This is a genomic window from Streptomyces sp. MAI_2237, assembly GCF_054189285.1.
Genome location: NZ_JAJPGQ010000003.1, coordinates 514047 through 629389, shown reverse-complemented (window position 1 = coordinate 629389; position 115343 = coordinate 514047). Strand labels below are relative to the sequence as shown.

The 115343-nt window shown below is 70.7% G+C and carries 99 protein-coding genes, 1 tRNA gene, 3 rRNA genes, 4 pseudogenes and 1 riboswitch (1 of these 108 only partly in view); of the genes and pseudogenes, 62 read left to right on the top strand and 45 right to left on the bottom strand.

What is annotated here, in order from left to right; all coding sequences use genetic code 11:
- Positions 1-72: 72 nt before the first annotated feature.
- Complete coding sequence (locus LN251_RS13105) at positions 73-714, bottom strand: GTP cyclohydrolase II (protein ID WP_458244597.1); 642 nt, start codon at positions 712-714, stop codon at positions 73-75.
- Between the two features lie 147 nt (positions 715-861).
- The gene (locus LN251_RS13100; protein ID WP_058924469.1) at positions 862-1386 is read right to left on the bottom strand and encodes a MarR family winged helix-turn-helix transcriptional regulator; all 525 of its coding nucleotides are present in this window, start codon (positions 1384-1386) and stop codon (positions 862-864) included.
- A 67-nt stretch (positions 1387-1453) separates the two neighbouring features.
- Here LN251_RS13100 and LN251_RS13095 point away from each other — a divergent pair, with 67 nt between their 5' ends.
- From LN251_RS13095 to LN251_RS13075, 5 genes and pseudogenes are all read left to right on the top strand, one after another.
- Positions 1454-2587 carry a dihydrofolate reductase family protein gene (locus LN251_RS13095; protein ID WP_458244596.1) on the top strand — a complete coding sequence of 378 codons (1134 nt, stop codon included), beginning with the start codon at positions 1454-1456 and terminating at the stop codon, positions 2585-2587.
- Between the two features lie 77 nt (positions 2588-2664).
- Positions 2665-2738: transfer RNA gene (locus LN251_RS13090), tRNA-Met, on the top strand.
- A 58-nt stretch (positions 2739-2796) separates the two neighbouring features.
- Positions 2797-3590, top strand: a pseudogene (locus LN251_RS13085) (PP2C family protein-serine/threonine phosphatase); the annotation flags it as partial.
- Positions 3591-3804: 214 nt separating this feature from the next.
- Positions 3805-3961: riboswitch (cyclic di-AMP (ydaO/yuaA leader) on the top strand.
- Between the two features lie 12 nt (positions 3962-3973).
- Complete coding sequence (locus LN251_RS13080) at positions 3974-4993, top strand: M23 family metallopeptidase (protein WP_458244595.1); 1020 nt, start codon at positions 3974-3976, stop codon at positions 4991-4993.
- A gap of 98 nt (positions 4994-5091) precedes the next feature.
- Positions 5092-6036 carry an aldo/keto reductase gene (locus LN251_RS13075; RefSeq protein WP_458244594.1) on the top strand — a complete coding sequence of 315 codons (945 nt, stop codon included), beginning with the start codon at positions 5092-5094 and terminating at the stop codon, positions 6034-6036.
- A 46-nt stretch (positions 6037-6082) separates the two neighbouring features.
- Here the strand turns inward: LN251_RS13075 and LN251_RS13070 are convergent, their stop codons facing one another.
- The 4 genes from LN251_RS13070 to LN251_RS13055 all read right to left on the bottom strand — a co-directional run bounded on the left by LN251_RS13070 (position 6083) and on the right by LN251_RS13055 (position 11176).
- Complete coding sequence (locus LN251_RS13070) at positions 6083-7447, bottom strand: PrsW family intramembrane metalloprotease (RefSeq protein ID WP_458244593.1); 1365 nt, start codon at positions 7445-7447, stop codon at positions 6083-6085.
- A gap of 63 nt (positions 7448-7510) precedes the next feature.
- Positions 7511-8383 (bottom strand): tRNA (guanosine(46)-N7)-methyltransferase TrmB, encoded by an 873-nt coding sequence (gene trmB / locus LN251_RS13065; protein WP_458244592.1) that lies wholly within the window; start codon positions 8381-8383, stop codon positions 7511-7513.
- Between the two features lie 68 nt (positions 8384-8451).
- Positions 8452-9672: an L-2-hydroxyglutarate oxidase gene (gene lhgO / locus LN251_RS13060; RefSeq protein WP_458244591.1), complete on the bottom strand. Its 1221-nt coding sequence runs from the start codon at positions 9670-9672 to the stop codon at positions 8452-8454.
- Positions 9673-9751: 79 nt separating this feature from the next.
- Positions 9752-11176: an MFS transporter gene (locus tag LN251_RS13055; protein WP_200704622.1), complete on the bottom strand. Its 1425-nt coding sequence runs from the start codon at positions 11174-11176 to the stop codon at positions 9752-9754.
- A 695-nt stretch (positions 11177-11871) separates the two neighbouring features.
- Between LN251_RS13055 and LN251_RS13050 the strand changes: the two genes are divergently transcribed.
- Positions 11872-13971 carry an asparagine synthase-related protein gene (locus tag LN251_RS13050; RefSeq protein ID WP_458244590.1) on the top strand — a complete coding sequence of 700 codons (2100 nt, stop codon included), beginning with the start codon at positions 11872-11874 and terminating at the stop codon, positions 13969-13971.
- Positions 13972-14072: 101 nt separating this feature from the next.
- Positions 14073-17384 (top strand): ATP-binding protein, encoded by a 3312-nt coding sequence (locus LN251_RS13045; protein WP_458244589.1) that lies wholly within the window; start codon positions 14073-14075, stop codon positions 17382-17384.
- Here the strand turns inward: LN251_RS13045 and LN251_RS13040 are convergent.
- Together LN251_RS13040 and LN251_RS13035 are read right to left on the bottom strand one after the other, a co-directional pair.
- Positions 17381-19315 (bottom strand): sigma-70 family RNA polymerase sigma factor, encoded by a 1935-nt coding sequence (locus tag LN251_RS13040; protein ID WP_458244588.1) that lies wholly within the window; start codon positions 19313-19315, stop codon positions 17381-17383. The two genes, LN251_RS13045 and LN251_RS13040, sit on opposite strands and share 4 nt — an antisense overlap.
- A 443-nt stretch (positions 19316-19758) precedes the next feature.
- Positions 19759-20529 (bottom strand): TetR/AcrR family transcriptional regulator, encoded by a 771-nt coding sequence (locus tag LN251_RS13035; protein WP_458244587.1) that lies wholly within the window; start codon positions 20527-20529, stop codon positions 19759-19761.
- 382 nt (positions 20530-20911) lie between these two features.
- Here LN251_RS13035 and LN251_RS13030 point away from each other — a divergent pair, with 382 nt between their 5' ends.
- Entirely contained in the window at positions 20912-22291 is a 1380-nt protein-coding gene (locus tag LN251_RS13030) for an NAD(P)/FAD-dependent oxidoreductase (RefSeq protein WP_458244586.1), read from the top strand.
- Positions 22292-22523: 232 nt separating this feature from the next.
- Positions 22524-24176 carry an ATP-binding SpoIIE family protein phosphatase gene (locus LN251_RS13025; RefSeq protein WP_458244585.1) on the top strand — a complete coding sequence of 551 codons (1653 nt, stop codon included), beginning with the start codon at positions 22524-22526 and terminating at the stop codon, positions 24174-24176.
- A gap of 40 nt (positions 24177-24216) precedes the next feature.
- Here LN251_RS13025 and LN251_RS13020 read toward each other — a convergent pair whose 3' ends face one another.
- Positions 24217-25497: an MFS transporter gene (locus tag LN251_RS13020; RefSeq protein ID WP_458246712.1), complete on the bottom strand. Its 1281-nt coding sequence runs from the start codon at positions 25495-25497 to the stop codon at positions 24217-24219.
- Between the two features lie 145 nt (positions 25498-25642).
- On the opposite strand from LN251_RS13020, the gene LN251_RS13015 reads away from it, so the two are divergent.
- From LN251_RS13015 to LN251_RS12995, 5 genes are all read left to right on the top strand, one after another.
- On the top strand, positions 25643-26191 hold the full coding sequence (locus tag LN251_RS13015) for a MarR family winged helix-turn-helix transcriptional regulator (protein ID WP_458244584.1): 549 nt from the start codon (positions 25643-25645) through the stop codon (positions 26189-26191).
- Between the two features lie 637 nt (positions 26192-26828).
- Positions 26829-28354 (top strand): 16S ribosomal RNA (locus LN251_RS13010).
- A 302-nt stretch (positions 28355-28656) separates the two neighbouring features.
- Positions 28657-31777 (top strand): 23S ribosomal RNA (locus LN251_RS13005).
- A 70-nt stretch (positions 31778-31847) separates the two neighbouring features.
- A 5S ribosomal RNA gene (gene rrf / locus LN251_RS13000) occupies positions 31848-31964 on the top strand.
- Together the 16S, 23S and 5S rRNA genes form the textbook arrangement of a ribosomal RNA operon.
- 70 nt (positions 31965-32034) lie before the next feature.
- Complete coding sequence (locus tag LN251_RS12995) at positions 32035-32595, top strand: GNAT family N-acetyltransferase (protein ID WP_458244583.1); 561 nt, start codon at positions 32035-32037, stop codon at positions 32593-32595.
- 7 nt (positions 32596-32602) lie between these two features.
- Here LN251_RS12995 and LN251_RS12990 read toward each other — a convergent pair whose 3' ends face one another.
- The 8 genes and pseudogenes from LN251_RS12990 to LN251_RS12955 all read right to left on the bottom strand — a co-directional run bounded on the left by LN251_RS12990 (position 32603) and on the right by LN251_RS12955 (position 41840).
- Positions 32603-34072 carry a type IV secretory system conjugative DNA transfer family protein gene (locus LN251_RS12990; RefSeq protein WP_458244582.1) on the bottom strand — a complete coding sequence of 490 codons (1470 nt, stop codon included), beginning with the start codon at positions 34070-34072 and terminating at the stop codon, positions 32603-32605.
- A 12-nt stretch (positions 34073-34084) separates the two neighbouring features.
- Positions 34085-35507 (bottom strand): annotated as a pseudogene (locus LN251_RS12985) (ATP-binding protein).
- A 14-nt stretch (positions 35508-35521) separates the two neighbouring features.
- Positions 35522-37081: an SCO6880 family protein gene (locus LN251_RS12980; RefSeq protein ID WP_458244581.1), complete on the bottom strand. Its 1560-nt coding sequence runs from the start codon at positions 37079-37081 to the stop codon at positions 35522-35524.
- Positions 37078-38424 carry a hypothetical protein gene (locus tag LN251_RS12975; RefSeq protein WP_458244580.1) on the bottom strand — a complete coding sequence of 449 codons (1347 nt, stop codon included), beginning with the start codon at positions 38422-38424 and terminating at the stop codon, positions 37078-37080. The genes LN251_RS12980 and LN251_RS12975 overlap by 4 nt, the downstream gene beginning before the upstream one ends.
- Positions 38414-39214: a hypothetical protein gene (locus LN251_RS12970; RefSeq protein WP_458244579.1), complete on the bottom strand. Its 801-nt coding sequence runs from the start codon at positions 39212-39214 to the stop codon at positions 38414-38416. The genes LN251_RS12975 and LN251_RS12970 overlap by 11 nt, the downstream gene beginning before the upstream one ends.
- A gap of 144 nt (positions 39215-39358) precedes the next feature.
- A complete protein-coding gene (locus LN251_RS12965; protein WP_014673544.1) occupies positions 39359-39667 on the bottom strand; it encodes a hypothetical protein in 309 nt (102 codons plus the stop codon).
- Positions 39668-40023: 356 nt separating this feature from the next.
- Positions 40024-41325, bottom strand: a complete 1302-nt coding sequence (locus tag LN251_RS12960) for a S53 family peptidase (RefSeq protein WP_458244578.1) — start codon at positions 41323-41325, stop codon at positions 40024-40026.
- 233 nt (positions 41326-41558) lie between these two features.
- Positions 41559-41840, bottom strand: a complete 282-nt coding sequence (locus tag LN251_RS12955) for a hypothetical protein (protein WP_458244577.1) — start codon at positions 41838-41840, stop codon at positions 41559-41561.
- A gap of 540 nt (positions 41841-42380) precedes the next feature.
- Between LN251_RS12955 and LN251_RS12950 the strand changes: the two genes are divergently transcribed.
- The 3 genes from LN251_RS12950 to LN251_RS12940 all read left to right on the top strand — a co-directional run bounded on the left by LN251_RS12950 (position 42381) and on the right by LN251_RS12940 (position 45137).
- Positions 42381-43154, top strand: coding sequence for a trypsin-like peptidase domain-containing protein (locus tag LN251_RS12950; protein WP_458244576.1), 774 nt, complete (start codon positions 42381-42383; stop codon positions 43152-43154).
- Between the two features lie 105 nt (positions 43155-43259).
- Positions 43260-44267 (top strand): C40 family peptidase, encoded by a 1008-nt coding sequence (locus LN251_RS12945; RefSeq protein WP_458244575.1) that lies wholly within the window; start codon positions 43260-43262, stop codon positions 44265-44267.
- A 165-nt stretch (positions 44268-44432) separates the two neighbouring features.
- Complete coding sequence (locus LN251_RS12940) at positions 44433-45137, top strand: phosphatase PAP2 family protein (RefSeq protein WP_458244574.1); 705 nt, start codon at positions 44433-44435, stop codon at positions 45135-45137.
- Positions 45138-45150: 13 nt separating this feature from the next.
- Here LN251_RS12940 and LN251_RS12935 read toward each other — a convergent pair whose 3' ends face one another.
- Entirely contained in the window at positions 45151-46707 is a 1557-nt protein-coding gene (locus LN251_RS12935) for an FAD-binding oxidoreductase (RefSeq protein ID WP_458244573.1), read from the bottom strand.
- A gap of 319 nt (positions 46708-47026) precedes the next feature.
- Between LN251_RS12935 and pstS the strand changes: the two are divergent.
- From pstS to pstB, 4 genes and pseudogenes are all read left to right on the top strand, one after another.
- Positions 47027-48155: pseudogene (gene pstS / locus LN251_RS12930) on the top strand (phosphate ABC transporter substrate-binding protein PstS).
- 135 nt (positions 48156-48290) lie between these two features.
- Positions 48291-49298, top strand: coding sequence for a phosphate ABC transporter permease subunit PstC (pstC, locus tag LN251_RS12925; RefSeq protein WP_458244572.1), 1008 nt, complete (start codon positions 48291-48293; stop codon positions 49296-49298).
- The gene (gene pstA, locus LN251_RS12920) at positions 49295-50347 is read left to right on the top strand and encodes a phosphate ABC transporter permease PstA (RefSeq protein ID WP_458244571.1); all 1053 of its coding nucleotides are present in this window, start codon (positions 49295-49297) and stop codon (positions 50345-50347) included. The genes pstC and pstA overlap by 4 nt, the downstream gene beginning before the upstream one ends.
- Positions 50348-50386: 39 nt before the next feature.
- Positions 50387-51163 carry a phosphate ABC transporter ATP-binding protein PstB gene (pstB, locus tag LN251_RS12915; protein ID WP_058924497.1) on the top strand — a complete coding sequence of 259 codons (777 nt, stop codon included), beginning with the start codon at positions 50387-50389 and terminating at the stop codon, positions 51161-51163.
- Between the two features lie 106 nt (positions 51164-51269).
- Here the strand turns inward: pstB and LN251_RS12910 are convergent, their stop codons facing one another.
- Together LN251_RS12910 and LN251_RS12905 are read right to left on the bottom strand one after the other, a co-directional pair.
- On the bottom strand, positions 51270-52268 hold the full coding sequence (locus LN251_RS12910; RefSeq protein ID WP_458244570.1) for an anion permease: 999 nt from the start codon (positions 52266-52268) through the stop codon (positions 51270-51272).
- Between the two features lie 7 nt (positions 52269-52275).
- Complete coding sequence (locus LN251_RS12905) at positions 52276-52896, bottom strand: DUF47 domain-containing protein (RefSeq protein WP_142153238.1); 621 nt, start codon at positions 52894-52896, stop codon at positions 52276-52278.
- A 224-nt stretch (positions 52897-53120) separates the two neighbouring features.
- Here LN251_RS12905 and LN251_RS12900 point away from each other — a divergent pair, with 224 nt between their 5' ends.
- On the top strand, positions 53121-53468 hold the full coding sequence (locus LN251_RS12900) for a metal-sensitive transcriptional regulator (RefSeq protein ID WP_458244569.1): 348 nt from the start codon (positions 53121-53123) through the stop codon (positions 53466-53468).
- Positions 53469-53492: 24 nt separating this feature from the next.
- Here the strand turns inward: LN251_RS12900 and LN251_RS12895 are convergent, their stop codons facing one another.
- The 5 genes from LN251_RS12895 to LN251_RS12875 all read right to left on the bottom strand — a co-directional run bounded on the left by LN251_RS12895 (position 53493) and on the right by LN251_RS12875 (position 58619).
- Complete coding sequence (locus LN251_RS12895; protein ID WP_249835721.1) at positions 53493-53666, bottom strand: hypothetical protein; 174 nt, start codon at positions 53664-53666, stop codon at positions 53493-53495.
- Between the two features lie 123 nt (positions 53667-53789).
- Positions 53790-54623: a hypothetical protein gene (locus LN251_RS12890; RefSeq protein WP_458244568.1), complete on the bottom strand. Its 834-nt coding sequence runs from the start codon at positions 54621-54623 to the stop codon at positions 53790-53792.
- A 261-nt stretch (positions 54624-54884) separates the two neighbouring features.
- On the bottom strand, positions 54885-55316 hold the full coding sequence (locus LN251_RS12885) for an NUDIX hydrolase (protein ID WP_458244567.1): 432 nt from the start codon (positions 55314-55316) through the stop codon (positions 54885-54887).
- Positions 55313-56404 (bottom strand): CHAD domain-containing protein, encoded by a 1092-nt coding sequence (locus LN251_RS12880; RefSeq protein WP_458244566.1) that lies wholly within the window; start codon positions 56402-56404, stop codon positions 55313-55315. Before LN251_RS12880 ends, LN251_RS12885 begins: the two co-directional genes overlap by 4 nt.
- Entirely contained in the window at positions 56385-58619 is a 2235-nt protein-coding gene (locus LN251_RS12875) for an RNA degradosome polyphosphate kinase (RefSeq protein ID WP_458244565.1), read from the bottom strand. The genes LN251_RS12880 and LN251_RS12875 overlap by 20 nt, the downstream gene beginning before the upstream one ends.
- A gap of 756 nt (positions 58620-59375) precedes the next feature.
- Between LN251_RS12875 and LN251_RS12870 the strand changes: the two genes are divergently transcribed.
- The 5 genes from LN251_RS12870 (at position 59376) to LN251_RS12850 (ending at position 64195) form a co-directional block, all read left to right on the top strand.
- Positions 59376-59915: an RNA polymerase sigma factor gene (locus LN251_RS12870; RefSeq protein ID WP_058924505.1), complete on the top strand. Its 540-nt coding sequence runs from the start codon at positions 59376-59378 to the stop codon at positions 59913-59915.
- A 100-nt stretch (positions 59916-60015) separates the two neighbouring features.
- Positions 60016-60831: a zf-HC2 domain-containing protein gene (locus LN251_RS12865; protein WP_458244564.1), complete on the top strand. Its 816-nt coding sequence runs from the start codon at positions 60016-60018 to the stop codon at positions 60829-60831.
- Positions 60828-61688, top strand: coding sequence for an ABC transporter ATP-binding protein (locus LN251_RS12860; protein WP_458244563.1), 861 nt, complete (start codon positions 60828-60830; stop codon positions 61686-61688). The genes LN251_RS12865 and LN251_RS12860 overlap by 4 nt, the downstream gene beginning before the upstream one ends.
- Positions 61685-63220 carry an ABC transporter permease gene (locus LN251_RS12855; protein ID WP_458244562.1) on the top strand — a complete coding sequence of 512 codons (1536 nt, stop codon included), beginning with the start codon at positions 61685-61687 and terminating at the stop codon, positions 63218-63220. The genes LN251_RS12860 and LN251_RS12855 overlap by 4 nt, the downstream gene beginning before the upstream one ends.
- 198 nt (positions 63221-63418) lie before the next feature.
- Positions 63419-64195, top strand: coding sequence for an ABC transporter (locus tag LN251_RS12850; RefSeq protein WP_458244561.1), 777 nt, complete (start codon positions 63419-63421; stop codon positions 64193-64195).
- A 505-nt stretch (positions 64196-64700) separates the two neighbouring features.
- On the opposite strand, the gene mshD is transcribed toward LN251_RS12850, so the two are convergent.
- Entirely contained in the window at positions 64701-65627 is a 927-nt protein-coding gene (gene mshD / locus LN251_RS12845; RefSeq protein ID WP_458244560.1) for a mycothiol synthase, read from the bottom strand.
- Positions 65628-65818: 191 nt separating this feature from the next.
- Here mshD and LN251_RS12840 point away from each other — a divergent pair, with 191 nt between their 5' ends.
- The 3 genes from LN251_RS12840 (at position 65819) to LN251_RS12830 (ending at position 69900) form a co-directional block, all read left to right on the top strand.
- Positions 65819-67615 (top strand): bifunctional metallophosphatase/5'-nucleotidase, encoded by a 1797-nt coding sequence (locus tag LN251_RS12840; protein WP_458244559.1) that lies wholly within the window; start codon positions 65819-65821, stop codon positions 67613-67615.
- 280 nt (positions 67616-67895) lie between these two features.
- Positions 67896-68021 carry a hypothetical protein gene (locus LN251_RS12835; RefSeq protein WP_267956035.1) on the top strand — a complete coding sequence of 42 codons (126 nt, stop codon included), beginning with the start codon at positions 67896-67898 and terminating at the stop codon, positions 68019-68021.
- A 94-nt stretch (positions 68022-68115) separates the two neighbouring features.
- Complete coding sequence (locus LN251_RS12830) at positions 68116-69900, top strand: ABC transporter ATP-binding protein (RefSeq protein ID WP_458244558.1); 1785 nt, start codon at positions 68116-68118, stop codon at positions 69898-69900.
- Here LN251_RS12830 and LN251_RS12825 read toward each other — a convergent pair.
- The 8 genes and pseudogenes from LN251_RS12825 to LN251_RS12790 form a co-directional block, all read right to left on the bottom strand.
- Positions 69890-70621: a PH domain-containing protein gene (locus LN251_RS12825; protein ID WP_458244557.1), complete on the bottom strand. Its 732-nt coding sequence runs from the start codon at positions 70619-70621 to the stop codon at positions 69890-69892. The genes LN251_RS12830 and LN251_RS12825 overlap by 11 nt on opposite strands.
- 51 nt (positions 70622-70672) lie before the next feature.
- Positions 70673-71641: pseudogene (locus LN251_RS12820) on the bottom strand (pectinesterase family protein); the annotation flags it as partial.
- Positions 71642-71829: 188 nt separating this feature from the next.
- On the bottom strand, positions 71830-73290 hold the full coding sequence (locus LN251_RS12815) for a sensor histidine kinase (RefSeq protein WP_458244556.1): 1461 nt from the start codon (positions 73288-73290) through the stop codon (positions 71830-71832).
- Complete coding sequence (locus LN251_RS12810) at positions 73287-74024, bottom strand: response regulator transcription factor (protein ID WP_458244555.1); 738 nt, start codon at positions 74022-74024, stop codon at positions 73287-73289. Before LN251_RS12810 ends, LN251_RS12815 begins: the two co-directional genes overlap by 4 nt.
- Before the next feature lie 62 nt (positions 74025-74086).
- Positions 74087-74266: a hypothetical protein gene (locus LN251_RS12805; protein ID WP_458244554.1), complete on the bottom strand. Its 180-nt coding sequence runs from the start codon at positions 74264-74266 to the stop codon at positions 74087-74089.
- Between the two features lie 33 nt (positions 74267-74299).
- Entirely contained in the window at positions 74300-75454 is a 1155-nt protein-coding gene (locus tag LN251_RS12800; protein ID WP_458244553.1) for a S1C family serine protease, read from the bottom strand.
- Between the two features lie 131 nt (positions 75455-75585).
- Positions 75586-76608, bottom strand: a complete 1023-nt coding sequence (locus LN251_RS12795) for a LacI family DNA-binding transcriptional regulator (RefSeq protein ID WP_458244552.1) — start codon at positions 76606-76608, stop codon at positions 75586-75588.
- 97 nt (positions 76609-76705) lie between these two features.
- On the bottom strand, positions 76706-77485 hold the full coding sequence (locus LN251_RS12790; RefSeq protein WP_458244551.1) for a response regulator transcription factor: 780 nt from the start codon (positions 77483-77485) through the stop codon (positions 76706-76708).
- Between the two features lie 182 nt (positions 77486-77667).
- Here LN251_RS12790 and LN251_RS12785 point away from each other — a divergent pair, with 182 nt between their 5' ends.
- The 7 genes from LN251_RS12785 (at position 77668) to LN251_RS12755 (ending at position 82819) form a co-directional block, all read left to right on the top strand.
- Positions 77668-78531: an alpha/beta hydrolase gene (locus LN251_RS12785; protein WP_458244550.1), complete on the top strand. Its 864-nt coding sequence runs from the start codon at positions 77668-77670 to the stop codon at positions 78529-78531.
- Between the two features lie 36 nt (positions 78532-78567).
- Positions 78568-78822, top strand: coding sequence for a MoaD/ThiS family protein (locus LN251_RS12780; RefSeq protein WP_058924521.1), 255 nt, complete (start codon positions 78568-78570; stop codon positions 78820-78822).
- A 2-nt stretch (positions 78823-78824) separates the two neighbouring features.
- Positions 78825-79892, top strand: coding sequence for a hypothetical protein (locus LN251_RS12775; protein ID WP_458244549.1), 1068 nt, complete (start codon positions 78825-78827; stop codon positions 79890-79892).
- 224 nt (positions 79893-80116) lie between these two features.
- Complete coding sequence (locus LN251_RS12770) at positions 80117-80869, top strand: LmeA family phospholipid-binding protein (RefSeq protein WP_458244548.1); 753 nt, start codon at positions 80117-80119, stop codon at positions 80867-80869.
- Between the two features lie 405 nt (positions 80870-81274).
- Complete coding sequence (locus tag LN251_RS12765) at positions 81275-82114, top strand: sulfurtransferase (RefSeq protein WP_458244547.1); 840 nt, start codon at positions 81275-81277, stop codon at positions 82112-82114.
- Between the two features lie 70 nt (positions 82115-82184).
- The gene (locus LN251_RS12760) at positions 82185-82475 is read left to right on the top strand and encodes a DUF1416 domain-containing protein (protein WP_058924525.1); all 291 of its coding nucleotides are present in this window, start codon (positions 82185-82187) and stop codon (positions 82473-82475) included.
- A gap of 83 nt (positions 82476-82558) precedes the next feature.
- Positions 82559-82819, top strand: coding sequence for a DUF3099 domain-containing protein (locus tag LN251_RS12755; RefSeq protein ID WP_058924526.1), 261 nt, complete (start codon positions 82559-82561; stop codon positions 82817-82819).
- On the opposite strand, the gene LN251_RS12750 is transcribed toward LN251_RS12755, so the two are convergent.
- Complete coding sequence (locus tag LN251_RS12750; protein WP_058924527.1) at positions 82813-83175, bottom strand: DsrE family protein; 363 nt, start codon at positions 83173-83175, stop codon at positions 82813-82815. The genes LN251_RS12755 and LN251_RS12750 overlap by 7 nt on opposite strands.
- Positions 83176-83349: 174 nt before the next feature.
- Between LN251_RS12750 and LN251_RS12745 the strand changes: the two genes are divergently transcribed.
- The 7 genes from LN251_RS12745 (at position 83350) to ygfZ (ending at position 88198) form a co-directional block, all read left to right on the top strand.
- Entirely contained in the window at positions 83350-84141 is a 792-nt protein-coding gene (locus tag LN251_RS12745) for a hypothetical protein (protein WP_458244546.1), read from the top strand.
- Positions 84138-85058 carry a hypothetical protein gene (locus tag LN251_RS12740; RefSeq protein ID WP_458244545.1) on the top strand — a complete coding sequence of 307 codons (921 nt, stop codon included), beginning with the start codon at positions 84138-84140 and terminating at the stop codon, positions 85056-85058. The genes LN251_RS12745 and LN251_RS12740 overlap by 4 nt, the downstream gene beginning before the upstream one ends.
- Positions 85055-85954, top strand: coding sequence for a hypothetical protein (locus tag LN251_RS12735; protein ID WP_458244544.1), 900 nt, complete (start codon positions 85055-85057; stop codon positions 85952-85954). Before LN251_RS12740 ends, LN251_RS12735 begins: the two co-directional genes overlap by 4 nt.
- 65 nt (positions 85955-86019) lie before the next feature.
- Complete coding sequence (locus LN251_RS12730; RefSeq protein WP_162494004.1) at positions 86020-86157, top strand: hypothetical protein; 138 nt, start codon at positions 86020-86022, stop codon at positions 86155-86157.
- Between the two features lie 35 nt (positions 86158-86192).
- Positions 86193-86768 (top strand): FABP family protein, encoded by a 576-nt coding sequence (locus LN251_RS12725; RefSeq protein ID WP_458244543.1) that lies wholly within the window; start codon positions 86193-86195, stop codon positions 86766-86768.
- A gap of 16 nt (positions 86769-86784) precedes the next feature.
- Positions 86785-87222: a Fur family transcriptional regulator gene (locus LN251_RS12720; RefSeq protein WP_383674403.1), complete on the top strand. Its 438-nt coding sequence runs from the start codon at positions 86785-86787 to the stop codon at positions 87220-87222.
- A gap of 10 nt (positions 87223-87232) precedes the next feature.
- The gene (ygfZ, locus tag LN251_RS12715; protein ID WP_458244542.1) at positions 87233-88198 is read left to right on the top strand and encodes a CAF17-like 4Fe-4S cluster assembly/insertion protein YgfZ; all 966 of its coding nucleotides are present in this window, start codon (positions 87233-87235) and stop codon (positions 88196-88198) included.
- 49 nt (positions 88199-88247) lie between these two features.
- On the opposite strand, the gene dtd is transcribed toward ygfZ, so the two are convergent.
- Positions 88248-88673 (bottom strand): D-aminoacyl-tRNA deacylase, encoded by a 426-nt coding sequence (gene dtd, locus LN251_RS12710; RefSeq protein ID WP_458244541.1) that lies wholly within the window; start codon positions 88671-88673, stop codon positions 88248-88250.
- 159 nt (positions 88674-88832) lie between these two features.
- Between dtd and LN251_RS12705 the strand changes: the two genes are divergently transcribed.
- The 3 genes from LN251_RS12705 (at position 88833) to LN251_RS12695 (ending at position 92110) form a co-directional block, all read left to right on the top strand.
- Positions 88833-89441: an RsiG family protein gene (locus tag LN251_RS12705; protein ID WP_458244540.1), complete on the top strand. Its 609-nt coding sequence runs from the start codon at positions 88833-88835 to the stop codon at positions 89439-89441.
- A 94-nt stretch (positions 89442-89535) separates the two neighbouring features.
- Positions 89536-90792 (top strand): GNAT family N-acetyltransferase, encoded by a 1257-nt coding sequence (locus LN251_RS12700; protein WP_458244539.1) that lies wholly within the window; start codon positions 89536-89538, stop codon positions 90790-90792.
- Between the two features lie 394 nt (positions 90793-91186).
- A complete protein-coding gene (locus tag LN251_RS12695; protein ID WP_458244538.1) occupies positions 91187-92110 on the top strand; it encodes a winged helix-turn-helix domain-containing protein in 924 nt (307 codons plus the stop codon).
- A gap of 36 nt (positions 92111-92146) precedes the next feature.
- Here the strand turns inward: LN251_RS12695 and LN251_RS12690 are convergent, their stop codons facing one another.
- On the bottom strand, positions 92147-92335 hold the full coding sequence (locus tag LN251_RS12690) for a hypothetical protein (protein ID WP_058924538.1): 189 nt from the start codon (positions 92333-92335) through the stop codon (positions 92147-92149).
- A gap of 170 nt (positions 92336-92505) precedes the next feature.
- On the opposite strand from LN251_RS12690, the gene LN251_RS12685 reads away from it, so the two are divergent.
- From LN251_RS12685 to LN251_RS12655, 7 genes are all read left to right on the top strand, one after another.
- Positions 92506-93384, top strand: coding sequence for a GntR family transcriptional regulator (locus tag LN251_RS12685; protein ID WP_058924539.1), 879 nt, complete (start codon positions 92506-92508; stop codon positions 93382-93384).
- A gap of 29 nt (positions 93385-93413) precedes the next feature.
- On the top strand, positions 93414-94133 hold the full coding sequence (locus tag LN251_RS12680) for an HAD family hydrolase (RefSeq protein WP_458244537.1): 720 nt from the start codon (positions 93414-93416) through the stop codon (positions 94131-94133).
- 333 nt (positions 94134-94466) lie between these two features.
- Positions 94467-95339: a GntR family transcriptional regulator gene (locus LN251_RS12675; RefSeq protein WP_458244536.1), complete on the top strand. Its 873-nt coding sequence runs from the start codon at positions 94467-94469 to the stop codon at positions 95337-95339.
- Positions 95340-95677: 338 nt separating this feature from the next.
- Positions 95678-97765, top strand: a complete 2088-nt coding sequence (locus LN251_RS12670; protein WP_458246711.1) for an aminoglycoside phosphotransferase family protein — start codon at positions 95678-95680, stop codon at positions 97763-97765.
- Between the two features lie 607 nt (positions 97766-98372).
- On the top strand, positions 98373-98735 hold the full coding sequence (locus tag LN251_RS12665) for a hypothetical protein (protein ID WP_458244535.1): 363 nt from the start codon (positions 98373-98375) through the stop codon (positions 98733-98735).
- A gap of 21 nt (positions 98736-98756) precedes the next feature.
- Positions 98757-99362, top strand: coding sequence for a TetR/AcrR family transcriptional regulator (locus tag LN251_RS12660; RefSeq protein ID WP_458244534.1), 606 nt, complete (start codon positions 98757-98759; stop codon positions 99360-99362).
- Between the two features lie 69 nt (positions 99363-99431).
- Positions 99432-101468, top strand: coding sequence for a HelD family protein (locus LN251_RS12655; RefSeq protein ID WP_458244533.1), 2037 nt, complete (start codon positions 99432-99434; stop codon positions 101466-101468).
- A 23-nt stretch (positions 101469-101491) separates the two neighbouring features.
- On the opposite strand, the gene LN251_RS12650 is transcribed toward LN251_RS12655, so the two are convergent.
- Entirely contained in the window at positions 101492-102340 is an 849-nt protein-coding gene (locus LN251_RS12650; protein WP_458244532.1) for a nitroreductase/quinone reductase family protein, read from the bottom strand.
- A gap of 178 nt (positions 102341-102518) precedes the next feature.
- Here LN251_RS12650 and LN251_RS12645 point away from each other — a divergent pair, with 178 nt between their 5' ends.
- Complete coding sequence (locus tag LN251_RS12645) at positions 102519-103148, top strand: RraA family protein (RefSeq protein WP_458244531.1); 630 nt, start codon at positions 102519-102521, stop codon at positions 103146-103148.
- A 43-nt stretch (positions 103149-103191) separates the two neighbouring features.
- Positions 103192-103686 (top strand): HAD domain-containing protein, encoded by a 495-nt coding sequence (locus LN251_RS12640; RefSeq protein WP_458246710.1) that lies wholly within the window; start codon positions 103192-103194, stop codon positions 103684-103686.
- Between the two features lie 45 nt (positions 103687-103731).
- On the opposite strand, the gene LN251_RS12635 is transcribed toward LN251_RS12640, so the two are convergent.
- On the bottom strand, positions 103732-104253 hold the full coding sequence (locus LN251_RS12635) for an AAA family ATPase (protein ID WP_458244530.1): 522 nt from the start codon (positions 104251-104253) through the stop codon (positions 103732-103734).
- A gap of 87 nt (positions 104254-104340) precedes the next feature.
- Between LN251_RS12635 and LN251_RS12630 the strand changes: the two genes are divergently transcribed.
- The 3 genes from LN251_RS12630 (at position 104341) to LN251_RS12620 (ending at position 106122) form a co-directional block, all read left to right on the top strand.
- The gene (locus tag LN251_RS12630; protein WP_458244529.1) at positions 104341-104922 is read left to right on the top strand and encodes a helix-turn-helix domain-containing protein; all 582 of its coding nucleotides are present in this window, start codon (positions 104341-104343) and stop codon (positions 104920-104922) included.
- A 58-nt stretch (positions 104923-104980) separates the two neighbouring features.
- Positions 104981-105652 carry a hypothetical protein gene (locus tag LN251_RS12625; protein ID WP_458244528.1) on the top strand — a complete coding sequence of 224 codons (672 nt, stop codon included), beginning with the start codon at positions 104981-104983 and terminating at the stop codon, positions 105650-105652.
- 131 nt (positions 105653-105783) lie between these two features.
- Positions 105784-106122: a DUF2516 family protein gene (locus tag LN251_RS12620; protein ID WP_107416290.1), complete on the top strand. Its 339-nt coding sequence runs from the start codon at positions 105784-105786 to the stop codon at positions 106120-106122.
- A 142-nt stretch (positions 106123-106264) separates the two neighbouring features.
- Here LN251_RS12620 and LN251_RS12615 read toward each other — a convergent pair whose 3' ends face one another.
- From LN251_RS12615 to LN251_RS12605, 3 genes are all read right to left on the bottom strand, one after another.
- A complete protein-coding gene (locus LN251_RS12615; RefSeq protein WP_458244527.1) occupies positions 106265-107497 on the bottom strand; it encodes a PP2C family protein-serine/threonine phosphatase in 1233 nt (410 codons plus the stop codon).
- Between the two features lie 334 nt (positions 107498-107831).
- Positions 107832-108899, bottom strand: a complete 1068-nt coding sequence (locus LN251_RS12610; RefSeq protein WP_458244526.1) for an NlpC/P60 family protein — start codon at positions 108897-108899, stop codon at positions 107832-107834.
- A gap of 193 nt (positions 108900-109092) precedes the next feature.
- On the bottom strand, positions 109093-109887 hold the full coding sequence (locus tag LN251_RS12605) for a class I SAM-dependent methyltransferase (protein WP_458244525.1): 795 nt from the start codon (positions 109885-109887) through the stop codon (positions 109093-109095).
- 470 nt (positions 109888-110357) lie between these two features.
- Here LN251_RS12605 and mshA point away from each other — a divergent pair, with 470 nt between their 5' ends.
- Entirely contained in the window at positions 110358-111608 is a 1251-nt protein-coding gene (gene mshA, locus LN251_RS12600; RefSeq protein WP_458246709.1) for a D-inositol-3-phosphate glycosyltransferase, read from the top strand.
- Positions 111601-112110, top strand: a complete 510-nt coding sequence (locus tag LN251_RS12595) for a YbjN domain-containing protein (RefSeq protein WP_458244524.1) — start codon at positions 111601-111603, stop codon at positions 112108-112110. Before mshA ends, LN251_RS12595 begins: the two co-directional genes overlap by 8 nt.
- Before the next feature lies 1 nt (position 112111).
- On the opposite strand, the gene LN251_RS12590 is transcribed toward LN251_RS12595, so the two are convergent.
- Both LN251_RS12590 and LN251_RS12585 read right to left on the bottom strand, forming a co-directional pair.
- Positions 112112-112765, bottom strand: coding sequence for a methyltransferase domain-containing protein (locus LN251_RS12590; RefSeq protein WP_458244523.1), 654 nt, complete (start codon positions 112763-112765; stop codon positions 112112-112114).
- A 9-nt stretch (positions 112766-112774) separates the two neighbouring features.
- On the bottom strand, positions 112775-113596 hold the full coding sequence (locus LN251_RS12585; RefSeq protein ID WP_458244522.1) for an AraC family transcriptional regulator: 822 nt from the start codon (positions 113594-113596) through the stop codon (positions 112775-112777).
- A gap of 49 nt (positions 113597-113645) precedes the next feature.
- On the opposite strand from LN251_RS12585, the gene LN251_RS12580 reads away from it, so the two are divergent.
- Positions 113646-114071 (top strand): DUF2000 family protein, encoded by a 426-nt coding sequence (locus LN251_RS12580; RefSeq protein ID WP_458244521.1) that lies wholly within the window; start codon positions 113646-113648, stop codon positions 114069-114071.
- Positions 114072-114945: 874 nt separating this feature from the next.
- On the opposite strand, the gene LN251_RS12575 is transcribed toward LN251_RS12580, so the two are convergent.
- Positions 114946-115343 carry the 3' portion of an MDR family MFS transporter gene (locus LN251_RS12575; RefSeq protein WP_458244520.1) on the bottom strand. 871 nt of this gene lie beyond the right edge of the window, so only the last 398 of its 1269 coding nucleotides appear in the window; the start codon falls outside the window, past its right edge — the gene reads right to left on this strand; it ends in the stop codon at positions 114946-114948.

Genomic DNA, 115343 nt, shown 5'->3' with positions numbered 1-115343 from the left:
CTGTCGGTGGGCGCCTCGCCCCTGCGTCAGCGGCGCCCGCTGCCCATCTCTCCGCCCCGGCCCGCCGGCCCCTCAGCCCGCGCTGAGTTCCGTCAGTTCGGCCAGCGGGAGGGTGTGCTGGGTCTGGAGGACCTTGGCGCGCAGGTAGCGGACGTTGTGGGCGGTGGTGAAGACGCCGGTCGGGACCCGGTCGTGGACCGTGATGCCGAGGTCGCGCAACTGGCCCGCCTTGTCGGGGTTGTTGGACAGCAGATCCAGCTCCGTGATGCCGAGCGAGCGCAGCATCTGGGCGGCGGCCGTGTAGTCGCGGGCGTCTTCGGGCAGGCCCAGGGCGGCGTTCGCCTCGTAGGTGTCGAGGCCCTGGTCCTGCAGGGCGTACGCGTCGAGCTTGTTGTAGAGGCCGATGCCGCGGCCCTCCTGACGGAGGTAGAGCAGCACGCCGCCGCGGGCCGCGATGCGCTCGACCGCCTCCCGCAACTGCGGGCCGCAGTCGCAGCGGGCGGAACCGAAGACGTCGCCCGTCAGGCACTCGGAGTGCAGACGGACCAGCGGGACGGTGCCGGGGGCCGGGTCGCCGAGGACGACGGCGAGGTGTTCCCGGCCGTCGGTCAGACCGTGGAAGGTGACGAGCTCGGCGTCGACGCTGTAGCCGTCGTCGAAGCGCAGCGGTACCCGGACGCGGGAGCGCGGCGTGGCGGCGGGGAAGTCGGGCATGGGGGTTCTCCTGTGTCCGGGTGCAGGACCGTGTGGATTGCTGCTTCAGATTTGAAGCAGATCCACGGCTGGAACCCTACCCGTGCTTTAAATTTGAAGCAACAGATTTACGGCCCGGCTCACGCGGGGAAGCTCATGAGCGTGTCGTCACGACGAGCCCGAGCACGGCGACGAACGCCGCCGCCACGGCACCTCGTCGGAGGTCGGCCGCGGCGTCTCCTCGCCCTCCAGCGCCCGTACGATCGCGGAGCTGATCTCCTCCAGCCGCTCCACCTGCTCCTCGGAGAGGTGGTCGAAGACGGCCGCCCGCACGGTCTCCACATGCCCGGGCGCCGTGCGCTCCAGCACCGCCATCCCCTCGTCGGTGAGGGCCGCGAAGCTGCTCCGCTTGTCCCACTGGCAGTCCTCGCGCCGGATCAGCCCGTCCTTCTCCAGCCGGGTCACGGCATAGGTCAGCCTGCTGCGCGTGATCTTCGACTTCTCCGCGAGGTCGGTCATCCGGAGCCTGCGCTCGGGCGCCTCGGAGAGGTTGGCCAGGATGGAGTAGTAGAGATGGGGCATGCCGGCGTCCTGCTGGAGCTGGCGGTCGATCGCGTCCTCCAGGAGGTGCGTCGCCGCGATGTACGCGCGCCAGGCGCGCTGCTCCTTGCCGGTGAGCCAGCGAGTCGTCATACGGCCAGTGTAGGTTTGTTTCAAACTTTAACCAAGCGTCCCCGGCCTCCGAGAGCGAGCGCGCCCGATGCCGTACCCTCACGTCCTGCTGTCCGCCGCCGTCTCCCTCGACGGCTACCTCGACGACACCGGCCCCGAGCGGCTGCTGCTCTCGTCCCCGGCCGACTTCGACCGTGTGGACGAGGTACGGGCGTCCGTGGACGCGATCCTTGTCGGCGCCGGCACGATCCGCGCCGACAACCCGCGCCTGCTGGTCAACTCGCCCGAGCGGCGCGCCGCCCGCACGGCCGCGGGGAAGCCCGAGTACCCCCTCAAGGTCACCGTCAGCGGAAGCGGCGACCTCGACCCGACGGCGCAGTTCTGGCACACCGGCGGCGAGAAGGTGCTCTACACGACGGACGAGGGCGCCCGGCGGGCCGGCGCCGCCGGTCTCGCCGCCGACGTCGTCCCCCTGGGCCCCGGCCTCGACTGGCGCCGCCTCCTGGAGCACCTGCACGACGTACGCGGCGTCGAGCGCCTGATGGTCGAGGGCGGCGGCACGGTCCACACGCAGCTGCTGCTCCAGGGACTGGCGGACGAGCTGCAGCTGGTGCTCGCCCCGGTGTTCGTCGGCGATACGAAGGCGCCCCGGCTGTTCGGGCCCGGCGGCTACCAGGGCGGCCGGCTCAGGCTGGTGGACAGCCGGCGCATCGAGGACGTGGTGCTGATGCGCTACGAGCCCACCGCACCCGGCACGGGACCGGTCCCCGCCGCCGCCGACCACCACTGGCTGCGGCTCGCCTGCGCCCTGGCGGCCCAGTGCCCGCCCTCGCGGACGGCCTTCAGCGTCGGCGCGGTCGTCGTCGCCGCCGACGGCACGGAACTCGGCCGCGGCCACTCGCGGGAGGCCGGCGATCCCACCGTGCACGCCGAGGAGGCGGCGCTCGCGAAGATCGATCCGGCCGATCCGCGGCTCGCGGGCGCGACCGTCTACAGCAGCCTGGAGCCCTGCGCCCGGCGCGCGTCCCGCCCGAAGCCGTGTGCCCGGCTGATCCTGGAGGCCGGGGTGCGGCGGGTGGTCACGGCCTGGCGGGAGCCGGACACCTTCGTCGAGGAGGCCGACGGCAGCGGACTGCTGGCGGCGGCCGGGGTGGACGTGGTCCTGCTGGAGGAGCACGAGGCAGCGGCCAAGGCGCCGAACGGCCACCTGCTGGGCGGCTGAAACCGCAGGTCGAGGGGGCCGGAGCGAAACCCTGGTGCTGGGCGTCCCGCGGATGGCGTACACTGGAGTCACAACGACGCGGGGTGGAGCAGCTCGGTAGCTCGCTGGGCTCATAACCCAGAGGTCGCAGGTTCAAATCCTGTCCCCGCTACTGAAGGCCGAGGGCCGGAATCCGGAAACGGGTTCCGGCCCTCGGTTTTTCCTCCCCCGTGCTCCTCGACGCCCTCGTGCGCCGCGGCGACGAACAGCTCGCCTCGCAGCGCGCGATCGCCGAGACCGCCCAGCGCGCCGTCCTGCCCGACCCGGCCGATCGGATCGGCACCTTCGCCATCGCGGCGCGCTACGAGGCGGCGCAGCGGGACGCGGCCATCGGCGGCGACCTGTATGCCGTGCAGGACAGCCCGTACGGCGTGCGGCTGGTGGTGGGCGACGTGCGCGGGAAGGGGATGGGCGCGGTGGTGGCCGTCGCCGTCGTGATCGGGGCGTTCCGGGAGGCCGCCGAGCAGGAGGCGACGCTGGAGGCGGTCGCCGGGCGGCTGGACCCGGCGCCGGCCCGCGAGGGGAGCCGGCGCGAGGGCCTCGACCCCTTCGAGGGCTTCACCACCGCCGTACTGGCCGAACTCCCGCACGGTGATGGCGTGGTCAGGATCGTCGACCGGGGCCATCCGCCTCCGCTGCTGCTGTGCCCCGACGGCACGGTACGTCCGCTGCCCGCCCGTGAGCCCGCCCTGCCGCTCGGCATGGGGGAGTCGGGGGCCTGGCCGGACGGGCGGAGGAGACCCGCTTCCCGGGCGGGGCCACCCTGGTGCTCCACACCGACGGGCTGTGCGAGGCACGGGACCGGCGCGGGGAGTTCTACGATCCCGCGGCGAGCCTGGCGGGCCGGGCCTTCCCCGACCCCGCCGGGCTGATCGCCGTCCTCGCCCAGGAGGTGCACCGGCACACCGGGGACGGCACGACGGACGACATGGCGATGCTCGCCGTACGACGTCACGCCCGGTGATCGGACAGCCGCCCTCCGCATAACAACTGACAGACCGTCAGGCAGCGTGAAGATCCTGGGAAGAGGTCAACTCGCCCGTTTTCAGCCGGTCATGGCCTGTACGTCCACCCCGGAATCGTTAATGATCAAGCCGAACTGCTTGGAATCCACACCCCGGGTCTATTAACGTTCGATAACGCAGCGCGGTCGTCCCAGCCGTCACAAGAGACGGCTCCGTGCGCACGCGCCGAATCCCGCAAGGGAACCGGGGAACCACCACCCTGGGGTGAATCGCGCGGATGCCACCGTGGACCCACGGCCGGTATACGCGCGTAGGAGACCTTCCTGCTCCGAACCCGTCAGCTAACCCGGTAGGCGAGAAGGAAGGAAAGGAGCACGCCCACGTGGCGTCCAACCCGCCTGCCCCGGCAGCACCCTTCGTGCCGAGCACCGAGCCCTTCGGCTTCGCCCCCCGCACCGATGAGGGCCAGTGGGAGGAGTGGAATCCCACCGCGGAGTCCGTACGCCCGGTTCGGGGCAAGCACCGCGTCTCCAAGCAGCGCGGCGGCGGGCTGGCCCGCAGCTCCACGGTCCTCGGCGTCGGCGTCATCGCCGCCGTCGGCGCGGGCGGCATGGCCAGCGCCAACACCGGCAAGCCCCCGGTCTCCATCTCCATGCCCGACCTGGCCTCCGTGAGCCACGTCTTCGGCGACGACGAGGCCCCCCAGGGTTCCGCCACGGCCCTCAGCAGCGTCGGCGTCACCACCGAGGACACCGCGCAGGGCGCCAAGGACGCGGGCGAGGCGCTGCGCGACCGGATCATGGCGCAGGCCGAGGCGCAGCAGGTCCAGGTCGACAGCAAGGCCCAGGCGGTCACCGAGGCGACCTTCTCCCAGCAGGTCGACGCCGCTGCCGCCAAGGCCGAGCAGGAGGCCGCCGCCAAGGCCGCCGACGCCAAGCAGAAGGCGGAGGCCGAGGCCAAGAAGAAGGAAGAGCAGGCGCGGCTGGCCGAGCTGGCCAAGCAGTTCAAGCTGCCGGTCGTGTCGTACACGATCACCGGCACCTTCGGTCAGGCCGGTTCCATGTGGTCCTCCGGCTACCACACGGGTCTGGACTTCGCCGCCCCCACGGGCACGCTCATCAAGGCCATCCACAGCGGCACCATCACGGAGGCCGGCTGGGCGGGCTCGTACGGCTACCGCACGATCCTCACCCTCGACGACGGCACCGAGCTGTGGTTCTGCCACCAGTCGTCGATCAGCGTCTCGGTCGGCCAGAAGGTCGCCACGGGCGATGTCATCGGCCGCGTCGGCGCCACCGGCAACGTCACCGGCCCGCACCTGCACCTCGAGGTCCACCCGGACGGCCAGGCCACCGGCATCGACCCGATGACGTGGCTGCGCGGCAAGGGCCTGAACCCCTGACGGTCCGTACGTCCCTGGAACGGCCGCCTCCGATTGTTTACGGGAAGTTTGCGGCCGTTCCGGAAGACCGCTCTGCGGAGTGCTTGTTGTCGTAGGACATGACTTCTCTTCGCAAGCTCGGCAACTCCGACCTCGAGGTCTTCCCGCTCTCCCTGGGCGGCAACGTCTTCGGCTGGACGGCCGACGAGGCCACCTCCTTCGCCGTCCTGGACGCCTACACGGCGGCGGGCGGCAACTTCGTGGACACCGCCGACTCCTACTCCGCCTGGGTCGAGGGCAACAGCGGAGGCGAGTCCGAGACGATCATCGGCCGGTGGCTGGCGGCACGAGGCAACCGCGACGACGTCGTGATCGCCACGAAGGTCAGCCAGCACCCGGAGTTCCCCGGCCTGTCGGCCGTCAACATCAAGGCCGCCGCGGAGGCCTCGCTGCGCCGCCTCGGCACCGACCGCATCGACCTGTACTACACCCACTTCGACAAGCCCGAGACGCCCGTCGAGGAGATCGTCGGCGCGCTGGACGAGCTGGTGCGGGAGGGCAAGGTGCGGGCGATCGCCGCGTCCAACATCTCCGCCGAGCGCCTCGCCGAGTCCCTGGAGTTCTCCGACCGCGAGGGCCTGGCCAAGTACGTCGCCCTCCAGCCGCACTACAACCTGGTCTCCCGCGACACCTACGAGGGCCCCCTGCAGGACCTCGCCTCCCGCCAGGGCCTCGCCACGGTGCCGTACTACGCGCTCGCCTCCGGCTTTCTCACCGGCAAGTACCGGCCCGGCGCCACGGTCGACGGCGCGCGGGCCGCGGGCGCGGGCAAGCACCTGCAGACCGAGCGCGGCCGGAAGGTGCTGGCTGCCCTGGACGAGGTCGCCGAGGCCCACGGCGCACCGGTCGCCACGGTCGCCCTGGCCTGGCTCGCGGCCCAGCCGACGGTGGCAGCCCCCATCGCCTCGGCCCGCACCCCGGAGCAGCTCCCGGCCCTGCTGGGCGTGGCGGACCTGACCCTGACGGACGCGGAACTGACCCGTCTGACGGAAGCCTCGGCCTGACGGGGCCGACGGGTCTCGTGGCGTGGCGTCCGTAGGCCCGTGGGTCCTATGACTGGTACGGGTTGTACGCGGGGTACGGCGTCGTCGGATACGTGGGGTACGTCTGCTGCCCGTGCGTCCCGTACGCCCCGTAGCCGCCGTGGCCCGGCCACGGCGGTGCCATCACCGGTACCGGCGGGGCCGTCGCGCGTGCCGCGTAGTTCAGGGCCGGTCCCGCGATCTCCCGCCGGTTCCACAGCTCCGCCAGCAGCTCGCGCTCCCGTACGGCGAAGTCGGCGCCGGCCCGCCCACGGCGCCCCCGGTGCCGCAGGAACGCCAGCGACGTGGCGTACGCCTCGTACTGCAGGACCGCCTGCGCGGCCGGCTTGCCGAAGTGGTGGGCGGCGTGGTCGCGGGCCAGTCGCCGCGCCCGCATCGAGCCCAGCGCGAACGGCTCGGCCGGCGTCAGCCAGCCCGCGGCGGCGTAGGCGGGCAGCTCCTCGCGCACGGTGCGCAGCTCGCGCTGCCGCGTCCAGATGACCAGCCAGGTCAGCAGCCCGAACGTGGGCACCATGAAGACGGCGTACACGGCGAAGAATCCGAATTCCCCGAACGTCGAGGAGCCGTTCCACATGGCGTGCATGCCCATCGCGAGCAGCAGGCCGCACAGCGGGATCAGCAGGCGCCGGACGTGCTGCCGCTCGGCCGCCGTCGCGGCGAGACCGAAGCCGATGCCGGTCAGCACGGTGAAGAGGGGGTGCGCGAACGGCGACATGATGACGCGCACGAAGAAGGTCGCCGCCGTCACGGAGGCGATGCCGCGGTCACCGGTGAGCTGGTCGGTGCCGAAGGCGGTGCCCAGGTAGAGGATGTTCTCGGTGAACGCGAAGCCGGTCGCGGTGATGCCGGCTATCACCACCCCGTCGACGATGCCCGTGAAGTCCCGTCTGCGGAAGAGGAAGACGAGCAGGACGGCGGCGGCCTTGGCGGACTCCTCGACGACCGGCGCTATCACGGTCGCGCCGAGGGTGTCCGCGCTCGACGGGTCCGCGGTCGCCGTCGCTATCCATCTGGTCGCGAAACTGTTGGCGACGATCGCTATGAGCGCCGCCGCGCAGGCGCCCCAGGCGAAGGCGAACAGCAGGTTCCGCCAGGGGCCGGGGGCGACCCGGTCGAGCCAGCGGAAGGCGGCTATGAGCAGCGGTACGGGCAGTACCGCGAGCCCGAGCCCGACCAGGAATCCCTCGGTGCCGGTCTGTTGGCGCACCAGGGCCAGGATGACGAGCCCGGACAGGGCGAGCAGCGTGCTGAGCGCTCCGTAGCGCACCCACCTGCGCTGCCACCAGTGCGCGTGCCCGAGCGCCCCGCTCGCCGGACCACCGGGGTGCGGCGAGTGCGGCGGGTGTGTCGGGTACGGGGGAAAGGTGGCCACGGCATTGACCCTAACGAGCGAAGGCGCCGCCCGCGATGGCGTATCGCGTTGACCGCGGGGGCCTCAGGCGCCGGTGGGGGGCTGGTTGTGGTGCTGTACGCGCCGGAAGAGCAGGTCGTTCACGACATGTCCCTTGTCCAGTCCCTGGCCCTCGAAACGGGTGAGCGGCCGGAAGTCCGGACGGGGCGAGAAACCGCCGTCGGGCCGCGTGTTCTCGAATTCCGGATGCGCCGTGAGGACTTCGAGCATCTGTTCGGCATACGGCTCCCAGTCCGTCGCGCAGTGCACGATCCCGCCCGGTCTGATTCGGGTGGCGGCGAGGTCGAGGAACTCCGGCTGGATCAGCCGCCGCTTGTGGTGGCGCTTCTTCGGCCAGGGGTCGGGGAAGTACACGCGCAGCCCGTCCAGCGCGTCGGGCGTGAGCATCTCGCGCAGCAGGATGATGGCGTCGCCGTTGCCGACCCGGACGTTGGACAGTCCGTTCTGGTCGGCGAGGTTGAGCAGGTTGCCCTGGCCGGGGGTGTGCACGTCGACGGCGAGGATGTTGGTGCCGGGGTCGGCGGCGGCCATCTGCGCGGTGGCCTCGCCCATCCCGAAGCCGATCTCCAGGACGACGGGGTTGTCGTTGCCGAAGAGCTCCGCGAGGTCGATGACGCGCTGTCCGTCGATGTCCAGCCCCCACTTGGGCCACAGCCGCTGGAGCGCGTCCGCCTGTCCCGCGGTCACCCGGCTGCGCCGCGGCTGGAAGCTCCGGATCCGCCGCTCGAAGTGCGAACCGGCCGGGTCGGCCCTCGGGCCGTCCGGGAAGCGGGGCTCCCCCTTGGCCCTGGTGTGCCGGACGGAGACACCGGGGGCGTGCGCGGACCGCCCGGCGGGCTCCGCTGAGGCGGGAGCGGCGGGCCGGGGGGCTTCGGGGGCGTTGGGCAAGTCAGACACAGTGGAGTCGATTTTACGGGGACGGCGGCTCGCCCGGACCGCCCCTCCTCTTCCGGGTTCCGGCGGCCTCACACCGATCCGAGCATCGTCAGCGCCCTCCTGGCCACCTCCCGCCCGATGGGCAGCGAGGCGGTGGCGGCCGGTGAGGGTGCGTTCAGCACGTGCACCGCCCGCGGCCCCTCCTTGATCATGAAGTCGTCCACGAGTGCCCCGTCCCGCAGCACCGCCTGCGCCCGCACACCGGCGGCTGTCGGCACGAGGTCGTCCGCCGTCACCGCCGGCAGCAGCCTGCGCACCGCCGTCGTGAACGCCGCCCTGGACACCGACCGGCGCAGCTCTCCCGCCCCGTACCGCCAGTGCCGCCGGGCCAGCTGCCAGGAGCCGGGCCACGCGAGCGTGCCCGCGAGTTCCCGAGGTCGTACGACGCCCCAGCCGTACCCCTCCCGGGCCAGCGCCGGCACCGCGTTGGGCCCGATGTGCACGCCCCCGTCGATGCCGCGCGTGAGGTGCACCCCGAGGAAGGGGAACGCCGGGTCCGGCACCGGATACACCAGTCCCCGCACCAGCTCGGGCCGCGCCAGCTCGTAGTACTCGCCCCGGAACGGCACGATCCGCATCTCCGGGTCGTCCCCGGTCATCCGGGCGACCTCGTCGCAGTACAGCCCGGCGCAGTTCACCAGCACCCGCGCGCGTACGACGTCGCCGGTCCGGGTGCGCACGGCGACCCCCAGCCCGGGCCGCCGGTCGATGTGCTCGACCCGGGCGCCGTAGCGGATCTCCGCTCCCGAGCCGTGGGCGAGCTGCCGGGCGACGCCGACGAAGTCGCACACGCTCGTCGTCCCGACGTGTATGGCGGCGAGCCCGCGCACCTCCGGTTCGTACTCGGCGATCTGCGGGGCGCCCAGCTCCCGTACCGGAATGCCGTTCTCCCGGCCGCGCTGCACCAGCGCGTGCAGGCGCGGCAGCTCGGCCTTGTCGGTGGCGACGATCAGCTTTCCGGTGACGGCGTGCGCGATGCCGTACTCCGCGCAGAACTTCACCATCTCCGCGGCACCACGCACCGCGTAGCGGGCCTTCAGCGACCCGGGGCGGTAGTAGATCCCGCTGTGGATGACCCCGCTGTTGCGGCCCGTCTGGTGGCGGGCCGGGCCGCCCTCCTTCTCCAGCACCGTGACCCGGGTGCCGGGCGCGGCCCGCGTGATCGCATACGCCGTGGACAGCCCGACGATGCCCCCACCGATCACGAGCACGTCACAGTCGTACGCGACCTCGGCACGCACCTGCACCACCTCCCACCACCGATAGTGCACTGCGCCACTGACAGTCACTTCAAACGCGCGGAAGCGCACCGGCGGAAAGGGGCGTCCCTCACGCCGGAGCCATCAGCAGCGGGCGGGCCCGCTCCCGCAGCTCCACCACCCGCGGCTCGTCGCCGTACGGCTCGAGCCGGTGCAGCAGGTCCTTCACGTACTCGGTGGTGCGCGCCGACGAGATGCGCCCGGCGACCTCCACCGCCCGCACGCCCTGCTCGCACGCCGCGTCGAGATTGCCCGACTCCAGCTCGGCCACCGCCGAGACGACGAGCCGCAGTCCGTGCGAGCGCACGAACTCCTCCGTCGGCTTCGACAGCGCCTGCTCGGTGAAGCGCCGTACCTGACGTGGCGCCTTCAGGTCGCGGTAGCACTCGGCGGCGTCCGCGGCGAACCGGTCGTAGGAGTAGAAGCCCAGCCAGGAGGGGTCGTTGTCGCCCTCCCGGGACCGCTCGAGCCAGCCCTCCGCGGCCTTCAGCGCCGCACCCGCCGCCTGCGCGTCTCCGGCACGCGCGTGTGCCCGCGCCTCGACGAGCCGGAAGAAGCTCATGGTGCGGGCCGTGGCCAGCCCGCGGTTGCGCTCCAGCGCGGCCTGCGCGAGGTCGACGCCCTCGTCGCCGAAGCCCCGGTAGGTCGCCTGCAGCGACATCGACGCCAGCACATAGCCGCCGAGGGGCACGTCGGCGGCGGCGCGGGCGAGCCGCAGTGCCTGGATGTAGTACCGCTGCGCGGCCTCCTGCTGCCCGGTGTCGAACGCCATCCACCCGGCGAGCCGCGTCAGCTCCGCCGAGGCGCCGAACAGCGCCCTGCCCACCTCGTCCGAGTACGAGCCGAGCAGCAGCGGCGCCGCCTCCACCCGTAAACACTCGGGCACCATGGACGAACGCCAGTCGCCGCCTCCGTACTTGGAGTCCCAGCGCCTGGCGTCCTCGGCGGCCTCCCGCAACTTCTGCACGTCGCTGTGGCCGACTTTGAGCGGTGCGCCCGAGCCCTCCGCGGAGTTCGCCTCGCGCGCCACCGAACTGTCGGCCGGGGTTATCAGCCATCGTGAGGCGGGCGTCGCGTACGCGCTTACCGCGAACGATCCGGCCAACGACTGCCAGATGCCACCGGAGCCGGCCCGGCGCCCGGCCAGGTCGAGGCGGTAGAGCTCCGTCGCCGACCTCACCGCCTGTCCGACGTCCCTGGGGAAGGCGAGGCCCACTTCGGGTGCGGGATCCGCGTCCGCCAGGCCGATCTCGTGGAGCGGCACCGGACGGCCGAGCTTCTGGCCGATCGCGGCGGCGATCAGGTGCGGGGCGGCACCCTGCGGCACCATGCCCTTCGACACCCAGCGCGCCACCGACGTCTTGTCGTAGCGAAGTGTCAGACCACGCTGTGCGCCAAGGTCGTTGACGCGACGCGCGAGGCCTGCGTTGCTGATTCCCGCGAGGGCGAGAACGGCGCCGAGTTTTTCGTTCGGCCCGCGTTGCTCCCTGGACATGCGCCACCCCTCGACACAGACGGCTGCCGCGCTGGCATAACCACGCGGCATTCGTAAACCCAGCGTAGTTCGCCGCATCCCAAGCGTTAAGGGGCATTGTTCCGGATGGCGAGATTGTGGTCCGTACTGAAGTACGGGTCCGATACGCGCAGTTGCGCCGTGCTCCTGTTGTGTGGCCGTGCGCCCGCCCGTGCGCTCTTCTCCGGCCACCGGGGGAGCGGTTCCATGGGTCGTGCGTGGGTCGGCCCGCTGTACTGGATCCAGTGGGCTGGGGGACACCGCCACCTCCATCCCCGCGGGTGGCGGAACGGTCCGGGAGGCGGACTCCGTCTCCCGGGCTGCGCGCAGGAGTTGACGGTGTGCGAAGCGTGTACAGAGCGTGTCCACACCTGTCCCCGCGTCACCAATTTGGCTGAAAATCGACCCCGCATGCACGCGGCGATTACCGCTCCTACCACGGCAGTTGAGGGCGCGAACGGCGTTTTCGGGGCGCACGGCGGGGGCGCATTCACGTCGCAGTCCCCCTGGTCGGCAGGGGTGTCCGGGCCACCGGATCACCCTCGTCAGGGGGAGCGCCCCGGCGCGTTCTGGGGATCACAAGCCGCTCCACGGCCCTTCCACCGCGCCTTCTTCATGGCAGCATGGGGAACCGGTTCGTACGGTGCACTGGTTGTCCCCAGTCCGTGGAGGCGTCGATGCGGTGGTTGGTGGGATGGAGCAGCACCGCCCCGGCGACCGCCGGCATCGGTACCGCGGGGGCCACCGGAAGCGACGGAGAGACCGTGCACCCGGTCGGCTCCCAGCTCCTGTGGGGCGATCCCGACCCGCTGTGGGCGGTCGGCGACTGGCGCCCCGACGAGGTGCGGGTGGTCCGCGCCGACCCCCAGACCCGTATCGCGGTCCTGGGCACCTGTGCCGCCTCCGACGAGCAGCTGCGGGTCGCGCTGTTCGCCGCGCGCGGGGGCGCACTGCGTCATCTCACGGCCTGGCCCGGCAGCTACACGGCCATTGTCCAGGTGGGCCGCCGCATCACCGTCTGCGGCGATCTGGCAGGTGCCCGCCCGGTCTTCTACACGCCGTGGGCGGGCGGCACGGCCTATGCGACCGCCGCGCTCCCTCTCGCCGACCTCATCGAGGCCAACCTCGACTTCGGCCATCTGGCGGCCCTCCTCGCCGCCCCGGACGTCCCGGCCGCGCTGCACGACTCCACCCCGTACGACGGAGTTCGGCGCATTCCACCGGGGCACGCGCTGATCCTGCGCACCGGCGCGCGCGAGATCGCCGGCTACGAGCCGGTCGCCTCCCTCGCCGTGGCGGCGCCCTCGGCCGACCCCGACAGCGCGGTGGACGCGGTGCGCGACGCGCTGGTGGAGGCGGTACGCGCGCGTCTGTCGGCGCCGCGGCACGTCCCGGGCGCCGACATAGACCCCGGCCCCGTCCCCGGGATGGGTCCGGCCGAACGCCGCGCCGCGCGCGGGATGCCGGTCGCCGGGATCGGTGCCGACCTCTCCGGCGGCCCCGCGTCGGGGACGCTCGCCCTGCTCGCCGCGGGCCTGCCGGGCATGCCGGGCACCGTCCTCGGACACGGCACCGGCGCCGGGGAACGCCTCCTGGCGGTCACTTTCAACGACCTGGCCGTCGGCGGCCGCGAGGCGGAACTGGAGCGCGCGGGCACCCTCGCGGCCAACCCCCGTCTGCACCACGTGGTCGTGACCGGCGGCGAGGAGACCCTGCCGTACGCCGACCTGGACGGCCCCCTGACCGATGAGCCCGGCCAGTCCCTGGTGACGGCCGCCCGGCACCGGGCCCGCCTGGCGTCGGGCAGCGCCGACCACCTCACCGGCTACGGCGCCCGCCAGGTCCTGGACGCCCACCCGGCCCGCCTGGCCGACCTGCTGATGGACCGCAAGCGCCGGCATCTCGTGCGCCCCGTCGCCGCGCTCGCCAAGGCGGACGGCTCGGTGTTCGTCCCCGCGCGCGTGTACGGCGCGGCCCGCCGGCTGGCCCGCACCCCGTACCGGGCGGGCCTGGAACTGCTCGCCGAACGCCTTCTGCAGCGCCGCTTCGACGAGCCCGGAGGGGCCGTCGGAGCGTCCCTCGCCGCCCTCGCCTGGGCCAGGCCCGGTCCCGCCGCACGCTGGCTGACCGGCGAGGCCCTGGCTGAAGTATCGGTTCGCCTCCAGGCGTCGACGAGCCGTTCGGGCACCGGGCCCGGGCAGCGTCCCGGCGACCACCGCGCGCGGGCCGCGCTGGCCCGCCAGGCCGCCGACATCCGCGTGCTGGAACAGGCGGCGGAGATCCGCTCGCAGCGCCTGCACGCGCCCTTCCTCGACAACCAGGTCGTCCGCGCCTGCCGCGCCCTGCCCGAGGCCCTGCGCGTCCAGCCGGGCGCCCGCGCCGCCATCCTCCGTACGGTCCTGGAGGGCGCCGGTGTGCGCGACCTCCCGCCCGGCTGGGGCGCTCCCTCCCACGCCCCGACGGCGGTCGCGGCCCGCACCGGCCTGCGGGTCTCCGCGGACTCCCTGATGGCCCTGTTCGGCACCCCGCTCCTCGCGGAGGCCGGCCTGGTGGAGGCCCGCGTCGTCCGCAAGGCCCTGCGCGCCGCGGCGGAGGGCGAGCCACTGCCCCTGGACGGCCTGGCCGACCTGGTCTCCCTCGAACTGTGGCTGCGCCGCCTCCTGGCCCGCCGAGGCACCTGCTGGACAGGGACCCCGGCCCGCCAGCGGGCGGTCCCCGGAGGCATCGCCCCGAAGAGAGGCGCCCTGGCCTCGGGAGGCGGGGCGGGGGTCGCGTGAGGGCATGACCCGCACGAGCCGCCTCCCCGGCCCCGGTGCCCCCCACACCCCGCCCGCCGAACGCCGTGCCCCCTCCCGTGCGTGACGGCCACAATGATCCGGTGCGGTACAGGATTCTGGGCGTCACCCAAGTCGAGGGCGAGAACGGCACCGTCGTGCCCGTCCCCGGCCCCCGTCTGCGCGCCCTGCTGACCGCGCTGGCCCTGCGCCCCGGCCGGGTCACCACCCCCGGCACCCTGATCGCCGAGGTGTGGACGGACGACCCGCCGGACGACGCCCCCGCCGCCCTCCAGGCCCTCGTCGGCCGCCTGCGCCGCGCCCTCGGCAAGGACGCCGTCGCCTCAGCCCCCGGCGGCTACCGGCTCACGGCCACCGAGCACGACGTCGACCTCCACGTCTTCGAGCACCTGGTCCACCGGGGCACCGCCGCCCTGGCCCGGGGCGACGCCGCCACCGCGGCCCACGTCCTCGACGAGGCCCTCGCCCTGTGGCGCGGCCCCGCCCTCGCCGACCTCCCCGACCGCACCGCCGCCGCCCGCCCCGACGCCCTCCACCTGGACGCGACCCGGGCCCGCGTCGACGCCGACCTGCGGCTGGGCCGCGCCCACACCGCCGTACCGCGCCTGAGGGAACTCACCGCCGCCCACCCTTACGACGAGCCGCTGCACGCCCTCCTCATCCGCGCCCTGCGCGACACGGGCCGCACCGCCGACGCCCTCGCCGTGTACGAGTCCACCCGCCGGGCCCTGGCCGACGGCCTCGGCACCGACCCGGGACCGGAGCTGCGGGCCCTGCACGCCGAACTCCTCGCGGCACCGGAGACCCAGGCCCGTCCCGAACCGCCCGGTCGCCCCCGGCCCCCCGCCCGCAGCGGCAACCTGCGTCCGCGACTCACCTCTTTCGTGGGCCGGGAACCGGAGCTCGACGCCATCCGTTCCGAAGTGCACAGGGCACGGCTGGTCACCCTCACCGGACCGGGCGGCTCCGGAAAGACCCGCCTCGCCGAGGAGGCGGCCGCCGGGCTCCCGCAGGCGTGGCTGGTCGAACTGGCGCCGCTGGACCGGCCCGAGGCGGTGCCGGGAGCGGTGGTCAGCGCGCTCGGCCTGCGCGAGACCGTGCTGCTGAGCACCGAGCTGACGGCCCCGCAGGACGACCCGCTCGCCCTGCTCGTCGAGTACTGCGCCCCGCGCAGCGAACTGCTGATCCTCGACAACTGCGAACACGTCATCGAGGCGGCCGCCGCCCTCGCCGAGACACTGCTCACCCACTGCCCCGGGCTCACGATCCTCGCCACCAGCCGCGAACCCCTGGGCGTCCCCGGCGAGTCGGTGCGCCCGGTCGAACCCCTCGTCCCCGACCAGGCGCGGCGCCTGTTCGAGGAGCGCGCGTCCACCGTCCGCCCCGACGCGGACACCGTGCTCCGCGACCGGGCCGCCGTCGAGGAGATCTGCCGCCGCCTGGACGGCCTGCCGCTCGCCATCGAACTGGCCGCGGCCCGGCTGCGGCTGCTCACCCCGCGGCAGATCGCCGACCGCCTCGACGACCGCTTCCGCCTCCTCACCTCCGGCAGCCGCACCGTGCTGCCCCGCCAGCAGACCCTGCGCGCCGTCGTCGACTGGTCCTGGGACCTGCTCGACGAGCGGGAGCGGACCGTCCTGCGCGAGGTCTCCGTGTTCGCCGGCGGCTGGGACCTGGAGGCGGCCGAGGCCGTGTGCACCGGCCCCGCCGCCGACCTGGTCGGCGCGCTCGTCGACAAGTCCCTGATCGTGGCCGCCCCGTACACCGACCCGTACGAGGAGAGCGGCTCCGGCACCATGCGGTACCGCCTGCTGGAGACCATCCACGAGTACGCCGCCGAGCGCGCCGCCGAGGTCCCCGTGCTGCGCGCCGAGGCCGAGCGCCGGCACCGCGCGTGGGTGCGCGCCCTCGTCACACAGGCCGAGCCACGGCTGCGCTCGGCCGGCCAGCTCCCGTGGATCTCCCGCCTGGAGACCGAGCTGGACAACATCCGCGCCGCCCTCGACCGCGCCCTCGCCCGCGGCGACGAGGAGGAGGCGGGCGCCCTCACGCTGGCCATGGGCTGGTTCTGGTGGCTGCGCAACTACCGCCACGAGGCGACGAGTTGGGTCGACCGGGCCGTCCGCCTGGGCGCGGGCGTGGACCCGTACGACACCTCGGTCGACCCCGTGGACGCCTGCCTGACCGCCGCGGACGGCGAGGAGCCCGGCCCCCTGCGCACCCTCCGGATGAACCTCCGGATGCTCCACCTCTTCCTCAAGTCGGACGCCGAGCCGATGGACGCCGACCCGGACGAGCCACTGCGCGCGTACGTCACCCGGGTGCGGGCGTTCTTCGAGCCGGGCGGCCCCGAGGCGGCCCGCTTCCCCGGGCTCGTCTGGCCGATGACCGCCTTCGTCCTGAGCAGCTGGCAGGAGGTGCTGGCCGCCATGAACGTCACCGTGGCCAACTGCCGCGCCCACGGCGACGACTGGGCGGTCGGCGTCGCCCTGATGATCCGCACCCACATGGCCGTCGACTCGCCGGGCGGGATGAAGGGCGTCGACGAGGACCTCGCCGAGCTGCGGGCGATCAGCCGGCGCGTCGGCGACCGCTGGATGCGGGCCCAGGTGTGCAGCGCGGCCGGCGAGGCGGCCATGGCACGGGCCCGGTACGCGGAGGCCAAGGGCGAGTACGAGGAGGCGCTGCGGCTGGCCTACGAGGTGGGCGCGTACGCGGAGACGCCGTTCCTGATGGCCCGGCTCGCGGAGTTCGCCTACCGCGCGGGCGACCGGCCCGGCGCGTTGCGGGCGCTGGACGAGGCGTCGGACGCAGCCGACCGTTACGGCGTCGCCGACTCCCGGGCGTTCGTCCTGCTCATGCGGGCCCATCTGGCCCTCGACGACAAGGACACCGTCCGGGCGCGCGAACTGTGCGAGGCGGCCCGGGCGGAGACCCAACGGGGTTCACCGCCACCGCAGTTCACGGTGATGCTGGACGCGATCGACGCGAGGGTGACGGTCGTCGAGTCCGGTCCGCGGCCCGGACTGGCCAAACTCGTCGACACCGTACGGGAGTCGGTGGAACGGCGCTGTGCCGACGCGATCACGGCGACCCTCCTGGACGGCACGGCGGTCGTGCTGTGCGACCTCGGCGACCACGCGCGCGTGGCCCGCCTGCTGGCGGCCGCCGACCGGCTGCGGGACGGTCATCCGCGCCTGGCCCCGGAGCGCGCCGAGGCCGAGCGCGCGGAGGCGGCCACCCGCGCCGCGCTGGGCGACCGGCGGTGGGAGGCGGAGTACGCCGCGGGCGCGGCCCTCGGCCCCGACGCCTGGTTGGCCGACCTCGACGAGGCGTTGCGCGGCGGTGCGGCCGACGGGGAGCAGGGGACGCCCGTCGGGCCCGATGCGCGCTAGGCGCAGGTGAACCTCGACTCGGCCCAGTCCGCGAGCGTGAGCGCGTCGAAGCCGTTGCGCGGCTCGACGACCAGCCGTACGGTCCGGCGCCCGGCGAGGTTCACCTGCACGGGGACCGCCGGTTCACCGGCCTCCACCAGACCCGACCGCCACAGCCGGGTGCCGTCGGCGTAGACGGAGAAGTGGACCTTGCCCAGCCCGAGGGTCATGTCGTCGATGCCGACCAGGGCGTCGTAGGCGGTGCAGCTGCGGTTGAGGTCGATCGTGACGGAGGACCGGCCGTGCACGGTCACCCCGTGGGCGTACCGCTTGTCGTCGACGGACAGGCCGTGGCGCTGCCACACCCAGCTGCTGCCGCCGATCCGCATCTCGGGTCCGGTGCCGTCGCCGCTGACGTCGTAGGCGAGCTCGCTCCACTCGAAGACGGCCGGAGCGGGCGGCGGGGGCGGCGGGGGCGGCGGGGGCGGCACCGGGGTCGGTGTGGGGGTGGGTGAGGGCTTCGGCCCGGACGTCGGCGTCGGCCTGGGCTTCGGTGCCGGTGGGGGAGCGGCCTTCGGCGTCGGCGAGGGTGTCGGCCGGTGCGCCGGGGTCGGCGCGGTGGTGGGGGCGGCCGCGGGCACGATCGCCGGGGGCTCCGGCTCGGGCCGCTTCGTCGAGGGCTTCGGCGACTCGGGCCGCACGACCGGCGAGGAGACGGGCGGCTTGGCGTCGGGCTTTCTGGCGGGACTGTCGTGGCCGGCGAGGGCGAGGGCCACCGCGGCGGCGGCCACCGCGACGACGCCGGCCGCGATACCGGCCTTCACCGGCGCTCCCAGCCCCTCGGAGGCCGCCGCACCGCCGGCCGTGCCCGCCCCGCCGGACGAGCCGCCGGCCGCCGCGGCCGCACCCGCGCCCGCCGCACCCGCTCCGGCCGCTCCACCGGCGACGAGGCCGACCGCCTTGGCGTACCCGGCGGCCCCGAACCAGCCGATGACGGCGACCGGGACGACCGCCGGGATGCCGCCGGCGACCTCCTTGATCTGACCGGCGGCCAGCCGGCACTTGGCGCACTCCTCCAGGTGCTTGCGCAGTCCGCGCTCCGCACGGGTGCGCAGGCCGCCGCGCGCGTAGGCGCCGAGCCGGTCGGCGTAGCGGGCGCACTCCTCGTCGGCCACGAGGGCGGCGCTGACGTGCGCCTGGAGATACGCCTGCTTCAGGCCCTCGCGGGCACGGGAGGCGAGCACGCGCGTGCCGTTGGCGTCCAGCCCGAAGAGCGTGGCGACCTCGCTGGGCGACTCGTCCTCGACCTCGGTGTGCCACAGCACCGCCTGCCAGCGCTCGGGCAGCGACCGGAACGCCCGCATCGCCATGGACTGCTCGGCCTCGTGCAGGGCGCGCACGTCGGCACCGAGGTCCAGGGTGTCGTGGTCGGCGACCTCGGACGAGTGCGCCGCCTGCGCGGCGAACACCGCGAAGTCGTCGACGAGTTGCTCACGCTTGGCGGACTTGGTCCAGCCGGCTGCCACCCGCCGCACGGAGGTGAGCAGGTACGCGCGTACGGCGTGCTTGGGGCCGTGCCCCCTGCGGACCGCCTGCAGCATGCCGGCGAAGACCTCGGCGGTGAGGTCGTCGGCGGTGTGGCCGTCGCGGCAGCAGGTGCGGGCGTAGCGGCGCACGGCGTCGGCGTGGCGCCGGTACAGCGCCTCGTACGCGCTGTCGTCGCCCGAGCGCATCCGCTCGATCAGATCGGCGTCGGAAGCGGGCAGCTCCCTCGGGGGCGGCAGGGCGCCACTGTCCTCCCGCCGGTCGCGCTGGGCCGGGACGCTGCCCTCGACGGGTTCCCCGGCCTGGGCCGGAATGGAGGGGCGTCCCCCCTGGAGCGGCACCTGCGGCGAGGCGCCGTCCTCCGGGTCACCGTCGCCGAGTGACTCGTCCCGCCCGTCAACGCTCATCGCGGAAAGCCCCCGCCGCCTGCCCTACCGGTCCCGAACACCGGGTCAGAGTGCCATATTGGCTTTTGGTCAGGGCCCCTGCCGGGTGATCCTTCCACTCGTCCGTGGGGACTTGCCGTGCATCAGTACTAGCCGTCACTCGTTCGGGGAAGCCTCAATTGATCTCCGCGCGGCGGCAGTTGGTCAAGATGCCCGAAACGTCGGAGATGTCCTGTGTGGAGTGGCGGCGTACGCGGGAGGCGCGGGGCCTGCGGCGCCCGCGCCTTGTAGTCACGCGTTCGAGTGAGTCGTACGGACCACCGGATTGACCCACCACCCACGCCGGCCGATGGACGCGCTCACTGACCGACCGGATGCGTCGGCCGATGGACGCACCGCCGTCGGGCGGGGCGGGTGGGAGCCCGGGCCCGGCCGGGAGCCGGGCGGCCCCCCACCCGCGACCGTCAGATGGGCCGGGACCGCAGCCCCTCCAGCAGGATGTCCAGCAGCCGCGCGGACGCCGCGGCCTGCTGGGCCGCGTCCGGCAGCGAGGGCGCGGCGGTGGCGATCACCAGCAGCACGTCGGACACCGACACGTCGGCCCGCAGTTCACCCGCGGCCCGGGCCCGCTCCACCAGCTGCCCGACGACCTCCAGCAGCGCCGAGGCGCCCGCGTCGTCGTCCGCGGCCATCCCCGCCGAACCGCCCTCGGGGACCAGCCGCAACTCGCCGGCGCCGGGCTGGGTCCGCTGCAGCGGCACCCGCGCCTCGTCGAACACGCTCCTGCCGTCCCGCTCCTCGGCGACGCCGACCCGCAGCACATGGGGCGGCAGCAGCCGGCCGGCACCCGACGCCACGGAGGTCCGCAGGAAGCGCGACAGCGCCGACCACGGCTCGTCCTCCTGCCCGAGCGCCGCCCGGGCCTGGTCGGTCAGCCGGGAGGTCTCCTCCTCGGCTATCCGGCGCACCAGGACGTCCTTGCTCGGGAACCGCCGGTACACGGTCCCCACACCCACCCGCGCGCGCCGCGCCACGTCCTCCATCGGCGCGCCGTACCCGAGCTCGCCGAAGACCTCGCGCGCCGCGCGCAGCACGTGCTCCAGATTGCGCTGTGCGTCCACGCGCAGCGGCGTCGTACGCGTCTGGTCCCCGCGTCCGTTGCCCGCCGCCGCGCTCATCATGCCGCCGGCCGCGAGTGCGGACGCGGACGACCAATGAGAGTCCTGAACATGCATAAGCGTTCCCCCGGTAATGACGTCTCCCCCCGGAGACTCTCCCCGCCACTGAAAGCCGGAGCGTGCGAAGGAGCAGGACCGTCGGGCCGCCCGTCGCGGACTTCCGATCCGATGAAGCGCATCCCCCTACACCCCGTCGACTCACGAACATAGTTGAGAGGGGGTCAATTCAGAAGGGGCAGGTTCCGCACGGAGCGCCCCCCGATCGGAGCACGAGTCGTATACGTCCCGATTGCACCCCTCCGCGCCCCCCGGCGCACGCCCACTGACCTGCGCTCCTTGTGGGCACTCCGGCAATTCGGCCAACTCCGGAGATCCCCGGCCCGCGGTCACACAAATTGTCGAGGCTGTGGACAAACTCAAGAGCTGGGTGCGTCATGGGATGGTGAAGGAACGTGCGCGCATTCTCGTTGTCGGCGGCGGCTACGTCGGGATGTACACGGCCCTGCGTCTGCAGCGGAGACTGAAACGGGAACTCGCGCGGGGCGAGGCCGAGATCACGGTCGTCACTCCCGACCCGTACATGACCTACCAGCCCTTCCTCCCTGAGGCGGCGGCCGGCGCGATCTCCCCGCGGCACGTCGTCGTTCCGCTGCGCCGCGTCCTGGACCACTGTCACGTCGTCGTCGGCGAGGTCCGCTCCATCGACCACGCCAAGCGCACCGCCACCCTCACCACCCTGGCCACCGAGGAGGAGGGCACGGGCGCCGAGCAACTGCCGTACGACGAACTCGTCCTCGCGCCCGGCTCGATCTCCCGCACGCTGCCCATCCCCGGCCTCGCCGAGCACGCCGTCGGTTTCAAGTCGGTCGAGGAGGCCATCGGCCTGCGCAACCACGTCATCGAGCAGATGGACATCGCCTCCTCCACCCGCGACCCGGAGATCCGCGACGCGGCCCTCACCTTCGTCTTCGTCGGCGGCGGCTTCGCCGGCGTCGAGGCGCTCGCCGAGCTGGAGGACATGGCCCGCTACACCACGCGCTACTACCACAACGTCCAGGCCGAGGACATGAAGTGGATCCTGGTCGAGGCCTCGGACCGCATCCTGCCCGAGGTCGGCGAGGAGATGGGCCGCTACACGGTCACCGAGCTGCGCCGCCGCAACATCGACATACGGCTGAACACCCGCCTGGAGTCCTGCGCCGACCGCATCGCCGTCCTCAGCGACGGAGCCCGCTTCCCGACCCGCACGATCGTCTGGACGGCCGGCGTCAAACCCAGCCCGCTGCTCGCCGCCACCGACCTTCCGCTCACCGCGCGAGGACGGCTGAAATGCACCCCCCAGCTGACGATCGACGGCACCCCGCACGCGTGGGCGGCGGGCGACGCGGCCGCCGTCCCCGACGTCACCGCCGAAGAACCGGGCAGGGAGACCGCCCCCAACGCCCAGCACGCCGTCCGCCAGGCCAGGGTCCTCGGCGACAACATCGCCCACGCGCTGCGCGGCGAGGAGCTTCAGACGTACTCCCACCAGTACGTCGGCTCGGTGGCCTCACTCGGTCTGCACAAGGGCGTGGCACACGTCTACGGGCGCAAGCTGAAGGGCTACCCTGCCTGGTTCATGCACCGCGTCTACCACCTCAGCAGGGTGCCCACCTTCAACCGCAAGGCCCGTGTCCTGGCGGAATGGACCCTCTCGGGCCTCTTCAAACGGGAGATCGTCTCGCTCGGCTCGCTCGAACATCCCCGAGCGGAGTTCGAACTCGCTGCCGGTGGAAAGCCTCCTGTCGATCCCGCGGACGACCCGAAGGGGTCGTCCTGACCGGACCCAGGAACTCCACCGACCGGGTGGGCGTCTGACGGATGTCGCTCCGGTAGGCCACACTGCCAGACTGATCCCCGCCCCAGGGCGAGCGCCCGCTCACCCTTCGAACCCAAGAGGCTCTTCCCACCGTGCTGCACCCAGGGGGCGTCACGCCCCACTTCTCCGGCAGGGACCGGAGCCGCGCCAGGACTCCGAAGACGCCGGAGACGACGACACGAGGCAAGGATTCGTGAACTTCACGCGCTGGAACGCCCGGCTCCCCGGAACGCAGCGCCGCGCGGCAGCGCGGACCGACCACACGGTCGCCCCGGACCGCCCGGCCGACGGCGCGGGCTCCGTCCCCTCGGCCCGCGCCGAACAACTCACCCAAGAGGCTCCCCACCTGCCCGCCGTGGACGAACTCCCCGTCCGTGAGGTCCTCGACCGCGTCCCCGCCCTGGTCGCCCTCCTGCACGGCCCCGACCACCGCGTGGCCTACGTCAACGACGCCTACGTGACCGCCTTCGGCCTGCGCCCCCTCGGCGAGCCCACCCGCGAGTCCCTCCCCGAACTCGCCGAACTGGGCCTGCTCCCGCTCCTCGACCAGGTGCTGCGCAGCGGCAGGCCCCGCACCCTGAAGAGCCGCAAGGCCCCCGACGGCCGCTCCTACACCTTCACCTGCACCCCGGTCACGGATGCCGACCACGCGGGCGTGCTCGTCTTCGCCACCGACGTCACCGACCACGCCGAGGCCGCCGAACGCCTCCGCGCCAGCGAACGCAGCCAGCGCGAGACCGCGGTCACCCTCCAGCGCTCCCTCCTGCCCCAGGAGCTCGAACAGCCCGACGACCTGCGCATCGCCGCCACCTACCAGCCCGGCGGCACCGAGGCCGCGGTCGGCGGCGACTGGTACGACGTCATCACCCTCGGCGGCGGCCGCACGGCCCTGGTCATCGGCGACGTCATGGGCCGGGGCGTGCGCGCCGCGGCCGTCATGGGCCAGCTCCGCACGGCGGTCCGCGCCTACGCCCGTCTCGACCTGCCCCCGCACGAGGTCCTGCAGCTCCTCGACGGCCTCGCGGCGGAGATCGACGCCAACCAGATCGCCACCTGCGTCTACGCCATCCACGACCCGAACGAGGGCCGGCTGGTGTACGCCTCCGCCGGCCACCTCCCCATCCTGGTCCGCGACGAGACCGGCGCCGTCCAGCGCGCCGACGAGCCGACCGGCCCGCCCCTCGGTACCGGCGGCTGGATGCACGCCTCCGGCTCCGTACCGCTCGGCCCCGGCTCCACGGCCGTGCTCTACACGGACGGCCTGGTGGAGCGCCGCGACGCGGACCTGGACGAGGGCATCGCGGCCCTGGAGGCCGCCCTGTCCGGTGCGACCGGCACCCCTCAGGTGGTCTGCGACCGTCTGGTCCGCTCGGCCGGGGTCACCGCCGACCACGACGACGACGTGGCGGTCCTGGTCCTGCAGCACCCCGCCCGCACCGGCACCGACAGCGAGCTGTTCCGCAACGCCGCCCTGGAACTCCTCGGCGGCGTCGAAGCGGCCCCACGCGCGCGTGCCTTCGCCTCTGGTGTCCTGACCAGTTGGCGCTTCCCCGCCGAGCTGCACGACCTCGGCGTCCTCGCGGCGAGCGAGCTGGTCGCCAACTCCCTGCAGCACGGCATCCCGCCCATGCGCCTGAGGCTGCGCCGCACGGACCGCCGCCTGATCATCGAGGTGACGGACGGCGACGACCACCTGCCGCGCCGCCGCCGCGCCGAACCGGGCGACGAGTCCGGGCGGGGCATCGCGATCGTCGCGACGATCGCCTCGAACTGGGGCTCGCGCCGGACCCCGGGTGGCGGCAAGGCCGTATGGTGCGAATTCGTCCTGCCGAAGGGCTCGCCCTGACGGCACCCGCCGCCGGTGACCGCCCACGACGGCCGCCGGCTCACGCCTCCGCGGCAACAGCCCCCGTGGACGTCCCGCCCCGTGCGACGACCCTGCTCCGGCTCCGCGCCAGCCACGGCTGGTCCTGTACGGCGGTCAGCCGCCGCCCCAGCCGCAGCGCGAGGACGGTGATGCCCAGCGAGAACAGCAGGAACGTCACCACGTACGGCGCGTGCAGCGAGGCCCCCATCGGGCCGCCCACCGCCGGCCCCACGGCCAGCGCGAGCTGCTTGACCAGGGCGAACGCCGAGTTGTACTGCCCCGCCATGCCCGTCGGCGCCAGATCGGCGACCAGCGGCGCGACCGTCGGCGACAACATCGCCTCCCCGAGCCCGAACAGCGCGTACGTCGACACGAACGCGGCCGTGGCCATCTCCCGGCTGCCGTGCCCGAGCCCGGCGTACCCCGCCACGACCCACGCCACGGCCCAGATCAGCCCGACCCCCGCGATCACCCGGGACCGGCGCCGGCGCTCGACGAACTTCAGCACGGCGAACTGCGCGACGACGATCATCAGGGTGTTGGCGGCCAACGCGGTCCCGAGCGCGGACGTGGAGATCCCGGCCGCCTCGACGCCGTACGCGCTCAGCCCCGACTCGAACTGGCCGTAGCAGGCGAAGAACAGCACGAAGCCCAGCACGGACAGCTGCACCATGGCCCGGTTGCCGAGCAGCTGCTTCCAGCTGCCCCGGCCCGCCGACGCGGGGGCACCCTCGATGCGCGGCGCACGCGGCATCCGAACCGTCGCCATCACCCCCGCCAGCACCAGGAACATCGCCGCCTCGATGGAGAACAGCAGGGTGAAGGAGTCGACGCGCGTAGCGTCCACAAGATGACCGCCGATGAGCCCGCCGACGCCGAGCCCGAGGTTCTGCAGGAAGAACTGCGTGGCGAAGGCGCGCGAGCGGGTGTCCGCGGTGGAGACGTCCACGATCATCGTCGCCAGCGCCGGCTGCATCACGGCCTGCCCGGCCCCGAGCGCGGCGGCCGCGAGCAGCACGGTCGTCGACGTGGCCGCCAACCCCAGGCCCAGCGCACCGACGGCGGCGGTGACCAGGGCGGCGATCAGGACCGGCAGCGGACCGCGCCGGACGATGGCCCGCCCGGCGAACGGCAGCACGATCAACGCGGCCACGGCGAAGACGGCGAGGACCAGCCCCGCCGTCATGGCACCCAGCCCCCGCACCTGCGCCACATAGACGTACAGGTAGGGGACGGTGAAACCGAGCCCGAACGCGCTGAGTGCGTTGCCCACGTGGATCCGGCGCATCGCTGCGCCCATCGCCCTGGTCACGTTCACCTCTCTCATCTGATGGAAGCCTCGCTCCGAAGAGCTTAGGAGTGAAGACTTCAAAGCTAAAGTTCGATATCGAAGAGTACATATTCAAGGACTTCGAGGCAAAGCAGGGGCGTGGGATACTGCTCACATGGCCGAGCCCCCCGGCGCCACGGAGCCGACACTCGAAGAGCAGATCGCCGCGTACCAGCGAGAGTTCCGGGACCTCGACCCCCAGGTCGAGAAGATCGTCTCGGCGCTGTCCCGGCTGAACCGCCGTATGAACGTCGCGTACGGCCGGCAGACCGCCGCCCTCGGCATCAGCAACGCCGAGTGGGAGGTCCTCAAGGCCCTCGTCCTCTCCGGCGCCCCCTACCGCCTGGGCCCCAGCGACCTCGCCAAGCGCCTCGGCCTGACGCCGGCCGCGATGACCCACCGGATCGACCGCATGGTCGCCGAGGGACTGGTGACCCGGGAACGGGACGAGTCCAACCGGGTCCGCGTCATCGTCGAGCTGACGGTGGAGGGCCGCGAGAAGTGGCTGGAGGCGATGCGACTTGCGACGGTCTTCGAGGAGGATCTCCTCCAGGACCTCTCGGCCGAGGACCGCACGGCCCTGGGTGAGGTCCTCATCCGCCTGCTCCGCAGGGTGGAGCACGCCCAGCCGGACGCGGGCGGACGCCTCACCGACCTGGACTAAAAGATGTTGACAGCGGGCGCTTGACAGGCCATCGCCGGATCCGTAAAGTTCTTCGGGTTGCCACGGGGCCGTAACGGTTCTTCGGCAACACCTCCGCCGCAGCAGCGGCAAACCAAACCATCAGCACGATCTCCCAGCCGGGTTGATTTCGGCGTGCCCGAATTCAATTCGACTTGGATCTCAGCGGCCCGATTGGGAATCGCCGAGAGGATCCGCTAAGGTTTGAGACGTCGGAACGGCCCAACAGCCGGGAAGACAACCCGCTCTGACGGGGAATCAGACGCCGAAAGGATCTGATAGAGTCGGAAACGCCGGAAAGGAAACCGCGAAACAAAAGCGGGAACCTGGAAAGCGCCGAGGAAATCGGATCGGGAAACGGTCTGATAGAGTCGGAAACGCAAGACCGAAGGGAAGCCCGGAGGAAAGCCCGAGAGGGTGAGTACAAAGGAAGCGACCGTTCCTTGAGAACTCAACAGCGTGCCAAAAGTCAACGCCAGATATGTTGATACCCCGACACCGGGATTTCCTGGTGGCGAGGTTCCTTTGAAGAAAACACAGCGAGGACGCTGTGAACGGTCGGGCCTATTCCGCCTGACTGTTCCGCTCTCGTGGTGTTCATCCCGATTACGGGAAAACATTCACGGAGAGTTTGATCCTGGCTCAGGACGAACGCTGGCGGCGTGCTTAACACATGCAAGTCGAACGATGAACCACTTCGGTGGGGATTAGTGGCGAACGGGTGAGTAACACGTGGGCAATCTGCCCTTCACTCTGGGACAAGCCCTGGAAACGGGGTCTAATACCGGATAACACTCTCGCAGGCATCTGTGAGGGTTAAAAGCTCCGGCGGTGAAGGATGAGCCCGCGGCCTATCAGCTTGTTGGTGAGGTAATGGCTCACCAAGGCGACGACGGGTAGCCGGCCTGAGAGGGCGACCGGCCACACTGGGACTGAGACACGGCCCAGACTCCTACGGGAGGCAGCAGTGGGGAATATTGCACAATGGGCGAAAGCCTGATGCAGCGACGCCGCGTGAGGGATGACGGCCTTCGGGTTGTAAACCTCTTTCAGCAGGGAAGAAGCGAAAGTGACGGTACCTGCAGAAGAAGCGCCGGCTAACTACGTGCCAGCAGCCGCGGTAATACGTAGGGCGCAAGCGTTGTCCGGAATTATTGGGCGTAAAGAGCTCGTAGGCGGCTTGTCACGTCGATTGTGAAAGCCCGAGGCTTAACCTCGGGTCTGCAGTCGATACGGGCTAGCTAGAGTGTGGTAGGGGAGATCGGAATTCCTGGTGTAGCGGTGAAATGCGCAGATATCAGGAGGAACACCGGTGGCGAAGGCGGATCTCTGGGCCATTACTGACGCTGAGGAGCGAAAGCGTGGGGAGCGAACAGGATTAGATACCCTGGTAGTCCACGCCGTAAACGGTGGGAACTAGGTGTTGGCGACATTCCACGTCGTCGGTGCCGCAGCTAACGCATTAAGTTCCCCGCCTGGGGAGTACGGCCGCAAGGCTAAAACTCAAAGGAATTGACGGGGGCCCGCACAAGCGGCGGAGCATGTGGCTTAATTCGACGCAACGCGAAGAACCTTACCAAGGCTTGACATACACCGGAAACGTCTGGAGACAGGCGCCCCCTTGTGGTCGGTGTACAGGTGGTGCATGGCTGTCGTCAGCTCGTGTCGTGAGATGTTGGGTTAAGTCCCGCAACGAGCGCAACCCTTGTTCTGTGTTGCCAGCATGCCCTTCGGGGTGATGGGGACTCACAGGAGACCGCCGGGGTCAACTCGGAGGAAGGTGGGGACGACGTCAAGTCATCATGCCCCTTATGTCTTGGGCTGCACACGTGCTACAATGGCCGGTACAATGAGCTGCGATACCGTGAGGTGGAGCGAATCTCAAAAAGCCGGTCTCAGTTCGGATTGGGGTCTGCAACTCGACCCCATGAAGTCGGAGTCGCTAGTAATCGCAGATCAGCATTGCTGCGGTGAATACGTTCCCGGGCCTTGTACACACCGCCCGTCACGTCACGAAAGTCGGTAACACCCGAAGCCGGTGGCCCAACCCCTTGTGGGAGGGAGCTGTCGAAGGTGGGACTGGCGATTGGGACGAAGTCGTAACAAGGTAGCCGTACCGGAAGGTGCGGCTGGATCACCTCCTTTCTAAGGAGCACTTCTTACCGAGTTCGCTCGGTCAGAGGCCAGAACATCAGCGAATGTCTGATGCTGGTTGCTCATGGGTGGAACGTTGACTATTCGGCCGGGTTCTGGGTCGGAGGCTGCTAGTACTGCTCGTAAGAGCGTGGAACGCATGATCTCCGGGCGGGAGCTGGCCGGGCACGCTGTTGGGTGTCTGAGGGAATGGTTTTCCTCAGTCGCCGGCCCCAGTGAACTCACCGCTTGTCGGTGGGGTGATGGGTGGCTGGTCGTTGTTTGAGAACTGCACAGTGGACGCGAGCATCTGTGGCCAAGTTTTTAAGGGCGCACGGTGGATGCCTTGGCACCAGGAACCGATGAAGGACGTGGGAGGCCACGATAGGCCCCGGGGAGTCGTCAACCAGGCTTTGATCCGGGGGTGTCCGAATGGGGAAACCCGGCAGTCGTCATGGGCTGTCACCCTTGCCTGAACACATAGGGCAAGTGGAGGGAACGCGGGGAAGTGAAACATCTCAGTACCCGCAGGAAGAGAAAACAACCGTGATTCCGGGAGTAGTGGCGAGCGAAACCGGATGAGGCCAAACCGTATGCGTGTGAGACCCGGCAGGGGTTGCGCATGCGGGGTTGTGGGATCTCTCTTCTGTCGTCTGCCGGCGACAGGACGAGTCAGAAACCGTTGATGTAGGCGAAGGACATGCGAAAGGTCCGGCGTAGAGGGTAAGACCCCCGTAGTCGAAACGTCAGCGGCTCGTTTGAGAGACACCCAAGTAGCACGGGGCCCGAGAAATCCCGTGTGAATCTGGCGGGACCACCCGCTAAGCCTAAATATTCCCTGGTGACCGATAGCGGATAGTACCGTGAGGGAATGGTGAAAAGTACCGCGGGAGCGGAGTGAAATAGTACCTGAAACCGTGTGCCTACAAGCCGTGGGAGCGTCGGACATCAGCTTGCTGGTGTCTCGTGACTGCGTGCCTTTTGAAGAATGAGCCTGCGAGTTTGCGGTGTGTTGCGAGGTTAACCCGGGTGGGGAAGCCGTAGCGAAAGCGAGTCCGAATAGGGCGATTCAGTAGCACGCTCAAGACCCGAAGCGGAGTGATCTAGCCATGGGCAGGTTGAAGCGGAGGTAAGACTTCGTGGAGGACCGAACCCACCAGGGTTGAAAACCTGGGGGATGACCTGTGGTTAGGGGTGAAAGGCCAATCAAACTCCGTGATAGCTGGTTCTCCCCGAAATGCATTTAGGTGCAGCGTCGTGTGTTTCTTGCCGGAGGTAGAGCACTGGATAGGCGATGGGCCCTACCGGGTTACTGACCTTAGCCAAACTCCGAATGCCGGTAAGTGAGAGCGCGGCAGTGAGACTGTGGGGGATAAGCTCCATGGTCGAGAGGGAAACAGCCCAGAGCATCGACTAAGGCCCCTAAGCGTACGCTAAGTGGGAAAGGATGTGGAGTCGCACAGACAACCAGGAGGTTGGCTTAGAAGCAGCCACCCTTGAAAGAGTGCGTAATAGCTCACTGGTCTAGTGATTCCGCGCCGACAATGTAGCGGGGCTCAAGCGTACCGCCGAAGTCGTGTCATTGCAGCATGAGGGCCAACGCCCGCTGTGATGGGTAGGGGAGCGTCGTCTGCCGGGTGAAGCAGCACCGGAAGGTAGTTGTGGACGGTTGACGAGTGAGAATGCAGGCATGAGTAGCGATTCACACGTGGGAAACGTGTGCGCCGATTGACTAAGGGTTCCTGGGTCAAGCTGATCTGCCCAGGGTAAGTCGGGACCTAAGGCGAGGCCGACAGGCGTAGTCGATGGATAACCGGTTGATATTCCGGTACCCGCTGTGAAGCGTCAAACATCGAGCATCGTGATGCTAAGGCCGTGAAGCCGCCCCGGAGCCTTCGGGCAAAGGGGAGTGGTGGAGCCGCCGAACCAAGCGGTTAGTAGGTGAGTGATGGGGTGACGCAGGAAGGTAGTCCATCCCGGGCGGTGGTTGTCCCGGGGTAAGGGTGTAGGACGAGTGGTAGGCAAATCCGCCGCTCATGTGTCTGAGACCTGATGCCGAGCCGATTGTGGTGAAGTGGATGATCCTATGCTGTCGAGAAAAGCCTCTAGCGAGTTTCATGGCGGCCCGTACCCTAAACCGACTCAGGTGGTCAGGTAGAGAATACCGAGGCGTTCGGGTGAACTATGGTTAAGGAACTCGGCAAAATGCCCCCGTAACTTCGGGAGAAGGGGGGCCACACTCGGTGATCCGTTTTACACGGTGAGCTGGGGGTGGCCGCAGAGACCAGCGAGAAGCGACTGTTTACTAAAAACACAGGTCCGTGCGAAGCCGTAAGGCGATGTATACGGACTGACGCCTGCCCGGTGCTGGAACGTTAAGGGGACCGGTTAGTCACATTTCGGTGTGGCGAAGCTGAGAACTTAAGCGCCAGTAAACGGCGGTGGTAACTATAACCATCCTAAGGTAGCGAAATTCCTTGTCGGGTAAGTTCCGACCTGCACGAATGGCGTAACGACTTCTCGACTGTCTCAACCATAGGCCCCGGTGAAATTGCACTACGAGTAAAGATGCTCGTTTCGCGCAGCAGGACGGAAAGACCCCGGGACCTTTACTACAGTTTGATATTGGTGTTCGGTTCGGCTTGTGTAGGATAGCTGGGAGACTTTGAAGTCCATACGCCAGTATGGGTGGAGTCGTCGTTGAAATACCAGTCTGGTCGTGCTGGATGTCTAACCTGGGTCCGTGATCCGGATCAGGGACAGTGTCTGATGGGTAGTTTAACTGGGGCGGTTGCCTCCTAAAGAGTAACGGAGGCGCCCAAAGGTTCCCTCAGCCTGGTTGGCAATCAGGTGTTGAGTGTAAGTGCACAAGGGAGCTTGACTGTGAGACCGACGGGTCGAGCAGGGACGAAAGTCGGGACTAGTGATCCGGCGGTGGCTTGTGGAAGCGCCGTCGCTCAACGGATAAAAGGTACCCCGGGGATAACAGGCTGATCTTCCCCAAGAGTCCATATCGACGGGATGGTTTGGCACCTCGATGTCGGCTCGTCGCATCCTGGGGCTGGAGTCGGTCCCAAGGGTTGGGCTGTTCGCCCATTAAAGCGGTACGCGAGCTGGGTTTAGAACGTCGTGAGACAGTTCGGTCCCTATCCGCTGCGCGCGCAGGAATATTGAGAAGGGCTGTCCCTAGTACGAGAGGACCGGGACGGACGAACCTCTGGTGTGCCAGTTGTTCTGCCAAGGGCATGGCTGGTTGGCTACGTTCGGGAGGGATAACCGCTGAAAGCATCTAAGCGGGAAGCCTGCTTCGAGATGAGTATTCCCACCCACTTGATGGGGTAAGGCTCCCAGTAGACGACTGGGTTGATAGGCCGGATCTGGAAGCACGGTAACGTGTGGAGGTGACCGGTACTAATAGGCCGAGGGCTTGTCCTCAGTTGCTCGCGTCCACTGTGTTAGTTCTGAGGCAACGACCGTGTTTTTTTCCGGTCTAACTTCATAGTGTTTCGGTGGTTATAGCGTGAGGGAAACGCCCGGTTACATTCCGAACCCGGAAGCTAAGCCTTATAGCGCCGATGGTACTGCAGGGGGGACCCTGTGGGAGAGTAGGACGCCGCCGAACAATTTTTGAGAAAACCCCCGGCCGGGGATACCGGTCCGGGGGTTTTCTGCGTTCGGCTACCGTTACTGGCATGACCTACAAAGTCCGTTCCATACACGCCGACGAGTGGCGTGAGGTGAAGGCTCTGCGGCTCGCCGCACTGCAGGACCCCGTCGCCCACCTCGCCTTCCTGGAGACCTACGAACAGGCCGCGGCCCGGTCGGACGCGTTCTGGCAGGAGCGGGCGGCCGGCGGGGCCGAGGGGGCGTCCGGAGCGCAGCAGATCGTTGCCGAGGGACCGGACGGCGAGTGGGTCGGAACGCTCACCGTGCTGATGGAGGAGGCCGGCACCACCGACTGGGCCGGCTTTCCGATCGAGCGGCGGCAGGGACATGTCGTCGGCGTGTTCGTGCGGCCCGAGCACCGTGGCATCGGGCTGACCGAGGTGCTGTTCGAGGCCGGTCTGGACTGGGCCTGGGCGCAGGGCGCCGAGCAGGTGCGGCTCATCGTGCACGAGGACAACGGGCGGGCCCAGCGGCTGTACCGGAAGGTCGGCTTCGCGCCCACCGGTGTGACCGTGCCGTTGTCGGCGGCCCCTGGGCAGCTGGAGCTGGAGTTCGCCCTGGAACGCGAGGAGCGTGAGGGGGTCTGACGGGCCGCTAGACCGGCAGTTCGTCGTGCGGCCAGCGGGCGCGGCCCTGCTCCCGGGAGCGGAGGAGGGCCAGCGTCGGCAGACCCCGGTCCGCACCCGCGGCCAGCAGCTCCGGCAGTTGGGGCAGCGGCGCCACGGCGGCCACGTCGTCGAGGACGAGCGTGAGTGGTGGGTCGAGGCGACCGGAGGATGACCGTTCGGCCATGCGCCGGCCACGCTCGACCACGCTGGAGACGAGGGCCGTCAGGAGAGGCATCGCCCCTGGATGGGTCCTGGGGTCCTCGATGGATTCCCCCACTACATAAAGCGTGCCCCCTTCGTGGACGAAGGAATCCAAGGCGAGGGCGTCGGTTCGGTTGGGGGTGCAGGCCTCGCGGATGTTGACGGTGAACAGGGCCGAGAGGGCTCGGCCCGTCAGTTCCTGGGCCATGTCACGGCGTTCGGGGTGGGCGGTGAGCGCTGCCTCGAGCTCGCCGGCGGAGCCGGGGGACGCCTTGGGGTTCGTACGGAGAATGCGGACCGCGTCCTGGACCTGGGTGCCCTGGGCCCAGCGGTGGACGTGGCGGATGGTGCGGCCGTCCACCGCGGCGGCGTGCAGATAGGTCCGCAGGAGCGTTTCCGCGGTGGCCGACAGGGCTTCGTCCAGTTTGGCGGTGGGGCGGATCGGGGCGAGTATCGCGGCCGCCCTCTCCGTCGCCGTCTGCTTGTCCTCGCAGCCCGCCGTGGGGGACCAGTGGAGGCGGGCCGGGGTGTCGCAGAGGTGCGTGGGGTCGTAGAGGTGGACGGGGCCCAGCTTGGCCCGGGCGTCCTTGGTGTCCTGCCACAGGGTCGGGTTGGACGTGACGACCAGGGCGGGGCCCTCGGCGTCCCGTACGGCCTGCGTGGCCGTCGCCTGGCGGCTCGCGGGTGGGCCGTAGTGCACGATGGGCACCCTCGGGTGCTGCAGCACTTCGGTCGGCTGGGGCAGGACGGGCTCGGCCCGGGGGAGCGGCACCTCGTGGATCTCCGCCGCAGGAGGCAGCGGCCGGGCCTCCGGCTCGGGCTCCGGTACGATCACCGCCGCCGTGGCCCGCTCGAGCGCCGCCGACCGTTGCAGGCGCCGCCGGGTCCGCCCGGCCCGCCACCTGGCCACCGTCCCCATGAGGAACACCGTCAGCACGAACAGCACCATCAGCTGACCGATGAACAGGCCCCAGAACAGCCCGTACCCGGAGAGCTGCGTCGGGGGCGTGTCCGGCCAGGCGCCGGTGATGTCGTGCGGGTGGCCGATGAGATGGCGCATGGCGAGGGGCGTGCGGGTGAAGGTCACGCCGTCCGGCCAGGAGCCCTGGGCGAACAGCCCCGCCAGTCCCGTCGCCGACCACACCAGCAGGGTCATGCCGAGGAGGAAGGCGAGCAGGCCGACCAACAGGCCGTCCGGGATGCCGCCCTGGCTCTCCCGGTCGTCCCGCCGTCGCCGCTCGTCCGGTCTGACCACGTCCGCCTCCCGCTACGCCACCGTCGATTCGGACGTGCCGTCGTAGTCGCTCAGATGCTGTTCCACGAAGGCCGCGGCCCGCTCCTCCGCCTCCATTTCGGCGGCGCGCAGGGCGTCGTCGGCCAGGTCGCTGGAGGACTCCGTCATCGCGCGGTCGGTGAAGACCAGAGGGCGTTCCGTCTCCGTGACCAGGTGTTTGACCACCTGGACATTGCCGTTGACATCCCAGACCGCGATACCGGGCGTGAGGGTGGGGATGATCTCCACCGCCCACCTGGGCAGGCCGAGGACCCGTCCTGTCGCCCGGGCCCTCGTCGGCCTTCTGGGCGTAGATCGTCCGGGTCGACGCCATCTTCAGGATCGCCGCCGCCTCCTTGGCGGCCGCGCCGTCGACGACGTCGGACAGGTGGTGGACGACCGCCACGAACGACAGGCCGAGCCGGCGCCCGAACTTCAGCAGCCGCTGGAACAGCTGCGCCACGAACGGGCTGCTGATGATGTGCCAGGCCTCCTCGACCAGGAAGACGCGCTTCTTGCGGTCGGGGCGGATCCAGGTGTGCTCCAGCCACACGCCGACGATCGCCATCAGGATGGGCATGGCGATGGAGTTGCGGTCGATGTGGGACAGGTCGAAGACGATCAGCGGCGCGTCCAGGTCGATGCCGACCGTCGTCGGGCCGTCGAACATGCCGCGCAGGTCACCGTCGACGAGCCGGTCCAGCACCAGCGCCACGTCCAGGCCCCACGCCCGTACGTCCTCTATGTCGACGTTCATCGCCTCGGCGGACTCCGGCTCCGGGTGCCGTAGCTGCTCGACGATGTCCGTGAGGATCGGCTGGCGTTCGACGATCGTCTCGTTGACGTAGGCGTGCGCGACCTTGAGGGCGAAGCCGGAGCGTTCGTCCAGGCCGTGGCCCATCGCGACCTCGATGATCGTCCGGAGCAGCGCGAGCTGGCCGGTCGTCGTGATCGAGGGGTCGAGGGGGTTGAGCCGGATGCCGTGGTCCAGGGCCGCCATCGGGTCCAGCCGGATGGGAGTTATCCCCAGCTCCTCCGCGATGAGGTTCCATTCGCCGACGCCGTCCTCGCCCTGTGCGTCGAGGACGACGACCTGGCGGTCGCGGAAGCGCAGCTGACGCAGGACGTAGGTCTTCTCCAGGGCCGACTTGCCGTTGCCGGACTCGCCGAGGACGAGCCAGTGCGGGGCGGGGAGCTGCTGGCCGTAGAGCTGGAAGGGGTCGTAGATGTAGCCCTTGCCCGAGTAGACCTCGCGGCCGATGATCACGCCCGAGTCGCCGAGGCCGGGGGCGGCCGTCGGCAGGTAGACGGCCTGGGCCTGTCCGGTGGACGTGCGCACGGGCAGGCGGGTCGTCTCGACCTTCCCGAAGAGGAAGGACGTGAAGGCGTCGGTGAGGACGGACAGCGGATCCCGCATCGGCGAATCAGCCCCTACCTTCGAATGCCGGTGGCGAACGGAAGCGTGTTCACGAAGGCACGGTGGTGCTCGCGATCGCACCACTCCAGCTTCAGGTACGACTTTCCGGCCGAGGCGCGGATGGTCCGCTTGTCGCGGGCCAGCGCCTCGGGAGAGCGGGAGGAGACGGTGATGTAGCCGACCAGGTTGACGCCAGCGGCGCCGCTGGCGAGGTCCTCGCCGCGCTGGTCGAGGCGGGTGTGGGCGGCCACGTCACGGGGGTCGACGGTGCGGTTCATCTTGGCGGCGCGGCTCGCCTCCGCCTCGTCGTTGGTCTTCTCGGTCAGCATGCGCTCGATGGCGACCTCGGTGGGTTCGAGGTCCATCGTGACGGCGACCGTACGGATCACGTCCGGGGTGTGGACCAGCAGCGGGGCCAGGAAGTTGACGCCCACCGGGGTCATCGGCCACTCCTTCACCCAGGCGGTGGCGTGGCACCAGGGGGCGCGGGTGGAGGACTCCCGAGTCTTCGCCTGGAGGTACGTCGGCTCCATGGCGTCGAGCTCGGCCGGCCAGGCGTTGCGCTTGGTCATCGCCTGGATGTGGTCGATGGGGTGGTCGGGGTCGTACATGGAGTGGATGAGGGAGGCGAGGCGGCCCTGGCCGAGAGGCTGGCGGACACGGATGTCGGCCTCCTGCAGGCGTGAGCAGATGTCGGTCAGCTCGCGGGCCATGACGACCGCCAGACCCGCGTCGCGGTCGACCTTGCGGCCGTTGTGCGGGCGGGCCGCCCGGGCCATCGCCTGGGCCTCGGCGGCCAGTTCGCGGGTGTAGTGCATGCAGGCGACCAGGTAGGCGCGGTGCTGCTCGCTGCTGGTCGACACCATCGACTGGAGTTGGTCGTACGACTGCTGCAGCCAGCCGGGGGCCTTCTCGTCGCCACGGACGGCGACGTCCTTGGCGTGGGCGTCGGGGTCGGCCGGGAGGGTGCGGGCGAGCATCTGCAGGCGGGTGACGAAGCCGTCGCCGTTGGCGACGTGCTTGAGCAGGGTGCCGAAGCGGTCGACAAGGGCTTCCTGGTCCTCGGAGTCGCGCAGGCCGACGCCTGGGCCCTCGATCTCGATGGCGGCGGTGACGGTCCTGCGGTCGGCGTGCAGCAGGACGGCGATCTCGTCGGGCCCGAAGGGGGCGGCGAGCCAGTTGATGCGGCCGATGCCGGGCGGCGGGCCGATCTCGATCTCGCGGCCGTCCAGGCGCGTGCCGGCCTCCATGACGCCGGAGCGGTAGACCGTGCCCTGCTTCAGGGTGCGCTTGTAACTGCGGTTGATCTCGAACCACTTGTAGAACGTGCGGTGCTTGTACGGCACGTAGACCGCCGCCAGCGCGAGCAGCGGGAAGCCCATCAGCAGCACGATGCGCAGGGAGAGGACCGGGACGAGGAGCCCGCACATCATGCCGAGGAACGCGCCGATGATGATCAGCGCGATCTCGCCGGACTCGCGGTTCCGGCCGACGATCGCGTTCGGCCGGGCGCGGCCGATGAGATACGTCCGGCGGGGCGTGACCTGATGGGACAGGTGGGACTCGGTCGTCAACGCCCTTCACCTCCCGTGCGGTTGGTACTGCTGTTGCGGGTGTTGCTGGCATGCGGGGTGTTCACCGGGCTCGCCGAACGGGGTGCGGGTGCGGCGGAGGGGACAGTTCCGCCGCCACCACCGGTCGGGGTGCGGGTGCTGTGGGCCGCTACGCCGCCGCTGACCGGGTTGGCCGGACGGGAGCCGCCGCCGGAGGACGACTGGCCGCCGCCTCCGCTGTCGTTCGCGCGGGTGCTGTGGGTCTTGATGCCCTGCGCGACCATGTTCGCCGGGGAGCTGATGACGGCCGCCGCCTTGCCTTCGGCGCCCTGCATGATGCGGTTGTTGCGGCCGCCGGCGATCTCGTCGCCGAAGCCGGGGACGAAGCGGTAGATCATCGCGCTGGCGAAGATGGCCAGCAGGATGATGGCGAGGCCGGAGACGACGGCGGAGAAGGAGTCGGGGCCGTTGGCGGAGGACAGCGCGCCGGCGAGGCCCAGCACGATCACGATGATCGGCTTGACCAGGATGACGGCGATCATGATGCCCGCCCAGCGGCGGACGTGGCCCCAGAGGTTCTTGTCGACCAGGCCGGCGTAGACGACGGTGCCGAGGAGGGCGCCGACGTAGAGGAGCGCCGCTCTGATGACCAGCTCCAGCCACAGGACGCCGGCGGCGAGGATGCTGACCAGCGACACGACGATCAGCATGATGGGGCCGCCGCCGATGTCGGTGCCCTTGTTCAGGGCGCCGGAGAAGGTGCCGAAGAAGACGTCGGTCTGGTCGCCGGTGGCCTTCGCGAGCACGTCGGTGACGCCGTCCGCGGCCGATACGACGGTGTACAGGATCAGGGGCGTGAACGCCGACGCCAGGACCGTCAGCCAGAGGAAGCCGACGGCCTCCGAGATGGCGGTGGTGAGCGGCACGCCGCGGACGGCCCGCTTGGCCACGGCGAGCAGCCAGAGCACGAGGGTCAGGATCGTCGACGCCGCGAAGACGACCGCGTACTGCTGGAGGAACTTCTGGTTCGTGAAGTCGACGTTCGCGGTCTCCTTCACGGCCCCACTGAGCTTGTCGATGGTCCAGGAGGCGGCTTTGGCGCAGCCCTTGGCGAGGGAGGAGAGAGGGTCCAGCGTGGAGGTCGGGTCGAGGGAGGTGGACCCACTGGGGCCTTTGTCGCTGTTGCCGCGTTCGCAGTACTTCTTGGCCTCGCCGACGATGAGGTCGCAGGGGTCGTTGCTCTTGGTCGGCGACGGGGAGGGGCTCGGGGCGGCTGCGGCATGGGTGGCGAGCAGCACTGCGCTGGTCTGTACGGCGGTCACGACTCCGGCGAGCCTGAGCACGCGGTGCGGGTTACCGGGCATACGTGAACCCTCCGTACTCCTGGATGGCCTTGCTGATTGCGTCGGAGGTGGCGGCCTTGTCGTCGCCGGGTACCGGGGCGGGACCGTCCTTCTGGGAATCCGTGACGATCTTCCAGTCGCCGGCCGACCACTGCATGTCGAAGGTCCACGTCTTCCACGTCGAGGTGACGGGGTCGGTGGAGTTCGTTCCGGACATGCCGATGAGTCCCAGGTACCAGACGGCGACCTTGGCGGTGCTGTCGCTGTACTTCTGGGCGGTCGTGCCCACCGGCACGACGCGCGAGACGAACGTGCTGCCTTGCGGGGCATTGCCGTTGGCGTCAAGTCCCAGCTTGCCGAGGAAGTCCGACGAGTAGGCACCGTCCATGGCGCTCTGCAGCTTCGAGGCCGCGGCCGGCGTGTAGAGGGAGTCCACGATTCGGTGCCGGGTGTCCTTGGTGAACATGCCGGTCGACCCGAGCGTCACCGCGTAGTTCGCTGCCGCGCTCTGTGCGCCCTGTTGGTCGTGGGCGAAGCCGCTGGGGATTCCGTTCGTTCTGCCCTGCACCGGCTTGGTGTTGCTCGCCGCCGTCGACGCGCTGTCCGGCTTGTCCCCTGCGCTGGTCGACGAAGAGGAATCGTCTCCTCCGCGGTTCGCGAAGGCGATCGCGGCGATGAGGAGGACCACCACGCCGACCACCGTGACCAGGCTCCGGGACGACGTGCGGCCACCTCGCCGCGCGCCCCCGTACACGTCGCCGCCGCTGTCGGGCAGACGGGTCCGGGTCTGCCCCTCGTCTCCGAGACTCATGCCGCGTACGCCCTCTCCACCTCGTAGACATACGACGGTAGCCGTGCTGGATGCCGCGCGGGCGCGGTGTGGTGACTCGACATCAGGGAAACGCAACCTCGGCCGGGGAGCACGACGGGCGGGTGGGGGAGAAGGGAACGCCTGCTAGACGGCCATGCCGTACACGATGGTGAAGAGCGTGCCCAGGGAGCCGATGATGAATACGCCGGTGAGGCCGGCGATGATGAGGCCCTTGCCCTGCTCCGCGCTGAAGGTGTCCCGCAGGGCGGTCGCGCCGATGCGCTGCTTGGCCGCGCCCCAGACCGCGATGCCCAGGCAGAGCAGGATGGCCACCGCCATCACGACCTCGATCATGACCTTGGCCTCGTTGCCCAGGCTGCCGAAGGGGCCCCAGTCCGGAGCGATCCCGCCGATGATGGTGTTGATGTCTCCCTTGTCGGCCGCAAAGAGCATGTAAGTCACCGCCCCTGGTGGGTAGTTCCGCAGTTCCCTCTGCCGGGTGTGCAGAGGTCTGGCTCATTCTCGCCGACAATGCCGCGGTCGTATGTCGACTTGGCGTCATTGCTTGGCGGGTTTCGTACGAAAAGCACGCTCGGTCACTCTGTGTATCACGGCAGGTCACCCCGGGCAATGAGGCCTGAGCGGAACCTGTGTGTGGTTCAGTCGTTGACCCCTTCTGTGACCTGGGCCGGTTCTGACGGCTGGTCGGGTGAGTGGTCGCGCCGGTGTTCTCCGGGTGAAGGGTAACCCGCGCGCGCGGACGAGCCGCGACCCATACCGGCCGCGGCTCGCTCGCTGGTGACGGAGAGTCAGCCCGTGAAGGCCGCTACTCCCTCCGGGGTGCCCCAGCCCGTCGGGCCGTCGTAGCCCGACTGGGCGGTGCACAGGTAGGCGGTGGTGCAGCTGCCGTTGCTGCCGCTGGTCACGTCGTTCAGAGCGGAGGTGCCGGCCTTCGTGTAGGGGAAGGAGGCCGGGTAGGACGAGGACGACGGGGTGCCGGCGAGGGCGTAGACGGCGGCGATGATGGGCGCGGAGGCGCTCGTACCGCCGAAGGTGTACCAGCCGGCGGTGACGCCGTAGGAGTCGTACACCGAGACGCCGGTGGCGGGGTCGGCGACGGCCGAGACGTCGGCGACGGTGCGCTTGGCGCAGCCGGTGTCGGTCTGCCAGGACGGTTTGGTGTCGTAGGAGGAGCAGCCGGAGCCGGTGCCCTCGGTGCTGGAGGTGTTCCAGACGGTCTCGGTCCAGCCGCGGGTGGTGGAGGAGGTCTTCAGGGCCGTGCCGCCGACCGAGGTGACGTAGCGGGAGGCGGCCGGGTACTCGGCGCCGTAACCGCCGTCGCCGGCGGAGACGGTGATGGCGACGCCCGGGTGGTTGAAGTACGAGGAGTCGTAGGAGGTGTCGGAGGAGGACTCCGAGCCGCCGTAGCTGTTGGAGACGTACTTCGCGCCGAGGGAGACGGCCTCGTTCACGGCCTTGCCGAGGTTGGCCATGGTGGCGCTGGTGGCCTCGACGAGGAGGATGTTGCACTTCGGGCAGACGGCGGAGGCCATGTCGAGATCGAGGGAGATCTCCTCGGACCAGCCGGCGTCGCTGGAGGGCAGCGATGTCGTGGAGCCGGTCTGGCCGACCTTCTTGAAGCAGCCGTTGGCGGTGGTGCAGGCCGACAGGCCGTAGTACGAGCGGTAGGTGGCGAGGTCGGACTCGGCGTTCGGGTCGTTGTACGCGTCGACGATGGCGATGGTCTCGCCGGAGCCGTTGGAGGCGGCGGCGGAGGTCAGGCCGTAGGCCGACTGGAGGTTCGTGGGGCCGTAGCCGGAGGGTGTGGCGGCGTCGGCGGCCTTGGGGATGACGCCGGTCCTCGCCGCCTGCTGCTTCTGGAAGGCGGTGAGGCCGCCGGTCACGCGGTAGGAGTCGCAGGCCAGTTCGCCCTTGTGCTTCGGGGTGGCGCAGGGGGTGGCCGTCCAGGTCGCCTTCGACGTGACGGTGGCCGCGTCGGCCTGGGCGGCGGTACCGAAGCCCGCGAACACGAGTGCCGCCGCGGCGGCCGCGGCGGCCACCGTGCGGCGCAGGGCTCTGTGGGCGGGTCTGTGGGGGAGAGGGGAACGCATCGTGCAGCCTCCTGATGTTCCTGGGTGGGGTGGAACAGGGGCGGTGCGGGTGCGCTCCGCCGGTACGGATTCCCCGGCGGAGGGCGGCGGCCCGCCACGACTGTCGCTTGTTGAGTACGCGACAACAAGAGGCTTATGGAATTCTGACGTCCGGATTACTGAACCTGTTTCGGCCCTTTACTCAACTCACAGTCGGCTCAGGGGAGTTGCATGGAAAGGACGCTGGGCGGCCGTCAGTTCTTGGTGCACTTCGGGTAGTTCAGGCCCTCGGCGCAGAGTCCGTACGCGCTGCTGCTGACGTCCACCTCTTCCTCCTTGCCGGCCTTCGTGCGGACCGTCAGTTCGTACTCGGTGTGGCAGCTGCGGGTCCTCTTCTTGCCCTTCTTCTTCGTCTTGCACTCGTGGTCGGTGTCCTTGCTGACGACCGTGCCGGTGACGGGCTTCGACTTGCTGCAGCCGGCCAGCGGTGCGGTGAGTGCGGCGACGGTGAGCAGGGCCGCGAGCGTGCGCCTCATGTGGTTCCCCCGTGTGTGTCCTCGAGTGGGTGTGCTGCCGGGGCATGCTACTGAGGGCGCGGGAACGGGTCACGGCCGGCTGTCGTGACCCGTTCCCTGTGCGCCGCCGAGGAGACCCCACGTACTCCTCACCCGGGCGGCTCCCCGGTGACCCGTCGGGGAGTCCTGCTCCGCTCGGCCCGCGAAGGCGTCCGAGCCTGCGAGACCTTCGCTTGTCGAGCGCGCGACGAACAAGAGGGTTTCGGAATCCTGACTGGTGCATGACCGAACAGGTTTGCGGGATTGCCGCCCGATGGCGGCACGATGGCCGAAGGATGGGGGCCGTTTGACCCGGAGCACAGAAACCCGCAGCTTGACGCGCGTCGACCGGGCCGGTGAGCGCGGGGCCGGGCGGGCCGGGAGGCGGGGGCGGTGGCGCCGCCGTACCGTGGATGTCATGGCCGTGTCGTCGAGCGTCCCGCCCCGGAAGCCGCCGTTCACGGAGATATCTCAGTGAACGGCAGACTCTTTTCTCACCTTCGTCGGTCACAGTGGTTGCCGATGAAGCGCACCCCACGCATTGGCAGGCGGGTCTCCAGCCCCGTGTTCGCAGCCGTCGTGCTGCTCGTGCCGGCCGTCACCTCGGCCTCCCTCGCGGACGCCGACGACGGACCCGGGCCGTTCGCCGTCACCGCCGTCGCGGTGGCCGGCGGGCCCACCGAGAGAGTCGGGGCCCTCTTCGGGGCCGACCGCGCGGGCAAGCTCGCCGGCGGGCACTTCTGCACCGCGTCCGTCGTCCACAGTCCGGGCCGCGATCTCGTCGTCACCGCCGCGCACTGCCTGGACGGGGACGGCGGCCTGATGTTCGTGCCCGGGTACCGGGACGGGAAGGCCCCGTACGGGGTGTGGAGCGTGCGCCAGCGGTTCCTGCCCGACGGGTGGGCCAAGGGGCAGGACGAGGACAGCGACGTCGCCTTCGCCGCGGTGGCGGCGAAGGACGGCAAGGACGTCGAGGACGTCGTCGGCGGCAACCGCTTCGTCACCGGTACGGCCACCGGGGCCACCGCCGTCACCGTCACCGGGTATCCCAACGCCCATGAGGTGCCGGTCAGCTGCACCAACAAGCCGACCCCGCACAGCTCCACGCAGCAGCGCATCGAGTGCCCCGCCCTCAGCGGCGGCACCAGCGGCAGTCCCTGGGTGAACGGGGACGGGCAGGTCGTCGGAGTGCTGGGCGGCCACGAGGAGGGCGGCTCCACCGACGACATCTCCTACAGCGTGGTGCTGGGGACCGAGGCCGCGGAGCTCTACCGGGACGCGACAGCCCGTCCGTGAGACCAATGGGGTCGAAGACGGCCGAAGACCCCGCGTGATCATTCCCGAACGCAGCGCACGCCCCTACACTGACCTGGGCTACGACTCCCGGGCGGCGAGGGGCGGTTGACGGTGCGTAAGGCTTGGATCATCGCGTCCGCCGCTGTCGGCTCCGCCCTGGCCTTCGTGATGCTGCTCGTCGTGGGCGTCTACCTGGTCGCCGGGAACATCCTCAACGGCGTCGGCGGCGCCACCAAGGCGCTCGCCAAGGGCTCCGTGCCCGCGGCCTACGCGACCATCGTGCAGAAGTGGGGCAACCTGTGCCCCGCCATCAACCCGGCGCTGCTCGCCGCCCAGCTGTACCAGGAGAGCGGGTTCAACCCGAACGCCAGGAGCGGGGCCGCAGCCGAGGGAATAGCGCAGTTCATCCCCGGGACCTGGGCCACGCACGGCATCGACGGCAACGGCGACGGCAGGAAGGACGTGTGGGATCCGCAGGACGCCATTCCGTCCGCCGCGTCGTACGACTGCAAGCTCGCCTCGTACGTGAAGGACGTACCCGGGAACCTGACCGAAAACATGCTCGCGTCGTACAACGCCGGCGCCTATGCGGTGATCAAGTACGGGGGCGTGCCGCCGTACCGGGAGACGCAGAACTACGTCAAGACGATCACCACGCTGGAGGAGAGCTTCGCCGCGCCCGTGTCCCGGGTCGACCCCAGCGAGCAGGCGGCCGGCGCCATCTACTACGCGCAGAAGAAGCTGGGCACGCCCTACCTGTGGGGCGGCAACGGCACCGCCGCGGACGGCGGGCGTTTCGACTGCTCGGGGCTGACGAAGGCGGCGTACGAGAGTGTCGGCGTCACCCTCCCGCGGGTGGCCAACGACCAGTACAACGCCGGGCCGCACCCCAAGCGTGACGAACTGCTGCCCGGAGACCTCGTGTTCTTCTCGAAGGATCCGACCGACTCCCGGGCCATCCACCATGTCGGCATTTATGTCGGCGGTGGGTACATGATCGACGCGCCGCGAACGGGCGCCGTCATCCGGTTCGACCCGATCGACACTTCCGAGTACTTCGGGGCAACCCGGGTCACCGAAGATGGCGCGAAAGCGTTGCCCACGAACGTGTGAACCGAGCGTGAAACCACCCCCTGAGCTGCGGCAACGGGTCTCTCTTCGATAACGTCTGCGTGATCATTCGGTGGAGTGTGGAACGTAGTAAGCGGGACCGTGCGTTCCTGTTGACGTAGTGGCGCACGCGAGTGCCCGAAGCAACGACGAAGGGGCCGCGGCACGATGGCTGGACTCGCTGAATCCGGGTCGAACCCCGACGTCGACCTGCTCTACGACATCAACGGACTGGCCAAGGACGCCCCGCACTGGTTCGACCGCGGCATGGAGTTCGTCGGCGAGTACGGGCTGTTGCTGGCCATGGTGCTGCTCGTGCTGGGGTGCTGGTGGTCGGTGCGGCGGCGGGGTGCCGAGGACGCCGCCTCCTCCGTGGCCGCGCTGGTGTGGACGCCGATCGCCGCCGGGATCGCGGTGCTGGTGAACGTGCCGATAAGGGGCTTCGTCGAGCGGCCCCGGCCGTTCCTGGAACACCAGGGGCTCGATGTCCTGGTGTCCGGCAAGACCGACTACTCGTTCGTGAGCGACCACGCGACGATCACCATGGCCATCGGCGTCGGGCTGTTCGTCGCCAACCGGAAGTTCGGCATCGCCGGGATCGCCCTCGCGCTGCTCGAAGGGTTCTGCCGCGTCTACATGGGCGTGCACTACCCGACGGACGTCGTCGGCGGCTTCGCGCTCGGGACGGCCGTGGCCCTGCTGCTGTCGCCGCCGGCCATGGCCCTGCTCACGCCGCTGATGAAGGCCGTCGAGGGATCCTCCTGGGGCGGCTGGGTCGTCCGCAGCCGGCGCCGGCCCGGTACGGGCCGGGACACCGTGCTCCCCGGCGCCCGCAAGGACGTCGAGGCCGAGGAACGCGACCTGGCGGCGTAGGGCCGCGGGGCTCCTACAGCGCCTGCGGGCAGGTGAAGAAGCGGTTCGGGTCGTACTGCTTCTTCAGGGTCGCCAGCTTGGCCGCCGCGTCGCCGTAGTAGGCCGTGCGCCAGTCCTTCAGGGTCGGGTCCGTGTAGTTCTGGTAGGCCGCGCCGGAGGCGTAGGGCTTCATCGCGTCGTGGGCGTGGGTGAGCCAGGACTGGGCTGCGGTCCCCGTCGTGCCGGGGCGCCAGGACGCTATGTACTGGGCCAGCATGCGGCTGCGGCGGTGCACGAAGGCGGTGGCCGTGGGGGAGACGCGGTTGATCGCGCCGCCGAGGGCGGTCAGCGCGATGCTGCCCGCGCCGCCCTGGACCGAGGAGATCTGCCGCAGCAGGGTCTGGATGCCCGCCGCGGAGATCGAGCGGTCGAAGAAGTCCGAGCGGGCCGCATAGGTCTCGCGGCCCAGCGCGCCCTGGGGGTTGCGGCCCGGCGTGGAGCCGGGCAGGTGGCACTGGGCTTCGGTGGGGAAGGACGAGCAGCCGGCGTAGGCCTCCATCGCGCCCTCGTAGGAGTGCCGCCGGAGCGTGACGCCGCGGGCCGCGGACCCCACCTTCGAGGCCAGGCGGTCCAGGGCGTTCTGGAGTTCGCCGTAGGTGCCGAGGGAGAAGGCGGCGACGGAGACGCTGGGCGAGCCGCCGTTCTCCAGGTGGCAGGAGGACCAGATCTCGTCCGGCTGGCCGGGGCCCCACTCCTGCCAGGCCCGCAGCACGGCGGCCGCCTTCGAGAAGGGCCAGGTGACGTACGCCGACACCGCCTGCGGGGCCGGGTGGGTCTTGAAGTGCAGTTCCGTCACGACGCCGAAGTTGCCGTTGCCCGCGCCGCGCAGGGCCCAGAACAGGTCCTTGTTCTCGGTCGCGTTCGCGGTCAGCTGCTTGCCCTCGGCGGTGATCAGCGTGGCCTGCGTGAGGCTGTCGCAGGTCAGACCGTAGGCCCGGGAGACCACGCCGTGGCCGCCGCCCAGCACCAGGCCCGAGACGCCGACCGAGGGGCAGGAGCCCGCCGGGATCGTCACGCCCTTGGCCGCGAGGCCGCGGTAGACGTCGATCAGCTTGGAGCCGGCGCCCACGACGGCCTCGCCGCCGCCGACGCGGATGCCGTTCAGCCGGGAGACGTCGAGGATCAGTTTGCCGTTGCCCGAGGACCAACCCGCGTAGGAATGGCCGCCGTTGCGGATGGCGACCCGGACGCCGTGGGCGCGGGCGTAGGCGAGGGTTGTCCGGATGTCGTCCGTGTGTGCGACATAGGCGACCGCCGCGGGCTTCAGGCCGTCGAAGCGGGTGTTGTAGAGCTGGTGGGCGGTGGACCACTTGGTGTCGCCCGGGCGGACCAGGGTGCCGTCGAGGTCATGGGCGAGGGCGCTCCAGTTGGCGGCGGAGGCCGACATCACGGTCGTACCGGAGGAGCCGGTGGCAGTGGCGGGCGTGGCGTTCGACGACGTGGCGCCGGCCGTTGCGGTGCCCTTGCACGCCGCCAGGGCCACGCCGGATATCGCGGCCGCGCCGCCGCCGATGAATGCACGCCGTTCCATGTTCTGCCTCCCGTTGGCTCTCGGGGAACGAGACGGCTCGCCGGACCCGAACGTTCCACCGGGAGTGTCACCGCTGTGTCACCGTAGGGCCGGAACCTCCACGTGCCCTCCCCGTGAGCATTCCGTGACCTAACCACAACGTCTGCAGGGGTTCACCTCGCGTTCATTTGTGGCCATCGGCGGCTTCACCTGATCTGCCTAATTTCGGCCCTACGAGATGCGGTCATGCCTCGCAGAGGCGGTCCGTGTCACCGAGACTTCGCAACCCTCGCACGCCGCCGGATTCAGGACGGCGGCTCCTGGAAGGAACTCTTTCACAGTGAAGCTTCAGCGCATGAACCGGCGGGCCCTCGCCCTCGGTGCCCTCGCCGCTTCCGGCGCCCTGGTCCTCACGGCGTGCGGCTCGGACGACACCAGCTCGGGCAGCGGTGGCAGCAGCGCTTCGGCGACGGCGGGCGCCAGCTCCATCAAGTGCGACAACGCCAAGGGCCAGCTGCTGTCCGACGGCTCGTCCGCGCAGAAGAACGCGATCGACGCCTGGGTCGCCCAGTTCAACAAGTCCTGCGGCGTGCAGATCAACTACAAGGCGGGCGGCTCCGGCGCCGGTGTCACCTCCTTCACCCAGGGCCAGCTGGCGTTCGCCGGCTCGGACTCGGCGCTGAAGCCCGAAGAGGTCACCGCCTCCAAGAAGGTCTGCTCCGGCGGCCAGGGCATCGACCTGCCGATGGTCGGCGGCCCGATCGCGGTCGGCTACAACCTGTCCGGCGTGAGCAACCTGGTCCTCGACGCCCCGACCCTGGCGAAGATCTTCAACAGCAAGATCCAGTACTGGGACGACGCGGCCATCAAGAAGCTGAACCCCTCCGCGAAGCTTCCGCACCTGAAGATCCAGGCCTTCCACCGCTCGGACGAGTCCGGCACCACGGACAACTTCACCAAGTACCTGATCGCCACCGCCAAGAGCGACTGGCCCTACTCCGGTGGCAAGGGCCTGGCAGGCCAAGGGCGGCCAGGCCGCCGCCCAGTCCTCCGGCGTGGCCGCCCAGGTCAAGCAGACCAACGGCTCCATCGGCTACTTCGAGCTGTCCTACGTCGCCGACGGCGTCAACCCGGTCAGCATCGACACCGGTGCCAGCGCGCCGGTCGCCCCGAGCAGCGACTCCGCCTCCAAGGCGATCGCCGACGCCAAGGTCGTGGGCACGGGCAAGGACCTGTCGCTCCAGCTCAACTACAACACCAAGGCCGACGGCGCCTACCCGATCACCCTGGTGACGTACGAGATCGTCTGCGACAAGGGCAACAAGTCCGACACCCTTCCGGCGACCAAGGCGTTCCTGCGCTACATCGCCTCCGAGGACGGCCAGAACGTTCTGTCCGGCCTGAAGTACGCCCCCATCCCCGCCGACATCATCGCCAAGGTCCGCACCACCATCGAGGGCCTGAGCTGATCTGAGTGTGCGGTCCGGTCCCGGACCTGATCCGGGACCGGACCGCACCGTCCGGTGCACCGCCGCCACGAGCCGTACCAGCGGTACGGCTTCGCAGAACCGCACAGGGTGCGGTTCCGCAGACCGGAGAACCCGATGGACACATCAACGCAGATAACCGACGCCCCACCCCCCGTCCCGCAGTCGACCGTGGCCGAGCACAAGCGCAACGCCCGCGGCGCGACCCGACCCGGAGACCGGATCTTCCTCGGTCTGTCCCGTGGGTCGGGCATCTTCCTGTTGGTGATCATGGCCGCGATCGCGGTCTTCCTCACCTACCGTGCGTCCCTCGCGCTCAGCAAGAACCACGGCAACTTCCTCACCACCTTCGAGTGGAACACCAACGTCACGCCGCCCAGCTTCGGCATCGCGGTGCTGGCCTTCGGCACGGTGGTCTCCTCGATCATCGCCATGGTCCTCGCGGTCCCGGTCGCGGTGGCCATCGCCCTGTTCCTCACCCACTACGCCCCGCGCCGGCTCGCCGGTCCCATCGCGTACGTGGTCGACCTGCTCGCCGCCGTGCCGTCCATCGTCTACGGCCTGTGGGGCGCGCTGATCCTCGTACCGCACATGACCGGCCTCTTCGGCTGGCTCAACGACTTCTTCGGCTGGACCGGGATCTTCTCCTGGGACCAGGGCGCCCCGCGCTCGCTGCTCACCGTGGGCATCCTGCTCGCGATCATGATCCTGCCGATCATCACCAACGTCAGCCGCGAGGTCTTCCGCCAGGTCCCGCAGATGCACGAGGAGGCGGCCCTGGCCCTCGGCGCCACGCGCTGGGAGGTCATCCGCATGTCGGTGCTGCCCTTCGGCCGCTCCGGCGTGATCTCCGCCTCGATGCTAGGCCTCGGCCGCGCGCTCGGCGAGACGATGGCCGTGGCCACCGTCCTGTCCCCGGACTTCCTGATCCACGGCAGCCTGCTCAACCCGGGCGGCGGCACCTTCGCGCAGAACATCGCCAGCAAGTTCAGCGAGGCCACCGAGTTCGGCCGGGACGCCCTGATCGCCTCGGGTCTGGTCCTGTTCGTCATCACCCTGGTGGTCAACGGCGCGGCCCGCATGATCATCGCCCGCCGCAAGGAGTACTCGGGGGCCAACGCATGAGCAACGCCGTCATCGCCGACAAGCGCCCCAGCACCCTGCGCGGCGCCAGTCTGCCGAAGTGGTCGCCGTGGGCGATCGCCGCCGGCTCCGTGGCCGTGGCCGTCGCCGTCGGAGCGGGCACCGGGCTCACCAAGGTCCAGTGGGGCCTGATCTCCGGTCTGCTCTTCCTCGTGGCCACCTACGGCATCGCCGCCAAGGTCGAGGGCCGCCGGCAGGCCAAGGACCGCATCGCGACCGCCCTGGTCTGGGTGGCCTTCCTGGTCGCCCTCGTGCCGCTGATCTCCCTGGTCTGGACGACCGTCGTCCGCGGTGTGAAGGTCCTCGACGTCTACTTCCTGAGCCACTCGATGGGTCTCGTCGCCGACTCCCAGCCGGGCGGCGGCATCTACCACGCCATCATCGGCAGCCTGGAGCAGGTCGGCCTCGCCACCCTGATCGCGGCGCCGATCGGCGTGCTGACCGCCATCTACCTGGTGGAGTACGGCCGCGGCCGGCTCGCCCAGGCGGTCACCTTCTTCGTCGACGTCATGACGGGTGTCCCGTCGATCGTCGCGGGTCTGTTCATCCTGTCGCTGATGCTGATCTTCGACATGCAGCCGTTCGGCTTCGCCGGTTCGCTGGCCCTGGCCATCCTGATGATGCCGGTGGTCGTGCGCTCCACGGAGGAGATGCTCAAGCTCGTCCCGAACGAGCTGCGCGAGGCGTCGCTGGCCCTGGGCGTGCCGAAGTGGCGCACCATCCTGAAGGTGGTCCTGCCGACCTCCATCGGCGGCATCACGACCGGCATCATGCTGGCCATCGCGCGTATCGCGGGCGAGACGGCGCCCGTGCTGCTGTTGGTGTTCGGAAACCGGTTCATCAACAACAACCCCTTCGAAGGGCCCCAGCAGTCGCTGCCGCTGTACGTCTACCAGCAGTACGCCGCCGGCAACGAATACGCGTACGACCGGGCGTGGGCGGCCTCGCTCGCCCTGATCGCCTTCGTGATGATCCTCAACCTGGTGGCCCGCGCGATCGCGCGCTGGAAGGCCCCGAAGACCGGTCGCTGACCGCGGCCCCCTCAGCGACTGACTGGAAGTGACGTAACAATGGCCAAGCGAATCGACGTAAGCGGGCTCACCGCCTTCTACGGCTCCCACAAGGCGATCGAAGACATCTCGATGACGGTCGAGCCGCGCTCGGTGACGGCCTTCATCGGCCCCTCCGGCTGCGGCAAGTCGACGTTCCTGCGCACCCTGAACCGCATGCACGAGGTCACCTCGGGCGGCCGGGTCGAGGGCAAGGTCCTGCTGGACGACGAGGACCTGTACGGCCCGGGCATCGACCCGGTGGCCGTGCGCCGCGAGGTGGGCATGGTCTTCCAGCGGCCCAACCCCTTCCCCACCATGTCGATCTTCGACAACGTGGCGGCGGGGCTGCGGCTGAACGGCGGCTACAAGAAGAGCGAGCTCGGCGACATCGTGGAGAAGTCGCTGAAGGGCGCGAACCTCTGGAACGAGGTCAAGGACCGGCTGAACAAGCCCGGTTCGGGCCTGTCCGGCGGTCAGCAGCAGCGTCTGTGCATCGCCCGCGCCATCGCGGTCGAGCCGAAGGTGCTGCTGATGGACGAGCCCTGCTCCGCCCTCGACCCGATCTCCACCCTCGCCATCGAGGACCTGATCGGTGAGCTCAAGGAGCGCTTCACGATCGTCATCGTGACGCACAACATGCAGCAGGCGGCGCGTGTCTCGGACCGTACGGCGTTCTTCAACCTCGCCGCGGTCGGGCAGCCCGGCAAGCTGATCGAGATCGACGACACGGAGCGGATCTTCTCCAACCCGTCGGTCCAGGCGACGGAGGACTACATCTCCGGCCGCTTCGGCTGATCCCCCGGACCCCTCGCGGTGCTGCATGGCGGTGCCACCGCGAGGACGATGAAGGGCCCGCCCCCGGCTCCCGGGGGCGGGCCCGTCGTCGTGCGGGAGGCGTTGTCTACAGGAACGCCAGGTCCACCAGCTCGAAGGCGCCCGCGGCCACCAGGGCCGCCGCCGGCATGGTGATGAACCAGCCCAGGACGATGTTCTTGGCGACGCCCCAGCGGACGGCCTTCACGCGCTTGGTCGCGCCCACGCCCATGATCGCGGAGGTGATCACGTGGGTGGTGGAGATGGGGGCCTTGAAGAGGTAGGCCGTGGTGAACATGATCGAGGCGCCCGTGGTCTCCGCGGCGAAACCCTGCGGGGGGTCCAGCTCGATGATCTTGCGGCCGAGGGTGCGCATGATGCGCCAGCCGCCGGCGTAGGTGCCCAGCGACAGCATCAGCGCGCAGACGATCTTCACCCAGACCGGAATCGGGTCGCTGAAGGTCATGTGGCCGGAAATCACCAGTGCCATCACGACCACGCCCATCGTCTTCTGGGCGTCCTGCAGGCCGTGACCGAGGGCCATGCCGGCCGCGGAGACGGTCTGCGCGATGCGGAAGTGACGCTTCGTCTTGTGCGGGTTGGCCCGGCGGAAGATCCACAGGATGGCCAGCATCACCAGGTAGCCGACGATCAGGCCGACGATCGGCGACAGGAACATCGGGATGACGACCTTGTCGAGGACGCCGTTCCAGTGCACGGTCGTGCTGCCGGCCAGCGCGGCGCCCACCAGGCCGCCGAACAGGGCGTGGGAGGAGGAGGACGGCAGGCCGTAGTACCAGGTGATCAGGTTCCAGACGATCGCGCCCACCAGGCCCGAGAAGAGGATGGCCATCCCCGTCGAGCCCTCCGGCGTGGCGATCAGGCCCTCGCTGACGGTCTTGGCCACGCCGGAGCCCAGGAAGGCGCCCGCCATGTTCATCACCGCGGCCATGGCCAGTGCCGCCCGCGGGGTCAGCGCCCGGGTCGAGACCGACGTCGCGATCGCGTTCGCGGAGTCGTGGAAGCCGTTGGTGTACGTGAAGAAGAGCGCGACCGCGATGGTCACGACCAGAGCGACGGTGTCCATGAAGGGCTCAGGACTCCTTGACGGCGATGGTCTCCACCGTGTTCGCCACGTGCTCGAACGCGTCCGCCGCCTCCTCCAGCACGTCCACGATCTGCTTGAGCTTCAGCACCTCGATCGCGTCGTACTTGCCGTTGAAGAGGTGCGCGAGCAGCTTGCGGTGGATCTGGTCCGCCTGGTTCTCGAGACGGTTGACCTCGATCCAGTACTCGGTGAGGTTGTCCATCGTGCGCAGGTTGGGCATGGCCTCGGCGGTGAGCTCCGCCGCCCGCGCCAGCACCTCGATCTGCTGCTCGACGCCCTTGGGCAGCTCCTCCACGTTGTAGAGGACGACCAGGTCGACGGCCTCCTCCATGAAGTCCATGATGTCGTCCAGGGACCCGGCGAGGGAGTAGATGTCCTCGCGGTCGAACGGCGTGATGAAGGAGGAGTTCAGCTGGTGGAAGATCGCGTGCGTGGCGTCGTCACCTGCGTGTTCCGCGGCCCGCATACGCTCTGCGATCTCGGCCCGGGCGGAGGTGTCCGCCCCGAGCAGTTCCATCAGGAGCTTCGAGCCCGTGACGATGTTGTCCGCGGAGGCGGCGAACATGTCGTAGAAGCTCGTCTCCCTGGGGGTCAGACGAAAGCGCACAAGGGGTCCTCGGGGTGCATCGGTTTCGGTCAGGCTGATGCTAAGTGCATCATCCGGCCACGGCTAATGGGCCGTCCCCCAGTGTCGCCCATCGGGCAGAGTGGTCGGCACGGGGGCCAGGGACGGCCCGTTCCACGGCATTGGCCAAGGGCCGTATACCCAGCAAAGTTCGGTACCATATACCCACCAGGGGTATCTGTCCGCATGTCTTGCAGGAGGACGCGATGACGACCACCGAGTCCGGCGCGACGGCGCCCTCCGGGAACGGCACGCAGAGCACGCAGCACGCCACGCACGGCTATCACAAGCAGAAGGACGAGCACCTCAAGCGCCTGCGCCGGATCGAGGGCCAGATCCGCGGCCTGCAGCGCATGGTCGACGAGGACGTCTACTGCATCGACATACTCACGCAGGTGTCCGCCTCCACCAAGGCGCTGCAGTCCTTCGCCCTGCAGCTGCTGGAGGAGCACCTGCGGCACTGCGTCGCCGACGCGGCCCTCCGGGGCGGCGACGAGATCGACGCGAAGGTCGACGAGGCGACCAAGGCCATCGCCCGGATGCTGCGCACGTGACGCAACCCACGTGGGAGCCCCGGCTCAGCCGCCGGAGGCGTCCCGCTCCTCGGCGACTTTCAGCACCTCGTCGATGCTCTCCAGGCTGAGCCGCTCCTCCGCGGCCGAGGCCGCGATGATCAGCTCTCCGCACAGCTCGATCTCGGCGAGGGCCACGTGGTCCTGAACTGCCGTACCGCCGACCGGAGCCACGTGCATCACCTCATCTCTGCCGTTACCGACTTCCTAGAGTAGGGAGCGGCCTACACACCGCGCATGGCACGGACGGGCTAGTTCTTGACGCCCGTCACTCATCCTCAGGGCGGGTGCCGGACACCGGGTCTAGTGCTCGGCGATCCGCCCCGCGTAGATGTCCTTCGACGCCGGCAGGCGTACGCCGGCGGGGGCCCCGAAATCGTAGAGCAGCGTCGTCGAGGCGACCGCGACGGTACCTCTGTCCCCGCCGCCCACGAAGCCGAACCGGTGCCGGATCTTGCGGATGCGGCCCTGGTCGTCGAGGTAGACGTCGAACGGCACCTCGGCGCTGGCGAACCCTTTCGCCGCCGCTGCCAGGGATTCCCGTACGCCCGGCGGCGCGCCCTTCGCGGCAAGCGTGAGGTCGGCCGTGCCGCGGTAGTGGCGCACCTCGGTGCCCGCCAGCTCGGTGCGGCCCAGGTAGGCCGCCGTGCGCGTGCCGCGCAGCACCGCGGCCGCGGTGAACGGGTCGGTGGCGCCGCCGGTGACCAGATTGCCGTCGGACAGGCCGGCCGTGTCGACCCGCACCCACTTGTCGGCGGGGACACCGGCACCGCGGTTCTTCATGAACAGGGCGCCGGGAGCGAGGAGTTCGATGATGGGGCGGTGCTCGTTGGTGCCGGCCGGGTCCTGCGGCAGGGTCACCTTCAGGCGGCCCAGCCGCCTGCCGTAGTCGTACACGCCCTGGCCGCGGATGGTGACGCGGGTGCCGCCGGTGGCCATCTCCATCGACGTCGTGGCCTTGGAGGTGCCCGCCTCCTCGAGGGTCTCGCCGGCCTGCCGCAGCAGGGGGACCGGGTCAAAGGAGCGGGCGTCGTCGGCGGCCGCCCCGCCGGAGCAGCCGGAGGCGCAGAGACAGCCGAGGCAGACCGCGACCCCCGCGGCAACTGCCCCGCGCCATCCGCGTTGTTGCTGGCTCATCCGCTGCCTGCCCCCCAAGCGGGTACGTCCCTCACGCCTGTCCTGTCGCTGCGTTCAACGACGGGTGGGGACGAGCCGTCACGCTCGTACGAACCCTTTACCGGGCGCGAGTAACGTTGTCGGCGTGGCGCAGGAGGAACACCGGACGACGACCGTCGAGCAGGGCCGATTCTGTTTCGCCCGGTGCGTGTGCGGATGGCGCGGGCCCGCCCGCAGAGCACGCAGCCAGGCCCGCACGGATGCCGAGGGGCACCTGAGTCCTCAGGCGTGACGCAGGGTCGTCAGCAGTTCGTCGACGAGGCCGCGGTCGCGGTGCTGGGTCAGCCGGCTGCGGGCGGCCGCGGGGGAGAGCCACAGGATGCGGTCGACCTCGTCGGTGGGCGTGAAACCGCCCGATGCCGCCTCGGCCGCCCAGTACCGCACCTGCTTGGGCCGGTTCTGGGCGAAGTAGCGGACGGTCGACAGCTCGGCGCCCGGCTGCGCCGTGTAGCCCGTCTCCTCGGCCACCTCGCGCAGGGCGCCCGCGAGATGGTCCTCGCCTCGCTTGAGCTTGCCCTTGGGGTGGGACCAGTCGTCGTACTTCGGCCGGTGCACCAGGCACACCTCGAGGTCGCCGTCGACCGGGGAGCGGCGCCACAGGACGCAGCCGGCCGCATGGACCAGGGAGCCGTCGTTCTCGGGGGCAGCCGTCACGTGCTCACCACCTGTTTCTGCCAGCACTGCTGGAAGGCGAACCGGGCCGCCTCGACCTCGTGGCGCTGGTCGGCGTGGAGCACGCCGAGGGCGTACGCGGTGGCCGGGGCGATCCGGGGGGTACGGGCCGCCGACGCCGCCGCTGCCGCCGCCTCGGAGGCGTCGCGGTGGCGGTGCAGGGCCTGGCCGGCGGTGAGGAGGCGGACGTCGAGGGAGGCCTTGTCGCCGTAGAGGGCCTCGCGGGCGTAGCGGTGCAGGCGCAGCAGGAGGCGGACCTGGTGCCAGGGGGCGTCCTGGGGGTGGGGCGAGGGGTCGGGGGACAGGCCGTGGATGAGGGCCGCCGCGTTGTAGGGGTGGCCCGCGGTGACGAGCGGGAGGGCGGCGACGGCGTCGGTGAGGCGTTCCTCGGCGGCGATCGCCAGGGGACGCAGGTCCGTGGCGGAGGCGGTGGCGGTGAGGGGGACCTCGCTGGCCAGGACGGCGATCGTGTCCGCGACGGCGTGGAAGCGGGAGGAGCCCAGCGCCTGCAGGGCGGTGCTGTGGGCGCGGGTCCTGGCGAGGGTGAGCTGGCGTTCGAGCAGGGCGCCCGCCTTGGCCGCGCCGACCGTCAGGTTGCCGCGGTCCGGCGTGGGGGAAGGAGGGCCCGCGGCCGCGTGCGCCGCCTGCAAGTGGACGGTGTCGGGGGCCCGGCCGACCGTCGCCACACCGGTCTGGGCGGGGAAGACGGCCGCCCCCGACAGCCGCTGCAGGGCCAGCAACAGCCGTTCCAGACGGGCCGCGTAGGCGTGCTCCATCGACAACGTGCCCGACAACCAGGCCAGTTCGGGCCGCAGCCCCTCCGCCCAGTCGGCGTCCAGCAGCGGCCGGTAGGTGTGCAGGCTGGCGCTGATGCGGCGCACCGAGCGGCGCAGTGCGCGCGTCGCCTCGACGGACCCCTCCGCGGTGCCCGGCGCCGTCCCGGTCTCCCGGTGCTGGCGCAACGCGCGGAGGAACTCCGTGGCCTGGGACCGCAGGTAGCCCGCGAGGGCGTCACCTGTGGGGGCGGGCCCGGCCGTGGGGTCCGTCGGGTCAAGGTGTTGCTGTGCCACGCCGGCGCCTCCGGGCGTCTATGAGCATCTCCTGAACGTTGCGCAGGGGTTGGCCGTCCGCGTCGGTGGCGTGCCGGATCCACTCGCCGTCCGGGCCGAGGTGCCAGGACGCCGTGTTGTCGGACATGCCGGTCTCCAACAGCCGGTTCAGGGCTGCGCGGTGGGCCGGGTCGGTGACCCTGACCAGGGCCTCGATACGGCGGTCGAGGTTGCGGTGCATCATGTCGGCGCTGCCGATCCACACCTCCGGTTCGCCGCCGTTGCCGAAGGCGAAGACACGGGAGTGCTCGAGGAAACGGCCGAGGATCGAGCGGACCCGGACGTTGTCCGAAAGGCCCGTGACACCGGGGCGGATCGCGCAGATGCCGCGGACCCAGACGTCGACCGGGACACCTGCCTGCGACGCCCGGTACAGCGCGTCGATGAGGGCCTCGTCGACCATCGAGTTGACCTTGATGCGGATGAACGCGGGGCGTCCGGCACGGTGGTGCTGGACCTCCTTGTTGATCCGGGCGATCAGGCCGTCGCGCAGGGACTTGGGGGCCACCAGCAGGCGGCGGTAGGTCTCCCGGCGCGAGTAGCCGGAGAGGCGGTTGAACAGGTCGGACAGGTCGGCGCCCACCTGGGGGTCGGCGGTGAGCAGGCCGAGGTCCTCGTACAGCCGGGCCGTCTTGGGGTGGTAGTTGCCCGTGCCGACGTGGCTGTAGCGGCGCAGGGTGTCGCCCTCCTGGCGGACCACGAGGGACAGCTTGCAGTGGGTCTTGAGCCCCACCAGGCCGTACACCACGTGGCAGCCGGCCTCCTCCAGCTTGCGCGCCCACTTGATGTTGGCGTGCTCGTCGAAGCGGGCCTTGATCTCGACCAGGACGAGGACCTGCTTGCCGGACTCGGCGGCGTCGATGAGCGCGTCGACTATGGGGGAGTCGCCGGAGGTGCGGTACAGGGTCTGCTTGATGGCGAGGACGTCCGGGTCGTTGGCCGCCTGCTCCAGGAACGCCTGCACCGAGGTGGAGAAGGAGTCGTACGGGTGGTGCAGCAGGACGTCACGGCTGCGCAGGGCGGCGAAGATGTCGGGCGCGGAGGCCGACTCGACCTCGGCGAGATCGCGGTGGACGCCGGCGATGAACTTCTTGTACTTGAGCTCGGGCCGGTCCAGGGAGGCGATGCGGAAGAGGCCGGTGAGGTCCAGGGGGCCCGGCAGCGGGTACACCTCGGCCTCGGAGATCTTCAGCTCGCGCACCAGCAGGTCAAGGACCTCACGGTCGATGGACTCCTCGACCTCCAGGCGCACCGGCGGCCCGAAGCGGCGCCGCATGAGCTCCTTCTCCAGGGCCTGGAGCAGGTTCTCGGCGTCGTCCTCCTCGACCTCCAGGTCCTCGTTCCTGGTCAGCCGGAAGGCGTGGTGCTCCAGGACCTCCATGCCCGGGAACAGCTCCTCCAGATGGGCGGCGATGACGTCCTCGATGGGGACGTAGCGGCCGGGGGAGCTCTCCAGGAAGCGGGACAGCAGCGGCGGCACCTTGACCCGGGCGAAGTGGCGGTGGCCGGTGACCGGGTTGCGGACGACCACGGCCAGGTTCAGGGAGAGGCCCGAGATGTAGGGGAAGGGGTGCGCGGGGTCGACCGCCAGCGGGGTCAGGACCGGGAAGATCTGGTGCCGGAACAGCGTGAACAGGCGGGCCTGCTCCTTCTCCGTCAGCTCGCTCCACCGGACCAGGTGGATGCCCTCCTCGGCGAGCGCCGGGGCGACGTCCTCGTGGTAGCAGGCGGCGTGCCGGGCCATCAGCTCGCGGGAGCGGGCCCAGATCATCTCCAGGACCTCGCGCGGCTGCAGGCCGGAGGCCGAACGGGTGGCGACGCCGGTCGCGATACGGCGCTTCAGACCGGCCACCCGGACCATGAAGAACTCGTCCAGGTTGCTGGCGAAGATCGCGAGGAAGTTGGCACGCTCGAGGAGCGGGGTGTTGGGGTCCTCGGCGAGTTCGAGGACCCGCTCGTTGAAGGCGAGCCAGCTGCGTTCCCGGTCAAGGAAACGTCCCTGCGGCAGCTGCGGCCCGTCGAACGGCGATTCCTCGTACCCGTCGAGGTCCGCGTCGATGTCGGGTTCCAGGTCGGAGACCACGGCCGCCACGGTGTGCGGGCGGTGCGCGGCTATGGAGCCCACGGAGGGCTGCGCGTGCTGGACCTGTGCCTGGGCGGTTTCTGGCTGGCTCATGAACCCATTGTTCCGCGCCCCGAGCGATACAGGCGCGTCGGAAGCAGCGGGCGGGAGCGCGGGCACGGAACGGAAGGCGTCCCCGATCCCCGCGCGACCCTCGGGGGGCGGCGAAGGTGTGGGTACGGAGGGCGTCATTGGCCGAGCGTCGCAAGTCAGTCTGAACCGTTGGTTACGGCGACATGGCGTGCGGGATATACGGGGGCGGCTCCCGTGCGTCGCACCCCGACCGGGCCGGCGCTGAGCCGCGGCGGGAGCCGCCCCGAGGATACGTACGTCCACTCTCCCGTGGAAGGACGTGGGCGGTCGGATGCCGCCACCAGGTCCGGCGGCGCGGCACCAGGCCGGCGAGGACGCTGAGGGCGAGCGCGAGGAGGGGGCCGGTCATGGTGAGGACTGCGCCGCCCGGCAGGTTCCGGCTGCTCCGGGTCCAGCCGAGCGGGAACGGCGGCCACGCGGCTACCAGCCCAGCCGGTGCAGGCCGGCGAGGAGCGTGCTGCCGGTCGTGAGCAGCGGTTCGAGGCGCTGGCCGGGGCCGGGGCCGCGCCGGTGCGCCGGCCTCCGGAGGGGGTCCTCGTCTGCGGGGAGAGGCCGCCGGCGGTCGGCGCGTCCCGGTGCCCGGGGCCGAGGTCGGCGCCGGCGGGCCCCGGCGGAGGGCCTGCTGGATCTGCTGGACGACCGGGTGGTGCGAGGGGGTCGTGGAAGTCGAGGGTGATCGCCGTGAACCGATCCGAGGGGCCGGTGCGATGAGGGGACGTGAGTGAGACGAGAAGCGACGGGGAGCTGCTGCGGGCCGCCGCGGACGGCGACCGGCGTGCCTTCGAGGAGCTGTACCGGCGGTACGCGCCGTGGCTGACCGCCCGGCTGCGCGGCCGGTGCGCCGACGGGGGCGTGGTCGACGACGTCGTCCAGGAGACGTTCCTCGCGATCTGGCGCGGCCGGGCCCGCTACCACGAGGACGGCGATGTCGCCGGGTGGCTGTGGCGCATCGGGTCCCGGCGGCTGATCGACGCCCTGCGCGGGGACGGGGCACGGGGGCGGCTGCGGCAGGCGCTGGCGCGGCTGCGGCACCGGGACGAGGCGTCCGCCGAGGAACGCGTGCTCGCGGGGGTCGAGCACGGGGACCTCGCGGGCGCCCTCGTCCGGCTCTCCCCGGAACTGCGCGCGGTGCTGCAGGCGACGGTCATCGACGGGCTGACCACCCGCGAGGCGGCCGTCCTGCTCGGCATCCCGCCGGGCACGGTCAAGACACGGGCGATGCGCGCCCGGAAGCAACTGCGGGAGGCGCTGACATGAGCGGCCGGACGGACGAACGGGATTTGCGGCGCCGGCGCGCCCGGCGAAGTTCCTTCGGCGGCACGTGTGCGCGTGCCTCGTGGGCGTGGGAGGTGGCGGCGTGACGTGGCATGTGGAGGACGACGATCTGCGGGCCTACGCGCTCGGTGAGCTGGCGGCGCCGATGCTGTGGTCCGCCGACGCGCACCTGATGGCGTGCGGCCGGTGCCGTGAGGTGCTCGCCCGCGTGGGGCAGCCCGTCGACGCCGGCTGGGAGCGGCTGGACGCCGAACTCGACGCGCCCCGGCCTGGCCTCGTCGAGCGGCTGCTGCTGCGGGCCGGCGTCGCCGACCACGTCGCCCGGCTGCTCGCGGCCACCCCTGTGCTGCGCCGCTCCTGGCTGGGGGCCGTCGTCGCGGTGCTGGCCACGTCCGTCGCGGCCGCGCAGACCGCCGGCTCGCTCACGCTCTTCCTGGCGCTCGCGCCGCTGCTGCCGCTGGCCGGGGTGGCGCTGGCGTACGGGCCCGCACTGGACCCGACGTACGAGATGGCGGTGGTCTCCCCGATGCACGGGTTCCGGCTGCTGATGATCCGCACGATCGCCGCCCTCACCGCGGGCCTCGGCCTCGACGGCCTGGCGACCCTCGCCCTGCCCGGCTACGGCCTGCGCGTCCTGACCTGGCTGCTGCCCGCGCTCGCCCTGACCTCGACCGGCCTGGCGCTGTCCGCCCGGCTCGGTCCGGTGCTCGCGCCGTCGCTGGTCGGCGGCGTCTGGGTGGCGCTGCTGCTCGCGGCGCACGCCCACGACACCACGGCGACGCTCGCGCCGTTCACCGCGCTCGGCCAGGGGGTGGCGGCGGCCGTCGCCGCGCTCGCCGGCGGGCTGCTGTTCCTCTCACGTGACCGTTTCGACCGCCTCCAGGGGAGTGCCGTATGACACCCACCGTTTCCGCCTCCGGGCTCTGCCTCCGTTACGGCGGCACCCGGGCCCTCGACGACGTGTCACTGCGGCTGACACCGGGCGTCACCGGCCTCATCGGCCCCAACGGCGCCGGGAAGACGACCCTGTTGCGGGTCCTGGCCACCGCCGTGCCCGCCGACACCGGCGCCTTCACCGTCCTCGGACACGACCCCGCCACCCCGTCCGGCCGCCAGGACGTGCGCCGCAGCCTCGGCTATCTGCCCCAGACCCCCGGCTTCCACCCGGACTTCACGCCCTTCGAGTTCGTCGACTACGTGGCCATCCTCAAGGAGCTCACCGACCGCGGCGCCCGCCATCGCGAGGTGCGGCGCGTGCTGGAGCGGGTCGACCTCGGTGACGTGCGCGGCAGGCGCATCAAGAAGCTGTCCGGCGGCATGCGCCAGCGGGTCGCCCTCGCGGCGGCCCTGGTCGGCGACCCCGGCTTCCTCGTCCTCGACGAGCCGACGGTCGGTCTGGACCCCGAACAGCGCATGCGGTTCCGGGAGTTGATCGCCCAGGCCGGCGAGGGCCGGACGGTGCTGCTGTCCACGCACCAGACCGAGGACGTGGCGATGCTCTGCCACCGCGTGCTGGTGATGGCCGGCGGCACCATCCGTTTCGACGGCACCCCCGCCGAACTGGCCGAACGCGCGGCCGGCCGGGTGTGGAGCAGCGCGGAACGCGACCCCGGCGCGAAAGCGGGCTGGCGCACCGGCACCGGCTCCTTCCGCAACGTCGGCACCCCGCCGTCCGGCGCCGACCTCCTCGAACCCACCCTGGAGGACGGCTACCTGCTCACCCTCGACGACGCGGGCGCGGAGGTGGCGGCATGAGCGCGGTGCTGGAGACGACGGTGCCGCCCGTCGCCGTGCCGGAGCGGCGCCCGAAGTGGGCGGACGTGATCGAGCTGGCCCGCTTCGAGGCACGCCAACAGCTGTGGTTCCTGCCGGTGTTCGCCACGCTGCTGCTGTACGTCGGCTACACCGTCTGGCGGTTGCTGGTTCCCCCCAACGGCATGGCCGCCTACCCGGCCCTGCAGGACGTCGACAGGGCCACCCAGAGCGGGCCGCTGCTGGTGGGCATCGCGCTGTTCGTCTGCGTCAACCGCGCCGCCCTGCGCGACCGGCGGCGGGGCACCGACCGGCAGGTCGACGCGGCGCCCATGGAGCCGTGGCGGCGCACCCTCGCCCACGTACTGTCCGTCGTCCCGTACGCGGTGCTCACCGCGCTGGTCGTCATGGGCTCGTTCACCTGGCAGGCGCTCAAGCCCGGCGCCGTGGGCCACGGCTCACCCGCGGAGCTGGCCGTCGGCCCCCTCTGCGTCCTGCTGTTCGGCGCCCTCGGGGTCCTGGCCGCCCGCCTGATCCCGTCCTCCTTCGCCGCCCCGCTCCTAGTCGTCGGCCTGTTCGCCGGCGCGATGTTCCTCTCGGCCGGCACGGGCGACGCACCGTGGTCCCGCTGGCTGTCGCCCGTCGTCAGCGAGAACAGCGGGGACACCCTGCCCTCGGACCTGATCGGACGCCCCGCCGCCTGGCACGCCCTCTACCTCACCGGCCTCGTGCTCCTCGTGGCCCTCGGCGCCCTACTGGCGGGCGGCGGCCGGACCCGCGTCCTCAAGGCGGGCCTCGCGGGCGCGCTGGCGCTCACGCTGGCCGGCGCGGTCGCCCAGTCGGGCGGTGATACACCGCAGTTGCGGGCCGCCCGGGAGCGGGCCTCGGTCAGCCCCGAGAAGGAGCAGACCTGCGTGCGGCGCGAGGGCTCCACGTACTGCGCGTTCCCGGAGTGGACGGCCCGCACGGCCACCTGGGCGAAGGTCGTCGACGAGGTGCGGTCGCTGGCCGGCGGCGCCGCCCACACCCAGCCCCTGCTCGTACGGCAGCGCGTCGAGGCCCGCTACGGCCTGGACAGCTCCTCCGCGTTCGAGCCCTTCGCCGACCCCCACCGGGTGACCGTCGGCACGGCCTGGGGCGGCAACCGTGTCCCCGAGTTCTCGGCCGCGGTCGCCTCCGTGCTGGTCGCGGGCGACGAGAAGACGGCGGGTGACATGTGCGACGGCCGCATGGTCACGGTGATGTGGCTCGCCCTCGCCTGGCAGGACGACCCGATGCAGTCCCTGCGCAACGTGCGCCTCGACGACAGTGTGAGCGGCTCGGCGATCGTCCTGTCCCCGACGAACCCGCTGCGCATGACGGGGGCCCAGACGGACGTCGTCCGTGAACTGCTGGGCAAGCGGAAGGGCGACGTCGAGGCCGCGGTGAAGGCGCACTGGACCGAACTGACGGCCCCGAAGCTGACGACGGCCGACGCGGCCCGCGTGCTGGGGACCGCGGTGCCCAAGGGGGGCGAGGAGAAGTGCGAGAGCTGACACGGGCCGAGGCGGGGCGGGGTGACGTGTGGTGTCTGGTACGGGAGTTGGCGGTGCCGATGGGCACGACGGCCGACGCGGCGCGGCTGCTGCGGGCCACGGTGCCCAAGGGGGGGGCGAGGAGAAGTGCGAGAGCTGACGAGGGCCGAGGCGGGGCCGGGTGACGTGTGGTGACTGGCAAGGGAGTTGATGGTGCCGATGGGCACGACGGCCGACGCGGCGCGGCTGCTGCGGGCCACGGTGCCCAAGGGGGGGCGAGGAGAAGTGCGAGAGCTGACGAGGGCCGAGGCGGGGCGGGGTGAAGTGCGGCGGCTGGTACGGGAGTTGGCGGGGCCCGTGTTTCGGACGCTGCCGTGGCGGGCGGTGGCCGCCGGCAGCCTGCTGGGGCTGGTGGCGGCGGCGGTTCCCCGTCTGTCGGACGGGGCGGGCGGGCCCTGGGTGGCCCTCAACCTCCTGCGGGCCGCCGTGCTGGCCCACGCCCTCGCCCTGGCCTTCCTCCTGGACGACCGGGCCCGCCACACCACGGCGGCGGTGCCGACCCGGCGCCCGCTGCGCTCCGCCCTCCGCCTCGCGCCGGTCGTACCGGTCACCGCGCTGTGGTGGACGGCCGCACTCCTGCTCGTCCCGTCCTCGGTGCGCCCTCCGACGGGCGCCGTCACCCTCGAAGCGGCGGCGGCCTGCGCGTTGGCGCTGGCCGGGGCCGCCCTCGCCGTCCGCCTGTCGGACGAGCCGCGGCCGGGGCAGTCGGTGGCGGGGGCGCTGCTGGTGACGGCCGTCCTGGCGGTGCTGCTGTGGCCGCACCGGTGGCCGCTGTTCGTCGCGCAGGGCGACGCCAAGTGGGCCGGCGCGCACGAACGGTGGGCATGGCTGCTGGCCGCGGCGCTGCTGGTGCTGGGAGCGTGCCTGCCGGAGCCGACGCGCGGACGGCTGCGGCGCCGGCAAACCCGACGGCCCCTCAGCCCGTCCGGCGCCTGAAGGCACCTTGAGGCCGCCGGCCTCCGAGGGTCCCTTGAGGCGTCCGGCGCCTCGGGGCGCCTCGGGCGTCCGGTGCTTCTGAGCAACTCGGGCGTCCGGTGCTTCTGAGCACCTCGGGCGTCCGGCGCCTCGGGGCACCTCGGGCGTCCGGCGCCTCCGGGCAACTCGGGCGCCCGGTGCTTCTGAGCACCTCGGGCGTCCGGTGCTTCGGGGCACCTCTCGCGCGTCCGGCGTCTGAGGACACCTCGCGTCGCCGGCCGCCTCAAGGCCCTGCAAGCGGCCGACCGCCTCAAGGCCCTGCAAACCGGCCGCCCGCCTCAGGGCACTGCAAGCGTCTGGCCGCTTCAAGGCCCTGCAAGCGGCCTGCCGCCCAGGACTCCTCGGCCTGCCGCCTCGGGGCTCCCCGGCCGGCCGCCCCAGAACTCCTCGGGCCACCGGCCCTGGGATGCCCGGGCGTCCCAGGGCCACTGACCCCTGGGACGCCCGGGCGTCGGCCCGCCGTCGCTCAGGTCTCCGTGCGGTACATCAGGTCCGTCTCGTACGTGACGAATCCCAGGCGCTCGTAGACGGAGACGGCCGTCTTGTTGTCGGCGTCGACGTACAGCATCGCGTTCGGCAGGCCCTGCCCCGCCAGATGCCGCAGTCCGATCGTGGTGAGCGCCTTGCCCAGGCCCCCGCCCTGCTCGCCGGGCCGCACGCCCAGTACGTACACCTCGCCCAGCCCCTCCTCGGCGTGGACCTTCGTCCAGTGGAACCCGATGAGGTCGTCGCCGCGGAAGGCGAGGAAGAAGCCGGCCGGGTCGAACCACGGCTCGGCCATGCGGTCGTCGAGGTCGCGCTGGGTGAGGGAGCCCTGCTCGGGGTGGTGGGCGAAGGCGGCGGCGTTCACCGCGAGCCACGCGGCGTCGTCCCGGCCGGGGACGAAGGCGCGGACCGTCACCTCCGGCGGCAGGACCGGGTCGGGCAGGTTCAGGCCGGTCAACGGCCGCCGCATCTGGCGCAGTTCACGGAACAGCGTCAGGCCGAGGACCTGCGCGAGGTGCCGTGCCGCCGAGTGCCCGCCGTGGGCCCACACCCGCAGCCGCTTGCCGGACGCGGCGAGCAGCGCCGTGCCCAGCGCCCGCCCGTGGCCGTGCCCGCGGTGGGCGGGGTGGACGACCAGCTCGGCGGCGGGCGCCTCGACCGGGTCGGTGTCCTCCAGCTGGGCGTAGCCCACGAGTTCGCCGTCGACCGTGAGCAGCAGATGCGAGACGCCCTCGCGCGCTCCGCCGCGCAGCTGCAGGCGCCCCTGTTCCGACACCGCCTGCCGGCCGTCGGTCAGGGCGGCCTCGGCCAGGAGCGCGAGCACGGCCTCGGTCTGCTCGCCGGTCAGCGCGGAGTGGGTCTCGATGGAGCGGGGGCGGCCCGTGCGTGCGATGTCGTCGCTGGTCATGCGTACGAGGGTAAGGGGCGGCCGCGGCAAAGTGGCGGCATGGGACGAAGGGAACACAAAGGCAAAGCGGAGGACAAAGGGAAACCAGGATGTAACCAAGAACCCCCTGTTGTGCTACGCGCGTTGACTCTAGGCTGCGCCGGACGGAGCCGTGCCGTTCGGCGACATCCAGCAGACCCACAGGGGGGCGCATGCCAGCCACTTCCCAGCCGTATCCGCAGCGCAGACGCGCGTACCGGCTGTTCGCCGCAGCCGCCGGTCTCGCCACCGTCGGCGCCCTCGCCGCCGCGCTTCCCGCGGACGCGCACGAGAACAGGGGCGGCCACCACCCGAGCCGCTACCAGGACGTGCAACTGCTGTCCTTCAACGACCTGCACGGCAACCTGGAGCCGCCGTCGGGCTCCTCGGGCCGGGTCACCGAACTGCAGCCGGACGGCACCACGAAGACGATCGACGCGGGCGGCGTCGAGTACCTCGCGACCCACCTGCGCGAGGCCCGCCAGGGCAAGGCGTACTCCATCACGGCGGCCGGCGGCGACATGGTCGGCGCCTCCCCGCTGGTCTCGGGCCTCTTCCACGACGAGCCCACCATCGAGGCGCTCAACAAGCTCGACCTGGACGTCACCTCGGTCGGCAACCACGAGTTCGACGAGGGCTCCAAGGAACTGAAGCGCCTGCAGTACGGCGGCTGCCACCCGACCGACGGCTGCTACACCGACGAGGGCTTCGAGGGCGCCGACTTCCCCTACCTCGCCGCGAACGTCCTCGACGAGAAGACGAACAGGCCCATCCTCAAGCCGTACTGGGTCTGGAAGAAGAAGGACGTCCGGATCGGCTTCATCGGCGTGACCCTGGAGGACACCCCCGGTGTCGTCTCCGCGGACGGGGTCAAGGGCCTGAAGTTCAAGGACGAGGTCGAGACCATCAACAAGTACGCCAAGGTGCTGCGGGCCCAGGGCGTGAACTCCATCGTCGCCCTGATCCACGAGGGCGGCCTTCCGGCCTCCGGCGCGTACAACTACGACTGCGACTCCTCGGGCGCCGGCGCCGGCATCTCCGGCCCGATCGTGGACATCGCGAAGAACATCACCCCGTCCGTGGACGCCCTCGTCACCGGTCACACGCACGCGGCCTACGTCTGCACGATCCCCGACCCCTCGGGCAGGCCGCGCATGGTCACCTCGGCCGCGTCCTTCGGCCGCCTCTACACCGAGACCACGCTGACCTACGACCGCCTCACCGGCGACATCGTGCGGACGGCGGTGAAGTCGGCGAACCACGTGGTGACCCGGACCGTCGCCAAGGCCCCGGACATGACGGACCTGATCAGCCGCTGGAACACCCTCGCCGCCCCGATCGGCAACCGTCCCATCGGCTACATCTCCGCCGACGTCCCCAACACCGGCACCGAGTCCCCGATGGGCGACCTGATCGCCGACGCGCAGCTCGCGTACGGCAGGAAGCTGGACCCGGAGACCGACCTGGCGCTGATGAACCCGGGCGGCGTGCGGGCCGGGCTGACCTACGCCGCCAAGGGCGGTGAGGGCGACGGAGTCGTCACCTACGCCGAGGGCTTCACCGTGCAGCCGTTCTCCAACACGGTGAACCTGCAGGACTTCACGGGCGCCCAGCTGATCCAGGTGCTCAAGGAGCAGGTCAGCGGCACGAACACGGCGGCGCCGAAGATCCTGCAGCCGTCGGCGAACCTGTCGTACACCCTCGACCTGACGAAGACGGGCGCGGACCGCGTGGTCACCGACTCCATCCGGCTCAACGGCGCCGCGATCGACCCGGCCGCCACCTACCGTGTCGCCACCAACAGCTTCCTCGCGGGCGGCGGCGACGGCTTCACCACGCTGGGCCAGGGCACGAACGACCTCGTCGGCACCGACGACCTGGCGGCGCTGGCGGAGTACCTGACGGCCAACTCCTCCGCGAGCGGCCCGCTCGCGCCCCCGGCCGCCAACCGGATCGCGATCGTGCAGTAGCCACCACCGCCCACCAGGGGCCCGGCGCCGACAGGCGCCGGGCCCTTTCGCTTTTAAATTCTGTGTAAGTACCGGTTCGGTTCCTGAATTGACATAAGAATCTCTCACAGCATCAACTCAGGAACCTCACAGTGGAATTGGCCTTTTCTGCGTCCGGGAATGCCGTAGTGTTTTCCATGTCGAAAGCGAACAGCGCCCGACGGAGCGCCGACCGGTAGGCCACCAGCGCTGACGGAATTCTTTCGACAATTCACGCACGTAAATCGAGAAAGGCACGGACATGAGCTTCAAGAAGATCGCCCCGGTGAAGAAGAACGACTGCAAGAAGGCCGCCCCGGCCGCCGCCAGGAAGCCGGCCCCCAAGAAGCCCGCCCCGAAGCGCCGTCCCGTCGGCCACCAGGGCTGAGACACACCGCGCGGCGGGGTCACCGGTGGGCGAACGAGCCCGCCCGGTGGCCCCGCCCGGCCATGTCCGCACCGCATGAAGGGAGTTGTCGACGATGACCGAGGTCCGCGCGGCCTTCGGCCGGTTCTGGCCGCTGACCCGCGGCGACCGCAGATGGCTGGTGACGATCGTCGCCTGCGTGATCGTGTCCGCGCTCGCCGAGACCGCCTCGATCCTGCTGTTCGCCGAACTCACCGACAACGCCCTGAAGGCCGGCTCGCTCTCCGCCTTCTGGGGCCCGGCCGGCGCCTGGCTCGGCGTGGCCGCGCTCGGCGCCCTCGTCGGCTACCTCGGCAACTCGCTCGCCACCTGGACCGCGGAGAGATTCGTCCTGCGCCTGCGCGCAGGGGTCTTCCGGCACGTCCAGGACCTGCCGCCGCACTTCTTCCAGCAGCACCGCCAGGGCGACCTCGTCGAACGCCTCACCGGCGACGTCGAGGCCATCGAGCAGCTCGTCGTCTCCGGAGTCGTCGGCACGGTCTCCGCCGCCTTCTCCGCCGTCTTCTACGCCTGCGCCGCCCTCTACCTGCGCTGGGACCTGGCCCTGGCCACCTTCGTCCTCGCGCCCCTCTTCCTCCTCGCCGCCCGCCGCTTCTCCGGCCGCATCAGAACCGCCTCCCAGGACGAGCGGGTCGCCGACGGCGCGATCACCTCCGTGGTCGAGGAGTCGCTGGGCAACATCGTCCTCACCCAGGCCTACAACCGCCGCGCGGACGAGGAACGGCGGCTCGACCGTGAGGCCCGCGCCTGGATGCGGGCGAGCGTGCGCGGAGCCCGGCTCAGCGAGATGTACGAGCAGTTCGTCGAGGTCGTCGAGACCCTGTGCGTGCTCGCCGTGATCGGCCTGGGCGTCTGGGAGATCTCCGCCGGGCGCATGACGCTCGGCCAGCTCCTGGCGTTCGCCGCCTTCATCGGCTACCTCTACCCGCCGGTCCGCAGCCTCGGCCAGCTCGGGCTCACCCTGACCGCGGCCACCGCGGGCGCCGAGCGGCTGAACGACATCCTGGACGCGCGCCCGGCCGTCACGGACCCCGCCCGGCCGGCCGCCGAGTGGCCCGTGCGCGGCTGGATCGGCTTCCACCACGTCTCCTTCCGCTACCCCGAGTCCCGCCGCGCCTCCCTGCGCGACGTGACCTTCTCGGCGGGGCCCGGTGAACTGGTGATCGTCACCGGGGCGAGCGGCGCCGGGAAGTCGACCCTCTCCAAGCTCCTGACCCGCTTCTACGACCCCGCCCAGGGCGTGATCACCCTCGACGGCGTCCCGCTGACCGACCTCTCCCTGCGCTTCCTGCGCGAGAACGTCGCGCTGCTGCCCCAGGAGACGCTGATCCTCAACGGCACGATCCGCGAGAACATCGCCTGCGGCCGCCCCGGCGCGAGCGACGAGGAGATCCGGCGGGCGGCGCGGGAGGCGGCGGCGGACAACTTCATCACCGCACTGCCCGAGGGCTACGACACCCCCATCGCCCCCGGCACGGCCGCCCTCTCCGGCGGGCAGCTCCAGCGCATCGCCATCGCCCGCGCCATGCTCCGCGCCGCACCGGTCCTGGTGCTGGACGAACCGACCGCGGGCCTCGACGCGGTGGCCGCCCGCCAGGTGGTGACCCCGCTGCGCAAGCTGATGGCGGGCCGCACCACCATCATGATCACGCACGATCTGAGCCTGGCGCCGGACGCGGACCGCATCCTGGTCGTCGACCGCGGCCGGCTGGTGGAGACCGGCACCCACCCCGAACTCCTCGCGCGGGGCGGCGCCTACGCGGCCCTCGCCCAGCCGCTGCCGGACGCCGTGGCCGACCGGCCGCAGGCGACGGACGAGACGATGATCCTCAGGTGGTAGGCCGCAGGGCCGACCACCGCTGCAGGACGGCGCCGAGGAGCCCGAAGGTGACCAACGGTACGACCACCAGCAGCAGGAACAGGTGCTCGGGACGGCCGGTCACGATCTCCCAGAAGTCGACCGCGAACATGGCGAAGAACACCGCGAGCGCGCTGTAGCCGGCCCGGATCCACGCCTTGCGCCGGGCCGCTCCCCGCCGGATGAGCTCCTCGACCCGCGGCTGCGGCTCCCAGGCCAGGCTGCGGTACGGGGCGGCGGCCAGGCACAGCTCCGAGACCTCGGCGTACGGGTCGCCCACCTGCCAGTCGTCGAGGTGCCAGAGCAGGTGCCGGCGGCCCTCGACGTCGTACAGGTAGGTCAGCCACCTCGGCCCCTGCGAGCCCGAACCGCGCAGGGCGGGCTCGACCCGGATGTCGTACACGTCGGCCCAGTACCAGGATCGCGAGCGCAGGCGGCCCTGGACGGTGATGCCGGAGGCCGTGACACGGGTGTGCGCCCGCAGCTGCTCCAGGGCGACCCGGACGAGGGTCGCCGTGAACAGCAGGCCCACCGACAGGGGCATCCAGAGTGGTGAGCCGTGACGATCGCTGGACGGATCGTCGAAGCGGCCCGCGTGGAAGAACGCGTTCCCGCCGATCAGCACCGCGACGCCGAGCTGCAGCAACGGCGGCCTGCGCCGTCGTCGGTACACCCGCTCGATAGCGCCCGTGTCCCCGCCCATACGCCCACCCCATTCTGTTCGAGGTGATCGTAAGGCGGGGACCTTCGGGCGTCAGGAGGCGGTCGGCGTCCAGTCGCCCAGCCAGTCCGCGATCTCCTGCTGGGCGGCCTGGGCGTCGGTCAGCTGGGGCCGGTCGCCGCTCGCCGCACCCGAGCCCGCGCCGGTGTTCCGGTACTCGGCGAACCGGTCGTCCTTCCAGGAGAAGCCGCTCATGTCGGTCCACGGGGCGGTCCGGATCGCGGCACTGAGGCTGGTGTTGCGGACGGTGGTCTGCGGGTCGAGGCTCGCGTCGCCGCCCGCGTGCCAGGGCCGCCCGAGGTAGAAGGAGCGGTCGGAGACGTCTCCGCCGATCGTGGAGTTGGCGATCAGGATGCCGTGGCGGCCCGCGGCGGTCGACGGGGCGGTGACATATCCGGCCGAGGTGCCGTTGTAGCGCTTCTTCAGGGTGATCACCGACCTGTCGATCACCGCGGTCGCCCGGCCGAAGACGAAGTCGACGTTGCCGATGACGTAGGAGTCGGCCATGTAGACCCGGCCCAGCCGGTCCTTGGACGCGGTGTCGAGGAGCAGGGTGTCCTGGTCCCCGCTGACGATGACGCCGTCCAGGAACACCTTGTCGGCGCCGGTGCGCAGGGCCACCGCCTGCTGGGCGATGTCGGTGTGCGCGGCCTCGTCGAAGTCGTTGGAGATGGTCAGGTTGCGGGCCTGGAAGTCGTCGGCGTCCACCGCGACGGTCGCGCTGCCGCCGGTGCCGTACGTCCCCGAGCCGTCGGGCTTCCGCGTGCCGGACGCGTTGTTGTAGACGATCACCGTGTCCTTGCGGCTGCCGCCGGTGCCCTGGAGGGTGACGTGCGGTTTGTTCGCCGGGACCTTCACCAGCTCGCGGTACGTGCCCGGCTTGACGGAGATGACGACCCGAGAGGTGTTGTTCGCCGGTACGGCGTTCACCGCGGCCTGCACGGTCCGGTACTGCCCGCTGCCGTCCTGGGCGACGGTGAGGGTCGTGGCGGCCGCCGCCGCCCTGGCCTCGGCGCCGGGGAGCAGACCGTACGCGACGGCCGAGCCGGCCGCCAGGACGAGCGGGACGGCCACGGCGAGCGCGGCCCTGGACCGGGGGTGCTGGGACATGGGGGGCTTCCAATCCGTGCGGGGACGGGGGACCGCTGATGGGTCGTCACCCCACGGGGAAAGGTTGCCGGGTCGCCGTCCTACCGCGCCGCGTCCGGTGGGGGCGTCGGCGCGCCCGGCAGCCGTACGGTCACGACGGTCCCGCCGCCCTGCGCACGCTCCAGCGTCACCTCGCCGCCGGCCTGCTGGACCGTGCGGGCCACGATGGACAGCCCCAGCCCGGAACCGGGCAGCGCGCGGGCGCTCGGGGAACGCCAGAAGCGGTCGAAGACGTGCGGGAGTTCGTCCTCGGGGATGCCGGGGCCGTGGTCGCGCACGGTCAGGACGCCCTCGCCCAGCCGGACCTCGACGGTGCCGCCGTCCGGGCTGAACTTCACCGCGTTGTCGAGGATGTTGACGAGCGCCCGCTCCAGGGCGGAGGGCTCCGCGCGGACGTACCACGGCTCCAGGTCGGCGGTGATCGTCAGCTCGGGGCCGCGCAGCCGGGCCCGGCGCAGGGCCGCCTCCGCGGTGTCCCGCAGCGAGACGACCTGCACGCGCTCACCCCGCTGCCCCTCCGACCGCGACAGCTCCTGCAGGTCCCCGATCAGCGAGGCCAGCTCGGTCATCTGCGCCTTCACCGAGGCCAGCAGCGCCTTGCGGTCGGCCTCGGGGAGGGGCCGGCCGGTCTCCTCGCTGCGGGTGAGGAGCTCGACGTTGGTGCGCAGGGAGGTGAGGGGCGTACGCAGCTCGTGACCGGCGTCCGCGATGAGCTGCCGCTGCAGCTCGCGGGAGCTGGCCAGCGAGGAGGTCATCGAGTTGAAGGAACGGGACAGCCGGGCCACCTCGTCCTCGGCGTCGTCCTCCACGGGGATGCGGATGCCGAGGTCCTCGGTCCGCGCCACGTGCTCGACGGCCTCGGTCAGCTTGTCCACGGGCCGCAGCCCGGCCCGGGCGACGGCGAGGCCCGCCGCGCCCGCACCGAGCACACCGATGCCCGAGACGAGGAGGAGGATGAGGGCGAGGTCGTTGAGGGTCTTCTCCGTGTTCTTCAGCGGCAGGGCGACCAGAAGAGCCGCCTTGGAGCTGACGCCCGTGTCCCGGTCGGTGATCGCGAAGCCCGGCAGGGCCAGCACGCGGACGGCGTTGCCGTTGGAGTCGACGCTGTTGTGGAAGACGCCGTCGCCGTCGTTCCCTTCCTTGATCAGGCGCTTGTCGGTCTGGGTGACCTTGACCGTCCCTGCCGAGAAGGGCAGGACGCAGGTCCGCCCCGTCTCCGAGACGACCTGGAAGTAGGTGGTCGGCGGCGGCTTGCCGGAGTCCTGGGTGACCTTCGTGGTGCAGTGGTTGACCGCCTGATCGGCCTGGTCCCTCAGCGGGAACTGCCGGTTGCCCAACTGCTTCTGCAGATCGGCGTTGAGCTGCTCGTACAGCTTCCCCTGCACGATGAACCAGCACGTCACCGACACCGCCGCCACCGCGAACGCGACCGCCGCGGCGACCAGCATCGCCAGCCGGGAGCGGATCGGCAGCGTCTGGAAGCGCCGTAGGACCTTCTTCACTCCGCCCCGCCCTGCCGCAGCACATACCCCACGCCCCGCACGGTGTGCACGAGCCGCGGCTCGCCGCCCGCCTCCGTCTTGCGGCGCAGGTACATCACGTACACGTCCAGCGAGTTGGACGACGGCTCGAAGTCGAAGCCCCACACCGCCTTGAGGATCTGCTCCCGGGTCAGCACCTGCCTCGGGTGCGCCATGAACATCTCCAGCAGGGTGAACTCCGTGCGCGTCAGCTCCACCTGCCGTCCGCCCCGCGTCACCTCCCGCGTCGCCAGGTCCATCCGCAGGTCGGCGAAGGTGAGCGCCTCGTCCTCGTCGGCCGTCGCGGCGCCGGCCGCGGCGGCGTAGGAGCTGCGCCGCAGCAGCGCGCGGACGCGGGCGAAGAGCTCGTCCAGCTCGAACGGCTTGACCAGGTAGTCGTCGGCGCCCGCGTCCAGCCCGGTGACCCGGTCGCCGACCGTGTCGCGGGCCGTCAGCATCAGGATCGGCGTGGTGTCGCCCGCGCCGCGGATGCGGCGGGCCGCGGTCAGGCCGTCCATGCGGGGCATCTGGATGTCGAGGACCACGAGGTCGGGGCGGTAGGCGGTGGCCTTGTCCAGCGCGTCGGCGCCGTCGACCGCGACCTCGGTGTCGTACCCCTCGAAGGCGAGGCTGCGCTGGAGTGCTTCGCGCACGGCCGGCTCGTCGTCGACGATCAGGATGCGCTGCGGTTCACGGTCGCCGTCGGCGGGGCTCATGGGATCCGGTTCCTCGGGTGCGGTGGGGTGCGGGGAGCTGACGATCTCAGCGTCGCACGGTTTCAGGCCCGTACGGTACGGCGGCGGGTGCGGGCGGCCGTCGCCCTGCGCCCGGCGACGCGGGCGGGGGCCACCTCGGTGGCGCGGCCCGCCGGGGCGTGCAGTTCGTACGCCACCTCGAGGGCCAGGGTGAAGGCGGCCGGGCCGGTGCCGGCGCCCGGGTGGGAGACCTGATGGACCATGACGTACTCCTTGCTGTGGCGGTGGTGCGTGGGTCAGCTGGTGGAGCCCGACCGGAGCGTGGCCAGGTCGGCCTTGACGGTGTTGATCGGGATGGCGAAGCCGAGGCCGATGCTGCCGGCGTCCGAGGAGGACGAGCCCGAGGAGGAACTGGCGGAGTACATCGCGGAGTTGATGCCGATGATGTTGCCGCCGGCGTCGATCAGCGCGCCGCCGGAGTTGCCGGGGTTGAGGGAGGCGTCCGTCTGGATCGCCTTGTAGGTCGTGGTGGAGGAGCCGGTGTCGCCGTTGAACTGGCGGCCGCCGAACTGGAACGGCCAGTTGCCGCCGCCCTGCTGCTGGCCCTGGCTCTCGTCGGTGGAGACGGTCACGTCGCGGTCGAGCGCGGAGACGATGCCGCTGGTGACCGTGCCGGACAGGCCCTCGGGGGAGCCGATCGCCACCACCGTGTCGCCGACCTTGACGCCGCTGGAGTTGCCGAGGGTGGCCGGCTTGAGGCCGGAGGCGCCCGACAGCTTGATCAGGGCGAGGTCCTTCTTGCTGTCGGTGCCGACGACCTTCGCGGTGTACGACTTGCCGTCGCTGGTCGTCACCTTGATCGACTGGGCGCCGGAGACGACGTGGTTGTTGGTGACGATCTCGCCGCCGCTGGTGATGATCACGCCGGAGCCGGTGGAGGTGCCGTTGCTCAGCGTGGCGCTGACCTCGACCACGCTCGGGCTGACGGCGGCGGCGATGGAGGCGACGTCGCCCTTCTTGCTGGACGGCACCACGCTGGCGGTCGTGGAGCTGCTCGCGGCGGTGTCGGTGCCGGTGAGCTCCTGGAAGGCGTACGCGGTGCCACCGCCTATCGCCGCGGCCACGATCGCCACGGCGGCCAGCAGGGCGAAGGGACCCCTGGCGCGCTTCCGGGCGGCCGGGGCGGCTCCGGGCGCGGGCTCGGCGGGGACGGTGGGGAGCACCGCCGTACCCCCGCCGTCGCCGCCGCCCTCTGCGCCGGCCATGGCCTGGGGGCCGCCCGGCCACGCGGGGGTGCCCGGCGCGGCGCTGACCGGCTCCGCCTGCGCGGGACGGTACGCCGGCGGGGGCGGCCACTCCGGGTTCACGGGGGAGGAGGAGTGCTGCCGGGCGCCCTGGTAAGGGTTCTCGTACTGCTCGTACTCGCCGTCGCGGCGGAAGCTCTCGGTCATGCCATCGAGCTTGTCGCGCGACCATGAGAGCTTCCTGAGTGCCCGCTGAGAACGCCGCCAGAACTCCGTATGCCCGATATAAAGGCGGTTCCGGCGGTCGGCGGGGGTCTCTCAGAAACCCTTCAGAAAACTCAGTCGCAGCCGCAGGACCGGCGGACGACCAGCCGGGACGGGAAGGTCTTCAGCCGCTCCCGTCGGGCGCCGGCCACCCGCAGGCCGTCGTCCAGGACGAGGTCCACGGCGGAGCGGGCCATCGCGCTGCGGTCGGAGGCGATCGTCGTCAGCGGCGGGTCCGTGAGCGCCGCCTCCTTGATGTCGTCGAAACCGGCCACCGCCAGCTCGCCGGGCACGTCGATGCGCAGCTCCCGCGCGGCCCGCAGCACACCGATCGCCTGGTCGTCGGTGGAGCAGAAGACGGCGGGCGGCCGCCGCGGCCCGGCAAGGATCTCCAGCGCTATGCGGTACGCGTCGTAGCGGTTGTACGGCGCCTCGAACAGCCGCCCCTCGGTCGGCTTGCCGGCCTCCTCCATCGCGCGCCGCCAGCCCTCGACGTGGTCGGAGACCGGGTCGCCGACGGCGGGTGTCTCGGCGGTGCCGCCCATACAGGCGACGTAGTCGTACCCGTGCTCCAGCAGATGCTGCACGGCGAGATGGGCGCCGCCGAGGTCGTCGGTGACGACGGCGACGTCGTCGATGGCCTCCGGCCGCTCGTGCAGCAGGACGACCCGGGCGTCCCAGGCGTCGATCTCGGCGGCGGCGAGGTCGTTCAGGGCGTGCGAGACGAGGATGAGGCCCGAGACCCGCATGCCGAGGAAGGCACGCAGGTAGTGGACCTCGCGCTCGGCGACATAGTCGGTGTTGCCGACGAGGACCATCTTCCCGCGCTCGGAGGCGGCCTGTTCGACCGCGTGGGCCATCTCGCCGAAGAAGGGCTGGCGCGCGTCCGGGATGATCAGGCCTATGAGGTCCGTCCGGCGGGACGCCATGGCCTGGGCGACCCGGTCGGGCCGGTACCCCAGCTCCTTGATGGCGGCGAGGACACGCTCGCGCGTGGCCGGGGCGACCGGCCGGGGTCCGTTGTTGATGACGTAGCTGACCACGGCGGTGGAAGTCCCCGCCAGCCGCGCCACATCGTCCCGAGTCACCTTGGCCACGCGCGGAGTCTACGCGGATATACCCGGTCCGGGCAGGGCGAGCGGAACCTTCCCGCGGTACCTCCCGTGCGGAGGCAATGCCCTGCCCAGGGGCGGGTCATGCGTCGGCCGGCACCTCGGCGTCGTCCCGTGCGGACGCGGTGTCCGCATCCTCCGCCTTCGCCCGGTCTGCCGCGGCCTTGGCCTCGTCGGCGACGCGGTCGGCCTTCTCGGGGGTAACGAATCGATAACCGACGTTCCGGACGGTGCCGATCAGCGACTCGTGCTCGGGGCCGAGCTTGGCCCGCAGCCGCCGTACGTGCACGTCGACCGTGCGGGTGCCGCCGAAGTAGTCGTAGCCCCAGACCTCCTGCAGCAGCTGCGCGCGCGTGAAGACGCGGCCCGGGTGCTGGGCGAGGTACTTCAGGAGCTCGAACTCCTTGAAGGTGAGGTCGAGGACCCGGCCCTTGAGTTTCGCGCTGTAGGTGGCTTCGTCGACGGACAGGTCGCCGTTGCGGATCTCCATGGGGGAGTCGTCGTTGACGATCTGCTGCCGGCCCATGGCCAGGCGGAGCCGGGCCTCGACCTCCGCCGGGCCGGCGGTGTCGAGCAGGACGTCGTCGATGCCCCAGTCGGCGGTGACGGCGGCGAGGCCGCCCTCGGTGACGACGAGGATGAGCGGACAGCCGGGTCCGGTGGAGCGCAGCAGCTGGCACAGGCTGCGGACCTGCGGGAGGTCGCGTCGGCCGTCGATGAGGATGACGTCGGCGCCGGGGGTGTCGACGAGTGCGGGGCCTTCCGCCGGCGCCACGCGAACGTTGTGCAGCAACAGGCCGAGTGCCGGGAGCACCTCCGTCGACGGCTGGAGGGCATTGGTCAGGAGCAGCAGAGAACTCATACGTCTGGTTCCTCCTCGGTCCCTGCGAGGACGTGTGCGGTGCGTCACCTGCTCTGCGATCCCGAAGGCCCCGTACACCAGCGGTCACCTGGAGTTTCCCGCTTCGTATACAACGCTTCCGAAAGCACAAAAGGACCCGGGGGCTACGCTGCCCGAGTCCTCTGCCCAGCAGAATAGCCCACATGAGCTCTCCGTCGGCAGGTCATGTGGGCCGTTCCACCGTCCGTCCGAATCCCGAGACGATCAGACGTGCACCTTTGCGGACGATTCTCCACACGGACGACGGAGTGGCGATCGATTCCGTATACGATCCGCCGGCCGCCGTATACGACACCTCCGCGCTACCTCGCGTCGACCTCGTGTTCGTCGTCGCCCACGGCTTCACCGGCGATGTGGACAAGCCGCACGTACGGCGGGTGGTGGAGGCGTTCACGCAGTTCGGGGCCGTGGTCTCGTTCTCGTTCCGCGGCCACGGCGCCTCCGGCGGGCGCTCGACGGTGGGCGACAAGGAGGTGCTCGACCTGGCGGCCGCGGTGCGGTGGGCGCGGGGGCTCGGGCACGCGCGCGTGGCGACCGTCGGGTTCTCCATGGGCGGCTCGGTGGTGCTGAGGCACGCGGCGCTGTACGGACCGGAGCGCGGGGGGCGCACCGAGGCGGGCACGGACGCGGTGGTCTCGGTGAGCGCGCCGGCCCGCTGGTACTACCGGGGCACGGCTCCCATGCGGAAGCTGCACTGGCTGGTGACGCGCCCGGAGGGCCGCCTGGTCGGCCGCTACGGCTTCGGTACGCGTATCCACCACCGGGAGTGGAACCCGGTACCGCTCTCCCCGGTGGAGGCCGTCCCGAGGATCGCTCCGACCCCGCTGCTGATCGTGCACGGCGACCGGGACGGCTACTTCCCCCTCGACCACCCCCGCATGCTGGCCGCGGCCGCCGGTGAGCACGGCGAGCTCTGGGTGGAGAGCGGCATGGGCCATGCCGAGCACGCGGTGACCGACGAGCTCCTGGCCCGCATCGGGGGCTGGGCCGCCGGTGCGGCGGGCTAGCCTGACGTCGTACACAGCCGACTGATTGAGGAACGGATGCCAAAGGTCACGGTGCGCTACTGGGCCGCCGCGAAGGCCGCGGCCGGGGTCGCCGAGGAGCCGTACGACGCGGCCACCCTCGCCGAGGCGCTCGACGCCGTGCGCGAGCGACACCCCGGCGAACTCGCGCGCGTGCTGCAGCGATGCTCGTTCCTGATCGACGGTGACCCCGTGGGGACCCGCGGGCATGAGACGGTACGGCTGGCCGACGGCGGCACGGTCGAGGTGCTCCCGCCGTTCGCAGGAGGGTGAGGATGACCGAGCAGCCGTACCAGAACCAGGATCAGAACCCGTACCAGCAGGGGTACGACCCCCAGTGGCAGCAGGCTTACGACGACCAGTACGCCCAGCAGTACACGCAGCAGTGGCAGGGGCAGACCTGGGAGACGCAGGTGCAGCCACCGGTGTCGTACCAGGAGCCGCAGCCGCAGGCTCAGCCGTATGACTATCCGCCGCAGCAGCAGGCGCAGCCTCAGTCGCAGTCGTATGTCCCGGCTCCCGAGGAGGCCCGGCCCGCCGGTGCCTCCGAGGCCGCTCCCGCGTACGGTCCCGCGACCATCGGCGGGAACACCCGGGTGACGGACGCCCAGCGGGCGCGCATGGAAGGCCGTTCCCCGATCATCGAACCGGGGATGCAGCCGGCCGCGCTCACGGCGCTGCTGGGCCTGCTGCTGTCCGGTGCGGCGGCGGTCGGCTCGTACGCCCTCCTCGTCCCGCTCGTCGCCCTCCAGGCCGTCACCGCGGCGGGCTGGTTCCGGCTGAACGGCATGTGGCCGGCGCGGCAGGGCATCGCCCTCGCCTTCCTCGGCGCGCTGGCCGCGGACGCCGCGCTGCTCGCCGCGGGCCGCAGCCACGGGCCGGCGGCCATCCTCGGCACCCTCGGCGTCTGGGTCCTGCTCTCCCTGGTCCTGCAACTGCGCTCGCACGCCGACCCGGACGAGCGGATGTACGGCCTGATGGCCACGGTCGCCTCGGCGGCGCTGGCGATCGTGGCGGCCGGCTACCTCGCCGCCGCCACGGACGCGGTGACCGTCGGCGCCGCCTCGGTCGCGGTGGCCGTCCTGGCCCGCGCCCTGCCGCTGCCGACCCCGGCGTCGGTCGTCGTCGCCCTGCTCGCCGCCGCCGGCGCGGGCATCGCGGTCGGCGGCATGACGGACTTGGGCACCAAGGGCGCGGTCCTCGGCGCGGCCGCGGCGGTGTGTGCCCTGATCGGCCACCGGGTGGCGAGCTACGACTACCCGTCGAGGTTCGTCCACTTCACGGCAGGCGTCGCCCTCCCGCTGAGCGCGGCGGCCCCGCTGGTGTGGGTACTGGGCCGGTGATTCCCAGCCCGTCCGGCGTTTGAGGACGAGGCCCGCAGGGCCGAAGCGGGGGTCTGGGGGCTGCAAGCCCCCAGGAGCGCCCCCGACGACCCGCGAGCCTCGTCACAGCTGATCGACAATGTGCCGGCCGAGCCCCCGGCCAGGGTTACGCTCGCGAACGGCGGCCACTCGAACCCCGAGACCGTCAGACCTTCGCCGTTGTCGGCCAGTTGGGGGAACACCGGATGCGCGCCCTGCGAATACTCCTGATCGTCGTCGTGATCCTCGGCGGTCTCTTCGTGATCGCCGACCGCGTCGCCGTCCACTTCGCCGAGAACGAGGCCGCGGACAAGGTCAGAACCACCGAGAACCTGGCCTCCACCCCGGACGTGTCCATCAAGGGCTTCCCGTTCCTCACCCAGGTCGCCTCCGGCGAGCTGGACGACGTGCAGATCGGCATCAAGGACTACGAGGCCGACACGGGCGCCGGCACCGCCGGGAACAGCGCCGGTGTGCCGAAGACGATCCGGATCGACGACCTGAAGGCCGACATGAAGGGCGTCTCCTTCTCCGGCGACTACAGCTCCGCCACAGCGACGAGCGCGACCGGCACCGCCACCGTCGCCTACGACGAGCTCCTCAAGGCGGCCAAGTCCCAGCCGACGCAGATCTTCCCCGGCATCAAGGCCCAGGTCGTCGACCTGTCCGACGGCGGCAACGGCAAGATCAAGGTCAACATCAAGATCTCGACCCCGGCCGGCGCCCGGACGTACCCGGTACTCAGCTCGGTCACCGTCCGCGGCGACTCGGTGCAGGTCCACGCCGACGATCTGCCCAAGCTGGTCGTCGACCTCGCCGACGCCCGTATCCGCTCGATCACCGACTTCCGGCAGACCATCGACCGGCTGCCCGGTGGCGTGAAGCTGGAGAGTGTGCAGGCCGCACAGAACGGTGTGGAGATCACGGTGAAGGGTTCGAACGTCAGGCTCGCGGGGTAGGACGAGCCCGGCGGACGGCGGGATCGTCCACAAGGTGAGACGCCGTAGTCCGAACCGCAGATGTGAGGGGCGGTACGTCCGTCCCCGCGCCGTCCCGGCCTGCCCTGGACCCGATGCTCATCCCACATCCCGGACGATCCCGTCTCACCATACGACACGCCGGTGACACGCCCGCCTGTCCGTCCCTACGATCGACCACTATGAAGCGACAGGCGGATCTCACGAAGCGGCGGGCAGTAGACCTGTGCCGCGTCGCCGCCATGCTCTGTCGCCCCTTCTGAGCGGACGGCGCAGGCCTCCGCATCCCCCCGCCCTGTTCAGGGCACCGGTGCGCCGCCCCCGTACGAGCGCGCGTACCCCTCACACTCGTATGCCCCGCCGCAACTGCCCCGGAGGAGAAAGAGCATGAGCCGCAGCGACGTCCTCGTCGATGCCGACTGGGTCGAGGCCAACCTCGACGACCCGAACATCGCGATCGTGGAGGTGGACGAGGACACGTCCGCCTACGAGAAGAACCACATCAGGAACGCGATCCGCATCGACTGGACCAAGGACCTGCAGGACCCGGTCCGCCGGGACTTCATCGACCAGGAGGGCTTCGAGAAGCTCCTGTCGGCGAAGGGCATCGCCAACGACACCCTGGTGATCCTCTACGGCGGCAACAACAACTGGTTCGCGTCCTACGCCTACTGGTACTTCAAGCTCTACGGCCACGAGAACGTCAAGCTCCTCGACGGCGGCCGCAAGAAGTGGGAGCTGGACGCCCGCGAGCTGGTCGAGGAGGTCCCGGAGCGCCCGGCGACCGACTACCGGGCCAAGCCGCAGGACACCTCCATCCGCGCCTTCCGCGACGACGTCGTGGCGGCGATCGGCTCGCAGAACCTGGTCGACGTCCGGTCGCCCGACGAGTTCTCCGGCAAGCTGCTCGCCCCGGCCCACCTGCCGCAGGAGCAGTCGCAGCGCCCGGGCCACGTCCCCAGCGCCCGCAACATCCCGTGGTCGAAGAACGCCAACGACGACGGCACCTTCAAGTCGGACGAGGAGCTCAAGGCGCTCTACGCCGACGAGCAGGTGGACCTGGCCAAGGACACCATCGCCTACTGCCGTATCGGCGAGCGCTCCGCGCTGACCTGGTTCGTCCTGCACGAGCTGCTCGGCGTGGAGAACGTCAAGAACTACGACGGCTCCTGGACCGAGTACGGCTCCCTCGTCGGCGTGCCGATCGAGCTCGGCGCCAACAAGTAACCACCCCCCCCGCAGAAAACCCGGAAACCCGACCGGCCTTCCTCCGGTCAGACCCCTCTTGGAGAAAGACATGTGTGGAGCGAAGGCCGGCGGCCCCGACGCCTCGACGATCAAGCCCGGTGAGACCACCATCCAGGGTCAGGTGACCCGCGACGGCGAGCCGGTGACGGGCTACGTCCGTCTGCTGGACTCGACCGGCGAGTTCACCGCCGAGGTCCCCACCTCCGCGACGGGCCAGTTCCGCTTCTACGCGGCCGAGGGCACCTGGACCCTTCGCGCGCTGGTCCCCGGCGGCACCGCCGACCGCACGGTCGTCGTCGCCGAGAAGGGCGCGCTCGCCGAGGTCGCGATCGCCGTCTGAGACACCGGTCACGGCGAAGGGCCGCACCACGGGTGGACACCCGCGGCGCGGCCCTTCGTGTTGCCCGGGCCTACCCTGGAAGCATGCTGGCCCGTCGCCGTCGTACGTATTTCGCCATGATGGGCACCTGCGTGGCGCTGTTCGTCCTGGCCTGGGGAGTCGTCCGCATCTGGTCGGTCCCGGCGGCCGTCGCCATGTGCGTGGTGGCGATGGTGATCCCGCCGGTCGCCGCGATGGTCGCCAACCGGCGCGGTCCCGACGACCGCTGGTGGGACGACCCGTCCGGCGACCCGCAGTCGGACGAGTGGTGGGACGAGCTGGACGGCAAGAAGCGCCGTCAGTAGACGAGCGCCTGCGTGTCCTCGCCGAGCGCCTCCTGGACGAACACCTGGGCCCCGGCGATCCGTACGCCCTCGATGACGTCCTTCTCGGTGATCTCCCGCCGGGCCGCGCACTGCGTGCACAGTGTCACGCGGCCGCCCGCGAGCAGGGAGTCGAGCAGATCCGGCAGCGGGGCGGCGTGCGGAAGCTCGAACCCGGCCGCCCGGCCCGGCAGCGCGAACCACGCGGACTCGCCGGTCAGCCACAGGGAGACGTCGACCCCACTGGCCACGGCCACCGCCGCCACCGTGAACGCCTGCGAGCACCGCTCGGGGGCGTCCGCCCCGGCCGTCACCTTGATCACGAGCTTCTTCGCCATGGCCGAATCGTAATCAACGTCCCTACAACTCCGGCCCCGGGCCGTGAGTCTCCTGTGAGCGCGCATACGGAATGCGTGCTTCACGTTTTGTGGGGGGACGTCTTGGAAGTACCCGAAGTGCCCGGCCGGCCGAGAGAGCCGGAAGGACCGGAAGAGGCGACGGCGGAGGCGCCCGTGGCGCCCGAGTCGCCCGTGACGCCGGTCGCGCTGCCCGCGGAGCCCGCCGGGGTCACCGTGCCCGCGGAGCCCGCCGTGCCGCGGCGGCGGCGTCGTGGCCGTACCGCCCTGCTGATCGCCTGTGCGGCGGCCCTGGGCGTCGTCGCCGGCACCTGCACCGGCTACCTGATCCAGGCCGACCGCAAGCCGACGACGCTGCCCTCGCTGTCCCAGCCGACGCTCGGCCGGGCCAAGGGCGACGCTCCCGAGCCGCTGTCGGCCGCGCAGGACCGCCAGGTGAAGGTCGAGGGTGACCTGCGCAAGCTGCTGGTGAAGAAGCCCGCCGGTGCGAAGAACTCCTCGTGGCTCACCAGTGACGGCTGGATGGACCTGGCCGAGTACGCCGACAGCTACGAGAAGCCGGGCACGATGTTCGGCAACCTCGTCCGCGACGAGTTCCGCCGCGCCGCCGTCACCGGCTGGACGGTCGGCAACCACCAGACGACCGAGATCCACCTCGTCCAGTACCGCCAGCAGCAGTCCCTGGAGGCCGCCGACGCCAGCGACAACGGCCAGTACTGGGCCGCGAAGAAGGCCGGCACCGACAGCTGGCCCATCCCCGGCACCGGCAGCGGCATGGTCTACGTCCACACCAGGCCGGAGACGAAGGCCGGCTACGTGCCCGTGTACGGCGCGGAGGCGTACGCCTACCGCGGGGACGTCGTCCTGGAGATCTGGATGTTCGACACCAGTCCGATCCCGAAGGCGAAGATCATGGACCTGGCGAAGCGGCAGATGGAGCGGCTGTGAGCGAGAACCCCAACGAGCCGGCCGTCCAGCCGGCGGACCAGCACGTCGACCAGCGGGTCGAGCCGCCCGTCGTGCCCTCGCCCGAGCCGCTGGCCGCACCCTCGGTCGAGCCGCTGGCCGCACCCTCGGTCGAGTCGCCCGAGTCGGTCGCGCCGCCCGCGCCGCCCGCCCGTAAGCCCCGCAATCGCGGCCGTATCGCCGCCGTGGCGGCCTGCGCGCTGCTCGCCGTGGCCGTCGTGGCGGGCGTCGGCTACACCGTCGTCACCGTCGACGGCGCCGACCGCGACGCCGGTGCGGCCGTCTGGAAGTTCCCGAAGCCGAAGGCCCCCGAGAGGAAGGAGGCCCCCGCGAAGGGGCTCTCCGGGCTGCTCGTGGCGTACGGCGACGGCTGGAAGCGCGGTCCGGACTTCGGTCAGTTCGCCGCCGACTCCGAGCTCGGCGCCGCCCAGGCCACCGCGCTGCGCAAGCAGTCCGTGCGGGACCTGCCGCGCACCGAGCGCAAGCAGCTCGAGAAGCTGATCGACAAGGAGCACGTCAAGGGCATGGCGATGCGCAGCTACGCCAAGGAGGCGGGCAGCGCGTTCTTCACGGACACCGCCGTCACCGTGAACATCACGCTGTCGCGGATGGAGAGCCCCTCCGTGGTCCGCAGGCTCTCGAACTCGCAGAACGCGTTCTTCGGCTCAGTCGACATCTTCCGCAAGGGCCCGAAGATCAAGGGCCACACCAACGCCCAGTGCTTCCTGCCGCCCAAAGGCCTCGACAAGCACCTGGACGCGATGTACTGCTCCGCCTTCCAGGGCAACATCCTGGTCCACGTCACGGCCAGCGGCGTGAAGCCGTTCGACTCCCAGGGCGTTGCGGATCTCCTGGCGGACCAGCTCAAGCGCATCGGCGACCCCGGGGAGGCGGTATGACCGAGCAGACGGAACAGCAGCCCATGACGACGCCGCCCATGACGACGCCGCCCATGCCGGAGGCGCCCATGCCGGAGGCGCCGCCGGTCCAGCCGCAGTCACTGCCGCAGGACGAGCTGCAGCCCCCGGTCAAGAAGGACCGCCGCGTGCTGCGCGCGGTCCTGCGCTGGACCGCCGCCGTCACCGCGTTCGCCGCGGTCGGGGCGGGGACGGCGTACGGGATCACCGGGATGCAGCGGACCGACCTGCCGGGCCTCGCCACGCAGTCGGACGGGCGCTGGGACTACCCGACGCTCACCAGGCCGCCGCTGCCGTCCGGCAGCCCGGAGCCCTTCGACGTGCGCAACACGGCCGGCACGCACTACGCCGATCTGCGCGCTCTCCTCCTGCCCGCGCCCAAGGGCGCGGTGGCGGACGGGAAGCTGCGCGGCACGGACGGCTGGCTGGCGACGAAGGACTTCCTGGCCGAGTACGCGCAGAAGGAGACCCGGAGCGACCTGAAGCAGTCGTTCACCGACGACGGCCTGCGGCACATCGCGGCCCGCGGCTGGACGACCCCGGACGGCACGCACACCCGCGTCTACCTGCTGCAGTTCGGCACGGGCGCGGTCGTCGACGACCTGTTCTCCAGCGAGGCCCCGGCCGACGGCCCCACCGACCAGCTGCGCGGCACCATCACCTCCGTCTTCGACGACGACTTCCCGAGCGAGGCCCATGACTTCAACGTCGACTACTCGGCCTACGTCGAGACGACGCCGTACGGCGCCGAGCAGACCCGGCAGGCGTACCTGTCCGCCGGTGACGTCCTCGCGGTGATCGTGCAGTCCAGGAAGGGCAAGGCCAAGGCCGTGCCGTTCCGGCAGACCGTGGCCCTGCAGAGCCAGCTTCTCGGCTGACCGCGTCACGGGCGTACCTCACACGGAGCACCGGGCCCCGGCCGCGTAAGCTGGGGCCCGGCCCTGTGTACGTACAGCACACTCCGCTCAACAAGGAGCACGTCGTGGAGATCTTCTTCGAAACCCTGCTGGTCCTGGTCTGCGTCGGCGTCCTCGCCTTCGCCTACCTGACCGTGAAGAAGCTGTACCAGGGCCAGCGCTGAAGCCTCTCCAGCAACTCCTCCAGGAATAGCCACTCATGATCGAGATCCCGTCCGACCTCCACAAGGACCTCGTGCCCCTCGCCTTCCTGCTCGGCAGCTGGGCCGGCGCGGGCGTGCACGACTTCCCCGGCGCCGAGAAGTGCAACTTCGGACAGGAAGTGGCCTTCTCGCACGACGGCCGTGACTTCCTGGAGTACCAGTCCCACACCTGGGTCCTCGACAACGACGGCAACAAGGTCCGCCCGCTGGAGTCCGAACACGGCTTCTGGCGGATCGACGCCGACCGCAAGGTCGAGGTCACCATGGTCCGCAACGACGGTGTCGTCGAGGTCTGGTACGGCGAGCTGGCCGACAAGAAGCCGCAGATCGACCTGGTCACGGACGCGGTGGCGCGGACGGCGGCCTCCGGCCCCTACACGGGCGGCAAGCGGCTGTACGGCTACGTCAACAGCGACCTGATGTGGGTCGGCGAGAAGCAGACCCCGGACGTCGAGCTGCGCCCCTACATGTCGGCGCACCTGAAGAAGGTCGTCACCCCCGAGGACGTCGAGCGCTGGGCCAAGGCCCTGCCCGACGACATGCCGGACGACGGAATCGCCTTCTTCAAGTAGTCCTAGACTCTCCGGTGTGGTGAGCACCGACTGGAAGAGCGATCTGCGGCAGCGCGGTTACCGGCTGACCCCGCAGCGGCAACTTGTGCTCGAAGCCGTGGACAACCTTGAGCACGCGACCCCCGACGCCATCCTCACGGAAGTGAAGAAGACGGCGTCGGGGGTCAACATTTCCACGGTCTACCGGACCTTGGAGCTTCTGGAGGAGCTGGGCCTGGTCAGCCACGCCCATCTCGGCCACGGCGCCCCCACGTACCATCTCGCCGACCGCCACCATCACATCCACCTGGTCTGCCGGGACTGCGAGAACGTGATCGAGGCCGATGTCTCGGTGGCCGCCGAGTTCACCGCGAAGCTGCGCCAGGAGTTCGGCTTCGAGACCGACATGAAGCACTTCGCGATCTTCGGCCGCTGCCGGGACTGTTCGCTGAAGAGTTCAACTACCGAGTCGTAGGCTTGTGCCCATGAAGAGCCCCCTGCTGTCCCTGCCCGGCGCCGTCCCCGCCGAGGGTGCGGACGAAGGCGTAGCCGCCCACTACGGTGACCTGTTCCGTGAGCAGCGCGCCCTCGCCGACGGCACCGGTTTCGTCGACCTCTCGCACCGCGGTGTCATCACCGTCTCCGGCGAGGACCGGCTGAGCTGGCTGCACCTGCTGCTCACCCAGCACGTCAGCGAGCTGCCCACCGGCCAGGCCACCGAGGCGCTGATCCTCTCCGCCCACGGCCACATCGAGCACGCGCTGTACCTGGTGGACGACGGCGAGACCGTCTGGGCGCACGTCGAGCCGGGGACCCAGGAGTCGCTGATCGCGTACCTGGAGTCGATGAAGTTCTTCTACAAGGTCGACGTCGCCGACCGGACGGCCGAGTTCGCGGTCGTGTACCTGCCGGCCGGTTCGATCGCGGAGGTCCCGGAGGGCGTCGTCGTACGCGAGACGCCGTACGGCCGCGATCTGTTCCTGCCCCGCGCGGACCTGGAGTCGTTCGCGCAGAAGGCGGGCCCCGCCGTCGGCATCCTGGCCTACGAGGCCCTCCGCGTCGAACAGCACCGGCCCCGCCTCGGCTTCGAGACCGACCACCGCACCATCCCGCACGAGCTGGGCTGGATCGACACGGCGGTGCACCTGCAGAAGGGCTGCTACCGCGGCCAGGAGACGGTCGCCCGGGTGCAGAACCTGGGCAAGCCGCCCCGCCGTCTGGTCTTCCTGCACCTGGACGGCAGCGAGGTCCACCTGCCCCCCGCCGGTACCGAGATCCGCCTCGCCGACGAGGACCCTGACGGCCGCAAGATCGGCTTCATCACGACGTCCGTACGCCACCACGAGCTCGGCCCGGTGGCCCTCGCCCTGGTCAAGCGGAACGTGCCGGTGGACGCTCCGCTGATGGCGGGGGAGACGGCGGCGGCCCAGGAGGTCGTCGTCGAGCCCTGACGTCCATGGATGTCCGGAGGACAGACGTCCTCCGAGGTCCGGACGGCCCTCAGATCTCCAGCAGGACGGTGAACGGGCCGTCGTTCGTCAGCGACACCCGCATCTGCGCGCCGAACCGGCCCGTCGCCACCGTCGCTCCGAGCGCCCGCAGCCGGGCGACGACCTCGTCGACGAGGGGTTCGGCGACATCGCCGGGGGCGGCGGCGTTCCAGGTGGGGCGGCGCCCCTTGCGGGCGTCGCCGTAGAGCGTGAACTGGCTGATCACGAGCAGCGGGGCGTCGAGGTCGCTGCACGACTTCTCGTCCTGCAGCATCCGGATCGACCACAGTTTGCGGGCGAGCTGGGCGGCCTTCTCCTTGGTGTCCTCGTGCGTGACCCCGACCAGGACGCACAGCCCCTCGCCGATGATCTCCCCGACCGTCTCCCCGTCGACGACGACGCTCGCGCCGTCCACCCTCTGCACCACTGCACGCATGCGACCATCATGCCGGGCCGGCCGCGATCCCCCGTGCGCGGGTTGATTATTGATCCTTAACCCCCCATCTGGGGCCGATCGGGGGCACTCGGTCACATAGCGGCCACTTGGGGTGGCACGATGCTGTCCACACGCCGGTCGAGGGGACGGTAGAGGCACATGAGCACACCGAGTACCGGGCAGCCCCAAGGGGCTGTCTCGTTGGTTCGAACGGGAGAGCGGATGGTCCTGCGGCCGCCCGTGCAGCGCACCGACAGCCCGGGGCCGCGGCTGCCCGCCGGTCCGCCCGAGCACGACCTGACCTTGCTCAGCCTGCCCGAGCTGCGCACCCTGCGTTGGGACGCCCAGCGCGACGAGGCCGACCTCAGCTATGTCCGCCGGCTGCTACAGGGCCGTATCGACATCCTGCGCGCGGAACTGGCACGGAGGTCTCCGGCCGGGGCGGCGTCCGTGGTCGAACGGCTCTCGGAGATCCTCACGGACGCCCCGGCCCGCCACCGCTCCTCGGCCCGCCACGTCACGCTGGGCACCCCGTACAGCGAGGAGTACCGACGACTGGCCTCCGACATGCTGGCCGAGGTCGAACTCTCCGACCTGGCCGCCCGCACGGACCTGGAACTGAACACCGCGATGGGCCGCCTCGTGCGCTACGAGCAGCAGGTCTCCCGGCGCCGGCAGCGGCTCCAGCGGACGACGGACGACTGCAGCGCCGAGATCACGCGGCGGTACCGGGAGGGGGAGGCCCAGGTGGACGACCTGCTGGTGTGAGGCGGGGGAGCGGGCACGGGGAGCGGGGAGCGGGCGCCGCGAGGACGGGAGAAAACCCCGCGACACCTCGACGGCGTACACCTACCGTGAGCCCATGAGCCTCTCCGCCGACATCGACGTCCGCCCGATCACCGAGGCCGAGTTCCCCGACTGGCTGCGCGCAGTGAACACCGGCTTCCTGCGCGAACCGACCCCCACGGAAGCCGAACTGGAGGCGCGCCGCATCCAGTTCGAGCCCGGCCGCTATCTGGGCGCCTTCGACGGGAGCAGATGCGTCGCGACGTACCTCTCCTTCGCGCAGGAGGTCACCGCGGTCGGCGGCTCACCGGTCCGGGCCGACGCGGTGTCCGGCGTCACCGTCACCGCCACCCACCGCCGACGCGGCCTGCTCACCCGCATGATGAGCAGGGACCTCGCCGAGGCGAAGGAGCGCGGCGACGTCGTGGCCACGCTGATCGCCGCCGAGTACCCGATCTACGGCCGCTACGGCTTCGGCGCGGCGACCAGCGCCGCCGAATGGACCGTCGAGACCCTGCGCACCGGCCTCGACCCGCGCTGGTCCGGCCCCACCGACGGCGCCCGGGTCGACATCGTGGACGCCGAGGAGGTCCGCAAGTTCGGCCCCGAACTCCACGACCGCTTCCGCCGGGCCACTCCGGGCGCCGTCAGCCGCAGGGACTGGTGGTGGCAGGTCAACACCGGCGCCCTGCGCTTCCACCCGAAGTGGACCGAGCCGTTCTTCGCCACGTACCGGGCGGCCGACGGCACGCTCGAGGGCCTGGTCGCCTACGAGGTGGAGGACTGCTGGGGAGAGGGCAAGCAGCAGCCGCAGGACACGGCGTCCGTGCGGGGCCTGATCGCGACGACCCCGGCCGCCGAGCGGGCCCTGTGGCTCCACCTCGCCTCGATCGACTGGGTCACGCGCGTCAAGACCGGCCCCCGCGCCCCCGACGACCTGCTCCCCCATCTCCTGCCGGACCCGAGGGCGGCCCGGATCACCTCGCACGCGGACTGGCTGTGGGTGCGGATCCTCGATGTCGTACGGGCCCTGGAGGCGCGCACGTACGAGGGTTCGGGCTCGCTGGTGCTGGAGGTGAGCGACCCGGCCGGCTACACGGGCGGCCGCTTCCGCCTGGAGGCGTCACCGCAGGGCGCGACGTGCGCACCGACGCGGGACGCCGCGGAACTGTCCTTGGACGTCGCCGACTTGGCGCGAATGTGGCTCGGTGACGAGTCGGCGGTGCGGCTGGCGGCACTGGGCGTGGTGCGGGAAGAACGAGCGGGCGCCGCCCTGGTGGCCGACGCCCTGCTGCGTACGTCCAGGCGGCCTTGGTGCCCGGACATGTTCTGACGCCCCTTCCGCTCGACGGCGGTTGCCTGTTCATCCGTAGCTGTGCTCTTCAGTGGTTGTGCTCTTCAGTTGTGACGGTGCGGGTGGAGCTGTTCGGTTGTGGCTGTGCCTGAGGCTGTTGAGTTGTGGCTGTGCGGGTGAGGCTCTTCGGTTGTCGGTGTTCAGTTGTGGCTGTGCGTCGGACTGACCGGGCTCCCGGCTCCCCTCCGGAAGGGAGCCCGGCCAGTCGAACCGGTATCAGGCCTCGAGTCCGGTGGACTGTGCAGCCAACCCTTCGAAAGCTTGACCATGTCGTCGAAGTTGGCGACCAACTTCACTTCACTTATCTCCGCTTGGAAGCGTCTCATAACCACCTTCCCCGGAACTGCCGGAAGATGGCGGGAAGTTGTAGTGTTTGGTTGTGGACCCGAAACACGCCTCCGCCAATGGAGGGACGCGGTCACAGCAGTCACAGCGGTCACAGGCGTCACACCAAGAGGTGGCCGACGAGCTGCGCGCCCGGATCAGGTCGGGCCGGCTCGGCGCGGGTCAACGCATGCCCACCCAGGCGAAACTGGCCGACGAGTTCGGCGTCGAGCGCGGCGTCGTACGCCAGGCGCTGCGAATCCTGCAGTCCGAGCACCTGCTGACCAACGTATCGAAGGGCGCTCCCGCGACGGTGGCTCCCGATCCAGGGCTGGTCAGCGCCCTGACCGGCCCCGGAGCGCCACCGTTGCCCACGATGGTGGCCCTGGCTCCCCGGATGGCGAACGCCTTCGCGGCCCCGCACGTCGAGATCGACGCCCTCTGTCTGACCTCGGTCTCCCTCACCCTCGCCATCGGCGAACCGCTGCGCCAGATCCACGCGGGGCGATGGAAACCGGCCAAGTTGGACGTCCGTGTGCTGCTGCCCAGCCGCGACATCGAACTGGCCTTCCCGACGCCGGTCGACCCCGCCGTCGACGGCCGCCTGCAGCGCCGCTGGCTGGCCCAGCGCAACGCCCAGGGCCAGGTCCTCAAGCACAACCTGCTGGCCCTGCGGTCCACGCACGGCATCGACGTCCGCGTCACCTTCCGGGCCCTGCCCTTCACCCCGCCGGTGAAGCTGTACCTGCTGAACGGCGAGGAGGCCCTCTTCGCGTACTACACGCTGACGCGGCGCGAGGAGGAGATCGACCACGAGCAGTTGGAGATGTACGACGCCGAGGGGACCCAGTCGATGCTGTTCGCCTTCAAGCAGGGCGCCGGCTTACGCGACACCACGTTCGTCGAGCAGTCGCACCTGTGGTTCAACGCACTGTGGGAGACGATCAGTTCGGAGCTCGTGCTCACGAGCTGAGGTCTCCCACAGCGTCCGAACGGGCGGTTCCTCGGTTCATAGTGCGGGCCCCGTGACCAGCAGGGCGAGCACGACGGCCCCCATCGAGCTGACGGCCGGGTTCTTGGCCTTGAGGCCCACGGTGAGCAGGAGCAGGCCGATGATTCCGGAGACGCCGTACTTCGACTGGATGGTCTGCTCGATGCCGACGACGAAGATGGCGGAGAGGAGGGCGAGGGCAGGCACGGTGTTCCTCCTTCAGGTGGCGGAGTCGGCGGGATCGAGAAGTCGAGGAAGCAAAACTTCCGCCAACTAGACCAAGTTGGCAACCAACTCCAACTAGGTTGTCCCCACTTGGCACCTACTCATAAACAAGTCGCGGACAACTCCCGATAGATGGATGTGAGTTGTACCGTTTGGTCGTGACCCAGGAGAACGTGGCAGTGAACGGCAGCAGAAGGCTCTCCCCCCAGGAGATCGCCGACGTCCTGCGGGAGCGGATCAACGACGGCGACCTCAAGGCGGGCGACCGCCTGCCCACCCAGGCCGAACTGGCCGAGGAGTTCGGGGTGGAACGCGGCGCCGTCCGCCAGGCCCTGCGCGCACTCCAGGAGGACGGCCTCCTGACCAACGTCAGCAAGGGCAGCCCGCCCCGCATCGCCACGCCGACCCCGGCCGTCGGCGAACCACAGCCGACGATGGTGGGGTTGGCGCCGCGGCTGACGGAGGCGTTCTCGGCACGGCACGTGCGCGTGGACGTCGTCTGCCACACCTCCGAGACCCTGATGCTGGCCCTCGGCGAACCGCTGCGCCGCATCCACGCGGGCGAGCTCTGCCCGGCCTCGATCGCGTTCCGCGTCCTGATGCCGAGCCGCGAGATCAACCTCGCCTTCCCGGTGCCGGTCGAGCGGGACTCCGACGTCGACACGGTCCACCACCGATGGCTGACGATGCGCAACGCCCAGGCCCAGGTGCTGCGGCACAACCTGTCCGCCATACGCTCCACGCACGGCATCGACGTACAGATATCCTTCCGCGCCCTGACCTTCACCCCGCCCGTGAAGCTGTACCTGCTCAACGGCGAGGAAGCGCTGATCGGGTACTACATCCCCACCAAGCGCGAGGAGGAGTACCAGAGCCAGACCCTGGAGATGTACGACGCCCTCGGCTCGGCGTCCGTCCTCTTCTCCTTCGTCAAGCGAGCAGGCCAGCGCGATGCCGCGTTCGTCGAGGAATCCCAGAACTGGTTCGACGCCCTCTGGGAAACCATCACGACGGACCTGACACTCTCCTAGTGACTTCTGATACGACGCAGACTGAAGCGGTGGCAGCAGAGACCGAGAACGACACGGAGAAGATTCGAGACCTGATCGCACGCACACGCGTCGTGCTGTGGGACTTCGACGGCCCGATCTGCCGGCTGTTCGCCGGCCATTCGGCGGAACGGGTGGCGAACGAACTCGCCGGATGGCTGGAGAGCCGAGGCCTGAACGGCCTGCTGACCGAGTCCGAACGGGAGTCCCTGGACCCGCACGTGGTCCTGCGCGCGGTGGACCGCAGGCATCCGCGCAGCGACCTGGTGGTGGAACTGGAGGAACGCCTCACCCAGGAGGAACTGAGGGCGACGGCCACCGCATGGCCCACGGCCTACGCGGACGCCCTGATACGCACCTGGTCAGCCGTCGGCTCACGCTTGGCGATCACTACCAACAACTCGCCCCGGGCCGTGCGCAGTTACCTGGCAAGCCGCGACCTGACCTCCTGCTTCGCCCCGCACATCTACGGCCGTACGCAGAACCTCCACCACCTCAAGCCCGACCCGCACTGCCTCAACCGTGCCCTCAGCGCCACCGGCGCCTCGCCGTCGGCCGCGCTGATGATCGGCGATACCCCTTCGGACTTCGAAGCCGCGGAGAGGGCCCGTGTTCCGTTCCTCGGCTACGCGCGTAACGAACAGAAGGCCAAGCTCTTGAGGCAAGCCGGAGCCGAGGTTGTCGTCGCTTCTCTGAAGCCGCTGCTCGGCGCGTTGGGTTGGCGAGGTTAGCCGCGCCGACCGCACGGCTCTGCGCTCCCGGCCGGACTGACCGCCGGCGCCGCCGAGCCGTCAGGTATCCGGCAAGTCCGACGGCCCATCCGGCTACTTGGAACAGTACGTCGAGGTCCAAAGTGGTGCCTGGAACATCGAGACCCACGGCTTCCACCTCTCCTGCCACATGTGGCGGATCCGACAACTTGTCGGTGACCTTGCCTGGTTGTCGGTTCTAGTCGGGCATGCCCTGTCAACTAGATCCAGAAACAGGCAGGTTGAGGTGATTGTCGGTCCACTTGTCTTCCGTGAGGTGGTTTGCTTGTCGGCCGGAAGCGGAACGAAGGGAATGTGACTGCCAAACGGAGCGGAGACGGACAGGCCTTCCAACGGGTGTCCGACCGGCTGCGGGAGAGGATCGCCGACGGCACCTATCCACTGGGCGCCCAGCTCCCCTCCCAGGTGCAGCTCGCACGTGAGTTCCATGTCTCCCGCGACACCATCCATCGCGTGGTGCAGGAGCTGGGCAACGAAGGGCTGATCGACAACCGCCAGGGAACGCGGGCCCGCGTCAAGAAGAACCAGCGCATCCACTCTCCGGCGCCCCGCGCCACCCGATCGCGCCAGCAGATGACGCTGGGTCCCTTCATCAGTGAGGCCTTCGAGCGGCCCGAAGTCACCCTCGACGTCTACACGCTCACCTCCGAGTCACTTGAGACGCACATCAAGATGCAGGCGGAGCGGATCGTGGCGGGCGCCATCGCGCCCAAGCGGATCGCGCTGCGCATGCTCCTTCCCGCCGACTACCTGAAACTGCCCTACCCTCAGGTCAAGGGCGACCCGGACGACCCCCTGCTGCGGGAACGGCTGAAGCGCATAGCCGCCCAGCACGAGGCCTCGCTGCGCCGGGTGCTGGGGAGTCTGAAGGCGGAGAAGCGGGTGTCGTCGGTGGAGTTGGAGATCCGTCGCACGCCGCTGACGCCGATGTTCAAGTTCTACCTGATCAACGGAACCGAAGTGCTGCACGGCCTGTACGACTTCATCGAGCGCCCCATCGTCATGGAGAACGGTGACGTGATCGAGGCACTGGACGTCCTGGGCTACGGCGCTGCACTCACGCACCATCTGAGGGACTCCGATCCCACTTCACCGGGCTCGATCTTCGTGCACGACATGCAGAAGTGGTTCGACTCGGTGTGGGGTCTCCTTGCCGCACAGGGGTAGTCGTCACGCGGAGCGAGGTGCGGACCGCCGACGGCAGACACACCTCTGACACGTTTCTGCGCTAGCATGCGCGCCATCTCCGGTGAACGACATCTCCGGTTCATGCGTACGGGATGGCAAAAACTACGCCAATCTCTGACGACCAGATGCAGATTTGTGGCAAATCACCCATGTGGCCATTCAGGTGTGTCGCTGGTCGTCTCCTGTAAGACGCTGCGGTCAGCGCTCTTGCCTTTTTGCTGTCTGTCGAACCGGTACCCGGAGGATCAGTGGATAAGGTGCCTGTCCCTCCCGGTGTGGCGGGGGTCTACCGGGCTTTTCTGGCGCGCGCCGGGGAAATGGGGCAGGCGAGCAATGGCTTTCACAATCAGAACTACGTTCTACCGCTCACTCCACCCATGGCACGGTTGCTGAATCGTGATCCCGGCGCTTCTGTCACTGTCCGTATTCGGCGAGCCTCGGCGCTTCCCGTGGTGATCAGGAGTTGGGAGGATGAAGCGGAGATTCTTCGGGCCGTCAGAGCAGTCCTGCCCGAGGGACCGCAATGTCTGTTTAAAGGAGAAGGTTTCGCAATCCACAGTTATGTGGAAGGCGTACCCCTTTCGAGTGTCTGCGGGAACGGTAAACCCGTCGACACCCTGCTCATGAAGGCGCTGGCGGACCTCCTTGCGAAGATGACGCAGGTGCGGCATGACACCCTGCCGAGCCTCCCGTCGTTCTGGCCCAGCGATCACACCGACAGCCAGGGGTTCCTGCGAACCCTGGCAAGCATGGCCGACCGGCAGATCAGGGAACCCAATTGGCCGCAGTTCGGTGACCTGTTCGCCGCCCTCGGCATTCCCGAGGACGCTCTGCTCCGGTTCGCCGACCGGGTCCCGGTCATGGCAGCGCGTCCCTACAGCCTGCTCCACGCGGATCTGCACCGCGACAACCTGATCATGTCGTACGACGGTGCTTCACCCCTCATCTGCGTGGACTGGGAGTTGGCCACCTACGGGGACCCCCTGCACGACCTTGCGACCCACCTGATCCGCATGCGGTACCCGGATCATCAGGCGGACGAGGTGGTGGATGCTTGGGTGTGTGCCATGGAGGAGGCCCGTCCTGCGGCCGCCACCGGGGTGGTCAAGGACCTGCGCCACTACATCGCCTTCGAACGGGCGCAGTCCGTCTACGCCGACGTGATGCGGGCGGCGCAGACCCTGAAGGGGCCGATCGACCAGAAGGGTCTGGATGCGGCCACCCAAGCGGTGCGGCGCGCTCTGGAGGCGGCGGCGAAACCGCTCTGGCTGGCGAAGGTGCCGGACGAGCATCGGATCGAGCAGATTCTGTTCCGTTGGCGGGCACGCGCGGGTGGTGGGTTGAGCCTGTACACCACGGGCTCCGACTGGCACCGAGACGAGCGGGTGCTTGAGCGGGACGACTTTCCTGAGCGGGCGGTGAACGACGCGCTGCGGGCCGAGGGCGAGGCGCCGGCCAGCAGGGTGTTCAAGGGGACGGCGCACATCAACACAGTGGTGAGAGTGCCGAAAGTGGACTCCTGTGTGGTCGTGAGGCGTGTGGTGCCTGGTGTGCGCAGGCGGGAGCGGGGCTTTCTCAGCGAGCACGCGGTTCTGGGCGCGATCGAGAAGTCCGGCGTCGAGGTGGCGGCTCCGAGGATCCTCGCTCTGGGCTGGAGTCATGACGGGGCTCGCTTCGCCATCCACACCTATGTCGGTCCGCAGGAGATCCACCGCTCGCCCAACCACCCGGTCAACGGCCTGCTTCCGCGTGAGGCCGACAAACTCGTGGACCAGCTCTGCGCTCTGACGAAGGTCGACTACTTGCAGGTCGACCCGCTTGCGGGCCAGGGGCACTTCTACCGCTGGCTGAGCGACAACCTGGTCGAACTTGTGCGGGGGCTGCCCAAGGAGTCCCAGCAACTGGCCCGTGTGCTCGGGTTGCCGGACGCCGACCTGTTGGCGCAGATCCTCGGCCGGCACATGGTCAGCCACAGGGCGCCGGCTCTGCTGCATGGCGACCTGAACCCCTGGAACCTCGTCCGGCGCGACGACGCTCTCGCGCTGACCATCATCGACTGGGAGATGGCGCTGGTCGGCGACCCGCTCTACGACCTGGTCCGGCACATGCATCTGACCCCTACCCGGCCGGAGATCCGCGATCGCATGTTCCGCCGCTGGGAGCGGCTGCTGCCGGTCCAGTACACGACCAATTGGCGGCAGGACTGGCGTGTCTACCGTTGGATCGAGAACGTGCGATCGGCGTACGTCGACCTGGACCGACTGGTGACGGGCGCGAGCCTGGACGCCCCCAACGTGCAGCGAGCCCTGAAGTCGTACGCCATGACCCTGGCCGCCGCCACCGCTTCACTCGGCCTGCGTGTCCGCCCGTCCGCGAACCCCTATCTTGCCCGCGCTCTGGCGTAGGGAGACCATGACACCACCACAGGTGGGCCTGTCCACGGGATGTCGTGCCCGCTGGACGGCCAAGGGGTGGAGGGGCGGGGCATGGCCGAGCGGGGGAACGGGCAGGCCGAAGCCGGCGTGGGCCGACAGCTGAGGCGCTATCAGGAACGCCTTGAACCAGTGGTGACGCGTGTCCTGCTGCTCGGGATCTTCACCACAGGGCTGACGGCGCAATTCGTGAAACCGGTCGGTGACGCCTTGGAGGGCAAGGCGTATCTCGGCGGAGCACTGCTCAGCCTCGTCGGCTATGTGCTGTACGACCAGATGAAGGAGCTGACCGCGTCGGTCAAGGTGCCGACGCGCAATCTCGTGGCCTCGAGCGAGTTAGGCAGTTTCGTGAGCGACGCCTTCGAAGCCCGGAAGGTGGACATCAGCTTCCTCGGCTATACGGGGGAGACGCTCTACCACACGCTGTACCACCGCTTGGAGGGCCTGTTCGACAATCCGGGGTCGACTCGGAGGGTCACCATCCGCATGTTGGTACCCGACTTCGGGCAGCCGATGATCGTGCCCGCCAGAGTCGGTGAGGGCACCGGCACCGTGGACGATCCCGACTTCCGCAAGCGGTATGGAGCGGCGCTGCCGCGAGTACGACGGGATCCTGTCGGAGCTGGCAGACCGGCTCACCGCCACCACTCGGGTCTCGGTTCACTGCGAATACCGCCTCTACCCCGGCATCCCCCGGGACAAGATCTGCATCTTCAATCGGGAACAGGTTCTGCACGGCCTGTACGACCTTTCGGCGCGGACGCGCCTCTTCCACACCGGCCCCGAGTACATCGATCCCAAGGGCTACCGCACGGACCTCAACGTATGGTCCCGCGAGGGCACCGCCGCCGCCGGGGAAGCCGTGGCCCAGTGGAACAAGCACTTCGACGACCTCTGGGCGCTCGCCACCGTGCCGCAATGGCGGCAGCGATCGACCGTCTGACGGAGCCGTAGGCTCACCACCATGACCGACATGGGCCTGCGGGAGCGCAAGAAGCAGCGGATGTACGAGGTCGTCTCCGAGACCGCCATCCGCCTCTTCCTCGAGAAGGGCTTCGATGCCGTCTCCGTGGCCGAGGTCGCCGCTGCCGCCGGGATCTCCAAGCCGACGCTCTTCCGGTACTTCCCGGCCAAGGAAGACCTCGTCCTGCATCGCATCGCCGATCACGAGCAGGAGGCCGCCCGCATCGCCCTCCAAGGCCCCACGCCGATCGCCGCCCTGCGCCGGCACTTCCTCGACGGGCTGGAGCGGTACGACCCCGTCACCGGGCTCAACGATCACCCCGCCGTCCTCGCCTTTCACTCCCTCCTCTACGGCACCCCCTCCCTCGTCGCCCGCGTCCACGCCTACCAGCAGCGTTCCGAGGACGCGCTCGCGCAGGCGCTCGGCGGTGGGCTGGAGGCGCGGCTGGCCGCGGGGCAGATCATCGCCGTGCAGCGGATCCTCGCGCTGGACAACTGGCGGCGCATCGCCGCGGGCGAGCCGGTCGGCGCGGTGCGGCCGGACGCCGTCGCCGCCGCCGAGCGCGCGTTCGGGACGCTCGCCGCCGGGTTGCCGCAGTTCGCCTAGCAGCAGCATCACAGGTGAGACTCAGTAAGGAATTTAACTCGGTTACATTTTTTCGGTACCCTCGTCCTCATGACGTCAGCCGACCCCGCCGCCCTGACCGACTCCCTGCACCACGAACGCACCCACCACGACCGCTGTCGCGCCGCCCTCGCCGCCATGGTCGACGGCGCCCAGGAACAGGTCGTCGTCGGTGAGGACGTCTCCGCCTCCGGCGCGGACGCCGAAGTCCTGGGCTACCGGTTGCGCAGCCAGGCGAAGCACATGCGCGAGCTGCCCGAAGGCCCCCTGTTCTTCGGGCGGCTGGACCACGCCGAGGACGCGGGCGAGCACGCCGGGCAGAGCTACCACATCGGGCGGCTGCGGATCAGCGAGCAGCCGACCCTCCCGCCCCTCGTCGTCGACTGGCGCGCCCCCGTCTCCCGCGCCTTCTACCAGGCGAGCGCCCGCGACCCGCAGGGCGTGGCGAACCGGCGCCGGTTCGGCTGGGCACCCGGCGGCAAGGGTGACTCGGCGGACCTGACCGGGTTCGAGGACGAGCACCTCGCACGGGGCGAGTCACGCGTCAGCGACATCGTCGCCCGCGAGATCGAGCGCCCCCGCGTCGGACCGATGCGGGACATCGCGGCGACCATCCAGCCCGAGCAGGACGATCTCGTACGAGGGGATCTGGGGCTGTCGGTGTGCGTGCAGGGCGCCCCGGGGACGGGGAAGACCGCCGTCGGACTGCACCGGGCCGCCTATCTCCTCTACACCCATCCGCAGCGCATCCGGCGCGGCGGACTCCTCATCCTCGGCCCCAACCGCACCTTCCTGTCGTACGTCTCCGAGGTGCTTCCCGCCCTCGGCGAGACCGGTGTGCGGCAGTCGACCCTCCAGGAGGAGATCGCCCGGCATCCCGTGAAGGGGTACGACAGCCGCGCGGTGGCCGCGCTCAAGCACGACGCGCGCATGGCGGAGGTGCTGCGCCGGGCGCTGTACGCGCGCGTGTCGGCCGAGGGTGTCGACGCCGTCGAGATCCCGGACGGGTCGTACCGCTGGCGGGTGCCGGCCGGCGAACTCGTGCGGCTCGTGGCGGACGTGCGGGCCGAGGAGCCGCCGTACGCCACCGGGCGCGAGCGGGTGCGCTCGCGGGTGGTGCGGGCCGTGCAGCTGCGGGCCGAGCGGCGGGCGGGACCGCAGAGCGGGGCGTGGGTGCAGAGGATCTCCCGGGCGCGGGCCATCACCGCCTACCTGGACACGGTGTGGCCGCGGGTGCGGCCCGAGGAGGTCGTCGCCCAACTGCTGGCGGACGAAGATGACTTGAGTGCCGCCGCCGACGGACTCCTCGACTCCGCCGAGCAGCGGGTCCTGCTGTGGGACAAGCCGCCGCGGTCCTGGAAGTCGGCCCGCTGGTCGTCGGCCGATCTCGTTCTGCTGGACGAGGTCGCCGGGCTGGTCGAGCACCCCGAGGGCTATGGGCACGTGGTCGTCGACGAGGCCCAGGACCTGTCCCCGATGGAGTGCCGGGCGATCGCGCGGCGCGTTCCCTTCGGGTCGCTCACCGTCCTCGGCGACCTCGCGCAGGGCACCACGCCCTGGGCCGCGCGGTCATGGGAGACGAGCCTGCGCCACCTGGGCAAGCCCGAAGCGGCCGTGGTGCCGCTGACCACCGGATTCCGTGTGCCGGCGGCCGTCGTCACGCTCGCCAACCGGCTCCTGGAGCGGCTGGACGTCGACGTACCGAAGGGCCGATCCCTGCGCGAGGACGGAGAGTTGAGGGTGCGGGCGGTCGCAGGGGAGGTGACGGCCGAGGTTGTGGACGCCGTACGGGACGCGCTGCGCGATGAGGGGTCCGTCGGCGTCGTCGCCGCCGACGCGGACGTCGAGCTGGTGCGGGCCGCGTTGGAAACGGCCGGCATCCCGGCCGCCGGACCGCAGGAACTGGGCGCCCGGGTGGCCGTCGTACCGGCGAGTGTGGTCAAGGGACTCGAGTACGACCATGTCGTCGCCGTCGAGCCGGCCGCGATCGCGGAGGCCGAGCCGCGCGGACTGCACCGGCTGTACGTCGTCCTGACCCGCGCGGTGTCACGACTGGACGTGGTGCACGGGCGGCCGCTGCCCTTCTAGCCCCGGCCGCCCGTGCGCCCAGGTCAGTTCCCCGCATCGAGGAGCGGAATCAACTCCTGCTCCTCGTACGTCAGATGGGCCTCCAGCTCCAGGGACAGGCGCTCGACCTCCACGCGGGCTGCCGCCGGGTCCCCGGTGTCGCCGGTCACGGCGCGGCGCAGGTTCGCCACGAGGACGGCGATGCGTTCGTGCTCCTCCCGCAGCCGCCGCAAGGCCGGGGCGGCCCCGGGACGGCGGTCGGCGAGCAGCGGGAACATGACCGTGTCCTCCCCGGCGTGGTGGGTGTGCAGGCCCTGGCAGAAGGTCAGGCAGTTGACGCGGAGCTGGGCGCCGAGGGTGCTGCCGCCCGCACCGTTCGCCATCTCCTCGCGGATCAGGGCGAGTTCGCGGCGGAAGACGTCGTGGACGAGCCTGATCGCTTCGCCGGGGGAGGAGGCGTTGATGTCCGGGGGACCGGGGCGGGCGATCTCGTGGAGGGCGACCACGGGGATGAGCCGTTCGGTCTTCCTCTGGTACGCCGCCCAGCCCGCGTCGGCCTCCACCGCCCGCGCCCAGGCACGCTCCCGCTCCTCGCCGTCCAGGACGACGGCCCGGGCCTCGTACCGGAACACGCCGCTGTCGACGCTCACTTGGGGGTGTGTGAGGAGATTGCGGTACCAGTCCGGGTGCCGGTCCGCGCCGCCGGCCGAGGCGATGACGAGGACCCGGCCGTCGCCGTCGGGGAGATAGCCGACGGGGGTGGTGTGCGGAGCGCCGGTGCGGGCGCCGGTGGTGGTGAGCAGAAGGAGCCGGGCTTTCGCGAAGTACCCGGTCAGGCGGCCTTTGTTGGCGCGGAACTCGTCGATGACCTGTTGGTTGAAGTCGTTGGCCATGGGGTGGGTGCTGCTTTCTCTGCGGCTGCGGCGGGAATCTCGGGAGGTTCCGAAGACGGTGCAGAGAAGACGGCGGGCTCCTGGCCCGCCGCGGCCTCACTCAGAGGCCGGGCACCCAACTCGCTCACGGCACAAGGCCGACCCGGCAGTCATGGGAAGGGACGGTAGCGTCGCGTTCATGACTGACGCCAGCGATTTCCCGTTCCGGTCCGTCCCCACCACCACCCTCGCCGACCTGCTCGGCCGGCCGCAGGTCATGGACATCGGGATCCGCCCGCTGTGGGGGCCCGTCGGGCGGGTGGCCGGTCCGGCGTTCACCGTGCGCTGCCCTCCGGGCGACAACCTCATGCTCCACGCGGCCATCCACCGGGCGCCCGCCGGGTCGGTCGTCGTCGTGGAGTCGGGGGAAACCGACTGGGCGCTGGCGGGCGGCAACGTGTGCGCCGTCGCCCAGCGGCGCGGCATCGCCGGCTTCGTCCTGGACGGACTGATCCGCGACCTCGGCGAGGTACGGGAGGCGCGGTTCCCGGTCTTCGCTCGCGGCGTCATCCCGATCCCGGGCGCCAAGGGCGCCGCGACGCCGCTGAACGAGCCCGTGACCTGCGGGGGCGTACGTGTCGCGGCCGGTGACATCGTGGTCGCCGACGAGGAGGGCGTGGTCGTCGTCCCCGCCGCGCGAGCCGGCGAGGTCCTGGCGGCCGCCCGAGCCAAGCTCGCCAAGGAGGCCGCCGAGCCGCTGGAGGCGTGGGAGCAGGCGCACCGGGCGCGGATCGACAAGATCCTCGCGGAGCAGGGGTTCGAGGGCTGACGCCCGTTCCCTTCCCTGCCCTCCGTCGCCGATGCTGTCCCTGATGCTGCTCTTCCTCGACATCGACGGAACGCTGCTGCCCTTCGGAGCGGCGACGCCGTACCCGTCGTACACCTCGCGCTCCGCTCCGCCCGGCGCCGCGGCCGCGCATCCGCTGCTGGACCGCATCGACCCGGGGCTCGGCGTCCGGCTGGCGGCGTTGGGGTGCGAGCTGGTGTGGGCCACGACGTGGCGGGACGACGCGAACACCTGCGTCGCCCCCTGGCTCGGACTGCCACCGCTGCCCGTCGTCGACTGGCCGGACGCCGAGGACGAACCGTCCCGGCTGCACTGGAAGACCCGTCCGCTGGTGTCCTGGGCGGCCGGCCGCCCCTTCGTCTGGCTCGACGACGAACTCACCGCGACCGACCGCACCTGGGTGGCCGCCCATCACCCGGCGCCGGCGCTGCTGCACCGGGTCGACCACCGGCACGGGGTGACCTACGGGGACCTCGCCGCGGTGGGGGAGTGGCTGCAGAGTCCGGCCGAACTCGCGTGACCGATGGCTTCGGGGTGCTGGGACAACTCCGACGCCGGGCGCGGGTCACCTCCCGACGGCCCTCGCGATCCGTGCGGCCGCCTCCTCCGGCGTCAGACGCGTCGTGTCGACGACCTCGGCCTCGGCGTGCAGCCAGGTGCGGGCGGCCTCGGCGTAGGGCTCCGGGTAGCGGAGGCGGAACCGGGAGGGGCCCATCACCGTGTCGCCCTCGATGCGCCGGCGGAGCGTCTCCTGGTCGGCATGAAGGACGAAGTGCCGTACGGGGACGGCGTGTGCGGCGAGTCCGGCGCTGATCTCGCGCCAGTACTCCTCGACCAGGACGGTCATGGGCACCACCAGGGTGCCGCCGGTGTAGTCGAGCACCCGGCGGGCGGTCTCGACCACGAGCGGCCGCCACGGCGGCCAGTGCTGGAGGTTGTCCGTCTCGGGCAGCCGGGGCCGGATGTCCATGAGCGTCTCGCCGACCTTCTCGGCGTCGAACACCCGAGACCCCGGTAGGAGCCGCTGTACGAGGGCACTCGTCCTCGTCTTGCCCACGCCGTGGGTGCCGTTGATCCACACGATCACGGCGTCACGCTAGCCCGACCGAGTGGTGTAGCGCACTATTGCAAGCAGCTGCTTGCAATAGTTAGCGCAAGGGTGCACAGTGGAGTCATGGCATCGCTCAACGTCGGCAATCTCGGTGAGTACCTGCGCGAGCAGCGGCGCAACGCGCAGCTGTCGCTCAGGCAGCTCGCCGATGCCGCCGGGGTGTCCAATCCGTACCTGAGCCAGATCGAGCGCGGGCTGCGCAAGCCGAGCGCGGAGGTGCTGCAGCAGGTCGCCAAGGCGCTGCGGATCTCCGCCGAGACGCTGTACGTCCGCGCAGGCATCCTCGACGCCGAGCGGGACCGTGACGAGGTGGAGACACGCGCCGTCATCCTCGCCGATCCCACGCTCAACGAGCGGCAGAAGCAGGTGCTGCTGCAGATCTACGAGTCGTTCCGCAAGGAGAACGGCTTCGGGACCGAAGCGGACGGCGAGGACGACGCGGCCCGGACCAACGCCGCGGTCGTCGAGGCCGTCCGGTCCGGTGACGGCACGGTGGACACCGAGGGCGACGACACAGTCGTACGCCGCGGCTGGAAGGCACCCGAGACCCGCGCGGCCGGCGGACGCAAGGACGCCGCGCGCCGCACCCGCACGTCCGACGGCAGCGACGCCGAACCGCACGACCCGCAGCAGCCTGCCGGCTGAGCAGAACTGCCCGGGACCCAAAACCCTCAGCTGAAAGCGACCGGGAAGGACCATCGTCATGGCCATCACCGACGACCTCAAGAAGACCCTCAGCGACCCGACGCCGCTCTACTTCGCCGCCGGCACCGCGGACCTCGCCCTCCAGCAGGCCAAGAAGGTGCCCGGGCTCGTCGAGCAGCTGCGTGCCGAGGCCCCGGCCCGCATCGAGGCCGTGCGCAACACCGACACCAAGGCCGTGCAGGAGAAGGCGCAGGCCAGGGCCAAGGAGGCGCAGGCCCGCGTCAAGGAGACGCAGGAGTCCCTCCAGGCCAAGGTCAACGAGTTCATCAGCACCCTCGACGGTGACTTCAAGAAGATCGGCGCCACCCTCGACGCCGACCTGAAGAAGTTCGGCGAGACCGCCCAGGACATCGCCCTGCGCGGTGTCGGCGTCGCCGCCGAGTACGCCGTCAAGGCCCGCGAGACCTACGAGAAGGTCGCCGAGCACGGCGAGCAGGCCGTGCGGACCTGGCGCGGCGAGGCCGCCGAGGGCATCGAGTCCGTTGCGGAGAACGTCGAGGAGCTCGCCGTCGCCGTCGAGCCCAACGCCGAGCCGGTCGAGGTCAAGGTCGCCGAGCCGGTCACGCCGGCCACGGCCACCGCGGTCTCCACCCCCAAGAAGCCCGTCGCCAAGAAGGCGCCGGCGCCCCGCAAGACCACCGCGAAGAAGACCACGCCGCCCGCCAAGTGACACGGACGGGTGAACCAGAACGGGCCGGGCACTCCAGAGGTGCTCGGCCCGTTGTTCGGGTAGCGGGAGTACGGCACCGGGTACGGTGACGGCGTAAGGACGAGCCGAGTCGGGTGGTGGACGTTGTGCTGATGCAGGGCTTCGCAGGGTTCCTGGGGCTGCTCTATCTGGCCATGGTGATCCTCGCCGTGGTGGCGCTGGTGATGGCCGCGCTCTTCCGCGACGACGCCTACCGGGCGGCCGACAAGCAGAACAAGGGCTTCTGGCTGATCATCCTCGGCATCGCGGTGGCGGTGAACCTCCTGGTGCCGATGCTCTTCCTGCAGCTCGCGGGCCTGGTGGCCTCGATCGTCTTCTTCGTGGACGTCCGCCCCGCCCTCAAGCAGGTCTCGGGCGGCGGATTCGGCCGCCGCCGCGGTGGCGGCAGCAGCAGCGACGGCCCCTACGGCCCGTACAACGGCGGCCGCTGACCCGGACGCTCCCGCACGAGGGCCGAGGCTCCCCGGCCGAGGCCCTCTGCCAAGGCCCCGGCCCCAGAACCTCGGCCCACCCAGAACCTCGGCCCACTCGGCTCCTCGGCCCACCGGGACCTCGGCCGACCCGAGGCCGATCTCAGACCAACCGGTCCCGGTCCCGGTCCAGCAACAGCACCGCGACGTCGTCCGTCAGCTCGCCGCCGTTGAGGTCGCGCACCTCGTTCACCGCGGCCCGCAGCAGTTCCTCCCCGCCGAGCCCCTCGCTCAGCAACCGCCGGACCATCTCCACCATGCCGTCCTGCCCGAGCCGCTCCAGCCCCTCCCCGACCCGGCCCTCGATCAGCCCGTCGGTGTAGAGCATCAGACTCCACTGCGGACCCAGCTCGACCTGCGTCCGCGGCCAGCGCGCCCCGGGCAGCAGCCCCAGGGCGGGTCCGTTGTTGTCGTACGGCAGCAGCTTCGCGGGCCGGCCGGGCCGCGCGATCAGCGGCGAGGGATGGCCCGCCAGGCAGAGCCCGGCCCGCCGTCCGTCCGGCGCGATGTCGACCGTGCACAGGGTCGCGAAGATCTCGTCGTCGGCCCGCTCGTGCTCCAGCACCTGCTGCAGGGTCCCCAGCAGCTCGTCCCCGCACAGACCCGCGAGAGTCAGCGTGCGCCAGGCGATCCGCAGCTCCACGCCGAGCGCGGCCTCGTCCGGGCCGTGCCCGCACACGTCGCCGATCATGGCGTGCACGGTGCCGTCCGGCGTCCGTACGACGTCGTAGAAGTCCCCGCCGAGCAGTGCGCGCGACCGTCCGGGCCGGTACCGCGCGGCGAAGCGCAGCTGGGAGCCCTCCAGCAGCGGAGTGGGCAGCAGGCCCCGCTCCAGACGCCGGTTCTCCTGCGCCCGCAGCCGTCCCTCGGCGAGCCTCCGCTCAGCCGTGTCGGAACGTTTCCTCTCCACGGCGTACCGGATCGCCCGGCTCAGCAGCCGTGCGTCCAGCTCGTCGCGGAAGAGGTAGTCCTGGGCGCCCACCCGCACGGCCTCGGCGCCGCGCTCGGCGTCGCCGGACGCGGTGAGCGCGAGAACGGCGTGCCGGGGGGCGAGCCGCAGCACGTGCTTGAGCACGCCGAGCTCGTCCTCCTCGGCACCCCGCCCGGGGGCGGGCAGGGCGAGGTCGAGCAGGATGCAGTGCACGTCGTCGGTGAGCAGCCGCTCGGCCTCGGTGAGGTTGCGGGCGGTGCGGACCCGGACGGGCGTGCCCGCCGAGTCCCGCAGTTCAGGCACGACGGTGGAGCCGCCCGGATCGTCCTCGATCAGCAGCAGCGTCAGAGGTGTGGTGGCGGCGTGGCTGTCGACCTTGGCTTCCTTGCTCGGGGACGGGTCCATGGAGGTGCCGCCTCGATGTGCGGCCGGCGCCTGACCACTCTCCGCGGCCGAGAACGCTCGCTGCCGCGGTATGGGTACGGGCATCGTCTTGAGTTCCTTCCCTCCCCCCGAGGGCGCGGTGGACCGAGGGCCTCGAACCACCGACGGGGACCATAGCGGTAGTCGGCGGGCGAGCGGAATGGTGTGGGCCACGTCGCCGGCACACCGGCCACTGTCATATGCCGCGATCCGTACCGCAGTTGGACAGGTCGGCCCACCAGCGGGAATGACGAAGGTCACGTCCGCACGGCGTTTGGATCCGTCCCCGGGTGCCGTGCGTCACGTGGCGCCGGTCTCACGCGTCCGGCCGCACCACTCCGAGGATCGGCATGGACCCGGCCCCCGCGATCGTCACGGTCCGCCCGGGCCGCGGGGCGTGCACGATCGCGCCGTCACCGATGTACAGGGCGACATGGCTGGCGTCGTCGAAGTAGATGATCAGGTCCCCGGGCCGCATGTCCTTGATGTCGACGTGCCGGAGCTGCTTCCACTGCTCCTGCGACGTACGGGGAATGGGGCGGCCGGCGTTCAGCCACGCCTGCGAGGTCAGCCCCGAGCAGTCGTAGGACTTCGGCCCCGCGGCGCCCCACACGTACGGCTTGCCGATCTGGTCGGTGGCGAACTTCACGGCCTTCCTGCCCTCTTCGGACGCCTTGCCGTCGATGTCCTTGAGGATGCCGGAGTCGAGCCAGGCGGTCTGCGCCTTGTAGGCGGCCTCCTGCTCCAGCTTGGCGAGCCGCTCCTTCTCCTCTTTCTGCAACCGCCCTTGAAGCTTCTCGGCCTCCGAGATCTGCTTCTCGATCTTCTTCCGGGCCGTGTCCTTCGCCTTGCGGTTGGCCTCCAGCTTCTTCCACTGCGCGGAGGCGTCCGCCGCGTACTGCTGCAAGTCCTGCTGAGTACGGGTCATGTCGGCGATGAGCCCCTTGGTGGCCCGCTGACCCTCCAGCACCCTGCCCGCACCGTCGAGGAATTCCTGCGGATCGTCGCTGAGCAGCAACTGCGCCTCGTCGGGCAGCCCGCCCCCGCGGTACTGCGCGGCGGCCGCGGCCCCCGCCCGCTTCTTCAACTCGTCCAGCCGCTGCTGGCTCTTGACGATTTTCTTCGCCAGATCGACGATCGCGGCGGACTGCGTCCGCGCCCGTTCCTCGGCCGCGTTGTAGGAGTCCGTGGCCACGGCGGCAGCATGGTAGAGCCGGTCGAGCTCGGTCTGAACGGCCTCAAGCTGCTTGTTGGAGACACGAGTCGCCGAAGCGCTCGGCGTGGGCGTAGGGCTCGCGAACGCCGTTCCCGGCGCCGCCAGTACGGTGACCGCGCAGACCACGGCCACGGCGGTCGCGATCAGACCGCGCTTGCCCGCACCCATACCGCTCCCCCAACCTGATTTACCGTCAGTAACTTACGGTCGCTCGGGGGATCGTGCCACGGTCGGGCGCAAAACGACAGAGTCCGTCGCAGCGGAAACTTCCCCCCTCGGCGTCCCCTCATGACGATCTCCCCGCCTTTGTGACGAACGCCGCACCGCAACCGTTCCCCCCAGGTCACAGCCCCGAAAGCCGTCACCCCCGAGGTTTCAACGCCTCCCACGCCACCGTCACTTCGCCCTGCCGCCACCGCCGGGGCCCGTCCACCACGGGCCAGTCGCCCGCCAGATCCCGCACGGCCCGCACCCAGCGCTGCCGCGCACCATAGGAGGCATAGGGCGCCGCGGCGGCCCAGACCCGATCGAAGTCACGCAGAAAGCGATAAACAGCCTCCCCCGGAACATTCCGATGGATCAGAGCCTTGGGGAGCCGTTCCGCGAGATCCGACGGCCGCTCCAACGACCCCAGCCGCGTGGCGAAGGTGACCGTGCGGGGCCCCTCCGGCCCGAGCGCGACCCACACATGCCGGCGCCCGATCTCGTCGCAGGTCCCCTCCACGAGCAGCCCGCCCGGCGCCAGCCGCCCGCACAACCGCTCCCAGACCCCGGGAACCTCCCCCTCGTCGTACTGCCGCAGCACGTTCGCGGCGCGGATCAGCACCGGTCGCCCCACGGAAGGAATCTCGAACCCGCCGTGCAGGAAGACGAGCCCCTCCCGCTCGTACGCCTTCGCCGCGGCGACCCTGGCGGGCTCGATCTCGACACCCACGACCCGCGTCCGCGGAGCCGCGCCACGCAAACGCTCCAGCAACTCCACGGCGGTCCAAGGGGCAGCCCCGTACCCCAGATCCACCGCGACGGGATCGACGGCACACCGCAGGGCCCGCCCCTGCACCGCCGCGATCCACCGATCCATCCGTCGCAGCCGATTGGGATGGGTGGTCCCGCGCGTCACGTTCCCCACGGGGCGATGGATGGCACGGGCGGTCATGCCTACGAGGGTAGGCGCCCGCCACGAGCGCAACGGCGAGAAGGGGCCGTGCCGGGGGGTGCCCGCCCGCAGTGTCGGGCGTCCAACACCGTCCACATCCCACCCGACGGCACCGCCCGACCGAGGACGGACACCCCCCGGCACGGCCCCGACCCCCAACGCTCCCGCAGCCACCACCCGCCCCCCCTGTCACCCACCACCCGCCCCCCGTCACCCACCACCCGTCCCCTGTCACCCACCACCCGCCCCCCTGTCACCCACCACCCGCCCCATCCCGCATCGCCACGCACCGCACCCCCGAACAGTTGAGCGACACCCGGTAATGCTTCAGCAAAAACGTCACCCCCCGGAATGGGAACGCCTCCCTCCGCTGTTCACCCAGGTTGAAGGCCCCCGCCCGGCATGCCCGCAGCAAGGAGGAACGCCCAGTGAGCCGACTGAGGCTCCACCGCCGCCCACGCCGCGTAGCGATGCTCTCCGTGCACACCTCCCCGCTCCACCAGCCCGGCACCGGCGACGCGGGCGGCATGAACGTCTACATCGTCGAGCTGGCTCAACGCCTGGCCGCGATCAACATCGAGGTAGAGGTCTTCACGCGCGCCACCACGGCGACCCTGCCCCCCACGGTCGAGCTGTCCCCCGGCGTCCTGGTCCGCCACGTCGACGCCGGCCCCTACGAGGGCCTGGCCAAGGAGGACCTCCCCGCCCAGCTGTGCGCCTTCACGCACGGCGTCATGCAGGCATGGGCCGGCCACCGCCCCGGCTACTACGACCTCGTGCACTCCCACTACTGGCTCTCCGGCCACGTCGGCTGGCTCGCGGCCCAGCGCTGGGGCGTCCCCCTGGTCCACGCCATGCACACCATGGCCAAGGTCAAGAACGCCAACCTCGCCGACGGCGACACCCCCGAGCCCGCCGCCCGCGTGATCGGCGAGACCCAGATCGTCCACGCGGCGGACCGCCTGATCGCCAACACCTCCGAGGAGGCGGACGAACTCGTACGCCACTACGACGCCGCGCCCGCCAAGGTCGCGGTGGTCCACCCCGGCGTCAACCTCGACCGCTTCCGCCCCGCGGACGGCCGGGCGGCGGCCCGCGCCCGCCTGGACCTCCCGCAGGACGCCCTGATCCCCGTGTTCGCCGGCCGCATCCAGCCCCTCAAGGCGCCGGACATCCTCCTGCGCGCGGTGGCGGCGCTCCTCGACGACCGCCCCGACCTGCGCTCCCGCATCGTCGTCCCCATCGTCGGCGGCCCCAGCGGCAGCGGCCTCGCCAAGCCCGAGGGCCTGCAGAAACTCGCCGCCCGCCTCGGCATCGCGGACGTGGTCCGCTTCCGGCCGCCGGTGGACCAGGACCAGCTGGCCGACTGGTTCAGGGCGGCGTCCGTCCTCGTCATGCCGTCGTACAGCGAGTCCTTCGGCCTGGTGGCGATAGAGGCACAGGCGGCCGGCACACCCGTACTGGCCGCCGCGGTCGGCGGACTCCCGGTGGCCGTGCGCGACACGGAGACCGGCTTCCTCGTACGGGGTCACAACCCCGCCGACTACGCGCGCGTGCTCCGCGCCTTCGCCGACGACCCCGCGCTCACGCCCCGCATGGGCGCCGCGGCGGCCCGCCACGCCCAGTGCTTCGGCTGGGACACCGCGGCCGCCGCCACCGCGGACGTCTACACGGCCGCCATGCAGGCGCACCGCCGTCGCGTACGCTCCCACCATGGCTGACGGAGAGCAGGCGACACAGGCGGCCCAGATCGTCGAGACGGTCCTGAAGGACGCGGAACTGGAGTGGGAGAGCCCGGCCCCCGGCAACTACGTCGTCCAACTCCCGGGCACCCGCAAGCTCAAGACGACGGTGTCCCTCCTGGTCGGCCGCCACTCCCTCTCGCTGAACGCGTTCGTCATCCGCCACCCCGACGAGAACGAAGGCGCGTTCCACCGCTGGCTCCTGGAGCGCAACCTCAAGCTCTACGGCATCAGTTACGCCGTGGACCACCTCGGCGACGTCTACGTCACCGCCAAGCTCCCCCTGCCCTGCGTCACCCCCGACGAGATCGACCGCCTCCTCGGCCAGGTCCTGGAGGCGGCGGACGGCAGCTTCAACACCCTCCTGGAACTGGGCTTCGCGTCGGCCATCCGCAGGGAGTACGAGTGGCGCGTCTCCCGCGGCGAGTCGACCCGCAACCTGGACGCCTTCACCCACCTGACCGAACGCCCCACGGACTGACTCACCCCCTCGACACGCGCCGCAGCACGTCGTACCCCACGAAGCTGAACATGCGCTGCCCGCCGACCAGTTCGCCGGGCGCCCCGCCGTACCGATGTGCCCCGACGGCCTGCACGCGGTCCGGTTCCGACACCCACAGCCGCTCGAAGCCGCGCTGCTCGAGCCAGGCGCACACCTGCGGGACGAGGTCGGGGGCCTTGCGGTTGCGGGTCCACACCACCGTGCCGCCGGTCCGGCACAGCCGGGTGCAGTGGTCGAGGACCCGCTCGACGTCGGCGTCCGTCAGGTTGCCGAGGACCCCGCACAGCAGCACCAGGTCGGCGGGCGCCAGATCCAGGTAGTGGTCGGTGGAGGAGGCGTCCCCGGCGACGACCTCGATCCCGTGGAGCCCGGCGGCGGCCGCCGCACCCCGGGCCGCCTCGACGTTCCGCTCGTCCAGTTCGACCAGCCGTGCCCGTACGTCGCCCCGGCGCGGGTGTCCGGTGAGCCCGCCGATCAGATCGTGTCCCTGGCCGGCGCAGACACTGAGCACGGTGACCGGTCCTCGCGGCGCGCGGTCGAGGGCCTCACGGATACGGTCCTGCACCGTCGCCAGCCGCTGGACGAGCGGGGAGTCCGCCCGGTCGTACGTCTCGTGCCACGTGTGCCAGTCCATGCCGGGACCCTATGACCCGGAGCGATCCGCTCGCCGTCCCTTTTTCGCCGCGTACCGCCCCGGCGTCACCCCCACCAGTTTCCGGAAGTGGCGGGTGAGGTGGGACTGGTCGAAGAAGCCGGTCGCCGAGGCCACCTCGCCCGGGGGGCGGCCGTCGAGGAGGAGGCGGCGGGCGCGGTCGACGCGGCGGGAGTTGAGGTACTGGTGCGGGGCGATGCCGTAGGCGGTGGAGAAGGCCCGTACGAGGTGGGCGGGGTGGGCGTGGAGCAGGGCGGCGGCGTCGTCCAGGGTGAGCCCGGCGACGACGTGTTCGTCGAGGAGTTCGCGCAGTCGGCGGGCGAGGGCGGGGTCGGGGCGCGGGCCGTCCGGGAGCAGGCGGGGCCGCAGGTGGGCGCACAGCCGCTCGCCGATGAAGGTGAGCCGGCTCTCCGCCTCCAGTTCGTCGCCGGGGTGCGTCAGGGCGCCGTGGAGTTGGCCGACGCGGTGGCGCAGCTCCGGGTCGCGCAGGTCCGGCCGGTCGACGGCGGGGCCGATCAGGCCGTCGGGCAGGTGGGTGGCGTCGAGGTACAGGACGCGTTTGCGGAAGCCGTGCGGGGTGGCGGGGGAGCCGTTGTGCGGGACGTGCGGCGGGAGCAGGGTGACCGTGTCGTGCGGGGTGCCGTGCTCGTGCCGGTCGAGGTCGTACCGTACGGCCCCGTCGTCCACGATGAGCAGCGTCCACGCGTCGTGGACGTGCATCGGGTAGGCGTACTCGGTGAAGTGCGCGTGGAAGACCTCCACGACGCCCGGCACGGTCGGGCGCCACGCGGAGACTTCCTGCGCGGTGGCCATGCAAAGAACGTACAAGACGAGGTCGCGGGGCGGTCGGCAGTCTCGTTCCATGAGCAGCGAACCCATCCGTTTCGACACCAAGATCGCCGTCCTGCTGCGGGAGGACCTGGAGCCCTGGCAGCGTCTGAACGTCACCGCCTTCCTGGTCAGCGGCCTGGGCACCCAGGTCCCGGAAGTGGTCGGCGAGCCCTACGAGGACGCGGACGGCGTCCCGTACCTGCCGATGTTCCGCCAGCCCGTGATGATCTTCGAGGGCGCGAAGGAGACGCTGACCGCGGCGCACGCGCGCGTGCTGTCCCGGGCGCTCCCGCGCGCGCTCTTCACCTCCGACCTGTTCGCCACGGGCAACGACCGCGACAACCGGGCGGCGGTACGGGCCGTGGGGACCGGGGAGCTGGACCTGGTGGGGCTGGCGGTGTACGGGCCGAGGAACGCGGTGGACAAGGTGGTGAAGGGCGCACGGATGCACCCGTGACGGCGCCCGAACCACCGGCCCGAACTCGCGCCCGAACCACCGGCCCGAACTCGCGCCCGAACCACCGGCCCGAATCCGCGCCCGAACCACCGGCCCGAACCCGCGCCGAACCGGCGCTCGAACCCGCGCCGAACCGGATCCCGAACCCGCGCCGAACCGGATCCCGAATCCGCGCCCGAACGCCCGCCCGAACCCTCCGCCCCGAACCCGCGACCGAATCTGCACAGCGAACACGCAACCGCGCACCGGGCGGCTCCGATTGGGGCGGAGTTGTCCGGTTCGGCGCGACAGCCGCAACGCCTGTCGGCCCTCTGAGCGGGCGCGCCTGTAGAGAACCCGGCACCAAGTCGTGTGCAGACCCACACGGTTCGGTCGCCCGCACCCCCAACTGCCCTTCCTGCAGCGGGTACGGACTGGATGCCCGGCACCCGGCGTGGTTTGATCCTGCGCACCGCGGCATGCCCGTCTGTACCCCCAGCGGGGCCGCCTCCCCCATGTGGACCATCCATGCGAAGGGCAGTTTCCCCATGAACTCCGCTCCCCAGGTGCAGACCGCCGAGATCTCCGACGCCGACCTCGACAACGTCTCCGGTGGCCTGAGCCCCCAGGGCCGCCGTCACCGCCGGCTCCACGACGCTCGGCACCGCGGCCGTGCTGTCCGAGGTCGACTCGGTCAAGGCGACCGCCCTCGGTGTCGCCGGCGGCGCCCTCGGCGCGCTGCCGCAGCACGTCGGCGTGGACGTCTGCCTCTGACGAACGCGCGCGTCGCGATCCGCGAACGCCCACAGCACCGAGCCCCCTACCGGCGGAGAAGGCGGTAGGGGGCTCGTCGCGTGCGTCCGCGTCCGCGTGTGTCCGCGTGCGTCCGTGTCGGTCAGCCGGCGGCGACCTCGGCGGTGCCGGTCACGGCCCGCTCCGCCGCCAGCACTGTCTCCGCTCCCTCTTCCGGCATACGGCGCATCAGCACGCCGTACCCCACGGCGGCCAGCGTGCCGACGACGGCGCACAGCCCCCACAGCCATCCGGCGCCGAAGTGGTCGATGACCACGCCGGACATCAGGGGCGCGATGAGCGCGGCGAGTGACCAGGACAGGGTGTAGACGCCCTGGTAGCGGCCGCGGCCGTGGACGGGGGAGAGGCGGACGACGAGGCCCGTCTGGGTCGGCGCGTTGATCATCTCGCCGAGCGTCCACACGCACACGGTCAGGGCGAAGAGCCCGACCGACCCGGCGAATGCGGTGAGTCCGAAGCCGTAGCCGGCGAGGACGGAGG

Bases quoted from the DNA above. Each gene is read 5' to 3' on its own strand.
- LN251_RS13105 (WP_458244597.1), bottom strand. From the start codon at position 714: ATGCCCGACTTCCCCGCCGCCACGCCGCGCTCCCGCGTCCGGGTACCG.
- LN251_RS13100 (WP_058924469.1), bottom strand. From the start codon at position 1,386: ATGACGACTCGCTGGCTCACCGGCAAGGAGCAGCGCGCCTGGCGCGCG.
- LN251_RS13095 (WP_458244596.1), top strand. From the start codon at position 1,454: ATGCCGTACCCTCACGTCCTGCTGTCCGCCGCCGTCTCCCTCGACGGC.
- LN251_RS13075 (WP_458244594.1), top strand. From the start codon at position 5,092: ATGACTTCTCTTCGCAAGCTCGGCAACTCCGACCTCGAGGTCTTCCCG.
- LN251_RS13055 (WP_200704622.1), bottom strand. From the start codon at position 11,176: ATGTCCAGGGAGCAACGCGGGCCGAACGAAAAACTCGGCGCCGTTCTC.
- LN251_RS13050 (WP_458244590.1), top strand. From the start codon at position 11,872: ATGCGGTGGTTGGTGGGATGGAGCAGCACCGCCCCGGCGACCGCCGGC.
- LN251_RS13040 (WP_458244588.1), bottom strand. From the start codon at position 19,315: ATGAGCGTTGACGGGCGGGACGAGTCACTCGGCGACGGTGACCCGGAG.
- LN251_RS13035 (WP_458244587.1), bottom strand. From the start codon at position 20,529: ATGCATGTTCAGGACTCTCATTGGTCGTCCGCGTCCGCACTCGCGGCC.
- LN251_RS13030 (WP_458244586.1), top strand. From the start codon at position 20,912: ATGGTGAAGGAACGTGCGCGCATTCTCGTTGTCGGCGGCGGCTACGTC.
- LN251_RS13020 (WP_458246712.1), bottom strand. From the start codon at position 25,497: ATGGGCGCAGCGATGCGCCGGATCCACGTGGGCAACGCACTCAGCGCG.
- LN251_RS13015 (WP_458244584.1), top strand. From the start codon at position 25,643: ATGGCCGAGCCCCCCGGCGCCACGGAGCCGACACTCGAAGAGCAGATC.
- LN251_RS12995 (WP_458244583.1), top strand. From the start codon at position 32,035: ATGACCTACAAAGTCCGTTCCATACACGCCGACGAGTGGCGTGAGGTG.
- LN251_RS12975 (WP_458244580.1), bottom strand. From the start codon at position 38,424: ATGCCCGGTAACCCGCACCGCGTGCTCAGGCTCGCCGGAGTCGTGACC.
- LN251_RS12970 (WP_458244579.1), bottom strand. From the start codon at position 39,214: ATGAGTCTCGGAGACGAGGGGCAGACCCGGACCCGTCTGCCCGACAGC.
- LN251_RS12965 (WP_014673544.1), bottom strand. From the start codon at position 39,667: ATGCTCTTTGCGGCCGACAAGGGAGACATCAACACCATCATCGGCGGG.
- LN251_RS12960 (WP_458244578.1), bottom strand. From the start codon at position 41,325: ATGCGTTCCCCTCTCCCCCACAGACCCGCCCACAGAGCCCTGCGCCGC.
- LN251_RS12955 (WP_458244577.1), bottom strand. From the start codon at position 41,840: ATGAGGCGCACGCTCGCGGCCCTGCTCACCGTCGCCGCACTCACCGCA.
- LN251_RS12950 (WP_458244576.1), top strand. From the start codon at position 42,381: ATGAAGCGCACCCCACGCATTGGCAGGCGGGTCTCCAGCCCCGTGTTC.
- LN251_RS12940 (WP_458244574.1), top strand. From the start codon at position 44,433: ATGGCTGGACTCGCTGAATCCGGGTCGAACCCCGACGTCGACCTGCTC.
- LN251_RS12935 (WP_458244573.1), bottom strand. From the start codon at position 46,707: ATGGAACGGCGTGCATTCATCGGCGGCGGCGCGGCCGCGATATCCGGC.
- pstC (WP_458244572.1), top strand. From the start codon at position 48,291: ATGGACACATCAACGCAGATAACCGACGCCCCACCCCCCGTCCCGCAG.
- pstA (WP_458244571.1), top strand. From the start codon at position 49,295: ATGAGCAACGCCGTCATCGCCGACAAGCGCCCCAGCACCCTGCGCGGC.
- pstB (WP_058924497.1), top strand. From the start codon at position 50,387: ATGGCCAAGCGAATCGACGTAAGCGGGCTCACCGCCTTCTACGGCTCC.
- LN251_RS12910 (WP_458244570.1), bottom strand. From the start codon at position 52,268: ATGGACACCGTCGCTCTGGTCGTGACCATCGCGGTCGCGCTCTTCTTC.
- LN251_RS12900 (WP_458244569.1), top strand. From the start codon at position 53,121: ATGACGACCACCGAGTCCGGCGCGACGGCGCCCTCCGGGAACGGCACG.
- LN251_RS12895 (WP_249835721.1), bottom strand. From the start codon at position 53,666: ATGCACGTGGCTCCGGTCGGCGGTACGGCAGTTCAGGACCACGTGGCC.
- LN251_RS12890 (WP_458244568.1), bottom strand. From the start codon at position 54,623: ATGAGCCAGCAACAACGCGGATGGCGCGGGGCAGTTGCCGCGGGGGTC.
- LN251_RS12875 (WP_458244565.1), bottom strand. From the start codon at position 58,619: ATGAGCCAGCCAGAAACCGCCCAGGCACAGGTCCAGCACGCGCAGCCC.
- LN251_RS12860 (WP_458244563.1), top strand. From the start codon at position 60,828: ATGACACCCACCGTTTCCGCCTCCGGGCTCTGCCTCCGTTACGGCGGC.
- LN251_RS12855 (WP_458244562.1), top strand. From the start codon at position 61,685: ATGAGCGCGGTGCTGGAGACGACGGTGCCGCCCGTCGCCGTGCCGGAG.
- LN251_RS12850 (WP_458244561.1), top strand. From the start codon at position 63,419: ATGGGCACGACGGCCGACGCGGCGCGGCTGCTGCGGGCCACGGTGCCC.
- mshD (WP_458244560.1), bottom strand. From the start codon at position 65,627: ATGACCAGCGACGACATCGCACGCACGGGCCGCCCCCGCTCCATCGAG.
- LN251_RS12840 (WP_458244559.1), top strand. From the start codon at position 65,819: ATGCCAGCCACTTCCCAGCCGTATCCGCAGCGCAGACGCGCGTACCGG.
- LN251_RS12835 (WP_267956035.1), top strand. From the start codon at position 67,896: ATGAGCTTCAAGAAGATCGCCCCGGTGAAGAAGAACGACTGCAAGAAG.
- LN251_RS12830 (WP_458244558.1), top strand. From the start codon at position 68,116: ATGACCGAGGTCCGCGCGGCCTTCGGCCGGTTCTGGCCGCTGACCCGC.
- LN251_RS12825 (WP_458244557.1), bottom strand. From the start codon at position 70,621: ATGGGCGGGGACACGGGCGCTATCGAGCGGGTGTACCGACGACGGCGC.
- LN251_RS12810 (WP_458244555.1), bottom strand. From the start codon at position 74,024: ATGAGCCCCGCCGACGGCGACCGTGAACCGCAGCGCATCCTGATCGTC.
- LN251_RS12805 (WP_458244554.1), bottom strand. From the start codon at position 74,266: ATGGTCCATCAGGTCTCCCACCCGGGCGCCGGCACCGGCCCGGCCGCC.
- LN251_RS12800 (WP_458244553.1), bottom strand. From the start codon at position 75,454: ATGACCGAGAGCTTCCGCCGCGACGGCGAGTACGAGCAGTACGAGAAC.
- LN251_RS12790 (WP_458244551.1), bottom strand. From the start codon at position 77,485: ATGAGTTCTCTGCTGCTCCTGACCAATGCCCTCCAGCCGTCGACGGAG.
- LN251_RS12785 (WP_458244550.1), top strand. From the start codon at position 77,668: ATGAGCTCTCCGTCGGCAGGTCATGTGGGCCGTTCCACCGTCCGTCCG.
- LN251_RS12780 (WP_058924521.1), top strand. From the start codon at position 78,568: ATGCCAAAGGTCACGGTGCGCTACTGGGCCGCCGCGAAGGCCGCGGCC.
- LN251_RS12775 (WP_458244549.1), top strand. From the start codon at position 78,825: ATGACCGAGCAGCCGTACCAGAACCAGGATCAGAACCCGTACCAGCAG.
- LN251_RS12770 (WP_458244548.1), top strand. From the start codon at position 80,117: ATGCGCGCCCTGCGAATACTCCTGATCGTCGTCGTGATCCTCGGCGGT.
- LN251_RS12765 (WP_458244547.1), top strand. From the start codon at position 81,275: ATGAGCCGCAGCGACGTCCTCGTCGATGCCGACTGGGTCGAGGCCAAC.
- LN251_RS12760 (WP_058924525.1), top strand. From the start codon at position 82,185: ATGTGTGGAGCGAAGGCCGGCGGCCCCGACGCCTCGACGATCAAGCCC.
- LN251_RS12755 (WP_058924526.1), top strand. From the start codon at position 82,559: ATGCTGGCCCGTCGCCGTCGTACGTATTTCGCCATGATGGGCACCTGC.
- LN251_RS12750 (WP_058924527.1), bottom strand. From the start codon at position 83,175: ATGGCGAAGAAGCTCGTGATCAAGGTGACGGCCGGGGCGGACGCCCCC.
- LN251_RS12735 (WP_458244544.1), top strand. From the start codon at position 85,055: ATGACCGAGCAGACGGAACAGCAGCCCATGACGACGCCGCCCATGACG.
- LN251_RS12725 (WP_458244543.1), top strand. From the start codon at position 86,193: ATGATCGAGATCCCGTCCGACCTCCACAAGGACCTCGTGCCCCTCGCC.
- ygfZ (WP_458244542.1), top strand. From the start codon at position 87,233: ATGAAGAGCCCCCTGCTGTCCCTGCCCGGCGCCGTCCCCGCCGAGGGT.
- dtd (WP_458244541.1), bottom strand. From the start codon at position 88,673: ATGCGTGCAGTGGTGCAGAGGGTGGACGGCGCGAGCGTCGTCGTCGAC.
- LN251_RS12705 (WP_458244540.1), top strand. From the start codon at position 88,833: ATGAGCACACCGAGTACCGGGCAGCCCCAAGGGGCTGTCTCGTTGGTT.
- LN251_RS12700 (WP_458244539.1), top strand. From the start codon at position 89,536: ATGAGCCTCTCCGCCGACATCGACGTCCGCCCGATCACCGAGGCCGAG.
- LN251_RS12670 (WP_458246711.1), top strand. From the start codon at position 95,678: ATGGGGCAGGCGAGCAATGGCTTTCACAATCAGAACTACGTTCTACCG.
- LN251_RS12665 (WP_458244535.1), top strand. From the start codon at position 98,373: ATGGAGCGGCGCTGCCGCGAGTACGACGGGATCCTGTCGGAGCTGGCA.
- LN251_RS12660 (WP_458244534.1), top strand. From the start codon at position 98,757: ATGACCGACATGGGCCTGCGGGAGCGCAAGAAGCAGCGGATGTACGAG.
- LN251_RS12655 (WP_458244533.1), top strand. From the start codon at position 99,432: ATGACGTCAGCCGACCCCGCCGCCCTGACCGACTCCCTGCACCACGAA.
- LN251_RS12650 (WP_458244532.1), bottom strand. From the start codon at position 102,340: ATGGCCAACGACTTCAACCAACAGGTCATCGACGAGTTCCGCGCCAAC.
- LN251_RS12645 (WP_458244531.1), top strand. From the start codon at position 102,519: ATGACTGACGCCAGCGATTTCCCGTTCCGGTCCGTCCCCACCACCACC.
- LN251_RS12640 (WP_458246710.1), top strand. From the start codon at position 103,192: ATGCTGCTCTTCCTCGACATCGACGGAACGCTGCTGCCCTTCGGAGCG.
- LN251_RS12630 (WP_458244529.1), top strand. From the start codon at position 104,341: ATGGCATCGCTCAACGTCGGCAATCTCGGTGAGTACCTGCGCGAGCAG.
- LN251_RS12625 (WP_458244528.1), top strand. From the start codon at position 104,981: ATGGCCATCACCGACGACCTCAAGAAGACCCTCAGCGACCCGACGCCG.
- LN251_RS12620 (WP_107416290.1), top strand. From the start codon at position 105,784: ATGCAGGGCTTCGCAGGGTTCCTGGGGCTGCTCTATCTGGCCATGGTG.
- LN251_RS12615 (WP_458244527.1), bottom strand. From the start codon at position 107,497: ATGGACCCGTCCCCGAGCAAGGAAGCCAAGGTCGACAGCCACGCCGCC.
- LN251_RS12610 (WP_458244526.1), bottom strand. From the start codon at position 108,899: ATGGGTGCGGGCAAGCGCGGTCTGATCGCGACCGCCGTGGCCGTGGTC.
- LN251_RS12605 (WP_458244525.1), bottom strand. From the start codon at position 109,887: ATGACCGCCCGTGCCATCCATCGCCCCGTGGGGAACGTGACGCGCGGG.
- mshA (WP_458246709.1), top strand. From the start codon at position 110,358: ATGCTCTCCGTGCACACCTCCCCGCTCCACCAGCCCGGCACCGGCGAC.
- LN251_RS12595 (WP_458244524.1), top strand. From the start codon at position 111,601: ATGGCTGACGGAGAGCAGGCGACACAGGCGGCCCAGATCGTCGAGACG.
- LN251_RS12590 (WP_458244523.1), bottom strand. From the start codon at position 112,765: ATGGACTGGCACACGTGGCACGAGACGTACGACCGGGCGGACTCCCCG.
- LN251_RS12585 (WP_458244522.1), bottom strand. From the start codon at position 113,596: ATGGCCACCGCGCAGGAAGTCTCCGCGTGGCGCCCGACCGTGCCGGGC.
- LN251_RS12580 (WP_458244521.1), top strand. From the start codon at position 113,646: ATGAGCAGCGAACCCATCCGTTTCGACACCAAGATCGCCGTCCTGCTG.